91 protein-coding genes, 1 tRNA gene, 3 pseudogenes and 2 riboswitches are annotated in these 105,190 nt (G+C 71.3%); of the genes and pseudogenes, 46 read left to right on the top strand and 49 right to left on the bottom strand.

Going from position 1 to position 105,190, the window contains the following annotated elements; translation table 11 throughout:
• Nucleotides 1–209 (top strand): hypothetical protein (locus B207_RS41470; RefSeq protein ID WP_230205026.1); only part of this gene is annotated, 209 nt, incomplete at its 5' end.
• Nucleotides 210–237: 28 nt separating this feature from the next.
• Here B207_RS41470 and B207_RS0115015 read toward each other — a convergent pair.
• Together B207_RS0115015 and B207_RS0115010 are read right to left on the bottom strand one after the other, a co-directional pair.
• On the bottom strand, nt 238–441 hold the full coding sequence (locus B207_RS0115015; RefSeq protein WP_018637367.1) for a DUF397 domain-containing protein: 204 nt from the start codon (nt 439–441) through the stop codon (nt 238–240).
• Nucleotides 438–1,286, bottom strand: coding sequence for a helix-turn-helix domain-containing protein (locus tag B207_RS0115010; protein WP_018637365.1), 849 nt, complete (start codon nt 1,284–1,286; stop codon nt 438–440). Before B207_RS0115010 ends, B207_RS0115015 begins: the two co-directional genes overlap by 4 nt.
• Before the next feature lie 379 nt (nt 1,287–1,665).
• On the opposite strand from B207_RS0115010, the gene B207_RS0115005 reads away from it, so the two are divergent.
• From B207_RS0115005 to B207_RS0114990, 3 genes are all read left to right on the top strand, one after another.
• Entirely contained in the window at nt 1,666–2,004 is a 339-nt protein-coding gene (locus B207_RS0115005; RefSeq protein WP_018637364.1) for a hypothetical protein, read from the top strand.
• Entirely contained in the window at nt 2,001–2,483 is a 483-nt protein-coding gene (locus B207_RS34015) for an ATP-binding protein (protein WP_018637362.1), read from the top strand. Before B207_RS0115005 ends, B207_RS34015 begins: the two co-directional genes overlap by 4 nt.
• A gap of 2,277 nt (nt 2,484–4,760) precedes the next feature.
• Nucleotides 4,761–5,540, top strand: a complete 780-nt coding sequence (locus B207_RS0114990) for an SDR family NAD(P)-dependent oxidoreductase (protein WP_018637360.1) — start codon at nt 4,761–4,763, stop codon at nt 5,538–5,540.
• A 15-nt stretch (nt 5,541–5,555) separates the two neighbouring features.
• Here the strand turns inward: B207_RS0114990 and B207_RS0114985 are convergent, their stop codons facing one another.
• The 6 genes from B207_RS0114985 to fxlM form a co-directional block, all read right to left on the bottom strand.
• Nucleotides 5,556–6,665: a hypothetical protein gene (locus B207_RS0114985; protein ID WP_018637359.1), complete on the bottom strand. Its 1,110-nt coding sequence runs from the start codon at nt 6,663–6,665 to the stop codon at nt 5,556–5,558.
• A gap of 2 nt (nt 6,666–6,667) precedes the next feature.
• Nucleotides 6,668–7,636, bottom strand: a complete 969-nt coding sequence (locus B207_RS0114980) for a thiopeptide-type bacteriocin biosynthesis protein (protein ID WP_018637358.1) — start codon at nt 7,634–7,636, stop codon at nt 6,668–6,670.
• Nucleotides 7,618–8,802, bottom strand: coding sequence for a lanthionine synthetase C family protein (locus B207_RS0114975; RefSeq protein WP_018637357.1), 1,185 nt, complete (start codon nt 8,800–8,802; stop codon nt 7,618–7,620). Before B207_RS0114975 ends, B207_RS0114980 begins: the two co-directional genes overlap by 19 nt.
• Nucleotides 8,799–11,906, bottom strand: a complete 3,108-nt coding sequence (locus B207_RS0114970) for a lantibiotic dehydratase (RefSeq protein WP_018637356.1) — start codon at nt 11,904–11,906, stop codon at nt 8,799–8,801. The genes B207_RS0114975 and B207_RS0114970 overlap by 4 nt, the downstream gene beginning before the upstream one ends.
• 76 nt (nt 11,907–11,982) lie before the next feature.
• Entirely contained in the window at nt 11,983–12,174 is a 192-nt protein-coding gene (locus B207_RS0114965) for an FxLD family lanthipeptide (protein WP_018637355.1), read from the bottom strand.
• Between the two features lie 66 nt (nt 12,175–12,240).
• Nucleotides 12,241–13,488: a methyltransferase, FxLD system gene (fxlM, locus tag B207_RS0114960; protein ID WP_018637354.1), complete on the bottom strand. Its 1,248-nt coding sequence runs from the start codon at nt 13,486–13,488 to the stop codon at nt 12,241–12,243.
• Between the two features lie 471 nt (nt 13,489–13,959).
• On the opposite strand from fxlM, the gene B207_RS0114955 reads away from it, so the two are divergent.
• Nucleotides 13,960–14,274: a 4a-hydroxytetrahydrobiopterin dehydratase gene (locus tag B207_RS0114955; RefSeq protein ID WP_018637353.1), complete on the top strand. Its 315-nt coding sequence runs from the start codon at nt 13,960–13,962 to the stop codon at nt 14,272–14,274.
• Here B207_RS0114955 and B207_RS0114950 read toward each other — a convergent pair.
• From B207_RS0114950 to B207_RS0114930, 5 genes are all read right to left on the bottom strand, one after another.
• The gene (locus B207_RS0114950) at nt 14,271–15,650 is read right to left on the bottom strand and encodes a TraC family protein (RefSeq protein WP_018637352.1); all 1,380 of its coding nucleotides are present in this window, start codon (nt 15,648–15,650) and stop codon (nt 14,271–14,273) included. The two genes, B207_RS0114955 and B207_RS0114950, sit on opposite strands and share 4 nt — an antisense overlap.
• Entirely contained in the window at nt 15,647–16,252 is a 606-nt protein-coding gene (locus B207_RS0114945) for a recombinase family protein (protein ID WP_018637351.1), read from the bottom strand. The genes B207_RS0114950 and B207_RS0114945 overlap by 4 nt, the downstream gene beginning before the upstream one ends.
• Before the next feature lie 193 nt (nt 16,253–16,445).
• Nucleotides 16,446–17,981, bottom strand: a complete 1,536-nt coding sequence (locus B207_RS0114940) for an SCO6880 family protein (protein WP_035740731.1) — start codon at nt 17,979–17,981, stop codon at nt 16,446–16,448.
• A complete protein-coding gene (locus tag B207_RS0114935) occupies nt 17,978–19,132 on the bottom strand; it encodes an aminoglycoside adenyltransferase (protein ID WP_230205025.1) in 1,155 nt (384 codons plus the stop codon). The genes B207_RS0114940 and B207_RS0114935 overlap by 4 nt, the downstream gene beginning before the upstream one ends.
• A 554-nt stretch (nt 19,133–19,686) precedes the next feature.
• Complete coding sequence (locus tag B207_RS0114930; protein ID WP_230205024.1) at nt 19,687–19,971, bottom strand: hypothetical protein; 285 nt, start codon at nt 19,969–19,971, stop codon at nt 19,687–19,689.
• 410 nt (nt 19,972–20,381) lie between these two features.
• Between B207_RS0114930 and B207_RS39780 the strand changes: the two genes are divergently transcribed.
• Nucleotides 20,382–20,966 carry a hypothetical protein gene (locus B207_RS39780; protein WP_154675362.1) on the top strand — a complete coding sequence of 195 codons (585 nt, stop codon included), beginning with the start codon at nt 20,382–20,384 and terminating at the stop codon, nt 20,964–20,966.
• Between the two features lie 70 nt (nt 20,967–21,036).
• Here B207_RS39780 and B207_RS34010 read toward each other — a convergent pair whose 3' ends face one another.
• The gene (locus B207_RS34010) at nt 21,037–21,333 is read right to left on the bottom strand and encodes a hypothetical protein (RefSeq protein WP_018637347.1); all 297 of its coding nucleotides are present in this window, start codon (nt 21,331–21,333) and stop codon (nt 21,037–21,039) included.
• A gap of 760 nt (nt 21,334–22,093) precedes the next feature.
• Here B207_RS34010 and B207_RS41465 point away from each other — a divergent pair.
• The 9 genes and pseudogenes from B207_RS41465 to B207_RS41460 form a co-directional block, all read left to right on the top strand.
• Nucleotides 22,094–22,366, top strand: coding sequence for a hypothetical protein (locus B207_RS41465; protein WP_230205023.1), 273 nt, complete (start codon nt 22,094–22,096; stop codon nt 22,364–22,366).
• A 175-nt stretch (nt 22,367–22,541) separates the two neighbouring features.
• On the top strand, nt 22,542–23,006 hold the full coding sequence (locus tag B207_RS0114915; RefSeq protein WP_018637345.1) for a hypothetical protein: 465 nt from the start codon (nt 22,542–22,544) through the stop codon (nt 23,004–23,006).
• 58 nt (nt 23,007–23,064) lie between these two features.
• On the top strand, nt 23,065–24,207 hold the full coding sequence (locus tag B207_RS0114910) for a DUF932 domain-containing protein (protein WP_018637344.1): 1,143 nt from the start codon (nt 23,065–23,067) through the stop codon (nt 24,205–24,207).
• A gap of 92 nt (nt 24,208–24,299) precedes the next feature.
• The gene (locus tag B207_RS0114905; protein ID WP_018637343.1) at nt 24,300–25,934 is read left to right on the top strand and encodes a ParB/RepB/Spo0J family partition protein; all 1,635 of its coding nucleotides are present in this window, start codon (nt 24,300–24,302) and stop codon (nt 25,932–25,934) included.
• A gap of 7 nt (nt 25,935–25,941) precedes the next feature.
• Nucleotides 25,942–27,483, top strand: a complete 1,542-nt coding sequence (locus tag B207_RS0114900) for a YifB family Mg chelatase-like AAA ATPase (protein ID WP_018637342.1) — start codon at nt 25,942–25,944, stop codon at nt 27,481–27,483.
• 424 nt (nt 27,484–27,907) lie between these two features.
• Nucleotides 27,908–28,297 carry a hypothetical protein gene (locus B207_RS0114895; RefSeq protein WP_018637341.1) on the top strand — a complete coding sequence of 130 codons (390 nt, stop codon included), beginning with the start codon at nt 27,908–27,910 and terminating at the stop codon, nt 28,295–28,297.
• Nucleotides 28,298–28,423: 126 nt separating this feature from the next.
• Nucleotides 28,424–28,756, top strand: a complete 333-nt coding sequence (locus B207_RS0114890; protein ID WP_018637340.1) for a hypothetical protein — start codon at nt 28,424–28,426, stop codon at nt 28,754–28,756.
• Between the two features lie 117 nt (nt 28,757–28,873).
• Complete coding sequence (locus B207_RS39775) at nt 28,874–29,089, top strand: hypothetical protein (RefSeq protein ID WP_154675361.1); 216 nt, start codon at nt 28,874–28,876, stop codon at nt 29,087–29,089.
• Between the two features lie 1,090 nt (nt 29,090–30,179).
• Nucleotides 30,180–31,076 (top strand): annotated as a pseudogene (locus B207_RS41460) (recombinase family protein); the annotation flags it as partial.
• A 751-nt stretch (nt 31,077–31,827) separates the two neighbouring features.
• On the opposite strand, the gene B207_RS0114870 reads toward B207_RS41460, so the two are convergent.
• From B207_RS0114870 to B207_RS0114830, 9 genes and pseudogenes are all read right to left on the bottom strand, one after another.
• Nucleotides 31,828–31,912 (bottom strand) — tRNA-Leu (locus B207_RS0114870).
• A gap of 367 nt (nt 31,913–32,279) precedes the next feature.
• Nucleotides 32,280–33,839 (bottom strand): ABC transporter substrate-binding protein, encoded by a 1,560-nt coding sequence (locus B207_RS0114865; RefSeq protein ID WP_084692160.1) that lies wholly within the window; start codon nt 33,837–33,839, stop codon nt 32,280–32,282.
• A 636-nt stretch (nt 33,840–34,475) separates the two neighbouring features.
• Nucleotides 34,476–35,426, bottom strand: coding sequence for an IclR family transcriptional regulator (locus tag B207_RS36950; protein WP_018637337.1), 951 nt, complete (start codon nt 35,424–35,426; stop codon nt 34,476–34,478).
• A 230-nt stretch (nt 35,427–35,656) separates the two neighbouring features.
• Nucleotides 35,657–37,045: a hypothetical protein gene (locus B207_RS0114855; RefSeq protein WP_018637336.1), complete on the bottom strand. Its 1,389-nt coding sequence runs from the start codon at nt 37,043–37,045 to the stop codon at nt 35,657–35,659.
• A 170-nt stretch (nt 37,046–37,215) separates the two neighbouring features.
• Nucleotides 37,216–37,836, bottom strand: a complete 621-nt coding sequence (locus tag B207_RS38360) for a S1 family peptidase (RefSeq protein WP_084692158.1) — start codon at nt 37,834–37,836, stop codon at nt 37,216–37,218.
• A 520-nt stretch (nt 37,837–38,356) separates the two neighbouring features.
• A pseudogene (locus B207_RS42870) lies at nt 38,357–38,923 on the bottom strand (Hsp70 family protein); the annotation flags it as partial.
• 77 nt (nt 38,924–39,000) lie between these two features.
• Nucleotides 39,001–39,132: a hypothetical protein gene (locus tag B207_RS42315; protein ID WP_195905296.1), complete on the bottom strand. Its 132-nt coding sequence runs from the start codon at nt 39,130–39,132 to the stop codon at nt 39,001–39,003.
• A 49-nt stretch (nt 39,133–39,181) separates the two neighbouring features.
• Nucleotides 39,182–39,337: pseudogene (locus B207_RS42865) on the bottom strand (Hsp70 family protein); the annotation flags it as partial.
• A gap of 11 nt (nt 39,338–39,348) precedes the next feature.
• Complete coding sequence (locus B207_RS0114830) at nt 39,349–40,053, bottom strand: TetR/AcrR family transcriptional regulator (RefSeq protein ID WP_018637331.1); 705 nt, start codon at nt 40,051–40,053, stop codon at nt 39,349–39,351.
• Between the two features lie 447 nt (nt 40,054–40,500).
• Here B207_RS0114830 and B207_RS0114820 point away from each other — a divergent pair, with 447 nt between their 5' ends.
• The 4 genes from B207_RS0114820 to B207_RS0114805 all read left to right on the top strand — a co-directional run bounded on the left by B207_RS0114820 (nt 40,501) and on the right by B207_RS0114805 (nt 45,463).
• Entirely contained in the window at nt 40,501–41,553 is a 1,053-nt protein-coding gene (locus tag B207_RS0114820; protein ID WP_018637329.1) for an aldo/keto reductase, read from the top strand.
• A gap of 309 nt (nt 41,554–41,862) precedes the next feature.
• A complete protein-coding gene (locus B207_RS0114815; RefSeq protein WP_018637328.1) occupies nt 41,863–42,345 on the top strand; it encodes a hypothetical protein in 483 nt (160 codons plus the stop codon).
• On the top strand, nt 42,342–44,726 hold the full coding sequence (locus B207_RS0114810) for a M48 family metalloprotease (RefSeq protein WP_018637327.1): 2,385 nt from the start codon (nt 42,342–42,344) through the stop codon (nt 44,724–44,726). The genes B207_RS0114815 and B207_RS0114810 overlap by 4 nt, the downstream gene beginning before the upstream one ends.
• Complete coding sequence (locus B207_RS0114805; protein WP_154675360.1) at nt 44,723–45,463, top strand: sensor domain-containing protein; 741 nt, start codon at nt 44,723–44,725, stop codon at nt 45,461–45,463. Before B207_RS0114810 ends, B207_RS0114805 begins: the two co-directional genes overlap by 4 nt.
• 15 nt (nt 45,464–45,478) lie before the next feature.
• Here the strand turns inward: B207_RS0114805 and fxsT are convergent, their stop codons facing one another.
• Both fxsT and B207_RS0114795 read right to left on the bottom strand, forming a co-directional pair.
• A complete protein-coding gene (gene fxsT, locus B207_RS33995) occupies nt 45,479–48,343 on the bottom strand; it encodes an FxSxx-COOH system tetratricopeptide repeat protein (RefSeq protein ID WP_195905295.1) in 2,865 nt (954 codons plus the stop codon).
• Nucleotides 48,344–49,002: 659 nt separating this feature from the next.
• Complete coding sequence (locus tag B207_RS0114795) at nt 49,003–49,782, bottom strand: NUDIX hydrolase (RefSeq protein ID WP_084692154.1); 780 nt, start codon at nt 49,780–49,782, stop codon at nt 49,003–49,005.
• Between the two features lie 108 nt (nt 49,783–49,890).
• Here B207_RS0114795 and B207_RS0114790 point away from each other — a divergent pair, with 108 nt between their 5' ends.
• The 5 genes from B207_RS0114790 (at nt 49,891) to B207_RS33990 (ending at nt 56,184) form a co-directional block, all read left to right on the top strand.
• Complete coding sequence (locus B207_RS0114790) at nt 49,891–50,952, top strand: SPFH domain-containing protein (RefSeq protein WP_018637323.1); 1,062 nt, start codon at nt 49,891–49,893, stop codon at nt 50,950–50,952.
• Nucleotides 50,952–51,965, top strand: coding sequence for a hypothetical protein (locus tag B207_RS0114785; RefSeq protein ID WP_018637322.1), 1,014 nt, complete (start codon nt 50,952–50,954; stop codon nt 51,963–51,965). Before B207_RS0114790 ends, B207_RS0114785 begins: the two co-directional genes overlap by 1 nt.
• Nucleotides 51,966–52,099: 134 nt before the next feature.
• On the top strand, nt 52,100–52,738 hold the full coding sequence (locus B207_RS0114780) for a hypothetical protein (protein WP_018637321.1): 639 nt from the start codon (nt 52,100–52,102) through the stop codon (nt 52,736–52,738).
• Between the two features lie 761 nt (nt 52,739–53,499).
• Nucleotides 53,500–55,170 carry an outer membrane protein assembly factor BamB family protein gene (locus tag B207_RS0114775; RefSeq protein ID WP_018637320.1) on the top strand — a complete coding sequence of 557 codons (1,671 nt, stop codon included), beginning with the start codon at nt 53,500–53,502 and terminating at the stop codon, nt 55,168–55,170.
• Between the two features lie 381 nt (nt 55,171–55,551).
• A complete protein-coding gene (locus B207_RS33990) occupies nt 55,552–56,184 on the top strand; it encodes a hypothetical protein (protein WP_018637319.1) in 633 nt (210 codons plus the stop codon).
• Between the two features lie 118 nt (nt 56,185–56,302).
• Here the strand turns inward: B207_RS33990 and B207_RS0114765 are convergent, their stop codons facing one another.
• From B207_RS0114765 to B207_RS33985, 3 genes are all read right to left on the bottom strand, one after another.
• The gene (locus B207_RS0114765) at nt 56,303–57,580 is read right to left on the bottom strand and encodes a cytochrome P450 (RefSeq protein ID WP_018637318.1); all 1,278 of its coding nucleotides are present in this window, start codon (nt 57,578–57,580) and stop codon (nt 56,303–56,305) included.
• A gap of 246 nt (nt 57,581–57,826) precedes the next feature.
• A complete protein-coding gene (locus B207_RS39760; protein ID WP_326828411.1) occupies nt 57,827–58,000 on the bottom strand; it encodes a putative RiPP precursor in 174 nt (57 codons plus the stop codon).
• Between the two features lie 230 nt (nt 58,001–58,230).
• Complete coding sequence (locus B207_RS33985; protein ID WP_084692153.1) at nt 58,231–59,508, bottom strand: MFS transporter; 1,278 nt, start codon at nt 59,506–59,508, stop codon at nt 58,231–58,233.
• A 213-nt stretch (nt 59,509–59,721) separates the two neighbouring features.
• Here B207_RS33985 and B207_RS0114755 point away from each other — a divergent pair, with 213 nt between their 5' ends.
• Nucleotides 59,722–60,504, top strand: a complete 783-nt coding sequence (locus B207_RS0114755) for a DUF899 family protein (RefSeq protein WP_018637316.1) — start codon at nt 59,722–59,724, stop codon at nt 60,502–60,504.
• Between the two features lie 79 nt (nt 60,505–60,583).
• Here B207_RS0114755 and B207_RS0114750 read toward each other — a convergent pair whose 3' ends face one another.
• The 7 genes from B207_RS0114750 to B207_RS0114715 form a co-directional block, all read right to left on the bottom strand.
• Entirely contained in the window at nt 60,584–61,219 is a 636-nt protein-coding gene (locus B207_RS0114750; RefSeq protein ID WP_018637315.1) for a Uma2 family endonuclease, read from the bottom strand.
• A 190-nt stretch (nt 61,220–61,409) separates the two neighbouring features.
• Nucleotides 61,410–63,173 (bottom strand): TerD family protein, encoded by a 1,764-nt coding sequence (locus tag B207_RS0114745; protein WP_026311069.1) that lies wholly within the window; start codon nt 63,171–63,173, stop codon nt 61,410–61,412.
• A gap of 227 nt (nt 63,174–63,400) precedes the next feature.
• Nucleotides 63,401–64,492 carry an LLM class flavin-dependent oxidoreductase gene (locus B207_RS0114740; RefSeq protein WP_026311068.1) on the bottom strand — a complete coding sequence of 364 codons (1,092 nt, stop codon included), beginning with the start codon at nt 64,490–64,492 and terminating at the stop codon, nt 63,401–63,403.
• Nucleotides 64,493–64,498: 6 nt separating this feature from the next.
• The gene (locus B207_RS36940) at nt 64,499–65,788 is read right to left on the bottom strand and encodes an ABC transporter ATP-binding protein (RefSeq protein WP_018637312.1); all 1,290 of its coding nucleotides are present in this window, start codon (nt 65,786–65,788) and stop codon (nt 64,499–64,501) included.
• Entirely contained in the window at nt 65,785–67,740 is a 1,956-nt protein-coding gene (locus B207_RS41445) for a dipeptide/oligopeptide/nickel ABC transporter permease/ATP-binding protein (protein ID WP_018637311.1), read from the bottom strand. The genes B207_RS36940 and B207_RS41445 overlap by 4 nt, the downstream gene beginning before the upstream one ends.
• Nucleotides 67,737–68,822: an ABC transporter permease gene (locus B207_RS0114720; RefSeq protein WP_018637310.1), complete on the bottom strand. Its 1,086-nt coding sequence runs from the start codon at nt 68,820–68,822 to the stop codon at nt 67,737–67,739. Before B207_RS0114720 ends, B207_RS41445 begins: the two co-directional genes overlap by 4 nt.
• 1 nt (nt 68,823) lies before the next feature.
• Nucleotides 68,824–70,416, bottom strand: coding sequence for an ABC transporter substrate-binding protein (locus B207_RS0114715; RefSeq protein WP_018637309.1), 1,593 nt, complete (start codon nt 70,414–70,416; stop codon nt 68,824–68,826).
• Between the two features lie 782 nt (nt 70,417–71,198).
• Nucleotides 71,199–71,287: riboswitch (ZMP/ZTP riboswitch) on the top strand.
• A 32-nt stretch (nt 71,288–71,319) separates the two neighbouring features.
• On the opposite strand from B207_RS0114715, the gene B207_RS0114710 reads away from it, so the two are divergent.
• The 3 genes from B207_RS0114710 (at nt 71,320) to mce (ending at nt 75,031) form a co-directional block, all read left to right on the top strand.
• Nucleotides 71,320–72,582 carry a serine hydroxymethyltransferase gene (locus B207_RS0114710; protein ID WP_018637308.1) on the top strand — a complete coding sequence of 421 codons (1,263 nt, stop codon included), beginning with the start codon at nt 71,320–71,322 and terminating at the stop codon, nt 72,580–72,582.
• A gap of 528 nt (nt 72,583–73,110) precedes the next feature.
• Nucleotides 73,111–73,276, top strand: a riboswitch (cyclic di-AMP (ydaO/yuaA leader).
• 271 nt (nt 73,277–73,547) lie between these two features.
• Nucleotides 73,548–74,321, top strand: a complete 774-nt coding sequence (locus B207_RS0114705; RefSeq protein ID WP_018637307.1) for a peptidoglycan-binding protein — start codon at nt 73,548–73,550, stop codon at nt 74,319–74,321.
• Between the two features lie 284 nt (nt 74,322–74,605).
• Nucleotides 74,606–75,031 (top strand): methylmalonyl-CoA epimerase, encoded by a 426-nt coding sequence (mce, locus tag B207_RS0114700; RefSeq protein WP_018637306.1) that lies wholly within the window; start codon nt 74,606–74,608, stop codon nt 75,029–75,031.
• Nucleotides 75,032–75,051: 20 nt separating this feature from the next.
• On the opposite strand, the gene B207_RS0114695 is transcribed toward mce, so the two are convergent.
• The 5 genes from B207_RS0114695 to B207_RS0114675 form a co-directional block, all read right to left on the bottom strand.
• Nucleotides 75,052–75,402: a hypothetical protein gene (locus tag B207_RS0114695; RefSeq protein WP_018637305.1), complete on the bottom strand. Its 351-nt coding sequence runs from the start codon at nt 75,400–75,402 to the stop codon at nt 75,052–75,054.
• Nucleotides 75,403–75,546: 144 nt separating this feature from the next.
• On the bottom strand, nt 75,547–76,137 hold the full coding sequence (locus B207_RS0114690; RefSeq protein WP_026311067.1) for an LppP/LprE family lipoprotein: 591 nt from the start codon (nt 76,135–76,137) through the stop codon (nt 75,547–75,549).
• Nucleotides 76,138–76,369: 232 nt separating this feature from the next.
• Nucleotides 76,370–77,155, bottom strand: a complete 786-nt coding sequence (locus B207_RS0114685; protein WP_018637303.1) for a DUF5134 domain-containing protein — start codon at nt 77,153–77,155, stop codon at nt 76,370–76,372.
• Complete coding sequence (locus B207_RS0114680; protein ID WP_018637302.1) at nt 77,152–77,385, bottom strand: hypothetical protein; 234 nt, start codon at nt 77,383–77,385, stop codon at nt 77,152–77,154. Before B207_RS0114680 ends, B207_RS0114685 begins: the two co-directional genes overlap by 4 nt.
• Nucleotides 77,386–77,595: 210 nt before the next feature.
• A complete protein-coding gene (locus B207_RS0114675; RefSeq protein WP_018637301.1) occupies nt 77,596–78,252 on the bottom strand; it encodes a response regulator transcription factor in 657 nt (218 codons plus the stop codon).
• Nucleotides 78,253–78,362: 110 nt separating this feature from the next.
• Here B207_RS0114675 and B207_RS0114670 point away from each other — a divergent pair, with 110 nt between their 5' ends.
• Nucleotides 78,363–80,210, top strand: coding sequence for a hypothetical protein (locus B207_RS0114670; RefSeq protein ID WP_018637300.1), 1,848 nt, complete (start codon nt 78,363–78,365; stop codon nt 80,208–80,210).
• Nucleotides 80,201–80,851: a response regulator gene (locus B207_RS0114665; RefSeq protein WP_018637299.1), complete on the top strand. Its 651-nt coding sequence runs from the start codon at nt 80,201–80,203 to the stop codon at nt 80,849–80,851. The genes B207_RS0114670 and B207_RS0114665 overlap by 10 nt, the downstream gene beginning before the upstream one ends.
• Here B207_RS0114665 and B207_RS33970 read toward each other — a convergent pair.
• From B207_RS33970 to B207_RS0114650, 3 genes are all read right to left on the bottom strand, one after another.
• On the bottom strand, nt 80,808–82,385 hold the full coding sequence (locus tag B207_RS33970) for an aldehyde dehydrogenase family protein (protein WP_195905294.1): 1,578 nt from the start codon (nt 82,383–82,385) through the stop codon (nt 80,808–80,810). The genes B207_RS0114665 and B207_RS33970 overlap by 44 nt on opposite strands.
• Nucleotides 82,386–82,518: 133 nt before the next feature.
• Nucleotides 82,519–83,313, bottom strand: a complete 795-nt coding sequence (locus tag B207_RS0114655; protein WP_018637297.1) for an enoyl-CoA hydratase — start codon at nt 83,311–83,313, stop codon at nt 82,519–82,521.
• A gap of 4 nt (nt 83,314–83,317) precedes the next feature.
• Nucleotides 83,318–84,484 carry a thiamine pyrophosphate-dependent enzyme gene (locus B207_RS0114650; RefSeq protein WP_018637296.1) on the bottom strand — a complete coding sequence of 389 codons (1,167 nt, stop codon included), beginning with the start codon at nt 84,482–84,484 and terminating at the stop codon, nt 83,318–83,320.
• 95 nt (nt 84,485–84,579) lie between these two features.
• Between B207_RS0114650 and B207_RS0114645 the strand changes: the two genes are divergently transcribed.
• Nucleotides 84,580–84,888 carry a GlsB/YeaQ/YmgE family stress response membrane protein gene (locus B207_RS0114645; protein WP_026311066.1) on the top strand — a complete coding sequence of 103 codons (309 nt, stop codon included), beginning with the start codon at nt 84,580–84,582 and terminating at the stop codon, nt 84,886–84,888.
• 157 nt (nt 84,889–85,045) lie between these two features.
• On the opposite strand, the gene B207_RS0114640 is transcribed toward B207_RS0114645, so the two are convergent.
• From B207_RS0114640 to B207_RS0114630, 3 genes are all read right to left on the bottom strand, one after another.
• Complete coding sequence (locus B207_RS0114640) at nt 85,046–85,354, bottom strand: UBP-type zinc finger domain-containing protein (RefSeq protein WP_051102534.1); 309 nt, start codon at nt 85,352–85,354, stop codon at nt 85,046–85,048.
• A gap of 17 nt (nt 85,355–85,371) precedes the next feature.
• Nucleotides 85,372–86,073 (bottom strand): GNAT family N-acetyltransferase, encoded by a 702-nt coding sequence (locus B207_RS33965; protein ID WP_018637293.1) that lies wholly within the window; start codon nt 86,071–86,073, stop codon nt 85,372–85,374.
• A gap of 62 nt (nt 86,074–86,135) precedes the next feature.
• A complete protein-coding gene (locus tag B207_RS0114630; RefSeq protein ID WP_026311065.1) occupies nt 86,136–86,987 on the bottom strand; it encodes a Sir2 family NAD-dependent protein deacetylase in 852 nt (283 codons plus the stop codon).
• Between the two features lie 228 nt (nt 86,988–87,215).
• On the opposite strand from B207_RS0114630, the gene B207_RS0114625 reads away from it, so the two are divergent.
• The 14 genes from B207_RS0114625 (at nt 87,216) to hypB (ending at nt 98,178) form a co-directional block, all read left to right on the top strand.
• Nucleotides 87,216–87,386, top strand: a complete 171-nt coding sequence (locus B207_RS0114625) for a HypC/HybG/HupF family hydrogenase formation chaperone (protein WP_018637291.1) — start codon at nt 87,216–87,218, stop codon at nt 87,384–87,386.
• Nucleotides 87,387–87,437: 51 nt separating this feature from the next.
• Nucleotides 87,438–88,493 (top strand): NADH-quinone oxidoreductase subunit B family protein, encoded by a 1,056-nt coding sequence (locus B207_RS0114620; RefSeq protein WP_018637290.1) that lies wholly within the window; start codon nt 87,438–87,440, stop codon nt 88,491–88,493.
• Entirely contained in the window at nt 88,490–90,280 is a 1,791-nt protein-coding gene (locus B207_RS0114615; RefSeq protein WP_018637289.1) for a nickel-dependent hydrogenase large subunit, read from the top strand. The genes B207_RS0114620 and B207_RS0114615 overlap by 4 nt, the downstream gene beginning before the upstream one ends.
• A 6-nt stretch (nt 90,281–90,286) precedes the next feature.
• Nucleotides 90,287–90,856, top strand: coding sequence for a hypothetical protein (locus B207_RS0114610; RefSeq protein WP_018637288.1), 570 nt, complete (start codon nt 90,287–90,289; stop codon nt 90,854–90,856).
• On the top strand, nt 90,853–91,569 hold the full coding sequence (locus B207_RS0114605) for a DUF5947 family protein (protein ID WP_018637287.1): 717 nt from the start codon (nt 90,853–90,855) through the stop codon (nt 91,567–91,569). The genes B207_RS0114610 and B207_RS0114605 overlap by 4 nt, the downstream gene beginning before the upstream one ends.
• Nucleotides 91,569–92,186, top strand: a complete 618-nt coding sequence (locus B207_RS0114600) for a DUF6084 family protein (protein ID WP_018637286.1) — start codon at nt 91,569–91,571, stop codon at nt 92,184–92,186. The genes B207_RS0114605 and B207_RS0114600 overlap by 1 nt, the downstream gene beginning before the upstream one ends.
• A 16-nt stretch (nt 92,187–92,202) precedes the next feature.
• Nucleotides 92,203–93,471: a hypothetical protein gene (locus tag B207_RS0114595; protein WP_018637285.1), complete on the top strand. Its 1,269-nt coding sequence runs from the start codon at nt 92,203–92,205 to the stop codon at nt 93,469–93,471.
• Nucleotides 93,468–94,079 (top strand): hydrogenase maturation protease, encoded by a 612-nt coding sequence (locus B207_RS33960; RefSeq protein ID WP_018637284.1) that lies wholly within the window; start codon nt 93,468–93,470, stop codon nt 94,077–94,079. The genes B207_RS0114595 and B207_RS33960 overlap by 4 nt, the downstream gene beginning before the upstream one ends.
• Nucleotides 94,080–94,081: 2 nt before the next feature.
• On the top strand, nt 94,082–94,186 hold the full coding sequence (locus B207_RS42860) for a DUF6893 family small protein (RefSeq protein WP_407671419.1): 105 nt from the start codon (nt 94,082–94,084) through the stop codon (nt 94,184–94,186).
• 5 nt (nt 94,187–94,191) lie between these two features.
• Nucleotides 94,192–94,464 (top strand): HypC/HybG/HupF family hydrogenase formation chaperone, encoded by a 273-nt coding sequence (locus B207_RS0114580; protein ID WP_026311063.1) that lies wholly within the window; start codon nt 94,192–94,194, stop codon nt 94,462–94,464.
• Between the two features lie 69 nt (nt 94,465–94,533).
• Nucleotides 94,534–95,727, top strand: a complete 1,194-nt coding sequence (gene hypD / locus B207_RS0114575) for a hydrogenase formation protein HypD (RefSeq protein WP_035740738.1) — start codon at nt 94,534–94,536, stop codon at nt 95,725–95,727.
• Nucleotides 95,724–96,935: a HypE family hydrogenase expression/formation protein gene (locus B207_RS33955; RefSeq protein ID WP_018637280.1), complete on the top strand. Its 1,212-nt coding sequence runs from the start codon at nt 95,724–95,726 to the stop codon at nt 96,933–96,935. Before hypD ends, B207_RS33955 begins: the two co-directional genes overlap by 4 nt.
• Nucleotides 96,936–96,949: 14 nt before the next feature.
• The gene (locus B207_RS0114565) at nt 96,950–97,300 is read left to right on the top strand and encodes a hydrogenase maturation nickel metallochaperone HypA/HybF (protein ID WP_018637279.1); all 351 of its coding nucleotides are present in this window, start codon (nt 96,950–96,952) and stop codon (nt 97,298–97,300) included.
• Between the two features lie 50 nt (nt 97,301–97,350).
• Complete coding sequence (hypB, locus tag B207_RS38345; protein ID WP_084692149.1) at nt 97,351–98,178, top strand: hydrogenase nickel incorporation protein HypB; 828 nt, start codon at nt 97,351–97,353, stop codon at nt 98,176–98,178.
• Here the strand turns inward: hypB and B207_RS33950 are convergent.
• The 3 genes from B207_RS33950 to B207_RS0114550 form a co-directional block, all read right to left on the bottom strand.
• Nucleotides 98,061–100,592, bottom strand: coding sequence for a carbamoyltransferase HypF (locus B207_RS33950; protein WP_063820923.1), 2,532 nt, complete (start codon nt 100,590–100,592; stop codon nt 98,061–98,063). The two genes, hypB and B207_RS33950, sit on opposite strands and share 118 nt — an antisense overlap.
• Nucleotides 100,593–100,702: 110 nt before the next feature.
• Nucleotides 100,703–102,298 carry a YhjD/YihY/BrkB family envelope integrity protein gene (locus tag B207_RS0114555; protein WP_018637277.1) on the bottom strand — a complete coding sequence of 532 codons (1,596 nt, stop codon included), beginning with the start codon at nt 102,296–102,298 and terminating at the stop codon, nt 100,703–100,705.
• A gap of 239 nt (nt 102,299–102,537) precedes the next feature.
• Nucleotides 102,538–103,527 carry an NAD(P)-dependent alcohol dehydrogenase gene (locus tag B207_RS0114550; RefSeq protein ID WP_026311062.1) on the bottom strand — a complete coding sequence of 330 codons (990 nt, stop codon included), beginning with the start codon at nt 103,525–103,527 and terminating at the stop codon, nt 102,538–102,540.
• Between the two features lie 503 nt (nt 103,528–104,030).
• Here B207_RS0114550 and B207_RS0114545 point away from each other — a divergent pair.
• Complete coding sequence (locus tag B207_RS0114545) at nt 104,031–104,969, top strand: ribose-phosphate diphosphokinase (RefSeq protein ID WP_026311061.1); 939 nt, start codon at nt 104,031–104,033, stop codon at nt 104,967–104,969.
• Nucleotides 104,970–105,190: the final 221 nt, after the last annotated feature.

Here is a 105,190-nt window from a genome sequence, read left to right as displayed (position 1 = left end):
CTGGTGCGCGTCGGCGGTTCCCGTCGGGCGGAGCTGCGGGCCCGGTCGGGGCGCGCGGCGCCGCTGGCCGGGCGGTGGCGTCGGCCCTGCTTCCGGCGGGGCGTCTGGCGGCCCCGCCGGCGGCCATGGGATACCGGGAACGAAGAAGATCGTTCTATCTGGATCTTGTCATGTTGGCCAAGGAGATGACAGCCCGCGCGGGAAAATGACCATCAACGATGGGAACCTACGATGGCCCTACAGTTCGAACTCGCCGTCGCGGACGCCGGCGAGGAAGGCAGCCCACTCACCCGGGGTGAAGAGGAGGACGGGCCCGTCCGGGTCCTTCGAATCACGGACGGCGACTCCGTCGGGGACGCGGCTGATCTCCACACAGTTGGTCTGGGTGGCGCTGTGGCTCGACTTGCGCCAGACCGCGTTCGTCAGGTCCACCAGGGTCACCTCCGTTCGTAGGCATCGGCCGCGGCCTCCAGGAACTCCGCGGAGCCGGTGGGGTCGAGTGCCTGTCCCGCCAGCGTATCGGCGGCGTCGAGGAAGGGTCGGACGTCCTCGGGCTCGTCCACGAAGAGGCTCGACCTCAGGTGTTCGAGGTGGACGATGCTGGATGACTTCTCGAAGTCGAGAGCGACATACGAGCCGTGCACACCCAGGTGCGCCCCGACGCCGAACGGGATCACCTGCACGGTGACGGCGGGGCGCCGGCCCAGGGCGACGATGTGTCGGAGCTGGCCGGCCATGACGTCGGGGCCGCCCACGGGTCTGCGGACCACTCCCTCGTCGAGGAGCACGTGCAGGTCCGGCGGATCGGGTCGGCTGAGCACGGTCTGGCGGCCGAGGCGGGTGACCACACGCGGTTCGACCTCGTGGGCGGCGACCCCACCGTCGACCATGACCGCCCGGGCGTAGTCGGCTGTCTGCAGCAGGCCAGGAACGAGCAGCATCGCCACGTCCACGATGCGGCTCGCCTGCGACTCGAAGCCGATCAGCGCGGAGAGCTGGTTCGGCAGACCTGGTAGGCCGGTCTCCCACCAGCCAGGGCGGTCGATGTCACGAGCGAGCGCCAGTAGCCTGTCACGCTCGACGCCGGTGACCTTGTAGACGACGAGCAGCGCGGCGACCTCCTCGACGCTGATGCCGCGCAGGCCGTTCTCCAGCCGGCTCAGGGTGCTCGGTGACCAGCCAAGCTGCGCCGCGACGGAGCGGCTGGTGAGGCTGTGGCCCGCCCGTAGATCCCGCAGCTCGGCGCCGAGTCCACGGGCACGCGCGGACGGAGGTCGCCGGGGCATCGCCTCTCCTCCTCGATCATGATCTCGTTCAGCTCGGACGCTACACGGACCGCGTCTGTCGACCTCTTTCCACCCTTGCCAGACGTTGCAGCAACGCTCATAGTTGCAGCAACGTTCGCATCGTGTACGACGGACCCCCTCGCGCGGGTCGCGGACGACACCGGAGAGGTCCGGCCAGAAGGGAACGGGTGAAGATCATGAAGGCACGTCCGTCATCCCGAGGGAGCTCCACCAGACCGAGCGACTTCACGCCCGGCGGCAGCGTTCAGCGAGTAGCTCGCACCGCCGCCGCCCCACGAGGTGTGGGTTCTCTCGGCGAGAGCCGCCCGCCGCGGTGGTTCGAGACCATCGCGGCCCCGAACCGCGGGAGGGCGGCCGCATGATGCCGACCGCCTTCGGCTACCTGCGTCTCGAGGACGGCGAGAGCGAGGAGGATGTCAATCGGCTTCATGATGTGCTGTCCGACCACGCCGAACGGGAAGGGCTGGCTCTCGCCGAGGTCTTCGTCGATCGGAACATGTGCTCGGATCAGGTCATCGGTCCGGGGCTGACAGTTCTCCTGGAGGCCGTGCGCCGCGATGGCCGGGCTGTGGTCCTGCTGTCGAAGTGGGAGCACCTCGCCGCGTCCGCCTCGGCGCGCCACGCCATCACGGCCGTCGTCGTCAATCTCGGAGGCAGGATCCAGGCCGTTGAACCCATCTCCGAGCCCACCCCATGACGGCGGAAAGCCGCCAGTTCCACTTCCCGGCCGCCGAAGCAGCGGCCTCGGCGGCCCGAGCAAGCACCCGTGACACGCTGACGAGCTGGCAGGTCGGGACCGACACGACCAGCGACGCGGTCCTGCTCGTCTCCGAGCTCATCACCAACGCGATTCGCGCGTCAGCGGGCAGGCAGCACCACCTCGACCCGTCGGCGGTGCCGGCTCGCGACAGGCCCATCGTCACCGTCTGCCTGTGCATCACCAGGACGGGTCCGCGGATTCTCCTCGAAGTCTGGGATCCCGACGACAACCCGCCGGTGCTTCAGGAGCAGAGCGACGCGGCGGAGGACGGCCGAGGGCTGTTCCTGGTCGACACGGTGAGTACCAGATGGTCCTGGCGTCGATCGCCGGCTGGCGGCAAGACCGTCTGGGCTGAACTGCGCATCGGGCCAGACGCGCCCGAAGCAGAGATCGATGCCCACTCCAACGGAGCATGAGCCCGCAGCGCCCACGCCTGCATCATCGAGGACTACCGCCGGCCCTTCCGGAACAGCATGGCCACGCCCAGGGTCTGGCGAGAGGGCACCGGCCGCGCTGACGGTGCTTCTTCTCGGCCCGAGGCACTTGCCTGCGATCGACGCGAACGGGGCTCCCGTCGACTGCCGTGGTGGCGGTCGATCACGTTCAGCAGCCCGTGATCGCTTCTACGTTGCCACGAGCCACGAGCCACTCGATCATCGGCCCTGCCACACAACACGGCCGGGCCGCATCTACTGGCGTCGGTCACATTTCGCCCGTGCCTGACGCAGTCGGAAGGCGCCCCAGTCCGGGCAGCGATCTTCTCCTGGATGCGCGTTTGCCGCGCCCAACCGTCCGGACTGGACTGCGGATTCGAGCGGCCACCCAGCACTGACCGCAAACTCGTGCCTCCTTTACCCGGGAATGCCACAGTGAGCATGCTCCGACGCACCGCGCGTCCCACCATGACAGATCCGCGCCGTAAGATCACTTCCCGTGGCCGCTCGCGACGGATGGACGGCCTCATTTTCCCAGTCCAGAGGGTTGGGTGAGCCGACAGTGGCCCGTGTCAGTCAACGTGCTGAGCAGCGGCGGCTTCGTGGTCGGATGCGCGAGTTCGGTATGGGCCATGACGAGATCGCCGGCGAGTTCGGGCGGCGGTTTCGCTTCCGGCCTCGGGCCGCGTTCCGGCACGCGTTCGGGTGGACCCTCCAGGAGGCTGCTGACGCGATCAACGCTCAGGCTGCGAGCCTCGGGCTCGACCCGGCGGGCCGGGCGAGCATGACAGGGCCGCGGTTGTCAGAGCTTGAGTCCTGGCCGGCCTCGGGCGGGCGCCGGCCGACCCCGCAGGTCCTCGCTCTGCTCGCACACGTGTATGGCACGGACATCCATCATCTTCTCGACCTTGACGACCGTGAGCACCTGGCGCCCGCGGATCTTCTTCTCATCGACAACTGCGTGCGTGAGGTCGGCGCTGCGCGTGGACGGCCGACGACCGCGGCGACGGTCGTCCCTCGTGGTCGTGACTCGCTTTCACGGCCGGGGACGGCGGGTGGAATGCCGCAGCCTGCGCTCCTGTCGGCCTTCGTGGACAATGAAGCCATATCCAGGCCTCCTGCCGTGCGTTCGCAGGCGCCGGTGCCTGTCGGGGTCGAGGGAGAGGGGTCGCCGACGAAGCGTCGCGAGGTTCTCGTCGCGGCGGGCACGTCCGCCGTTGCGGCCCTGCTCGCCCAGTCGGCGGTGGAGTCGGCGATGTTCGGGCAGCGTTGGGAGGAATCCGATCTCGGCTCGACGACGCTGGAACACCTTGATCTGGAGGTGCAGCGGTTCGGCCTGTCGTACCTGCGCACGCCACCTGAGCAGCTGTTTGTGCAGGTCCGCGAGTGCCAGCAGCGGGTCTCCTCGATGGTGGCGGGGCGGCAGACCCTGACCCAGCGGCGGCATCTGTGCGCCGTCGGTGGATGGCTGTCGGGCCTGATGGGCCATGTGGCGCTCGATCTCGGTGACAGCCCCGTGGCTCACGCACATTGCCTTACGGCGTGGCAGCTCGCCAGCGAGTCCGGCGACACGCGGCTGGGCGCGTGGGTCCGAGGAACACAGGCGATGATCGCCTTCTACACGGGTGACGCGGCGGACGCCTTGCGCTATGCCCTGGCCGGTCTGGACATCGCCCCGCGGAACTCCTTCGTCCAGACTCGACTCCTCGCGCAGCAGGGACGAGCCCATGCGCGTCTGGGCGACGCCGACGGTGTCAGTGCCGCGTTCGCGCGCGCGGAGGACTCCTTCGAGTCGGTGGCGGAGAAGGCGTCGCACAGCATCTTCTCCTTCGACTACCCCTNCCTGCCGTTCTACGCCGGCACCGCCTACACGGCGCTCGCCAGGCCCGAGAAGGCACAAACCTTCGCCCAGCAGGCGGTGACGTTGTGCGACGCGGCGGCGGCGAACTGGCCGGTCGCGCGGGCTTTGGCCCGCGTGGATCTCGCGCTCGCCGCGGTGCGACAGAAGGAACCGGACAGGGCGTGCGCCGTGACCGTCGAAGCGCTGGAGATCTGCGCGACCGAGCGCCCGTTGGATCTGATCGTTCGCCGCACCGGTGAGGTCGTGCGGGAGATGCGCTCCTACCAGGCGCTGCCGTCCGTCCGAGACCTTCAGGAGCGCCAGACGAACCTTGCCCGCACGGTCCGCGGCGCGCAGCGGACCCGTCCCGACACCGGCGCCGGTCCGGCGGCGCATGATCGACAGGCGGACACACTCTAGTGGATCTTCATCTGAGCGGTAAGGTCGCGCTCGTCACCGGGGGTTCCCGCGGCATCGGACGGGCGATCGCGTCCCGCCTGGCGGCCGAGGGCTGCCGGATCGGGATGTGCGGACGCGACTCCGAAGCCCTCACCCAGGCCACGGCGGATCTCCACCTGGCCGACTCCGACGTCTTCAGCCTGAAGGCCGACGTGACCAGACCTGGCGACGTCGAGCGTTTCGTCGATGCGGCTGCCGAATTTTTCGAGGGCGTCGACCTGCTGGTCGCGAATGTCGGTGGCACCGTCGGAGGAGATCTTCTCGACTCCACTCCCGAGGACTGGGCGCAGACGTTCGAGCTCAACGCCGGCCACGCCGTCCGGGCGGTCCGCACCGCCGTCCCGCACATGAAGAAGAGCGGAGGCGGGTCGGTCGTCATCGTCTCGTCGATCACGGGCTCGAAGCCATCACCGCGGGCGCAGTACGGGGCGGCCAAGGCCGCGGAGATCTACCTGGCGTCGGCCTTCGCCCGGGAACTGGCACCGTTCAACGTGCGGGTCAACGCGGTGAGCCCAGGGTCGATCCTCTTCCCTGGCGGCGGCTGGGAGAACTACGCCCGCCAGCACCCGGAGGACTTCGACACGTTCCTGGAGCGGGATCTCCCTGCCGGCCGGCTGGGGACCGCCGAGGAAGTCGCGGACGTGGTGACCTTCCTTCTGTCGGATCGAGCCAGCTGGGTGAACGGAGCCGACATCGCCGTCGACGGCGCCCAGGGCCGACCGAGCGCCCGCGGGTACTGACCGAGATCACCGTCACTAAGGGTGTATCGACGCGGCGATCGCCGCTTCGGCGGTTCTGGCGGCGCTGAGAATGGCGTCCAGAACCGGTTCCGGCGGTGGTCCTGCTCTCAGGCCGGAGGCGCCGAGTAGGTCGGCGAGCGCCTTGCCCTTCGCGGCGGGCAGCTCGACCGCGTGCGTGTGGTGAAATCGGAGAACGTCCCGTGCTGCGTACCCGTCCTCGGCTTCGATCACTTCGTTGACGACCTGGGCGAAGACACGAACGGCGGCGTCTCGGTCAGTGGCGGTGGCGAGAGCGGCCACGGTCATGCCGAGGTGGGCGCGGAAGACCGTGTAGCCGGGCACCGGTCGTTGTCCCCGGAAGTACCCGATCATGGTGGCGATGCTCCGTCCTGTGGGTGCACCCTCGGTGCACATCGCCTCCAGGCAGGAGGCGACCTGGAACTCCCACGGGTTGGTCGGCGTGCTCTCCGCCAGGGCTGCGCGGGCCGCTGCTGACGTGCCGTTGAGGCAGTGAGCGAGGATCTTCGCCTGCCGGCCTTCCAGGAGATGCAGTCCGATCCCTCGATGGGTGTCTGCGTGGTTGACCGCGTCGTCCCAGCGGCCGGCGAGTGCCAGGGCGCGGACTCCGTCCCCGACGAGATGCAGCCACACCCATTCACGCAGCTTGTGGCGCTCGTCGCAGGTGCCGGTGAGGTTGGCCAGGGGGAGGACCTGACCGTCGATGATCAGGTCGGTGTTCGACGAGACGGCCTGGAACATCGAGGTGAGCAGGTCGAGCGCCTGCTGGCCGTCGCTGGCGCGGATCTGGAGCCGCGCGAGGTTGACGACGGGTTCGAGCATGTACCTGGCCTGAAGGATGGTGAGGGGGCGCGGGGCGGCGCGGTAGATGTTGATGTGCTGCCAGCACAGGTCGCGGGCGAGGAGCGCCAAGCCGCAGTCGCTGGCGAGCAGCGCGGCCTTGTTCAGGGCATGCGCTCCTTCGGCCAGTCCGTCCGCGCCGTCCCGGGCGGCTGTTTGGGCGATCTCGGCGATTTCCGTGACTCGGGCAGGAAGAGCAGGGCAGGCCAGGCGAGGACGGCCGATCAGGGGGAAGAAGCAGGTCACGGCCAGCGCTGCGGGGTTCATGGTCAGTCCCGAGGCAGGAGGGCTGTGGCAGCCGCGCGGGCGAGAACGGCCTGGCTGGTGGCGGACAGGCCGAGCCGGTTCCAGTGGAAGATCAGCACGTGGGTGAGGATCGCCCGGAGGCCTCGGCCGAGCTGTGTCTGTGCGGCGGCATCGCCGAGTTGGCGGCCGGCGGTGTGGAAGGCGGCGAGCCAGGGAGCGGCGTGCGCCACCGACCCGCCGGGGGCGAACAGCTCACTGGTAGGCAGGTCGGGGATGGACAGGAGCAGCCGTACGTTCGCGGCGAGCTGGGCGATCTTCGGGTGATCGGCAGTCCCTGGCGCGGGGCGTAGCACGGCGGCACGAGCGAAGACGTCGCCGCGCTCGAACGTGTCGAGCCCGGCCGCCTGCATGAGGCCGCTGAGCAGAAGGATCGACAACTCGCGGCGGCCCAGGCCCGGAGCGTCGTGGCGCAGGTAGTCGAGAACGCCGCAACTGTCGGCGCAGAACAGTTCATGGACGGTGCGCATCCCGGCGGGACCACCGAAGGCGAAGGTTTCCGGTTCGTAGACCGTCGGCCACCAACGGACGAGGGCACCGGCAGCGGTCAGCTCGTCGAGCACATGGTCGACGGCCGCGGTGTCCGCGCGGTGCAGGCGGAGCCGCCAGCAGGGGTGCTTGCGCAGGAACCACCAGCCGCCGACCGCGCCGCCGGCCTGGAGCTGGTCCAGACGTGGCCCGAGCTGTGTGGCGGCAGTGGCTTCGGCGGTGGACCAGTCGGAGAACTCGACCCGTACCTGGTAGCAGTCCTGGTCGGCGCGCTGTTCGAGCGCGGCGAGCCCGGCGGCCTGGTAGACCTGCACGGCGTCGTCCAGGTCGGCAGGATCGAGCGCGCTGCTGGTGGCGGTGGCGTGCAGGTCGGCGCCAGCGAGCACCGTGAGGACGCCGGCGACAAGATCGTGCGGAGCTGTGGCGGTCAGGTGATGAGCAGGCATGTGTCCCATCCCGTGCGTGGCGGTCCGACGTGTCGGGTGGATTCCAGCGCCAGAACAATCCCCGCATCGCCGGTCAGCAGCCCGCTGTCCTCCTCCCGACGGGTGGGAGCAGTGGCGTGCTGCTCGAGCCTGGTGGTGATCGCGGGAAGTCTGCGGCCGATGGCGGAGCTTCGCGCGTCGCAGGCGGCTCGATACGCGGTTTGGTAGATACCGGCCAGCCCGTGGCACAGGCCGAGATCGCTGATCCGGTCGAGCTGGGTGTCGGTCAGGGCGGCGGCGAGGGTGTTCTCGGCGTCCTGTGCCCGGCGGTGATCGTGGATGGCGAGGGCGGCGAGCTGCTGGGCGCGGGCGATGCCGATCGTGCCGTAGCACCAGGAGACGCGGCCGGGACCGGTCTGGGTGGGTCGACCGGTGTGCAGATCCTCGCGGGTGATCCACTGGGGCCACCAGGAGCCATCCGCGCTGTCCTGGCGCCATCGGTCGAACCAGCCGGTCAGGGCAGCGATCGCTTCTTCCTGGCCGTCGACCAGGCAGCCGCGGGCGGTGGCGAGAGCGAGCAGGGCAAGCAGACCGGCCGCGCCGTGCGCCATGCCGAGGTTCGCGTGCCCGCCCAGGGTCGGCAGGGTGGGATCCGGGTCGTGTGCGACCCACCAGCCCGGCAGCTCGACGCCGTCCTCGTGGTGTGGCCGGGTCAGGCTGATCACGTACCGCAGGAGGGCGGCGAGAATCTCGCTGTCGGGATGGCTGCGCAGTAGGAGGGCGGCGACGCCGGTCAGGCCGTAGAAAAGATCGTATTCGGCGAACGTGGTGGGCTCGCCGCGTTCGGCTCTGCCGGCAGCGAGGGTCAGCCGTCGGCGGGCCAGGCGCAGTACATGGTCGTCCAGCGTGTCGCGGGCTCGCCGGTAGCGGGGCTCCCCGTCGGCGGCGGCCCGCAGAAGGAAGGCGAGGGCAGGCGCCCCGTAGTACAGGCCGGCGTGCTCGCCAGCCTCGACGGGCCCGGCGGCGGCCCGCCTGATGTGGGCGTGCGCGATGTCCCAGCTGCCCGAGCCGGTCCGGGCCCGCTCGATGTGCAGCAATGCTGTCCCGACCGGGCCCCGGGCCAGGGACTGTCGCGCCGCGTCGTCGGCGGTCAGCGTCGTCCCGCTGGTGGCCTCGTCGGGGGTCACCGCACACCGGCCAGTGCGAGGTGGCGTAGCGCGGCAGCGCGGGCGAGGCGGCCGGTCTCCTTTTCCAGGGTCGGGTCGACGCCGACCGCGCGCACATGGTGCTCGTGCAGGAGGGTCCGCAGCAGTGTCCGTGGATCACGCTGCCGCGCGAGGGCCTGGTAGTAGAGGGTCAGCGCGGCGGCTCGGGTGCTCCAGGCCCTGACGACTACCTCGCCGCCAACCAGTGCGCGAATGGCGTGGTGGTCGCCGTCAGGATCGGCCAGGTCGAGGGCCTGGTCTCGGAGCGTGCGGTCCAGGGCACCGTGCTCCTGCCCGAGGCATCCGACGAGCGCCTGGTATCCGGTCGGCCGGTCGGGGGCGAAGGACGCTGCCAGGTCCGCCATCGACGCTGCGGCCAGTGCCTGGGTGGACACCCCGGACGTCTGGGCCGCCGTGATCTGAGCGATGGCGCAGACGGTATCGGCGGCGAACACCGACTCGGCGATGGCCAGCGCGTCACCGCCGCCGTAGCGGGCGGGATGCTGCGGATAGGAGGCCAGGGTGAGCTGGCAGGGAAGGCCGCGGGTTTCCAGACCAGCCGCGAAGGCGGCCACCGTGGCGGCGGCCGGCCCGTAGTGGTCCGGGCTGTTCAGGCGTAGGAACACGGCGAGGTGTTGATCGCTCTCGGGATGAATCATGTCGCGGTGTCGTCGGACCCACCACAGACCGACGAGTCCTTCGAGGTTGTCGGCGAGTCTCGGCAGGTGGTCGGTGAGGAGGTCGTCGAACCGGGTGGGGTTGCCGACGAGCTGCGCGTGCAGAAGGGTCGAGTCACCCGGGCGAAGCACCGCCCCCGGCCCTGCGGTCGCCGGGAGTCGTCGTGCCGGCGGGCTGATCGCGGTCAGTGGGATCAGCAGCTCCGCCGGCCGTCCGATCCAGCCTTGGGCGTCAGGCGGACCGTCCTCCTGCACCTCGATGCGACCGGCCCGCTCCAGGTGGGTCAGCAGCAGCGCCTGGTCCAGGTGACGATCAAGATCGAGGGGTAAGCGCAGCTCGCCGTAGCAGAGAACGACCCGTGCCGGCACGCGCCACCGCTGCTGCCAGGCGCACAGCGCCTCCTGCATCCCGTCACCTGCCCGGCCACGGGGCAGGTCGGTGGAGGTGAGGATCCAGCGGGCGACGGCCAGCACCGTGCGGCCGTAACGGATGCGCGGCACGTAGGGCAGGACGCGGGCCGCGCCGAGGTCGAACCCGCCGAACACGGCGCTGCGGGCGTCGGCGACCTCAGCGAGGAACCGTGCCAGCGGTGGGCTCTGCACGCTGGTGTCCAGCGCGTGCGGAATCCGAGGGATCACCCGCCGGCCGGTGGAGCGCTGCACCAGGTACATCTGCGCGGCGTCGGCAGTGACCGCCAGATCATCCGGCCCGATCAGCCTCACCTCGGGGCAGGCGGGGTTGGGATGCTCCGACAGGGAGACGACGTCCGGCAGGAGAGGCGCGACGCGCACGACGTTCTCGTTGTGCGGGCGGCGTGGTGGGAAGGACAGCTGGGCCGCCAGCGGCTGATCGGGCGCCCCGGTCTCGACGTTCGCACTGTAGGTCGCGGCCAGCCGATCACGGTCTGCCGGATCGAGCAGGTAGGCGAACCGTCCGGCCATGCTGGTACAGGTCCGCGGAGCCGCAGTGACCCGCAGCCGGAAGTCCCCGCGACTGATCGCTTCGGTCGAGGCCGCCCACACCTCGACACCGAGCTCGACACGCTGCGGCGGCACGATGTCCCCGTGCTCCCCGACGGTCAACGCCTCAACGTCGGCGTCGGACAGTGCGATCTCCTCGGCCCCGTCCACAGCGGCCCGCTGGATCAACGCCAGGAACGCGGTGTCGCGCTCGGTGAGCGTCCGCCAGGCGGGCCTCGCCCGTGGCGCATCGAGATAGCCACCGGGATAGCCCAGCCCCGAATCGGCAATCAGATCCCGCACCGGCACGAGGGCACCAGGACCGTAGCGGGCACGGAACCGGGCGTGATAGTCCAGCCAGGCCGTCGAACCGAACGGCTGGCAGGAGACCCGCAGCAGCACGCTGGCCGCGAGCGCCGCCTCGGTCAGCACTTGCTCGGGCACAGCGATCCTCGCGTCAAGCCGCGTGTCGACCGCCAGCACCTGACCGACATACGACGCAAGCCCGGTCATCCGCGCGGCGGCTACCCTGCGTGTCTCCGCCGCCTGCTGCGGATCAGCGGTGCGGTTGTGAGAGGCCAGCATGGCGCGGAGGAAGTCGAGTTCCCGCAGCAGTTCGCTCACGTCAGCCAGGTCGTCAGGACCGGCTGCACGCAACGCGTCGGCCAGATGGGTCAGACCATCAACGGCGGTCATCGGTGGCCGCAGACTCGTGCCCAGCAGGCCGCCATCGACCAGACCGTGCACCAGCGCACGGACCTTGTCCGCGGAGGCGGAGGGGAACCTGGCTGCTGTCCTCGTGACGAGCGTGTCCAGCCGGATCGGGTCGCCGGCCTCCGTCAAGGCGAACCGCACCGGCCGCGTCAGCCGCACCGACGACTCCCGCAGCGGCCCCGGCCTCGGGGCACCCACCTCGGCCCGCTGGTGCACGATGATGCGGCCGTCACGCACGATCCGCGCGCTGTCGGCCACCACCGTCAGCCGTCCGCGCAGCCCCGGATGCCGTTCGAGCTGATCGACCAGCACCGTGACCCACTCGGCGTCCGCGCGTGCCACTACCCGATGCGCGCATCCCACCTCGGCGGTAGCCGGCCCGACGGTCGCGGTGCTGATTCCGGCGAACATCCCGAACGGCGTCGCGCGCCGCTGCCACCGCAGCAGATAGGACGCCACGGCGGTGAGGACCCGACGGACCTCCGTCCCTGAACGCCGCCCGGCGCCGCCGTCAAGGATCTGCTCGACACGGGCGCAAAGATCGGGGCTTGCCAGCCGCAGCGCCTCCCCCGCCTCCGGGCGAGCCCATGTTCTGGCCAACCATGCCTGCCCTTCCTGCTCGACCGCGGTGGAGTCGGACAGGTCGAGATCAGCCGGCAGGTCGAGACCGCCCGGGTCCGTCGAGGCGCGGACCAGGATGAAGCCGGTGTGCTGGTAGCGCGGGGGCACGGTCATGGCGGTCCCCTCTCCTCGCCGGTTCGGGATCCGCCGTCGGCGTCCGACCAGCGGACGCCGACGGCGGACGACTGGGTCAGACGGGGTCGTTGGAGGAGGTGCTGCACGCGCTGGTGCTGCAGCTGTTGCCGCAGCCGTCGCTCGTGTCGCACATCATGATCGCGATCCGGGTGGTGGACTCCACCACTCGCATGTCGAGTTCCAGCTCCGCATCGTCGAGGACGAAGTCCGCGGACTCCGTTCGGTCGGCCATCAGCACCGGCGACATCGAGATCACTCCTTGTTCTGGGTGGGAATTTCTCGGGTGGGGGTGGTGCGTCCTGGGCCGGCCGAGTCAGCCTGCGACCGGCCAGGAGATCGTGACCAGGCCGTGGGTCTTCGCCAGCACGGCCGTGCCCTCGCCGGCCGGGGGACGGTCGGTGCCCGTCGGCCAGTAGGCGAAGGTCGGGGCTGGTCCGCCCCGTGCCTGGCGGTCCCAGGCCTGGATCTGCTCGACGAGCGCGGTGGCGGTGGTCTCGCCGGACGGGCCGTACGCCCGTGCGCCGAACTCGACACCGGCGCCCTCCAGCGCCGGACGCACCGCCAGATAGGCGAACGAGTCGCCCTGCACGGTCCCGAAGGGGAACCAGCTCCTGCGCTCGGCAGCCAGGTCGGTTCCCTCGTCCGCCGCCAGCCGGCAGAAGCCGGGCAGGAAGCAGGCGAACCACAGGTGCAGATCGGCGAACGACACCCCGTGACGGATCGTGATCCCGGACCACACCTCGGCCCGCTGTGTTGCCAGGACACCGTCCAAAAGATCCAGATCCTGGGGCGGGTCGACGTCGAAACGCAGCCGGACGTGATGACCGTGCCCATCAGGCAGGAGAAAGACCCGCTCGTCCTGGGCACCGGCGCCCTGCATCGGGACGAACCCGCAGACCTCGGCCGAGGTACTCACCAGATGATCACCGTCGCGGCGAAACCCGATCGACCGGGTGATCCCGTTCATCCGCAGCGGTACGACGACCCTGCCGTCCTCGGCCAGCTGCGCGAGCCACGCCGGCGAGAGGTCCCAGGCGCCGGCCGTCACCAAGATCGCGTCTACTCGGCCACTGTGCTCGGCCACGCCGTCCTCGGCGTCCGCGAGGATGACGGTGACCCTGTCCGCGTACCCGGTCGCGTCCAGAAGCGCACGGGCACGATCGGTCACCTCGGGATCGATGTCCACACTGACGACCCGTCCGGAGGGGCCGACGACCTCGGCGAGGAGCGCGGCATTGTAGCCACTCGACCCGATCTCGATCACGCTCATGCCGGGGCCGAGCCCGGCCTGTTCGATCATCCGAGCCTGGATGAACGGAGCGCTGATCGACGAGATGATCACATCGTCTGCAGCCCGCTTGATCGCCACCGAGTCGTCGGCGTTGTAGGCAACCTCCAGCGAGGTGCCCTCGGGAACGAACAGGTGCCGCGGCACCGTACGAAACGCCCGTTCCACGGCCAGGGAGGTGATCATGCTGGTCACGCAGAGCTTGTCCACCAGCGCATTGCGGATCCCCGATGCGCGGTCTGGATCGCTGGACGTGTCAACCATCTGAGTCATGCGGCTACCTTCTGCCAGCTGCGCGGCACTCGAACCGAAACAGAATGTATCTATCTTTTTACTTTTAGTGATAGTTGATCGTCACTCAAGATCTGCAGCGAGCGGGGCGTGTGATGCCACAGCCATCCATCCGCTCCGGACCCACTGGAACGATGCCCCACGCCGAGGCGCGATTCATTCCCTGCCCGGGGAAGGTTTGGTCTCGACCTCGCCTGGGCTCCTGAGCTGCAGAAACGCCGATCGACGCTCTCTCCGATTCGGATTTCGGCCATGGATGCGGGCCGGAAAGTTCGCCAGCCGGTCCCTCCGCACGCGGACGAGACAGATCCTGTGTCCGCCTCGCCTGGGAAACTCGCTCCGTACGGCTTCGTCGCGAACTCACCGGACTACGCCGGGCGGCCCGACCCTGGGCGGGCACGATCATCGGCCGCGACGTCGACGAGATCCTCGATCCCCTGAAGGAGACCTGACGTGGCAGACGTCCCCCTGCCCCTGAGCGACCACGAGATCGAGACCCGACTACGCGACCTGCCCGGCTGGTCACACACCGGCCAGGAGATCACCAGAACCTTCGGGATCCGCTACCACGGCGGAGTCGCGCTGATCGTGCACGTCGCCGACATCGAACGACTCATCGGCCACCACGCCGACATCGACCTGCGCTGGGACACCATCCGCTTCGCCATCACCACCCACGACGCCGGCCACCAGATCACCGAAGCCGACTTCGACCTCGCCCACCGCATCGACGCCATCGCCCACGCCCACAGCGCCAAACCGCTTTAAGACGCACTACCGGACCTCATTGCATCGTCGGTACCGGCAAAGGTTGCCCATTCCCACGGGGCAACGATGTGATCGACGGCGGCCGCCCGGTTTCCGATCTTCCACAGGGCCTGGAGCGGGTTCAGGTGTCGGAGCAGGGTGGTTTCGGTGCTGGTGAGGCCGAGGTCGGCCAAGAGTCTGCGAATCTGCTCGGGGTTCTGGTGCAGGAAGACCCTGGCCGAGGTGGTGGTCAGCAGACCTTCGGCGATCTTGCCGGCGGCGGCGCCGTCGTCGACCTGGGAGCGCAGGTCCGCCAGGGCATGGGTGATGAGGATGTTGGCGGTGCCCCATTGCCGGCCCAGGCGCCACTGGTCCTGCAGGAAGCGGGTGATCGCGAGGTCCTCCAGGGCGATCCATCCCTCGTCGACGATGACGAGTTTGCGGCGGTCGGTCTGCTGGTACATGACGCCCTGTAGCCAGCCGGCGGCCGCGGCGAGGACGAGCTTGAGGGTGCGCCGGCGGGTGAGCAGCGCTGAGAGGTCGAGCACGAGCCCGGGGGTTTCTGTCCAGCGGAGATCGATGCTGGTCGCCGTGTCGCAGATGCCGCGCAGGTCGTGCTCGACGAGCATCGCGCAGGCGTCCAGCAGCGGGCGGCGGCGTTCGGTGAGATCGGTGGCGTTCGTGTCCAGCGCGACGGCGAGTGCGGCGGGTGGGTCGGCGAGGAGATGCTGCAGGTCGGTGAGGGTCGGGCTCGCGGCCGAGGTGGCGGCGGTGAGATGGCGCAGTGCTTCGTGGAGAAGGCGTTGCTCGCCGGCGGCGAGTTGTGCCTTCCCGAGAGCGATCGCGAACAGGGTGGTCGCGACGGTCATCCGCTGCGCGAGCAGGTCGCTGTCGGCGAGGGTGTGCTGGGCTGGCCCGCGGTCGAACGGATTGACGATCAGGTTGCCGCCGGGGCGCAGCTGCAGGGAGGACCAACCCAGCGCATGGGCAAGGGCCGTCCATTCGCCTTTCGGGTCAATGACGGCGACGAACCGGGTCGGGGCGAGTGCCGCGGAGCGGTAGACGTAGGTCTTGGCGATGGCGGACTTGCCGTAGGCCCCGGCGCCGCAGATGACCATGTTGGGGCCATGGAGCAGGCCGGCGGCGTAGGCGTCGTGCAGGTCGAAGAAGAAACCGCCGCCTGCCAGGCGGTTCGTGCCCAGGAAGGCACCTGTCACTCCGGTTCCGGCCTCCACGGTGAACGGGTACGCCGAGCACAGGTGGGCGGTGGTGGCCAGGTCACGGGGCAGCGTGAGTCGGCGGTCCCGTAGGTGGGCCGGCAGCACCGAGGCGTCGTCCGCTGTCTCAGACCGCAGCATGTCCTTGCCGCCGCGTGGCCAGAAGGCCCGGCCGTTCATGGCAGCTCCGCGAGCGGCTGGGGAGGCGTTCCGGGGTCCCCCCAGCCGACGATGGGCAGCATGAACGTCGGCTGGGAGCCGGGAAGGTTCTGCGCCTGGGTGAACAGCAGCTCGGTCACGAGCGGTTCGTGCGCGTTGACGCAGATCACCCACTGCGCCGGATCCGTCCGACGGCCTCCGCTGGTGCGGCCCCAGACCTGCCATCCCATATAGACGGGGTTGGTGACGATCCGGCGAACGGCGTCGGGGGTCCACGGCCGTGGCCCGTCGGGTCCGTATCCCGGCGGTGTCACGGCGGCGATGATGAGCCGGCGGGCAATGGCCGCGTAGCTGCGATGCCGGCTTCCACGCAGGTGGAAGATCAGATGGACGGTGTGTGCTGTGGCCGGGTCCCGATGGAGCCGGCGGCGCATGCGCACCTGTCCGGTGGCGTCGACGACCGGGACGGGCAGCGCGTGGTAGCCGTACGGGGCGGGGCCGAGGTGGTAGCCGGAGCGGATCAGGTCGGCCTGTGCCTGGCGGCCGGCTCGGCCCAGCTCGGCACGATGCTCGGCGAGGACCACTTCGCGGCGGGCTGCGCGCCAGGAGACGATCGGATGCATCCACCGCCGCCTGCCTGGGGTGCTTTTGCTGCGGGTTGTCGTCTCCTGCTTTCCTGGGATGTCGTGCGGGGGCATGGGATGTCTCCTGTCTGTGGACGGCCAGAGCTCTGCCTCTGGTCCGCCGCGGGGTCGACGGATTGCCGGATGGCAAGAACGTGGCAAGGGGTGCTGGGCGGTCAGGGGGAGTAGGGGACTAGCGGAGAAGTCCGCGGGCTGGCACCCGGCCGGTCGGCAGCGTGGCGGCCCAGGCCAGGTCGTGGCGGCCGTGCAGCGGACGGATCTCGCTGACACCCGCGAACGCCGCGGCCTCGGCAAGCTGGGTGCTGGCGTCGTCGAGGTCATCCAGGGTTGGCGCGGCGACGTCGACGAGCGCGAGGTAGCCGTACTCGACGTGGCCGGAGTGCAGTTCGGCTTCCCGTTCGTCGACCTGCGCCTGCGCGCCGGCCAGATGGGTCGGGACCCGGAAGCCGTGCCGTTCCCGCACGGCCATCCGGCTCTCGAGTTCGACCGCGTCGGCGTTGATACGCCGCCGGGATGAGCGCGCGGGCACAGGCTCCAACACAAACGCGACCGTGCGAACGCAGGAGGCGTCGAACAGCAGCGGGTCCAGCCAGCCCGGGCGTAGACCGGCCGTCGGCCACTGCGCCACCCAGAAGGTCCGATGCCAGACGTCATCGATGCGCACGGCGTTCCAGCGGGCATGCATCGACAGCGGCCCCGCGTGTATGCCCGCGAGGACGCTGATCGCGCCCGACTGCTGCGCGAGGGTGTGGCGCACATGGGTGAGGGTGGCCGCCACGGACGGGTCGGCGCGTAGGCGCAGGGCCTCGGCGATGTCGACCGGTGAGTCCGGGTCACCCACGACGAGCCCGGCGGCGCGGCATCGCTCGGCGAAGGTGAGCGCGGCCTGCACTGCCGCGTCGAGCGGAGCGGCGCGGCGGTGCAGGCGCCGAGTGTCGAGCGACAGCCACAGTCGTAGGTCGTGGCGGATCAGTGCCGGTGCCGCGTTCTCCAGGAGCCGCTGGTAGTCCTCCGCTGCCTGGCCTGGCCCGTGATCCGCTGTCGCTGTGCCGGGTTGCCGGTCGTGCAGCCAAAGGAGGTGGTCGGACGGAGGGGTGGGGCCCGACCACAGCGACCACCCCAGCCGCGCCACGCCGCTGTCACGGGCGGTGTGAGCGAGGACCTGCGCCCAGGCGGCCAACCGATCATGCTGGTCGGCGGGTTCGAGGAGGCCGAATTCACTGCCCCGCGCGGACAGCACCGCGGTCAGTGTGCCGGCACGTCGGTCATGGATCAGGCCGATCGGGGTGAGGCTGTGTGCCGCGCCTGTTGCGGCCGTGCGTGGGACGGTGAGGATCTCCAGGCCACGCAATGGGGGCGGGAGCAGTCGCCGGGCTTGGTCCCCGGGCCGCACCGCCACTGCTGGCGCGCCGGAGAGCAACGGAAGCGGCGCGACCCAGTGGTGCCGCGCGCCGGTGCGACGGGCCAGGTGTCGCACGGCCAACGGAGCCGCCTCGTAGAGAGGGCCGGCGCCCGGCACGGGCACGAAAGCGACCACCCCACAGCCGGCGGCCACGGCCACCCCGACAACCAGGCTTCCGGTCAGCAGCGGCAGCACGATCAGTGCGGTGAAGCCTCCCGCGACCAGGATCAGCGGGGCCGGGCCAAGGCCGAAGTGGGCCATGCCGGAACGTCGCCGGGCGAGCCGGTACACCGGAGAGCTGGTCACGACTGCCCCCGCGGCCGCGCGGGCCCTCGCCGACCGCCGGGTGGTGACGGCGGCTCACCTCCTGACCGCCTGCGCCTACCGGGCGGTGGATCGCCCAGCGAGCGTTCCCGCAACCCGGGCCCCGTCTGCTGGTTCGACGAAGCGGATGTGCCCGACTGACCGGTACCTCGCCGTTCGCCACCCACGCCGTCGCTGTCGCGCGTCATCCTGCGGGAGGATCCGTTCGCGGAGGTGCCGGCGTCCGCCAGCGTCCGCGGCGGACCCAACCCACCGCCTCCCGCCCCAGTGGACGGCTTCCCCGCCATCCCGCCTTGTCCAGCACCAGCTCCGCCACGAAGGCGACCGAGGAGCGCGGACCCGAAGTACGCCTGCTGCATGATCTGCATCCCGGCGCGGAACGGAGCGCGTGCCACCCCCTGCGCGACCATCGCCTGCTCCATCGCTGGCATGAGACGCCAGATGATCCATGGCATGAACGCGGCGATCAGGACGATGGCCAGCCCAGCGACCGTCCTTCCCCAGGCGTCCCCTTCCGTCGGCGGGTGTTCCAGGCCAGGACGCGCGAAATCCAGCCCGACCCGGAGCGCGATGAACGCTGCCGGTTTGATCAGGATGATGGCCACGACCAGCTCGACGGCTTTCCGTGCCGCGACCTTTGCCGCCGGCATCGTGACCGCCATGAAGGACAGCGGTGCCAGTGCGACCACAATGTAGATCAATCCGTTGCGCGCCACGAATTCAAGGTAAATAAGTACGACACCGAGGTACACGAAGAGCCGCGGGATCATCTTTCCGAGATCCCCCCTGGAGCCCTCCGTGAAGGGCACCAGCAGATTGGCGATCAGATCTGCCCCTTGCACATCGACGCGGAGGACCCAGTCGGCCATGACGTCGGCAACTGTTACCAGCTGATCGACGATCCATGGAAATCCCAGGATGGCGAGCACCGCGACAGGTATGTTCGCCATGAGTCGCAGCAGGGCCTGGGTCGGCTCACCGGACCACAGCCCCTGCACCACGCCGATCATTACGCAGCCGACAAGCAGAAGCGTGGCCATTGAAGCAACACTCCGGTACGCCCCGTCAGGACCGATGAATTCTTCCGCGGTCACTCTCGGTCGTGCCGGCTCAGCGACGAACTCGCCGATCATGCCCGTGGCTCCGTCGACCAGGCTGTCCGATGCCCAGCTCACGACGGTCTCGGCCGCCTGTTTCATAACGCCCTGGAGACTTCCGCCCACCAGGCCGCCGATGATCCCGCCGACTCCCGGCAGTACGGCAGGCTGAGCCACCAGACCGTTCCCCGACGATGGCAGATCCTGCAGCGCGCCCGGAGGGCAGCGCTGCGCCGGCTGCCAGACGTCGGACGCCAAGCTGTCACGGTCGTTCGAGGAGATCTCGGTGACGGCGGGATCGAAGGTGTCGCAGTCGCGATCACCTGTTGGCTGCGCGGCCGGGGCCGTGGCCGTGGCCTGCATCGGCAGCGGGGAGGACCGCTCGACGAACGTCGACACGGCGAACCCGAACACGCTCGCCATCGCGAGCAGGCCGACCATCAGCCGCGCACGCTGGCGCGCTTTGGTACGGCCACCTGGTGTCGCGACTTGTTGCCCAGGATCCCGGCTTGCGGACCACCGGCCGGGGCAGAGCCGGATCCAATGTCCCGTTTGGTGGCTGGCGTTCGCTCGATGACGGCCTGGCCCGGTCACGCGTTCACCGTCGTCGGGTCGCCGATCAGCCAGCCGATGATCCGCGCGGTGAGTGTGACAATCAAGGCTCCGCCACCGCCGCCAAAGATCATCTTTGCGGCGGTGCCACCGGACTGCATCCCCCCGAAGAGCTTGCCGAGCCCGAGGATCCCGCCGCCGATCACTCCGGACAGCACGCAGCAGACGAGACTGCCCTGAGCCGTCACATTGAGGATCCGCTGAATCCGATCAACACCAGGAGCGTCACCCCAGGTCGGATTGACCTCGATGGTGTCGGCCATGCTGGTCCCCGCTCGGGCGACCAGGACGACGGCCTCCACCCACAGCACGACCAGCGCCCTGGAGAGTGGGCGTGCCCACCGTCTCCGACATCCACCTCCCCAGCGCGCGCGCCACCTCTCCCCCACAGGGACCTCCCAGAGTCGAGCTCCGATGCCGACGATCCCTGGAGTGCGCGACGCTCCGGGCGCGGAAGCTGGCTCGTGGGGATTTCCCGTCCAAGCGGAGGTACGGCTCGTCTGGAGTCTCGACCGATCGTTCCGGTCGCACACAGTTCTCTCGACGACAGAGCGTCGATCACTCAACTCAATTCATTGATTTATCCATCGGGCCCTACCGGAACGCATCGCCCTCGCAAATCTCAGCAACAGGTCCATGTACACTTGCCACCACGGTCAGCCAGGGAGACGTGATGAGCGAGTTCACCGAAACCCGTATCGCCGACATTCCTGATCCCGCGCCGGTTTCCAGCCGGACCTATGATCAGGAGACATTCGACCTCGTCGCCAAGCATCTGGCGAACATCCGCCTCGCTGTGACCTCCGTGGCACCAGGCCTGTGCACCGTGGACATCGAGGCGGCCATCGACCACCACGACCACACGCACCTGACTCTACGCGGGATACACGATACTTTCGGCTCTCTACTTCTCACCGGCAGCGGCCGCCTCCTCGAATCTGGCTCCGCCACCTTCCGCCGGATATCAAGGCTGATCGCCGAGGATCTCGCCGCTCTTCACGCCCTCACACCGGCCGTGAAATGGGCGCGCCCGGCCAGGGCCAACCCGCACTACCCGTCGTTGTGGATGGACCATCTGCCGTTCCCAACCCCGCTGACCGACGCCGAACGGAGAAGCCTCCGGCCGACGCCTCTGCCACCTGCTTTCGGGGGCCCGCCTGCCTACCCTTGGTCGGCACCAGCAGATGTGCGGCAGCCCATGCGCGGTTCCACCGCAGATCGTTCTCCTGCGGGCTGCCGGCCGGAAGAGGCAGGGTGATCCGCTTCCTCGCCAGTGGAGCGGGCATGTCCGCGGCTGGTCGCGAGCCTCGGACGGCGGGTCGGGCAGGTCAGCAGTCGTCCTGGTGCCAGGCACCGTTCTCGAACGCCCAGGGTTCCTCACGCTGGTTGATCGCGGCGTCCGGGTAAACGTAACTGACCCGGGCCAACGTCCCCGCGAAGGTATCCACGGTCAGAGTCGTGATCGGCTGAGGGCCGTACTGGGCTCGGGCCGCTGCCGTCAGCCCGTCCATCTCTGCCGCGCTGACACGGAACTGGCAGCGCTGCGACAGCAACCCGTAGGCGACCGAGCCCTGCCCGCCCAGATACGCCTGCGAGTAGGCGCGAACCGCCGCCTCCAAACCCACGCGGTCCGGTTGACCAGCTGCCACCGCTGCCGGCGTCGCCGCCGCGGTTGTACCGGCCGTCTCGGTCGTTCCTGGAACTCCGGATGGTGCGTTGGAGCTCCCCGTGGCCGACGACGATCCACAGCCGGTCACTGCGACAGCGAGCATCGCCATCGCCGCGCCCAGGTAGAGCCTCATGATCCCCCCGATCATCCGACGGTGACGATCATAACGGCGGCAAAGGCGGCAGCCCCCGGGGGTACCCCCGGGTCTCGCAGCCGTGTAGCTCACACTCCTGCGCGCTGGTGCAGCGGCGACATCGATCTCAGCACGCACCACATCCCGGCCGGATGATTTTCCTTCGCGCATAGAGGCGCGAAAGCTGGCCCTGCCCGCGGGCGATGAGGAAGGTGCCACGGAAGCCGCGAGCCGGCAAGCCTCGGCCTTCGGCCGACCCCAAGGGGCTGAAGGGCTGGCCAGCCCACGACTCCCGCGGCATTTCGACCATCAGCCCGCCCGGCAGGGACCAGCAGATTCCACGGCCATCTGCGCTGCCGCGGCGGGCGTTCTCATCCGCCCAGACAGAAGTAGGTGATCGAGCATGCCTCAAAAAATCTGCGCTTTCTGCTTCAGACCGTTGGACTCGCTCAGGATCCACAGCCAGGAGATCTGGGTCCATGCCCCGAGTCAGGCTGTCGACGACGATCACATTCCAGTCCCCGTCGACAGCGCCGGCAGGCAGACACGGCGGTGGTGCGACTTCTGCAACACGGATCCGGCCGTGGGCCTTCTGCCCGTGGCAGGCGTGATCTCGGTAATGCGCTGCTCCGTGTCCATGAATCAGTCGTGGGCGGTGTGCGCGGCCTGCCAGGACCTGATCTCCGCCGACGAATGGGACGGCCTCATCCACCGCGTCGCCGGAAAGTTCGCGCCCCCCGAGGCTGCACAGGGCGTGATGGGCCAGTCCCTACTCGGCGAGCTGAGCCGGATGATCCGCCAGATCCGCACCCAGGTCACGGGACCGATCGAACCGATCGACGGCTCGAAGGCCTGACCACCCACGACCGGCGCGGGAAGCATCTCCCGGCTTCCCGAAATTTCTCCCCGAAAAGTTCCCGACAGATCCCGGGAACACGGGCCGAGCCTCCCAAACGCACGGATCCACGCCATCTCGATCTGGATATCCGAATTCCAAGCGTGTCAGCGAACAGAACCAGAGAGGTCCCGCTATGAGCACCATTTCTTTCTCCAGCCCCGAGAACGGGCCGAGTGCTGCCTGGCTGCAGGGCGCCACGCCGTCCGCAACCACGATCGACCAGAGCAGGCGTCCCGAAGACTTCGCCCTCAACGTCCCGGATCACAGTTTCGATTTTCCCGTCGCGGCGCGGCAGGGCGACCTCGACGTCCGCATCCGCTCGGACGGAACGCGGGAGATCTCCTGCCCCACCTGCGAAACGGGCACCGGGATCGTCCATCAGGAGTGGGTGTACTCGTTCCGCGAGCTGGTCCGTCCGACGCTGCAGCAGGTGGACGACGACAGGGCCGGAACGTTGTGGTTCCTCACCATCTCCATGGAGGGGAGCCCCGACGGAGCCCTCGACATCAGCGGCGGGCCGGCCGCGCCGTTCCTGTGCCGGTCCTGCGGGAAGGGCTACGGCCTCCCCGAAGACATCCACGTCACGTTCCCCTGGTAGTTCCCCGGCTCTTTTTCCACCCGTCGACCGGTCACGACTTCCCGAAAGGACATTCGCCATGGACGACCTCAGAAACGTGGGTGCACGGCGTAACGCGACCCTGCCCGACCTCGTCGAAATCCTCCGCGACGCCCAGGCACGGATGGTGGACATCGTCACGCCCGCCGGAGCGATCCGGGCCCGTGACGGACAGCTGGTCGTGTCCGGTACCGAGCCGGAGCTCAGCGACTCCGGGGTGACCCTCGTCGAGGGCGTCTACACCCCGACCGCGGTGGCCGACGAAGGGCTGGCCACCAAGCTCGGCATTCCGCTGGCCTACCTGCGCCAGCTGCGCGAGCAGCACATCGACCTGTACGACCGCAACGTCAACGGCTGGCTGGACCACCCGGCCAACCGCGACCGGCGACTACTCCTGCGAGCCCTGCGCCACGACCACGGCGGCGGGATCATCCGCGCGGTACTCAGCGACAGGTACAAGCCGGTCGACAACCTCGATGTGCTCCTCGCGACGCTCGCCGGCATCCGCGGCTCCGGTGCGCAGACCACGATCGACGGTGCCGACCTGACCGACCGACACATGCACGTCCGCATCCGCAGCGACTCGGTCCGGGCGCTGGCCCCGAGCCTGCTGCGGGACTACCGCTCCCCGTTCACCGGACAGCGCGGCGCGGACAACCCGGTGGTGTGGGCCGGCTTCGTACTGACGAACTCCGAGGTCGGGGCCGGGGCATTCACCATCACCCCGCGCCTCGTGGTGCAGGTCTGCAACAACGGCCTGACGATCACCCAGGACGCGGTGCGGGAGGTCCACCTCGGCGGCCGGCTGGAGGAGGGCACCGTCTCCTGGTCCGCCGACACCCAGCGTAAAGCGCTGACGCTGGTCACCGCGAAGGTCCGCGACGCCGTCGCCGCCTTCCTCACCACCGACTACGTCGAACGTCAGATCACCGCCGTGCAGCAGCGCGCCGCCGTGCCCGTGGACGACCCGGCCGGAGCGGTCGAGGTCGTCAGCCGGCAGCTGCACTACACCGCCGAGCAGCAGACCCTCATCCTGCGGCACTTCGTCAAGGGCGCTGATCTCACCGCCGGTGGGCTGCTGCACGCCGTGACCAGTGCCGCGCAGGCCCTGCCGGACGCCGACGCCGCCCACGCGATGGAGGCCCAGGCCCTGCGCGTCCTGGACATCGCCGGCCGTGTCTGACCTGGCCACTTCGCCGTCCGGGCCCGTGATCCGCGGGTCCGGACGGCGAGCCGTCCTGCGCACGCCACCCCACCCTCAGGAGTGATCACGCCGTGTCCGTCCCACCGACCCTGCAGATCAGTCATCTGGACCCGGCCAGCCTGCTGCTGGACCGCAACATCCGCTCCGACGCCGACCTGGACGGAGACTTCCTCGCCTCCATCCGCGACCACGGGGTCCTCATCCCCATCGTCGCCGTGCGAGCCCCGGACGGGATCCGGGTCCGGTACGGCGCACGCCGGACCCGCGCTGCGCTGAACGTCGGGCGGGCCACCGTGCCCGTGCTCGTCGTCGGTGACGACGCCGACGGTGATGCCGCCGAGATCGACCGGGTTCTCACCCAGTGGGCGGAGAACCAGCACCGGGCCGCGCTGAGCCTCAAGGACCAGGTCCACGCCGTCGGACAGCTCGCCGTGTTCGGCCTGCCCCCCGCGAAGATCGCCCGACGTCTCCACACCCCGCGCCGACATGTCGACGCCGCGTTGGCTGTTGTCGGCTCCCCCGCCGCCCGGGACGCGCTCGTCGAGCACGGGATCAATCTGTTCCAGGCCGTGGTCATCGCCGAGTTCGCCGACGACCTCGACGCCGTCGCCGCCCTGATGACCGCCGCCAGCACCGGCGGCTTCGACCACACCGCCCAGCGGCTCCGGGATCGCCGCGCGGACCAGCAGGCCCGCAGCCGCGCCCTCGACGAACTGCGCCGCCGCGGTGTCCGGATCATCGACCGGCCCGCCTCCACCGACCCGGCCCACCGGCTGTCCCTGCTCGACCACGACGGTGTCGCACTCACCGCCGAGGCCCACCGCCGCTGCCCCGGGCACGCCGCCTACCTCATCCAGGATTACAACATCACCGGCAGTGGGCCGTTTCAGGTCGCCTACCTGCCTGAGTACGTGTGCACCGACCCCGCCGCCCACGGACACGCCGGCCGTTACGCCGCCCCTCCCACCGGTGCGGCGCATTCGGATGGCGTCCATCCGAACAGCTCAGCGGATCACGCCGACGGGACGGATCACGAGCGCCCGGCCGGCGACATCCAAGCCGCGCATGGTGGCAGCCCGCCCCCTGCGCCTGACGCCTCCGCCAGAGCCGGGGACGCAGGCGGCTCCGCTCAGGTCGACGGCGTCCATGACCGCGGTTCCGCTCCGGCCGGCGGTCACACGGAGCGGGTCGAGGAGCCCTCTGAGGAGGAAAAGGCCCGGCACCAGCAGATCCTCGACGACACCAGGGCCTGGCAGTCGGCCACCACCGTCCGCCGCGACTGGCTGCGGGCCTTCCTCGCCCGACGTACCCCGCCGAAGGGAACCAGCAGCTTCATCGCCGCACAGCTCGCCGCCGCCCCCACCGAGCTGACCTGGGCCCTCAGCCAGCACCACCCCACCGCCCGGCTCCTGCTCGGCGCCCCCGACGACCCGCTCACCCCGGCTCGCCTGGCCGAACTGGTCGCCCACGCCGGTGAGCATCGCGCCCAGACGCTGGCACTCGCCCTCATCCTCGGCGCCTTCGAAGAGAGCGCCGCCGGCGTCGACCGCTGGCAGCACCCCACCTCCCTCCTGCGGCTCTACCTCACCCAGCTCGCGCGGTGGGGCTACAGCCTCGCCGACATCGAACGCCGCACCGCCAACCCACCCGACCAGGCCGACCAGGCCGCGCCGGACAGCCCGGCCGACCGACCCGACCTTCGGTGAGGCCACGATGACTCACGTACAGACCCGATCCGTCGTACTCATCGGGACGCAGGGACACCCCATCACGGTCGAAGCCGACCTCCACGACGGCGATCCCCACCTCGACATCATCGGTCTGCCGCCCGATCAGCTCCGCGAGACCAGAGACCGGCTACGCGCCGCCGTGTTCAACTCCGGTCTCTCCTGGCCGCACCAGAGGCTCACTGTCGGCCTGTTCGCCGCCTGCATGCCGAAGGCCGCGCCCCTGCTCGATCTGCCCATCGCCGCGGCCATCCTCGCCGCCGCCGAGATGCTTCCCCCCGACGAAATCGCCGACCGGATGCTCATCGGCGAGCTCAGCCTCGACGGGCGTCTCCGCCCCGCCCGAGGAGTACTTCCCGCGGTCCTCGCCGCCGCCGACGCGGGGGTCGCACGTGTCGTCATTCCGGCCGCGAACGCGATCGAGGCCACCCTCGCTCCCGGCATGACCGTGGACGCAGTCCCAGACCTGGCCGCCCTGGTCCGGCTCCTGCGCGGCCAGGAGAAGCCGACGGTGATCCAGCCGGCTCCGCAGGGCAGTGCCAGCACCGCCGCCGACAACTCCATGGATCTCGCGGACGCGCCGATCGGGAGCCGAGGGCGACTGGCCGCGGAAGTCGCTGCCGCAGGCGGCCACCACCTGCTACTGACCGGCGGCACACGCAGCGGGGCACGGATCCTGGCCGAGGGCATCCCCAGACTGCTCCCATCCCTGACGGACAAGGAAGCGCTCGAGGTGACCGCGATCCACTCCGCCGCCGGCAGCCTCCCCGCCCGCCCGAACCTGATCACCCGGCCACCCAGCTGCGTGCCCCACCGCAGCACCACCACCGCGGCCCTGTTCGGCACCTGGACCTCACCCGCAGCGATCCGACCCGGGATCGCCAGCCAGGCCCACCGCGGCCTGCTGCTCCTCACCGACGCCCCCGAGTTCGCCCGCGACGTCCTGCAAGGGCTGGGGCAGCCGCTCAGCCTCGGTCACATCCAGATTCCCACCTGGGCAACCTCCCTGACCCTGCCCGCAGACTTCCAGCTCGTTCTCACCAGCAGGCCATGCCCCTGCCAGCACGCCGCCGGGGGCACCACCTGCGCGTGCACGCCCCAGATTCGGCGCCTCTACCTCAGCCGGATACCGACCGCGGTCCGGGAGCACTGCGACCTTCGGGTCGCGCTCCCCCGGGTCCAGCCCGGCGAACCGCATCCGGACCGAGGCGTGCAGGAGTCGACCGCGGCTGTCGCCGCCCGGGTCGCCCAGGCACGCCAGGCTATGACCAGCCGACTGCGGCGCACCCCGTGGCGGCGCAACGCGCAGCTCCCCCGCCCCATCCTTGACCGGTTCTGGCCGCTGCCCCACGCGGTTCTCCGGGCCGCGCAGCGCGCCCGGCCCGACACCGACGCCGCCGCCCGGGCCGAAGCCACCCGCATCTTGAGGATCGCCTGGACCCTCGCCGACCTCTCCGGATTCGACCGCCCCGGCATCGACCAGGTCGACCTCGCTCACGACCTGAACACCGCCCCCTCCGACACCTGACAATCCATGCCTCGGACGGGCGCAGAGCCGTCGAGATTCCGGCATCCAGTCAACACCGCCTGACACCTCCCGCTCGGCGGCGCGCCAGATCTCATCGCGTCATCTCTCATCGGACGGGCACCTTGACCGGTACAGCGGCCGACACCGCTGAATCCTGGATCCGCGTATTCCCTCCCGGCTCGGTCAGCATGCGCCAGGCGGAAAGGGCCGCGTCAACCGGGCTCTACTCCGACCGCTCAGAGATCTTCCACGGCCCGACAGTCTTTCGGTACCCGGCTGCGTCCCCGGGCCGTGGAACATCTTGACGGCCGGCCGCCCGGCTGACACGACCCATCGCCCGGCGCCACCGACCGAAAACGCCGGGAAGGGAAACCCAGACCAGGCCGCCGCCGACGGCCAACCCTCCCCGCCCAAGGAGGCCACCATGCGCGGAATGATCGACTGCACGATAGCTGGATACGTCAGCCAGCGCGTCATCATCGGAGATCTCAAGCGCCGATCCGGAATCTGGGCCGCCATCCCCCTCGGCCTGCGCCTTCCCGACCAGGTCACCTCCGAAGGTGTCCGGGAAGGAAAGATGCGCTACTTCACCGTCAAGGCCTACGACCACCTCGCCACCCAGGTCCGCGACGCCTCCCTGAACATCGCCGACTGGCTCATCATCCAAGTCGCCGACATCCAGACCAACCTGTGGAACGACCGGGAAACCGGCAGACCCCGCGCCGGCATCGACATCATCCCAGCCGCCATCGAATTCCGACCCGACCGCGACCGCGTCGCACAGTTCACCTCCGGACTCGCCTCCGCCAGATAGCAGCAGACGGAAGGCCCTGCCCGCAACACCACTCACGGGCAGGGCCTTCCGCATTCCAGCAAACGCTGGGCACACGCAAAAACCAGACTCAAAACCATTCTTCCCACCGAAGATCCAGAGGTTCCCATGAACAACACCCACGACAACAACCCCACCCCGCCCGCCGAACGGATTCTCGCGGTCTTCCCTTTCCACGGAAGGATCTTCATCCAGGAACGCTGGACCGCCCTCCCCCACAACCCCGGACGCATCCTAGTGCGCCCCCGCGGACGAGACCTCACTCGCGTCATCCGATCCCTACGCGCCTACCACGGTCCCGACACACCACGCTTCCAGCTCCTGACCTTCATCACTTTCAATGCCTGGCGAGCGATGGACGGGCTCCACGGCATCGGCAGCGCCCAGGACGAGGCAACCGTACGCAGCATCGCAGCCCGATTCAGGAAAACAGGGCTCTAAAAGAGCTGAACGCAGCGGCGGACACCGCCGAAAAACATCCCCCATCGAGCCAACATCTCCGAACTCGACCAGGCGCACCACGCCACGGGCACCCCCCCGGCCACCGAAGCAGCCCACATGACCATCTCAACCCCCTCCCCCGAGCCGACCCAGCCCCGCGCCATCACCGACAGGCTCGCCCGCGCCACCCTGTCCCGCGCGATCGGGCCCGACGACGCCCCACAGCAACGCCGACAAGCACCCGTTGATCAACAAGCACCTGCCGATCAACAGTCCGCTCCGGACATCCCGGGCAACGCCCCACGCCCCACCCGGACCACACCCACACGATGACGGCCCTGCCCCACCGCCATCACCCCCCGAGCCATACCCCCCACCAATCAAGATCCACGCCCCAACCCCGGCCGCGCAAGCCACCGCACCACGGCGCCATGGTCACCCGATCGGTACCGGCACATAGGGAGGTCCGCCTCCGGCGGACCTCCCAGGGCGCGAGCGGGACTCGTGCCGGTTCCGAACCTTGGCCAGAGCTTGACCACAGCACGACGCGGCAGGTGCGGCGTAGGCCTTGTCGGATCGTCAGAGTGCCCTTGATTCACAACAACTGTCCATGATCAAATTTGCTGTCCGGCACTTGCCAACACCGTTGACTATCTTGGAGCAAGGTTGCGTCGCGTGTCTCGGCGCCCCTGCCCGGACGAACTTTCCCTGCCCCGGCCACGAAATCCTTGGAAGTTCCGACCCAGGGGAAAGTAACAGGGAATATCGCAGGGATTCCGGATCCCAGCGTAGACATCATGAGGCCTCGACTTCCGGACCCTACCCGCACGCCACCCACTTCAGCCGCCTCCACCTCAGACAGCCGGCACTTCAGTAGATCATCAACAGTGGACACGAAGCGTGCCCATCAACAGCGCAAGTCACGGTCAGCACAACCCAACACATAGTAATGACCCGACAAAAGAAGGAATCCACACGCCCGACAAGGTCTACCAGCCCTCGCCAACGACCTGAATCAGACGCCGAGGATCATGGCAGGCACCCAGGTGCGGACATTGAATCGCCAAAGATTCAGACCGCTCCCCATGACAATCAAAGCGGAATCATTCGTCTTGTTTTTTCAGATGAGGCACCGCATCTCCCTCCCTCCGCAGCCCTGGCACTGCTGCATATACTGCTCACAGCGGATCCCCTTCGGACCGACCAGGCATCCGACACCGACGAGCAGACGCCGTCCACGGAAGGCTAGGAAGACGTTGGCGGAGGAGTAACGCAGCGCCGATCGAATAGCACCTTCCCCGCAGGCAGACGGCGGCCGACCGGCCCGACATCTACATCGAGTCGCCCCACCGCCAGAAGGCCACGAAGACATACCAGCGCTTGACAGAAAACCGCTACTGACCGCAAGGAAAGCGGTGACAGGATGAGGTTCGCGTTCACCGGTCGTGTCTCCACAGAAGATCAGCAGGATCCCGAGGCATCCCGCAACTGGCAGATCACCCGCGCCAAGGCGCTCATCGAGAGCCACGGCGAAATCGTCGTCGAGTACTTCGACATCGGGCAGTCACGCTCCCTACCGTGGAAGCGCCGCCCCCAGGCAAGCCAGCTCCTGGCGGCCCTGGCCGACCCCGACCGTGGCTTCGAGGCCGTCGTGATCGGTGAGCCCCACCGGGCTTTCTACGGCAACCAGTACGGCCTGACCATGCCCGTGTTCGAGCACTACGGCGTCGCCCTGTGGGTACCCGAGGTCGGCGGCCCCATCGATCCCACCTCCGAAGCCCACGACCTGATCATGTCCGTGTTCGGAGGCATGTCCAAAGGGGAACGCAACCGCATCAAGATCCGAGTACGGACCGCGATGCAGGCCCAGACCACCGTCGAAGGCCGTTATCTCGGCGGCCGGCCCCCCTATGGCTACCAGCTCGCCGACGCCGGTCCCCACCCCAACCCCAGCAAAGCCGCTGACGGGCGCCGCCTCCACCGCCTCGAACTCGATCCTGTCACCGCCCCCATCGTGGCCCGTGTCTACGAGGAGTACCTCGCCGGCAAGGGTCTCTTCGCGATTGCCGAGGGACTGACCGCCGACGGCATCCCCTGCCCGTCCGCGTACGACCGGGCCCGCAACCCCCACCGTGAAGGCATCGCCTGGTCGAAAGGTGCGATCCGCACCATCATCGCCAACCCCCGCTACACCGGACACGAGATCTGGGGGAAGCAGCGCAAAGAAGAAGTCCTGCTCGACGTCGACGACGTCGCCCTCGGCTACGAGACCAAGTTCCGCTGGAACGCCACCGACACCTGGGTCTGGTCCACCGACCAGGCCCACCCCGCGATCATCGACATCGACACCTTCGCCCAGGCCCAGACCCGCCGAACCGCCCGGCGGGTCACTCCACCCGATGAGCGCGGCCCTCGGCGTACCACCCGCCGCTACATGTTCCGCGGGATGCTCCGCTGCGGCCTGTGCACCCGCAAGATGCAGGGAAACTGGGTCAACGCGCAGGCGCACTACCGCTGCCGCTACCCCCAGGAGTACGCCCTCGCCAACCATGTCCATCACCCGAACAACGTCTACCTCCGGGAAGCAGCGATCATCCGTCCCCTCGACGACTGGCTGTTCACCCGCTTCGCCCCCCACCGCGTCGCCGAGACCATCGACGCCATGACCCAGGCCCAACCCGACCCGGACACCGACGACCCGCGCCGCACCGCCGCCCAGGCCGAGATCGCCGACTGCGACCGCAAGCTCTCCCGCTACCGCGCCGCACTCGAAGCCGACGGCGATGAGAAGACCATCAACGGCTGGATCTCCGAGGTCACCACCCGCCGCGCTGCCGCCGAAGCCGTCCTCGCCGCCCGTCCCCGCCGGAGGCCGCCGCAGCTGACCCGACAGGACATCGCGGACCTCGTCGAACGATTCGACGACCTACGCAGGGTGCTCCGGGACGCCGCCCCGGAGGACAAGGCAGCGGTCTACACCGCGTTGGGACTGAGTCTGACCTACCGGCCGTCGGAGCAGAGCCTGCTGGTCGAAGCCAGGCCCATGCCAAGGCATATAGGCGTAAGGGTTGTGTCCGAGGGGGGACTTGAACCCCCACGCCCGATAAAGGGCACTAGCACCTCAAGCTAGCGCGTCTGCCATTCCGCCACCCGGACAAGGTGTGGTTCTGGGCTGCTCGCCCGCACCGCAGATGACTCTACACGGTCGACGGGGTCTCTGACGCTACGCCTGGCCACCGGCCGATCAAGCGCGGGCCGTTCACACTCGGGACGCACCTGATCGACCGGAGCGCGGCGACATTCCCGGTCTCGCGGGGCCCGCAGCAGGCAGAACACAACCGAGAGCGCCAGGGCCGAGCGGCCAGTAGGGGACGGGCGGACCATGCCCCGGGTAGGCCCGCGCGGTGGATCGCGATGGCTGGCGGCAGGGAACACCGCCTCGGGGTCAGAGGGCCCCGAGGCGGTGCGGGAGAGGGTCGGGGTGCCGGTGGCTCCGCCGGCCAGCGGGCGCGGGAGCAGAGGGCTACTTGGAGATCCAGATCTCCTCCGGGAGGAGAGAGCCGGAGCCGTACTGCACCAGACCGTGGACGCCCTCGCCGGCGATGGCCCCGCTCGCGATCCGGGCTATGAAGATCAGTGGGGTGGTCGCCTGGATCCGTTCCTGGACGGTCGCGTAGGCGGCCTTCCGGTCCGCCTCGCTGGTGGAGGTACGTCCAGCCAGCAGCGCCCTGTCGAGTTCGGCGTCGTTGAGGCCGCCGAGGTTCGACGGGGATCGTCCGCCGAGGACGGTGAGCAGGCGAGGCTCGGGATCCTGGAACATGGCCGACGAGATCAGCATGTCGAAGTCGTAGGTGGCGCGCAGCTCGCCGAACTTGGACTGGTCGATGACCTGCAGGTTGGCCTTGACGTTCTGGTAGCTGCTGAGCTGCGCCTGGATGTTCTCCCCGATCAGCCTGCTCTCGCTGCTGGGGAACGAGTAGAAGGTGAAGGAGACGGATTTCCCGTCAGCGGCGAGTTCGTCGAAGAGGCGCTGGGCGGTCGCCCGGTCCGTCTTACGCAGGGGGGTGTCCGAGTAGAACGGGGAGGTGTTCTCGAACAGGGTTTCGGCGAGCTTGCCCTCGCCGTTGTAGACCGCACTGTTGAGCGCGTCGAAATCGATGGCCGCGGCGATGGCCTGACGGGCGCGGAGGTCGTTGAACGGAGCCCGCCGCGAGTTCATCGCGAGGTAGATGCCTCCGTTGAGGCTCTGGACGTCGACGCTGAGGTTCTGGCCGTCGGCCTTGGCGAGGTTCTGCCAGGTCGACTCGACGGTGACGTCGGCTCCGCCGGTGAGCACCGTGTTGTAACGCTGGGTGGCGTCGGTCAGCACCCGGATGGTGAGGCGGTCGAGGTAGGGCTTGGGGGCGTCCCAGTAGCGGGGGTTCTTCGTCAGTTCGATGGCGCCCTGACGGGCCCAGCTCTCGAGCGTGAACGGCCCGGCACCGGCCGGCGCCGCGTCAAAGGCCTGCTGGCCCTTCTGCAGGGCGGTGGGCGAGGCGATCCAGTTCAGCGAGGAGGTGGTGATGGAACCGGCGAAACGCGGAGTGGGGTTGCTCAGGGTGACCTTCAGCGTGAGGTCGTCAACCACTTCGGAGGAGGTGATCGACGCGGCCTCCGCGCGGGAGGGGGAGCCGGTCGCGGGGTCCTTGACCCGGTCCCAGTTGACCTTCACGGCCTCGGCGTTCAGCGGTGTGCCGTCCGAGAACGTGACGCCGGGACGTATCTTGAGCGCGAAGGTCGCACCGTTGTCCGTGGTGGTGAACGACTCGGCCAACCCGTAGTGGAACTCTCCGGACTCATCGTCCGTGATCAACGTCCCGTATAAGGCGTTCCCCAGCACGGCGGTGGCTGCGTAGGCGTTCCCCAGGGCAGCAGGGTCCAGGCTCCGTGGCTCGCCGACCATGAGGATCTGGCCGCTCCCGCCAGCGACCGGTATGCCCGTTTCAGCCTCACTGGAACCAGTTTCCGAGCCACCACCTCCTCCACACGCGGCCAGCGCCATCGCGCCCAGGGCAGCGATGGCGAGAACCTTTCTACGAAGCATCGACGGTGGCATCTACAGCCTTTCTTTCGAGTCTGCGCGCATGCGGAAGCAACCCACGGGCACAGGCCCTCGAGTCAGCAGCCAGCAGGCACGGGGAAGCACCCCGTGAATGTTCTTCCTCGCGGCACCAGGCCGATTCCACCGCGAGCCGGGATCAGACCGGGAGACGCGTGCTCGTCACCGTTGCGCAGGGGGTTGCGGCAGCATGGTCAGGGCGGATCCTGCCCGGATCGGACGGTTCCCGGCGGAGCGCCGGCGCCACCGCGGCGAGAGGACTGGACGGTGGTACGAGGTCGAGCGACGAAGGACATCCAGCTGGTTCAGCAGATCTGCCCCCACATGCTTGTTCGCTATAGCAAACGGTGCGGTTGATATCTTAACCAACCATAAATGCGGAGAACGGGGAGGTCAACGGCCTCCCCGTTGGTGACCAGACCCTTACCGAGACGCCGATGCGGCTGTCGACGGCGCCGCGGCCCGTCGGCCGGACCCGTCGATGCGCGCACGACCGCGAGCGCTGTGAGCGGCGTCGACTGCCATCCACAGGCCGGGGGCACCTCCGGCGACGCGACGCGCCAGGCGGGGAGGCCCCAGGCCCCAGACGCAGGGTGCCGGAGACTCCGGGCGTCGGAGGTGTCAGGCGTCGGAGGTGTCAGGCGTGGGCGTCAGCCGCCAGGCCCCGGCGTCATCGGGCGAGCGTCCGCCGATCTGCCTGGTGATCTCCATGGCCGCCTGGAGGAGGCGCCGGCCGCAGGGGTCGACATCCTTCGCGCTCAGGCCGCCGGGGAAGCCGCTCAGGGTGAGGGTCAGGCAGGCTCGGCCGGTGCTGTCGAAGACGGGCGCGCTGACCAGGCCTAGCCGGTGGGACTCGATGCCGTCGACGTCGACGACGAGGTAGTCCTCCTTCGCGTCCATGGCCGCAAGGACACGCTCGACCGCCTGGCGGACGTCGCTGTCGCCGTAGTTCTCGGCGAAGGCGTTCAGGGCCTGCGCGAGGCCCTGCCGATGCTCCTCGTCCAGCGCGACCGTGTAGCCGCGGCGCCGGATCGTCCTGATGGCGTCGCGGTAGAGGTCGAGCCGGTGGTCGTCGAGGCGGGGGCTGAGCCGGCGGAGCCACCGCTCGACGCTCTCGGCGTCGGACCAGGCGATGAAGGCCGTGCCCAGGGGCGGTGTCAGCGGAACTCGGCTGCCGGGCCGGGATCCGAAGCCACCCGGCTCCGGGCTGTCACCTTCGACGGCGAGGACGACGATGTCCCCGCCCGCGACCGTGCTCGCCATGGCCTGCGCTCCGAACTCGTCGTGCAGGCGGCGCAGGTGGGGCCGGGAGAGGTCGAGGGCCTGGCGTTCGGGGCCGGCGGCCGCGTCCCCGACCGCGACCAGCGCCGGGCCGAGGCGGTAGCTCTTGTCCGTGCTGTCCCGCAGCAGCCAGCCGGCGTCGGTGAGGGTGACCAGCATCGCGTGGGCGGTCGCCTTGTTCATGTCCAGCTGCCGGGCCAGTTCGGACAGGCCGAAGGCACGGCCCGGATTCCTGCTCAGGAAGGTGATGAGCGTGACCGTCCGCTCGACACCGGGTGCGGGCCGTGCCATCAGGTCCGGTTCCCGTTCCGGCGCCGGCCGCGCGGGCGCGACGCCCCGGCCGGGACCGGTGCCGGGACCGGTGCCGCGACCCAGGAACGCCTCGCGCTTGTCCTCATCGACGGTCCCGTCCAGGTTGGGGTGGTGGTGGCGGCGCGTGGTCTCGGTGTCGACCAGGCCGGGAGCGATCGTGTTCCCCCGCGCGCCCCCGGGTCCGGTTCCTTCGCCAGGGTACTGCCGGGTCAGGTGGACTTCGGCACGTAGTTCTCGGCGAAGATCCTGACGACGTCGGCCCAGTGGTCGAGAGTCAGCTCCTCCTGCGGCGGAACATCCACGTCGGCCATGAGATCCCGGTACTCGAAGACGGCGAGCCTGGTGCCGGTGGATTTCTCCGTGTCCATCGGGAACGAACCCATGCCGTAGTAGGACGACTTGTCCTCCAGCGTCGATTTCGGGAACTCGCCGTGGTAGAGCGGGTTCCGCCCGCGGAAACCGGGCGGCGGCGAGGCGACGTCCTTTCCGATACCGCCGCGCATGACGTCGCCGAACCGCACCGTGTTCCACCACTCGGCAACCGTCGGCCCGTGTTCGAGCAGGGTCCACCTGACCGGGCGACGCTGCAGCGCCGGGCGCGGCTGCGCCACCCATTCCGGCAGCGTGACCGGCTCGACGTCCGAACGGACCGCGGTGTCGGTCGCCTCGGGATCGATCCGGTACGGCAGCGGGAAGAGGCGCAGCTCGTTGATGTCGCCCCATTTCTCGGGCCAGAGCACCTCGGTGACCGGTCGGTCGAGGATCGCCCGCTCGGCGTCGTCGAGCGACATGTACATCGAGTGGAAGTCGGTGCGGTGCAGCAGCCCGAACATGTCCTTCGGGGAGTCCGAGCCGACCAGGATCCGGGTCGTCGCCGGCGGCGCCGGCAGCTCGCAGACCTTCTGGTTGACGGCCCGGGCCGCCGCGCTGTGGCTGAAGTCGAAGAAGGCCTTGCTTTCGGTGGGCGTGGCGTTCGATCCGTACTGGCCGGCGAAGTAGGCGGGCGACGACCGGATCGCGCGGAGCAGGAAAAGGTGGCAGGCGGCCATGAAGCCGTAGAGCCTCGACGACTCCCTGGCACTCGCCGCGGCATACCCGGGCAGGTTGTCGAAAAGGTCGTTCATGTCGTCGGCCTCGGAGCGCACCTGGTCCTGCCGCTCGCTGCGCTTCCAGACGGAGGTCAGAAGCGTGGTGAACCCACTCAGCGGGACGCCCACGGTCCCCTGCGCCTGCGCGCGGAACTTCTCGTCGTAGAAGCGCACCGCGCAGTCCGTCAGCCAGACGCCGCCCGCGAGTTCCTGCCCCTTCCGGAAGATCACGCCGGACGAGCCGTGCCGCTCGGCCAGCATCGCTCTGGCCAGGTTGACGGCGGCCTCGGTCGCCGCGACCGCCCTGTCGACGGTCTCGCACGGCGGCGTGACGAACTCGAGGTCCGCGCTCGCACCCGCGCGACGGGATTCGTCCCCCTCCAGCGTGGTTCCGGTCTCCAGATGCCGCCAGGCCGTCTGCCGCTCCCCCACCCCCGGCCCCGCGGGTACGGCGAGCCCCGTGGGAATCGGCTCGAACGCATTGGCCGTCTGGAATTCGAACCCGAACAAGAATGTCCCCCCTCCGGCGCCGGGCCCCATCGCCCGGCCGGTATCACACGGTAGACGGACAAGGTCCCTGTTTCGGGACATCGTCGAAACCTGCCGGAGTTCCCACGCCGTCCGCCCGGGATCGGCGAGCCGCCTCGCCCCCGCCCGTCGCCCGATGCCCGATGGTCGGATCAGGTATCGGTCGCGGGGGTCCCGGAGGTGCCACGGGCCCCGGCCCCGGCCCCGGCTCCGGCTCCGGGCGTGAGCCGGCTGAAGCCGGCACGTTCCAGCAGCGGGTCGCGGATCTCGATGGAGAGGGCGAAGACCCCGGGGGCGGGCTCACCGGTCGCGGTAGCGGTCGGCGTGCCGCCGATCGTGAGGACGCCGATGACCTCCCCGAGGTCGTTGAAGAGCGGGTTTCCACTGTCCGTGGGTGGCGCGGCGAGACTGGTGCGAACTACCCGGAGCTGCTGTTCGGGGAAGGCCTCGAACCGTTCGATGATGCCGCGCGACACTGTCCGGCCCTCGGCGCCGGCAGGGGCCGTCACGACGGCGATCTGGTCTCCGATATGAGCGAGGTTCGGGTAGCCGAGGCGGAGCGGGGGCACCTGCGGCATCTGCGGCATCTGCGCTGCTTTCGCGAGTCGGAGCAGTGCGACATCGCAGTGCGGCGCATCGGGTAGAAGAACGTCCTCGACGCGATGGGTCCCCGCGTCGGAGACGACGGTGACGCGGGTCGGGTCGGGTCGGGATCCTCGGGGCGGCTGCCGAAAGGGTCGACAAGCCAGTGCCTGCTGGTGCCGGCGAGCCACGCGGAGATCAGGAAACCGCCGCCCAGAACCTGGATTTCACCGGCGAGGGTGCCGGCCACAGCCACCTTCGCCAGCCCGATCTCGCGGTGGGACGGCTCTGCCTCCGGCGAGCGGCCCGGCCCAAGCGGCCCAAGCGGCCCAAGCGGCCCGAGCGGCCCGGCGGGCTGGACCGGCAAACGGTCCGCGCTGTCGGTGAGAAGCTGCCGGTAACGGGAGGGGTCGCCAACCGCCGCGAGGCACTGCAGGAGCCGCTCGACGTCTTCGGGCTGGTCGGGGGTCACGGCGCCGGGCACCGTCAGCGCGTGCGCATGATCGTCGGCGGCGTGACGTTCCCGGAACAGGCGCAGTGGGTCGACGGCCGTCACCGCGAACCGCACGAGGGCCGCGTTGTACTGGGTGAGCCGGCCAAGCAGGGGGCGCAGGCGATCCAGCTCACGCTCGAGGCTGGACGTCAGGTGTCGCAGCGGGGCCGAATCGACGGCGCTGGCGGCCGTCTCCTGCCCCAGGTGATCCTTCGCGTTCACAACCAGGTCTCTGAGGCACTCGGCGGTGTCCGCCAGCTCACGCTCGAGCTCCATCCCGCTGACCGGGTTGAACATCTCGGCGAGCAGCGTCTCGGTCTGTGGGTCGCGTGCCTCGCTGGTCGGCCGGAACGCGGCGAGCCGATCCCGGAACTCGGCCAGCAGGGCCGCGCCGTCGTCCTGCTCCGCCTCGATCCCCAGCTCGTGCAGCTGGTTGCGCAGCTTGGCGACCATGGTCTGCCGGTGGAGGCGTTCCTCCTGCTCCTCGCGGCGCCGGGCCATCGTGTCCAGCTCGGCGGGCGACAACAGGGTGGCGTCGTCGACCTGGATCGACTGTCTCCGCCCGGTTCCCAGATCGTGGGCTGTGATGTGACTGTGAGCAGGCAGTTCGTGTCGATCGCGAAGGTCACCTCGATCTGCGGCACGCCCCGCGGCAGGGCAGGGATGTCACTCAGGTGGAACTGCCCGATGCGTGCCGACACGTCGAGGTCGCCGTTGAAGACCTCGGCCTGGATCGCGGTCTGGTTGTCGCTGTACGTGGAATAGATCTCCTTCCGCTCCACGGGAATGGCGGCGACGGTGAGCCGCCGGCGTGCGGTGCTCTTCGGCGCGACGGGTATGCCGTCCCCGCGCAGCCGCGTGCTCAGCGCCTCGGTGACGGCCTCGTCCAGCTCGTTTCGCCGTAGTCGTTGTCGCCGAGTACCCGGTGCACCTCGTACAGATCCTCGTTGACCTCCACGAGGCTGACGTCGAGGGTGCCGGCGCCGAGGTCCACCACGACCACCCGGCCGGTGAGGCGCCGGCCGGGCCGCGCTCATGCAGGCCGCCGTCGGTTCGTGAATCAGCCGGACGGCCTGCACCCCGGCGATCCGGCAGGCGCCCCGCGTCGCACGTTTCTGGTTGTTGCGGAAGTAGGCGGGAATGGTGACGACAACCTGCTCCCGGGTGATCCGCGGGTCGTGGTGCAGATAGGAGGGCACCAGCGCGTCCTTCACGGCGTTCGACGGCGCCCCACGGGAGACCGGTGACGGGCTGCGTCGATGAGGATCGTGGCCGCCGCCCGGGCGTCCGCAAGCGGGGCGAGGTCGTTCAGGGAGGTGGCCAGGGCCGTCGCACCCTCGAACAGCACTGCCAGCTGACGTGCGAGCGCGTGCGGGTCGACGGCGCCGGCCGCCCGGGCAGTGTCGGTCAGCAGGGCGGTGAACGCCTCCTTGTGTCTGATCACCGCCTGCTCGACGGCGGGCAGGGTGCCAGCGGTCTCCACCGCGGCGTTGTGGAACGGACAGCCCCGCACCCGCACCCGGGCCCGCCCCGGTCGTGCGGTGTCGCCGGCGCCGGCGCTGTCCGCTTCGTCTCCCGGTCCCCCGTCGGGATCGCCATCCGCGTCCTGGCCGCCGCCGTCACAGGTGGGGTCTGCGGTGAACAGGGCGAGCAGCCGGTCGCGGGGCGGGAGGTCGTTGCGGCGCAGGACGCGTTCGTGCGGCACGAGGTCGGCGTCGAGGCGGCGCAGATACTCCTCGACCAGCGCGTTCTTGCTGGGAAAGTGCTGGTAGAAGGTCCGCCTGGAGACCTGGGCGGCTTCGGTGAGCCGTTCCATTCCGGTGGTGTTGATGCCCTCGGTGTAGAAGAGCCGTTCCGCGGTGCGCAGGATCCGTTCCCGGGCGCCCCGCCCGCCGCGCCTCGCAGGCGGCGGCACAGGTTGCGGCACCAGCTGGTGCGCCGGTTCCTGCGCCGGCGGCGGCGCCGGCCTTGGTGCCGCCCGCGGTGCCGGCGGTGGTGCCGGCGGTGGTGCCGGCGGCGGCGCCGGCCTTGGTGCCGCCCGCGGTGCCGGCGGTGGTGCCGGCGGCGGCGCCGGCCTTGGTGCCGCCCGCGGTGCCGGCGGTGGTGCCGGCGGTGGTGCCGGCGGTGGTGCCGGCGGTGGTGCCGGCGGTGGTGCCGGCGGTGGTGCCGGCGGTCCGGATGTCACGGGCTGCCGGTCGGGCGCGGTCAGGTCGCGTGACATGGCGCCAACGTAGACCGATCGTTGTACTTCCGTCCAGACCTTGTTACGGTCGCCGGGTAGCCAGATGTAAACCGATCGTTCTGCTTGGTGGGCAACGTGACGCGACGCCGCGACGCGCGGTCCACTCGTCGGGAGACTCAGATGAGGCACACCACCTTCGGCCGCGCCACCGGTCTACGGGTCAGTGAGCTGGCGCTCGGCGCCGCGAACTTCGGCACCCGGTGGGGCACGGGCGCCGAGCCCGAGGATGCCGCCCGGATCCTCGACCGGTTCGCCGAGGCCGGCGGCACCTTCCTCGACACGGCGGAGAGCTACCAGTTCGGCGAGTCCGAGGAGATCCTCGGCCGGCTGCTCGCCGGCCGGCGCTCCCGGTTCACCCTCGCCACCAAGTACGGCCTCGGCCTGACGCCCGACAGCGGTGTCCTCGACACCGGCAACGGACGCCGCCCGCTCACCCGCGCGGTCGAGGGCAGCCTCACCCGGCTCGGCACCGACTACATCGACCTGCTCTGGGTGCACTTCCCCGACGCCGTCACCCCGATCGAGGAGATCGTCCACGGCCTGGACGACCTGGTCCGCGCCGGCAAGATCCTCTACTTCGGGCTGTCGAACTTCCCGGCCTGGCGCACCGCCCGGGCCGCGACCCTGGCCGAGCTGCGCGGGCTCGCGCCCGTCACCGCCGTCCAGTTCGAGTACAGCCTGGTGGAGCGCACCGCCGACCGCGAGATTCTGCCGATGACGGAGGCGCTGGGACTGGGTGCCGCGCTGTGGTCCCCGCTCGGCGGGGGCCTGCTCACCGGCAAGTACCGCAGCAGCAGCGCGGGCCGGCTCACCGACCTCGGCCGGGTCATCCACACCGAGGACAGTGCCCACAAGACCGCCGTCCTCGACGCGGTACTCGAGACCGCCGCCGAGCTCGACGCCTCACCCGGGCAGGTCGCGACCGCCTGGCTGCGTGCCCACGCCGATCGGGCCTCGACCGCGCTGGTGCCGGTGATCGGCCCACGCACCGTCGCGCAGCTGGAGGACTACCTCGGTGCGCTGGACGTCCACCTCGACGAGAAGCAGTACGAGCGGCTGGCCGAGGTCAGCCAGGTCGCCCTCGGCCAGCCGCACGAGGTCGCCGCCGAGCAGCGCCCGGTGACCCTCGGCGGCGACGCCGCATCCTTCCGAACCTTCGTCCCGGTCGCCTGACCGGCGCCATCTCCCATCCTCAGGCACTCCGCTGGTCTCTACAGACGGCAGACACGGCGGCACTCCGAGGCATCACCGATCTTGCTTATTGCCAAAATTTCCTGGCCGCGGCCAGGAATTGTGGCACCGCACCGCCCGGAAGCCCTGTCCACCGGGCCTTCCGGAATGACGTATGATCTGGCCCGGAAGCCTCGAGGGCACAGCGATAATCTCTGGTGAACAACTCCTGACACTGCCTGATCAGCTGCGCCACTCACAGGTGACGGGATATTCGCACCCCTCGATGCCAGGATTCTGGACGGGGGGCCTGTGGCAGATCCGGACGCGTCGCGAACCTGTTATGACGTCATCGTCGATATTCTGACCGATCTCGCGCCCGGCGAGACTCCCTTCCTCCCGGAGGTGTGGGATGTGTACCGGGGGGCGCCGGCGAAGCGACGGACCCGTGACCGGGTGCTCGGCGCCGGAATCCGCACCCGTGGCCACAGCTGGACCTATCTGGTGCTCATGACGGTGGGTTCCGTCCTCCTGGAGACCGCGGAGAAGGAGGATGAGGACGGACAGCGCTCGGGCGGGCCACGGCACTCCGGCCGGAGCCGGTGGCGGCTCGGGCGGCGCGGAAGTCCGGAACCCCAGGTGCCGGACGTCCCCCCGGAGCGGCGGCAGGACTACATCACGGCAGTGTGGGAGAAGGCAGCGGCGATCGGGATCGAGCCGGAACAGCTCGACAGACTGGTGGCGGCGATCGAACGACACTGGCTGGGCGACAGTGGCGAGCACCCCGGGCCATGAGGACGGCGTCCGGCCGCGACAACCGTTCCACCGGCCCAGACCTCGCCGACGTCCAGACCACCGCCACCGCCACCGAGTCTGGCGGGCATCGGTACCGCTTCGATCCTTTTCTGCTGCCTCATCCGTCCACGTCGCGGCTGGTTCTCCTGGTGCTCAGTCTTGCGGCCGGGTCCATGTTCGCCTCGTACTGGGTGTTCGTGCTCGGGCAGAACAGCTGGCCGGCGAGGAACCGCGGCTGTCTCGACCGGCTCACGGTCGGCCCCGATTCCGCCATCACCGCGGTCGCGGGTTTCAACGCCTGCCTGGACAGCGTTGTGCGCTGGCAGTCGGTGGTCACCCTGTTGGGCCCCGCGGCCCTCATGGCGACCGCCACTCTGGGGTGGCTCCTCGCCCCCCTTCTGATCGCCGCGAGAAACGGGCTCGTTCCGCTGCCGGAATCGGCGGGGGCAGGCCCGGAGCTGAAACGTCTGGTCGCCGAATCCGGCCTTCCGCCGCGGCGGCGGCCGTCGTTCCTCTTCGTCCCCGATATCCACGCGGACGATGGGTGGACGTTCGGCCGGCGCGGTTCCTACCGCATCGCTCTTGGCTCCGAGCTGGTCGTCCCCGGCATGTCACCGGTCGGCGGCGATACCTGCCGGGAGGGCGGCGACGCGTCGCGCCAGCGGGCTCTCCGCGCCGTCGTCCGGCATGAGCTGGGCCATCTACGCAACCGGGATGTCGACCGCACCTACCTCGCGATGTCGGCGTGGTACGGATTCGCGGCGCTGACCGTGGCGGAGTTCGCGCTGGCGGCCGCCGGCTGGGCCGGACGCGGCTGGCTGGCCGGGCCGCCGAGTGTGACTGTCGCCCTGCGCCTGACCGCGGTCGCCTTCCTGGTCCATGCGGCGTTCGCGGGGTACCTGCGGGCGCGCGAGGTCGACGCCGACCTGCGGGCCGCGGCCGACGTCCAGGGGCGGGCCGACCTGGTCGACACGCTCGCCGACCCGGACGACCGGCCGCTGGGCCCGTTCCGGGGCCGGGCCGGCACGCGGGCTGGCTGGCTGTCGCGGCACCCGAGGGTGCTGTCCCGGCATCCCACCATGGAGAACCGCCGAAAGGCAGTGCTCCACCCGGAGCGGGTCATGACCTTCCACCCGGGTGAGACCGCGGGGGTCGGGCTGGCCGCGGGACTCGGGTTCGCCGAGGTCCAGCGGGCGATCGGCGGGCTCGTCGTCGGCCACCCCATGCTGTCGTCCTGGTTGACCGGCCTGCTGGTCGGGCTGCCGGTGACCGGGGTCGTCGGCCTGGCCGCCTGGCGGTCCCGCCAGGCCTGGTACGCACAGCACGCGCTGGCACAGCACGCGACGGCACAGCACGCGACGCCGCTGCGTGCGCGCCGGCGCGCACGGGTGTGGGCACCGCGGACGGTCAGCGCCGGTGTTGCTCTCGGCACCGGGCTGGTCGTGGGCAACGAGCTGTCACCTCGCGCCGCCGGTGACTGGCCGGCGGTGATCAGCACGGCGAGTACCTGGTTCGGCTCGACGACCCTCGGCGAGGTCTCGCCGGGAACGGCACTGCTCCAGGCCGGCGTCACCATCGGCGGGTGTGTGGTCGTCACGGCGTGGATCGTCGCCGTGGCTGACGCACTGGGCAGGCGCATGACGGTCCGCGCGGACGAGGCGGGTGGCCACCCGGCCTGGAGCCCTCCTGACCTGCGGCAGGAGGCACCGACGATGCTGTTCGTCGCTGTCGGCGCTCTCGTTCTGGCTCTCCCCCTGGCGCTGTGGTTCCACAGCCTCCACGCGCTCTCGTCCGGCTGGACGACGTCGAGTCTCGCGTGGTGGGTCCAGCGGCCGCTGCCACGTGGTCTGGTCGTCGCGACGATCGTTCTCGCCCTGGCCGTCCCGGTGGCAGCTACCGCCGGTGGCGAACGTCGCCTCCGGCGGGCCTGGGCCGCGGTCGCCGCAGCCGCTGTGGCCGCTGGTCTTCTGGCGTCGGCCGTCCTGTGCCCCTTCGCTGCCGCCCCGGCCGCGCCCAGGCCCATGTCCGGAGTGTCCGGGATGTCCGGGCTGTCCGGGCAGCGCGCCGTCCAGGATCCGCTCGCGCTGCCGCCGAGCAGCCAGGGGTTCTTCGTCTGCGCCTGGCTGGGCGCGACGAACGGCCGGCCCGTCATCGACGCCCTGGGAGACCGCCAGGTCCGCCTCGCGCTCGGAAGCCATCTCGCCCGTACCGACGACCCGGCGATGCGCGTGATCGGCGCCGCCTATCTCGGCGAGGTGGATCTCTCCGGGCTGGCCGGGACCTCGCTCGCGCTGCTGCGCCTGTGCGACGTGGAGCGGCGCTACGGCAGGCCGGTCGGAATCGGGCCGCTGCCGGTCGGACCGCGGTCAGGAGGACCATGATGGGGCGACGTCGGCCCTGGTGCAGGTCTCTGCTTCTGGCCGTCCTGGCCCTGCTGGTCAGTGCTGTGGCGGGGGCGTGCGCCCAGGGCCCGGACGGGCCGGCAAGGGCGACCGGCGGTGACGTCGCCGGCCTGGGTGCAGGAGCAACGCCGGTGTCCGTGCTCCGTTCCGGGCTCCTCCAGCTGGCCGACGTCCCGGCCGGGTTCCGGCGGAGCGAGCCGAGTGACCCGACCGACGCGGTCTCCGAGCCGCCCGCGTGCGCCCGCACCCTGAACGAACTGGAGCTCGACCGGCCAGCCGATCCCCGGGCCAGTCAGGCTCGGGCGTTCTTCGTCCAGGACGACATCACCGGCCCGTGGATTCAACAGGTACTTCGCGCGTATCCGCCGGGCGGTGCCCGGCAACGGTTCCACGAGGTGGTCGACACCCTCACCTCATGCACACGGTTCACCATCACGACGGCCCAGCCGCCCGCGGAGGAGACCGTGACGGCCCGGACGCCGCCGGGGCTCGGTTCCGAGAGCTGGGCGGCGACGGTGACCTACGACGACGGGGTTCTTTCCATCCACAACCAGTTCGTCATCGTCCGGGTGGACGACTATCTGGTGGTTCTCACCGTCGCCGCCGGCCAACGCCCGTCCGACCAGGCCGTCGACGCGCTGGCTCGGGCCGCTGCCGCGCGGCTCGTCACCATGGTGGAAGCCCGCGGCACGTCCGCCACCGCCCGACCGGCGTGAGACCGGTGAAGGACGTCATGGCGCGGGGGCGGTGGGATCCTCCGGCCTGCGCGCGGCGGCCAGAATGGCCGATGCCCGCGCGGTCGCGGCCGTGCCCGTCTCCGCCCAGCCGAGCGCCTGGTAGATCCCCGCCAGATTGCGCAGGCGGCGGGCGACGACGGGATGGTCCGGGCCGTGTACGGCCGTGTCGACCGACACCGCGCGTTCGAGCAGCCGACGGGCCTCGTCCAGGCGGCCGAGATCCTGCAGGACATGCGCCAGCCCCTGGAGATCCGAGGCCACCGCCGGATGCACCGCACCGTGGACCCGCTCGTCGATGGCCAACGCACGCTCCAGCCACGCCCGGGCCTCGTCCAGGCGACCGAGATCCTGCAGAACCTGCGCCAGGTTGTTGAGATCGACCGCGATCGCCGGATGCACCGCGCCGTGGACCCGCTCGTCGATGGCCAACGCACGCTCCAGCCACGCCCGGGCCTCGTCCAGGCGGCCGAGATCCTGCAGTATGCCGGCCAGGCTGTTCAGCCTGATCGCGACGATCGGATGAGCACCGTGGTACACGCCTTCGTCGATCGCCAGCGCCCGCCGAGCCAGTGGTTCCCCCTCGGCCGGCCGGCCCAGGTCCTGCGTGATGTCAGCCAGCGCCGCGAGGTCGCCCGCCACGACCGGGTGAAACGCTCCGTGTAGATCCTCGTCCATCCGCAGGGCTGCCCGTGCCAGCGGGAGTGCGTCGTCGAACCGCCCGAGTTCGCGCAGGCACTGCGCCAGGCTACACAGCCGGGCCGCGATGTCCGGGCCGGTGTCACCGCCGAGCCTCCGGTCGATCGCCAGTGCACGGCGCAGCAGCCCCAGCGCGGGACGCGGCGCTCCGAGCTCCCGCAGCACCCCCGCAAGATTGTTGAGCGCCACCGCGACATCGCTGTGCTGCTCCCCGTGCACCCGCAGTGCGATGTCCAGCGCCCGTCGCGCGAGCGGAAGCGCCTCGGCCGGCCGGCCGAGGTCGAGCAGCGTCATCGCGTTGTTGTTCAGGCAGCTGGCGACCTCCGGGTGCGTGGGGCCGAACAGGGCCTCGGCGTGCGCGAGGGCCCGTTCGGCGTACGGACGCGCGGCGGCCGGCAACCCCTGCTCCCGGAGATAGCCGGCGGCCCGGTCGCACAGCCAGGAGAGATCAGCACGGCCGGCAGCGGCGAACTGGTCATCCGGCCGGTCCAGGGCTGCCTGGACGTGCGGAAACAGCGCCCGCCAGCGCGGCCAGGCGTCCGGGTTGCTCTGGACCCGCTGCGGGATGGCCGCACGCAGCAGCCCGAGCAGCGTCGTCAGGCACGCCTCACGGCGGCGGGCAGCGGCGATGCGGCGCCGTGAGGTCGCCCGCACCAGACGGTGCACCTTCACCACCGTGTTCGTACGATCCGCCAGGCCGTGCCCGACCAGGTCACCGACCGTCCGCACCCAGGCGACCGGATCGCGTGCGTCGCCGCCGAGCGGACCGTCGCCCAGCCGGTCGGGGGCGTTGGTGAACAGGTCGAGAGGCACCGGTTCGTCACCGACGAAGGCCAGCAGTTCGAGGAGCTCCACGGCGCCCGGCCGCCGCGCGGAGAGGCGCCGGACGGAGAGATCCCAGAGGTTGGCCACAGTCTGCCCGGGCCGGTCGGCGACCTCGCCGAGGTCTGTGACGTCCTCAAGGCGGTGCGGCAGCAGCGCCGCGAAGTCCTCCGCGGGCGTCCGGCTGTGCTGGAGGAACGCCGCGGCCTGCTCGACGGCCAGCGCCAGATCGCCGAGCAGCTCGGCGATCTGGTCCAGGGCGTGCGGGCTCGCCCCGGAGAGCCGGCCGGCGAGCAGCGACACCGACTCGGCCCGCCGCAGGACCGGGACATCCACCGTCGCCGCCACCGAACCCCAGCCGGGCTGGCGGGAGGTCACGAGGAGGTGGCCACCGTCCCAGGGCGGCCGGAACGGTGCCACGTCCTCGATCCGGTCGGCGTTGTCGAAGACCAGCAGCCATCGGCCGGCCCGGCCCAGGGCCGCGATCGTCGCCGCCGGGCCGGCGTCACGAGGAAGACCGAGTGCCTCGCCCAACGTCGCGAGATGGCCGGAGATCAGCTCCGCGGGCTCGGCGGGGACCCACCAGACGACGTCGTACTCGTCCGCGTGGCGGTAGACGTACTCCAGCGCCAGTGAGCTCTTCCCGACGCCGCCCAGGCCGACGAGCGCCACCGCTCGCGGTGTGCCGGTTGCCGGAGCACCGGTTGCCGGAGCACCGGTTGCCGGAGCACCGAGTGTCGCCGCGACAGCCGCCAGAAGATCGTCCCGTCCGACGAACTGCGCGACCCGGGGCGGGGCGTTCCACACCCGGTGGCGCGACCCCGGATACATCGGCTCTCCGCCCGCTGGCGGGAGCGGATCACCGTTGCCGGCAGCCACCCGCGCGGCCCGGCCGGGAAAGGGCGGTGACTGGTCCGGTCTGCCCCGCCGCCCGTGGACAGCGACCCGGAGGCGGCGTCGCGCCTCGTCCCGATCGACAGCGAACAGATCGATCGGCACGATCTGCCCGAGCAGGCCGGCATCCTCGCAGCCATCGATCCGGACCACCAGGAGCGACCGCTCCCGGCCGTCGGGATCAGCCGCCCAGGCGGTCTGCCATTCAGCCGGCCGGCCATTCCGCAGATAGGCCTCGGACAACAGCACTATCGTCCGGTCCGCGCTGCGCAGATAGCTGTCCAGAAGGCCGACGGAACGTGTGCCCGGAAGGTCGTCCCAGCAGGCGACGAACACCAGGAAGCCGTCTTCTTCCAGCATCCACCCGAGCCATTCTGCCCATGCCCTGTCCTCGGCAGCATAGGAGACGAGAATTCTGGCACCGGCCCGCTCCGGTGGTTCCCTCACCGGAGATGTTCCCGCGTTCATCTAAGGCGCCCCGTTCCGGAACCCGGCGGCGGTGGGCCCGTGCAGGGTGGCCAGGCGAGCCGTCTCACGACACGAACCGAAGCTGGAGCTCGTACATTCCGCTGTAGGTGGAGGACGGGGAGATGCCGTCATAGGTTCCAAGGGGCGCGGAGCCGGCCGGAGGCGTCGTGGAGGAACGGGCGGGCGAGGGCCACCGCGAGGACGATGACCGCGCCAGCGCGGACGGACGCGGCGACAACGGTGACGACGGTGACGACGACGAACTAGTCGGCGGGGCAGAGACATCGGCCGGGCTCGCCGACGTCCGGGGCTCCCGGGCCGCCTCGGATTCCGCTGACGCGGTGGGCGAGGTCCGCGTGGTTACGGTCGACGCGGACGCGCGGACCGGGTCTTCCGAATCCTCGGCGCCGCATCCTCCAAGGAAACCCGCCAACAGAATGACAACAAAGAGCATCGACAGCACAATCCTGCGGACTGGCGATCGAACCGTACGTGACATGAGATCCCCCCGGAACGCGACGGGGGAATAGTGCGCCCCCGCGCCCATAAGGTAACCGGTAGGCGGGATCACTGCCAGACCGTTCTCCAGAATGAGAATCGGCAGAGCGACCATAACGAGAGCAGAGCCGGCAGGACCATCAGGGTGTGGCCGCGGGCGGCCGGCGCATCGCAGGGTGGAGGAGTTCCGCCGCGCCTCGGCGGTAGAGCGCCGCGGGCCGGCCGCCGTCCCGGGCGGTCGAGTGACCCACCGGCTCCAGGAAGCCGGATGTGCCGGTGACCTTGCGGTGGAAGTTGCGCGCGTCGAGCGGGGCGCCCCAGACGGTCTCGTAGACCCGGCGCAGCTCGGCCACGGTGAACTCGGCCGGGCAGAACGCGGTGGCCAGCGCGGAGTACTCCAGCTTCGCCCGGGCCCGTTCCAACCCGTCGGCGAGGATCTCCGCGTGATCGAAGGCCAGCGCTCCCAGGCCGGACAGGGCCGTGACGGGGACGAACTCGGCCGCCGCCGCATCCGTGCCGCCTCGCGGCTCGGGCAGGTCGGGCGCGAGGGCCAGGAAGGCGATCGTCAGGATGCGCGCCCGCGGGTCCCGGTCGATCGCGCCGTAGGCGGCCAACTGTTCCAGATGCACGCCCGGCCACGCGGAGCCCCGCGACGGCAGCTCGGGCAGCAGCAGACCGGTCTCCTCCGCCAGCTCCCGGCGGGCGGCCTGGGCGAGGGTCTCGTCCGGGCGGACGAAGCCGCCGGGCAGCGCCAGCGCACCCGCGAACGGCGCCAGCCCCCGCCGGACCAGCAGCACACACAGCTGGTCAGCCCGGATGGTCAGGATCACCAGGTCAACCGTCACGCCGTAGGCGACGTACCCGTCGTCCGGCAGCCTCTCGTCCGTCACACAGCCGACTGTACCCGGCACTCTCGTCATATTGACGAAAACCCGCTTCACCTCTTATCGTCATATTGACGAGATCGTCCCGATCCGGCCGGGTTCCGCCGACAGGCGTCCCGGCCGGCCACCAGCAAGGAGGCCACCATGGCCGACATCAGCCGCGCTCTGTTCCTGCGCCACCTGCGGGGCACGCCGACCGCCTACGTCCGCCACGTCAGCGGCGGGAAGACCCGGCACGAGGGGGTCGGCCTGAGCTTCTGGTACCGGCCACGCACCGCGGTCATCAGCGAGATCCCGGTGGACGACCGGGAGCTCCCCCTGCTCTTCCACGCCCGGACGTCCGACTTCCAGGACGTCGCGGTACAGGCCACCGTCACCTTCCGGGTCGCCGACCCCACACTGGCCGCCGGCCGGCTCGACTTCGGCGTCGATCCGGAGACCGGCGCCTGGCGCGTGACCCCGTTGGAACAGCTCGGGGGTCTCATCGTCGAGACCGCCCAGCAGCACGCCTTCGATCTGATGGCCCGCACCACGCTGACGAACGCCCTGGTCGACGGCGTGCCGGCCGTCCGCGAGCGCATCGCGGCCGGGCTCGTCACCGACGAGCGGCTGGCAGCGACCGGAGTCGCGGTCGTCGGCGTCCGCGTCGTCGCGATACGCCCCGAACCCGAGCTGGAGAAGGCACTGCGCACGCCCACCCGGGAGCAGATGCAGGCCGAGGCCGACCGGGCGACCTACGGCCGGCGCGCGCTCGCCGTCGAGCAGGAGCGTCGCATCGCCGAGAACGAGATGCAGAACCAGATCGAACTCGCCCGCCGCGAGGCGGACCTGGTGGCCCAGCGCGGCGCCAACGACCGGCAGGTCGCGACCGAGAAGGCGGCCGCGGGCCGGATCGCGGTGGAGGCCAGGGCCGAGCACACCCGCCTCACCGCGGCTGGCGACGCCGAGGCGACCCGCCTGGCCGCCGCGGCCCGAGCCGACGAGATCGAACGGATCGGCGCCGCCGAGGGCACCGCCGAGCAGGCCCGGGTGGCAGCCCTGCGCGACCTCGACAACCGGACGGCGATCACCCTGGCCGTCCGCGACCTGGCCGGCAACCTTCCCGACATCCAGGCCCTGACCATCACTCCGGACGTCCTGAACGAGCTTTTGACCAGACTGGCCGCTGCGACGCGGACCGCTGCGACGCAGGCCGGTGCGGCCTGATGGCCACCCTCGCCCCGCGGGTCGTCCTGGTGCACCGCCGCACCGAGTACGCCGAGCTGCTCGAACGGCACGGCACCGCCGGCCAGGCCGCCTTCTTCCTGGCCAGCCGCGGCCGGGACCTCGCCGAGGTACGGGACCGCGACGCGGCCGTGACCGCGGTTCGCCGGGCCGCGCTCGCCGCCGTGCCCGCCGACTGGCGACGAGGCGAGGTGGAGCGCTCCGACCTCGACCGCTTCCTGTTCTCGCCCGACGACCTGATCGTCTGCGTCGGCCAGGACGGGCTGGTCGCCAACGTGGCCAAGTACCTCGACGGCCAGCCCGTCATCGGCGTCGACCCGGAGCCCGGCCGCAACCCGGGCATCCTGGTCCGCCACGCGGTCGGCGAACTCGCCGGGCTGCTGCGGACGACGGCGAGCGCGGCAGCCCGCGGTCCGGGCAGTCCGGGCAATCCGGGCAATCCGGGCAATCCGGGCGTCGGACACCGCCTCGACCACGGCGGCCCGGCCGTCCACTCGACGGCCATGAGGGCCATGAGGGCCATGACGGCCACCATGGTCGAGGCGGTGTCCGACGACGGTCAGCGGCTGCTGGCACTCAACGAGATCTACGTCGGCCATCCCTCCCACCAGACCGCCCGCTACCAGCTCGCCGCCCCGGACCACACCGGCGCCGTCCGCTCGGAGCGGCAGGCGTCGTCGGGCGTGCTCGTCGGGACGGGAACCGGCTGCAGTGGCTGGTGCCGCTCGGTGTGGCAGCAGCGGAGCAGCCGTCTTCCGCTGCCCTCCCCCGACACCGCCGGGCTGCTCTGGTTCGTCCGGGAGGCCTGGCCGTCACCGAGCACCGGCACGAACCTGGTCGAGGGCCTGCTGCCCGCGCCGGCCCGCATCGAGATCCAGGTGGAGTCCGAACGACTGGTCGTCTTCGGCGACGGCATCGAATCCGACACGATCACGCTCGCCTGGGGACAGCGTCTGACCGTCGGCGTCGCCGAACGCCGGTTGCACCTCCGCTGACTCCTGGGCGACCCGCGACATCTATTTGACGCCCAGCAAGAGACCACACGTTCCGAGGCCGTTTCATGATCTCCGCTGCCTACGATCAGTGGCGGTAGGCCGGTCTGCGGCACCGGCGCCGACCTGGAGGGAATGTGGGTTTCTGGGGCACCTACGTCGTGGGGCGTGCGAGCCGGCCGCTGACCGAGCTCCCCGCGCTGCGACCGTCAGCGGCGAAGGCGAGCTGGCACTGGCATGGAAAGGGCGGCTGGCAGGTCGTCCAGATCGAGCACGGCCCCGACGGCTGGAACTCGCCAGATCTTCCCCGCGCCTGGGACGGCCTGCTCCAAGGCCTGACCAGGCAGTCCGGGCACCCTGTTCTGGCCGCCGTCATCAAGCACAGCGAGGGCGCGCAGCTCCTCGGCCACAGCCCGCGCACCGGCCGCTGGGGTGGCTGGATCATGGCCGAGAACATCACCTGGCGTCTCCTGCCCGAGGACGGGCCGCGCCAGCACTGGGACGAGAACGGCCTCCGGCACACCGAGAGCACGGCCGACTACAGACGACGCGAGCGGCTCGCCCTCGACCACCTCTACGCGACCGCCGGTCCGCCCGGGGCCCGATCCGCCCCCTCCGCCATCGCGTGGGCGACCGAAGCCGGCCTCATGCCCGACCCCGCGGCCGTGGCCGCCACCCTGGACACCGCCGCCGACTTCGCCGAGGAGGCGCTCTTCACATTCCTGACCGCCCTCGGCCTCCCCGACGCCCCGGACGAAGCTGCCCTCCAGCCATAGCGGGACCCCGTCGTGGCCGATTCCCGTCAGTACCACTCCGATGATTACAGCAAGACGACAACCGACCAGCCACCAGCCGAAGGCCCGCCCCGCCGCTCGGGCAAGCGAGGCGAGCCGGGTCGGGTGCTTCCGCCCCGGAATCCGTCACCCCCGGACGCGGGCAACGTCGGACCGCCATAATCGCATGGCGATCGACACCCTTGGACTGTCACCTGTGTTCAGCCTGGTAGCCTTTCTCTTTCTCGCCGAGACGGTCCGCGGCCACCCTTCCCTGGGCAGGGTGACGAGGCCGACATAACTTGGCCGAGTGTCTGATCCGACCACGGCACAGGCGCGCCTGCCACTGCCAGCCGAGAAATAGCGACGCGCACACTCAACCCACGTTCCTCGAACGGCCTCCGAGAAACCAGCGACGATTCTGTGGCAGTGCCTGGCGTGACCGCGGCGGATTCTTTCGACGTAGCTGCGGGCCACGTCGCCTGCGCCGGCACCCTCCGTCTCCGGTGGCGGACGCGGAGGACGAGGCCCCGCTCCACAGGACACCGACGCCCCGGGACATGATCCCAGACTGGTGTTGTGAAGGGGATGGCCCGGCCGGCGACCCACACCGGACAACGACCAGCACTCCGCACCCACACCCACACCCACACCTGCGCAAACCGCTGAACCAGCTTCCATCACGCACTCCTCCTTCTTCTTCTGGTATTACAGCCATACCGTCCACACAGGACGGTTCAGTCACCGAACTTTAAGGAGAAGGCGTGGCGCAGCTGGAGCGACAGGCGGGCTCGGGAGCCGGGACATCCGGCTCCTCCGGTGCGCATCCTCGTCGATGGAGGATCATCGCCGTCGTTGCCGGGCTCACCGGCCTCGCCGCAGGCGCCTGTTCGAACGGCCTCGGCAGCAGTTCCGAAAACATCTCCGACAACGGTTCGGCCAACGACTCCGACAACCGCCTCACTACTGGCGCCGTCAGCATCGAACCTCTGTGGGAAAACGGCATCCGCGCCATGGAACGGCCACGCGCCGCCGACGAGTCGGTCGTCTTCCATGCTCTGACCGAATCAGGCAATTTTCAGATGTTGAGCCTCGATCCGACGTCCGGCAGGACGCGATGGACGGCGCCCGCGAGCCCCTCCAACGTGGCGCCCGGAGTGGGGTTTTCCACCAGGCTGCTCCATAACGGAGAAGTCGTCGTCTGGATGGAGCCCGGCGAGTCGATGTCGGCCGGCGACATAACAATGGGATACGTATCGATCGTCGGCGCGGAGACGAAGTCCGGGAAGCGGCTGTGGACCTACGGCGACGGCCGTCTCCAGCTGTCGTCCGCGCCGACGATCTGCGGAGACAATGACGTCTGCCTGCCGGCCAGCACCGACTCGGCTCCCGTCGCCCTGGACGGGTGGTCCGGGGCACCCAGTTCCCTCGGCATACGGACCGCGCGCGCATCCGATGTCGGCGGTGATCGCCGGCGGCTGCCGTACCGGAGCGTGACAGCGACCATTTCGAAACCAAATCATGTTCCGAAAGACGAGACAGAAACGACACCGAGCACGGAGTACTCTCGTTCCATCGGACGCTACCTGTACGAGAACGGGCACGAACTGATCGCGTACACCAGTGACGGTGCCGAGAGCTGGAGAAAGTCGTTTTCCAACCTTTTCGAGGGTCTGGAAGTGAGCCCCAGCTTCGGGTGGAATGTCACCCTGAGGAACGGGCTGTACATCGTTTCGCTGAGCCATGTTCCATCACCCGGGCAGCTTGCCACGGACGAGGCTCGTAGCCCGTGGAACCGCGACGCGTCCAAGCTCTGGGCCACCGCCGCCATCGACGCGCGAACCGGAGAAACGCTGTGGGTGCATCCCACCGCCTCGACGCTCTGCGGCAGCATCGGCTCCGGCATCGACGAGTACGTTCGATGCAGCTACACCGGGACCGTCCTTTACCACTCGGGGGCGTCCGCCGCCACCGAGGGAGTACAGGTCACCGTCGAGGGCTACGACCCCGAAACCGGGCAGACAACCTGGCAGTGGCCCGCCGGGGTCGTTCCAGGGCTCGTCTTCAACAGCGAGGACGACGAGGCCGAGGAGAGCGACCAGCCTCGGCGCGGACCAGATGTGCTCCGGGTCGACGACGCCCGCTACGCCATCCGCACGCCTGACCGGACCGTGCTGCTCGATCTCGAAGTCGGTCCGCTGAACGACCCTCCGCCCGCCTCCGGATGGTGTTCCTCCAAGACTTCCGTGGAACCGAGCTTCCGCATCGCCGGGCAGGAGGATCTCCGGTACTACGACGATCTCTGGTATCCGTGCGCGGACGGCCACCCGGTCGACGTACCCAGCACGACTCCGAGGTTCGCGGGCGTTCTGATCGACGAGGCGTACATCTGGCGGGACAGCGGCGGCCGGGTCCGCGGCGGCCACGTCAGCTGAAGGCCCGCGAGCGGGCACCTGATACGTCGAGGACGGCGTCAACATCGGCACAACGGCCGTGCAGCTCGTGGTCGAGCTGGTCTCTCCCGGCAACCGAGCCGTGAACCGGAAGGCCAGGCCGATATCGCGAGCTGCCGGCCCATCGGTCACTTTGAGTACATGACGGACTCGAGATCCGGTCGCACGAAATGGGTACGAGTACCTTCGGGCCGAATTTCACCGACCGGTATGTCGCCGCACCCGCCGTCGTGGGACAAGGGTATGTTGTCGCCGCCATAGGCCGACAACGATTTTCCTGGGGGCTCGGGTCTTGACGGCCTTGGATGATCGGCGCTTTTGCGCCAGGCCCCGACCACCTTTTGGCGAGGGTGGCACGGGGCTGTGACCGCCTTTCTTGCCTTCCTGGGGCTCGGGTTGCTGACTGTCCTTGTCGTCGGTCTGGTCGCACTGGCCCGGGGTCGTCTCCTGCGGGCACGGATCCGCAGTCGCCGTGCCGCCACGGGCGTGACGGTGACCGCCGTGATCGTCTTCGGTGTGTGCGTCGCGTCCATCCCGCAGACGGATCCCGACGCTCCGGTCAGCCAGACCACGTCGGCTGCCCCTGACACCCCGGGCTCCTTCATACGATCCTCCGCTGTGGAGCAACCACCGACGATCCAGCCGCCGGTGGCACCAGTACCGGCACCGGCCCGCCCGGTAGCGTCGATCGGGGTTCCGCCAGTGGCCTCCGTGGCGCCGATTCCTCCGGCAGACCCAGCGCCGCCTGCGGCAGTCGATCCACCGCGCGTCCCCGAACCTCCGGTGCCACCGCCCGCGCCGCCAACCACGGCGGATTCGCGCGCCGGTTGCGACTCGTCGTATCCGGACGCCTGCCTGCGCACCGGCGACTACGACTACGACTGCGAGGGCGGTGAGGGAAACGGACCGAACTATGTCCGCGGGCCGCTGCGCGTCACGTCTCCGGACCCGTTCGACCTGGACCGGGACGGCGACGGCACCGGCTGCGACAGCTGAGCCGGTGGCAGCCGGGTGGCGGACAGGCCCGGGTCGGCCGGACGACCGTTGACGTCGAGGGCATGTCGAGGGCATCCGGCACTGGCTTCGCCGTCTGATCGACGTCTGACGAAGCCATTCAGGCTGACAGGTGGAGCGGGAGGTTTGCCAGGCCCCGCAGGATGATGTGCGGGCGGTAGATGAGAGCGCCGCCGGCCGGCGATTCGTCGGCCAGGGTGATGGAGCGCGCCCGGTTCAGTAGGGCCCGGAAGGCGATGTCCGCCTCCAGCCGGGCCAGCGGCGCGCCGAGGCAGTAGTGGATGCCGACGCCGAACCCGAGGTGGCGCCGCGTCCCGGCGGAGCTCGTGTGGCGGGCGGCGCGGAAGCGGTCCGGTTCGGCGAACGCGGCCGGGTCGCGGTTGGCGGCGCCGATCATGATGACGGCGCCGTCGCCGCGGGTGAACCGGTACCCGGCTATGTCGGCGTCCTGCAGGATGGTGCGGGCGATGAACTGTACCGGCGGGTCGTGGCGCAGGGTCTCCTCGACGGCGGAGCCGACCAGCCACGGATCGGCCCGCACGGCCGCCAGCTGCTCGGGGTTGCGCAGCAGCGCGAGGATGCCGCCGCTGATGAGGTTCACGGTCGTCTCGTGGCCGGCGACGAGAAGCAGGGTGCACAGTTCGAGCAGTTCCCGCTCGGTGAGCATGTCGCCGTCGTCGTGGATCTCCACGAGGCGGCTGAGCAGGTCCGCGCGTGGTTCTCGGCGGCGCCGGGCGATCAGGTCGCGGAAGTAGGCGTCGAACGCGGCCGTCGCCGTGTTGCAGGCGGCCTTGTCCGCGGCGGTGAGCAGGTAGGCCGGGTCGAGGCCGCGGCTGAGGGCGTCCGCCCATCCCCCGAACAGCTCCTCGTCCGCGGTCGGGACGCCGAGCAGCCGGCACATCACCCGCAGTGGCAGCGGGCGCGCGTAGGAGGCGACGGCGTCGATCCGGCCCTGGTCGATCGCCTGGTCGAGCAGGGTGTGCGCCACGGAGGTGATCTCCGGGACGAGGGCTTCGATGACGGCCGGGGTGAATGCCCGCCCGACCAGGCGCCGCAGGCGGGTGTGGTCGGGCGGGTCGGCGCGCAGCAGCGAGCCCAGCCCGTCCTCGGCGATCCCGCGGTAGCTGATGCCGGCGCCGTACCCGTGCCCGGACGCCGGATGGGCGAGCACCGCCGACGCCTCGGCAAGACGGGTCACCAGCGTGATCGTGCGGCCGGCCATCTCGTCGGGCACGAAGGCGGCAGCCTCCCGGAACTCCCGGTAGCGCGGATAGGGGTCCGCAAGGCGGGTCGCCGTCATCGCGCCCACCAGCCCGCCGAGGCCGACCGTGGATGTCTCCCCGACCGTGGACGTCTCCGCGCCGCTCACCGTGGCCACAGACCATCTCCTCCACCGAAGTTCGCACCGCACGGTGGCTCCAGAATCCCGCCCCGACGGCACGGGGCAGGAGGAAACCGCTCGGCTCCGACCCGGCGGCGGCCGGTTCCCATCGTCCGATTGGAGTTCGGGTACTGCGCGGAGGCCGCGCCCGACCTGGTCGCCGCCATGGACGGCTCGATCGGGCCCGGCCTCCGCTTCCTTCGGGGAGATGTTCCAGGTGGGGAGCTCCGATTCGGCTGGTTCCTACCAGCCCCAGCCACGTCCCCAGCCGCCGCGGTTCCAGCCCCAGCCGCCCCGACTGCCCCAGCCGTGGCCCCAGCCCCAGCCCCGGTGCCAGCCCCAGAAGAAGGTTCCGGTGACATCCTGGAAAGATCCTCGCGCCGAGATCGACGGCGCCTCGTACCTGCGCTTCATCATGGCCTCCTCGTTCCAGGCTCGCGATTGTTCGGTGGCCGCTTGGTCGAGAGCGCGTCGCGGCCGTTCGCCTGGCCGGCGCGGTCGGACACGTTCGCCAGAGCCCGGGGAGCATTCCTTCCACCACCCTCCATGGTCTCCCCACCCGTTTCAGCGCAGGTTCAGAAAGGGTTCATCACCCTGCGCCCATGGGCGCAGATGAGTTTCGGCCCGAACATGTCGAGGCCGACCTGTCACCTTTTCGTGGATCGATTCGCTCCACGCTTGAGACGAACCGTGCAACAACGAATGGCGGCGCGAACCGGCCGGCTGCTGGAACGACGCCACGTACCGGCCAGCAGGAGCACCGGCAGACCGGCGCAGCCGAACAGCATCGTCGGGCCCGCCCACACCGATCCCGCGGCCCAGAAACCGAACACCCCCACCGAGGCGATCTCGGACACGGACCCGGCGAGCGAGGTGACCGTCGCCCGGGACGAATCCGGAACGACCTGTTGCAACCGGGTGTCGGCCTGCACCGCCGCCCACTGCAGCACCCCGAACGCGACCGCCACACCGACCAGCCCGACAGGCGTGGCGCTGAGCGCACCGACAGCCAGGGCGCATCCCCCGGCGGCCAGTACCCGACCCGGGTGGCGGGTTCCGCGATCGGCCAGCCAGGCGCCGACGGCGATACCGGCAAGCATGATCCCGTAACCGGCGGGGACGAGGGACGGTGGGAGTCCCGTGTCGGCGACGAGCAGGGGCAGGTACTCGTCGAGCGTGAGGATGGCTGCCAGGCCGGCCACCATCGCGACGGCAACCCGTGTCGCCGCCGAGCGGCGCAGAGCCGCCAAGCCCTGGCGGAGAACCCGAGGCGACCCTGTTTCCTGCTCCCCGCCGACGCTCGAACACGCATCCCGGCCACCGTCCGCCGCGTCGCAGGCCTCGCCAGGCCCGGCAGGCCCGGCAGGCCCGCCAGGCCCGGCAGCGGTCATGGTGGTGCGGGTGTGGGGCAGGGCCAGGGCGAGAGCAGCGGCCATCAGAGGTGCGGCGACGCTCGCCAACCCCACCGTGACGAATCCGCCCACGGCCAGCACCGGGCCTGCCGCCACAGCCGCGACCAGCGCTGACATGGTGCCGACGGCCTCAGCGCGGCCTGTCAGCCGGGGGTAGGCGTCCACCCGGCCCAGCGCCGTGAGCTCGGCGTGGATGTAGGCCTGCCAGGTGCCCGACCGCAGCGACCCGCCGATTCCCCACAGCACGAACCCGGCGGCGAAAGCACCGAAGCCAGGTGCCAGGGTCCAGAGGGCGAACCCGGCGGCTGTCAGCAGCGGAGAGAAGACCAGCAGCAGCCGGCGCGGCACCAGGTCTGCCAGCACGCCCGAGGGAACCTCGGTGAGGAACGCCGTGAGCGACCACAGCGCGAACAGCGACGAGACAGCGGCCGGTGACAGGCCATGCTCGACGAAGAGCAACGCATACAGCGGGTAGAGGAGGACCGCGTCCTCACACGCCGCATACGCGTACAGCCGGCGGGCAAGGCCCGCCTCAGCAGCGGAAGATCCGTGGGATCAACGTCGTCGGTGTCGCATAACGCCCGATCCTAGTGCCATGGCCGGCGCCGGCCAGCGGATGACGGGATCCCCGCCGCGATGAGTTCCGGCCGGGTCGCGGGTCTGCCCTGGTGAGCGTCGGAGCGCGTCGCAAGACGCGGCCCGGCACGAGACACCACGGAGGACACCATGACGACCATCCCCGGCGACGCGGCCACTACGCTGGCAGGCCGCCCGCTCATCGTTGACCTGGCCACCTGGCAGGCCGCCCGGGACGGGCTCCTGGTCCGCGAGAAGGCCCACACCCGAGAGGGTGACGCCCTCGCCGCGGCCCGCCGCCGGCTGCCGATGGTGGAGTTCGACGGGACGGTGCAGGTTGTCGGCGCCGACGGCCCGGTCCCGTTCCTCGACCTGTTCCAGGGCCGCGACGAGCTCGTGGTCTACAAGCACATGTGGTGGGACGGCGCACCGCACCAGGGGCAGTGCGAGGGCTGCACCATGATGGCCTGGCACCTGAAGGACGCTGTCTACCTCAACGCCCGAGGCGTCTCCGCCGCGATCGTCACGACGGGCCGGTGGGACGAGGTGGCCTCCTACGTCGCCTTCATGGGCTACACCCAGCCCTGGTTCTCGGTGCGCGACCTGGACGAGCCCGTCGGCGGCGCCATGGGCTACCTCACCTGCTTCCTGCGCGACGGCGACCGCGTGTTCCTCACCTACTCCACGACGGGCCGCGGCAACGAGCCGGCCAACGGCTCCTTCGCCCTGCTCGACCGGACGCCCTACGGCCGTGGCGAGGCGTGGGAGGACAAGCCCGAGGGCTGGCCCGAGGGGAGCCACGCCTGCTGGTACTGGCGCTCGGACGCCGACGGGAACGCCACCTGGGGCCCGACCAGCCGCCCCGTGCCGCAGTGGACCCGCCCCGCCGCACCCCCCGTGGACACCCTCGGCCGGCAGGGCCACTGCCACTGACGCGCCCGAACCCGAACTGCAGGTGCTAGCCAGGATGCCCGCGGATACCCGAACAGCACGTCCGAGGTGGCAGGCAGGCTCAGAAAGTCAGCTCGGCCCAGGTGATGACGATCGGGATGGGATTCACGAGCTCGGGTGGACCGCCGGCCTCGTCCTTCATGACGGTGCCAAGATGCTTGTAGCGCATGCTGGCCCGGTCGAGCGCGAAGCGTTCGATGCTGGTGACGCCGTCGCTGTCGAGCCGGGTGATCCAGTAGTGCGGGATCCCCGCTCGGGCGTACTCGCCCAGTTTGTCGGTGGTGTCCTGGGTTTCCGAACCGGGCGAGACTATCTCGACGACGAGCAGGGCGTGCTCGGCCCGGAGCCGTTCGCCGCGGGCCCGGTCAAGGCAGCGGTAGAGGATGACGTCAGGCCGGCGGTTGAGCAGGGGGACGTCGCGCAGCCGCAGGTCGACGTCGTTGTTGACCGTCAGGCAGCCGTGGCGGCCGGACCTCGTCGCATCCCGGGCGTGCCGTTCCAGCAGGTTGGCCAGCCGCCGCCCGGCCGTCTGGTGCTCCGGGGTCGGCGCCTCGCAGAAGATGACGTAGCCGTCGACGATCTCGATCGCCCGGGCGATCTCCTCCGACAACGCCTCGTACTCGGCGGCCGTCACCCGAGCGGGCTGCGGGCGCAGGCCACGCAGCCAGCTGTCCTCCGGCGTCGCCGCTGTCACCATCGCCTCCTGGGTGGATGAACCGTGGCACGTCCAGGACGTTGGTCGGCCGCGGCCGACCGCCTCCAGCGTAGATCCATGCCGGCCTCTGTGGTGCCCCACGGAGGCCTCGGCCAGCGCAGAGCCCACAGACGGATCTTCGTGTCTCCGTGTGCGGCGCAGGCAGCTGTCGGACCGGTGCCGGAACGGTGGCTCAGATCCGCGCGCCCTTCTCCAGGTTGCAGCGGCGGCACAGCAGCTGGAGGTTGTTCACACTGGTCGCGCCACCTCTGCTGTGCGGGATGACGTGGTCGAACTCCAGGTACTCGGTCGCGCTGCACTGCACGCAGGCGCCTCTGTCACGCTGCCAGACCTCCGCCTTCACCGCCTGCGGAACGGCACGACTGTCGCGTCCGCGGGGTGCGATCACCAGCCGCCGCGCGACGCGCAGCACACCGGAGAGGACGGCCGCCGCGTACTCCGGGTCGTCGACGCGGTAGATGCCGCCGCCGCGGGCCGTCGTCGCCGAGATGTCGACGGTTCCGTAGTTCCCGGCGACAGCGACCACCTTTGCCCAGGCGAGTTCCGTGCCCGCACCGGTCTGGGCGAGAAAACGGAGCTTGCGGTTACTGGCGACGAGACGTCCAGGGGTGTGCCGAGGGCCGCTGGCGAGGTGGCGAACCTGCACCACACTCACATCCAGGTGAACGATCTCGTCCAGGTCGAGGTGCAGGGTCGGTACCGTCACCCGGGGCAGCTCGCCGTTGCGGATGCGGGAGAGATCGAGGCCGCGCTGCAGCCGCTCACGCATCATCCCGACCGCGGGGTGCCCGATGCCCAGGCGGCGGACCTCGTCCTCGAAGAGGGTGAGCTCGTGCTCTTCGATGATCTCGTCGGCGAAGGCGAACGTGACAAGCCGCTGAAGGTAGCCCAGCGCCACGGACTGGAACACCTCCTGGCCGGCGGCCTCGGGGACGCGCTGGAAACGCAGTTCGGCCCAGAAATCCTCGAGAGAGGATGTTCCCGGGCCGGCGTCGATACCCGCGGCGAGCCGGCGGTGCCAGTCCGCGAGAATGCTGCGGATCGCGTCCTCGCAGGGCGCGCAGGGCACCGGCCCGAGAAAGAGGCGGCGGCGTTTCGCGGCGCCGCAGCGTCCGCAGGTGGTGTCGGATTCGGTGAACTGCCCTCGGGTCTGCGCGGTCCAGGTGTGGCCGTCCCACCACCGCAGACCGCCGCCCGCCTCCGGGTCGGGATACCAGTCGGCGCGGCGCTGGGCGCCGCCGCCGAACGGCTGGGCGGGCATGGGCGGCAGAACCCGTCCCGGCGGCACAGCGGGCACGGGCGGCACAGCGGGTCCCGGGCCGGCTGTCCCCCGTGTGGCGGGTGCAGGTGTGGCGGGCGCAGGTGCGCCGCGCTGCGGTGCGGCGGACCCGGCCGGGGCGTCCTCCGGCTCCTCGACGGAGATCCCGAAGCTTCTGGCCAGGCCGGCCAGGCCGCTGTCCCAGCCCTGGCCGACCGCGCGGAACTTCCAGCCCGTTGCCCGCCGGTACAGCTCGCCGAAGACCATGGTGGTGACCGGTTCCGCGGTGTCCGGCGCGAACTCGGCGAGCAGCCGGCCGTCCTCGTCGCAGACCTGGAGGACCAGCCCGCCGACTCCGGCGAACGTGCCGTCGTCGACCGAGCCGGCGATCACCACCGTGGCGATCTCGGCCTCGATCCGCCCGGTCGCGATGGTCAGGGTTCCCCCGGTGCCGGCGGAACCGTCCGCGCCGCCGGTCGCGAGGCTGACGGCGCCGGACCGGTGGCGCGGCTGGTTGTAGAAAACGAAGTCGTCGTCGGAGCGGACCTGGCCCGCGCTGGTCACCAGGACGGCGCAGACATCGAGGGACGGGCCGGACGCAGAGGAAACCACAGCGCGGACGGTCTCCGCGGCAACCGCCGTGTTGGCACCTTTTGACAATCTCTGCGCAACGACCATCAATTCCCCCACAGGCAATCCAATACCACAGAGGGACACCGGCGGCGTTACGCACAGCCCGGCCAGATGGACGTCCCCGTGGCTGACCGACAGATTATGCCTGAGGGAAAACAGGAACGGGGGCGGAGAACCCGCCCCCGTTCCATGGCGCGCCGCGGCGTGCTTTTCCGGGTCCCGAGGGGATCCGGCCCGGGGCAGGGGGACGACGGGGGGACAGGGATGGCTGGTCAGGCCGGGACGGGGATGCGGGCAGCGCCCGCGCGCAGGGCTGGGATCAGTTCGCGGCCCCAGTCAACGACGTCCTCGTACGGGTCGAAGCCGCGGATGAGGAAGGTGTCGACGCCGATCTCGTGGTAACGCAGCAGCGCGCCGGCGACCTGCTGGGCGGTGCCGACGTGGCCCGACGAGTTGCCGCCCGGGCCGGTCAGTGCCGTCACGCCGAACCAGAGGCGCTCGTCGTGGACCTGCTGGCGGGCCGCGGCCTCCTGCAGGCGGGCGGACGCGACCGAGTTCGAGGTCGCGAACTGCGGCGAGGTGCCCCCGGCCGCCTCCGCCCGGCGGCGGGTCTCGGCGGTGATCGCCTCGGCGCGGGCCCAGGCGGCGTCCTCGGTGTCGGCGATGATCGGCCGGGTGGAGAGGCTAAAACGCAGCGTGCGGCCGTGCTTCGCGGCCGCGGCGCGCAGCAGGGCGATGCGGTCCGCGGTCTGCTCCAACGGCTCGCCGAACAGCATGTAGACATCCGCGTGCTGGGCGCCGACGGCGACGGCCGCGTCGGACTGCCCGCCGAAGAACAGCGGGATGCCGGCCGCGGTCGCCGGCTTCACCGAGCTGTAGGCCCCTTCGTACCGGTAGAAGCTGCCCTCGTGGTCGAACGGCGTCTCGGAGGTGAGGGTGCGCCGCAGGACGTCCATGAACTCCGCGGTGCGCTCGTAGCGGGTGTCGTGGTCGGCGAAGTCGCCGTCGCGGCGCTGGTCGGCGTCGTTGCCGCCGGAGATGTGGTGGATGGCGACCCGCCCGCCGCCGGTGAGCTGGTCGAGGGTGGCGAGCTTGCGGGCGACCAGGGTCGGGGTGACGAAGCCGGGCCGGTGCGCGATGAGCACACCGAGCCGGTCGGTGTGCGCGAGGACGTGGCCGGCGACGGCGAACCCGTCGGGCGCGGTCGCCCCGTAGCCGATGAGGACGCGGTCGAAGCCGGCCTCGTCGTGGGCCTTCGCGAACCGGGTCAGGTAGGCGGTGTCGACCGTGGGCCCGTCGAAGTACGAGCCGCGGGTCTCGGACGCCTCCCTGGTTCCCACCATGCCGAGGATTTCGATGGGCATCCTGCTTCAGCTCCCTGCTGTGTCGGTGTTGATGGCGGCCGGACGGTTGGTCAGCGCCGAGCGCCAGGTCGGCTCGTGGTGGCAGGCGACCGTCCAGCCCGGCACCGCCGGTTCCGGCGCGGGGGTGTGGTCGCAGGCCTCGGTGGCGAACGGGCAGCGGTGGGCGAAGACGCAGGCGTCCGCGGGACGTCCCCGCTCCCCCGGCCGGTCGGCGAGCTGGTCGGCGGGCCGACGCAGCTGCGCCGGGGACGGGCCGTGTTCGTCGCGGATGCTCGGCGCGGAGGCGATCAGCAGCGCCGTGTACGGGTGGCGGGGGCGGGTGAAGACCTCGGCGATCGGGCCGTCCTCGACGACCCGGCCGCGGTAGAGGACGACGACCCGGTCGGCGATCCCGGCGAGCGAGCTGAGGTCGTGCGAGATGATGATCATCCCGAGCCGGTCGCGTTCGGCGGAGTCAGCACCGGCGGAGTCAGCACCGGCGGGGGTGCGGCGCAGCGTGTCGAGGAGCCGCAGGATGAGGTTGCGGTTCGAGCCGTCCAGCGCGCTGACGGGCTCGTCGCAGAGGAGCAGGCGCGGGTTGTCGACGATCGCGCGGGCGATGGACGCCCGCTGCCGCTGGCCGCCGGAGATCGCGCCGGGCAGGCGGTCGGCCACGGCGGGGTCGAGGCCGACCCGGCGCAGCGCGTCGGTGACGGCCGCCTGCTGCTCGTCGCGGGTGCCGCGGCCGGCGACGGTGAGGCCCTCGGCGATGCTGCGCCCGACGGTGAGGTCCGGGTCGAGCGCGCGCAGCGGGTCCTGGAAGACGAAGCGGATGGCTCCGCCGCGCCGGAATCCGCGGCGGGCGCGGCGGCGCAGCCGGCGGAGGTCGGTGCCGTCGACGTCGATCACACCAGCCTCCGAGGGGGCCAGGCCGACGATCGCGCGGGCGAGGGTGGTCTTGCCGGAGCCGGTCTCGCCGATGACGCCGACGATCTCGCCGGGGCGGACCTCCAGCGAGACGTCCCGCAGGATGGTGGTGCGCCGGCCGGGCCCACTGCGGGCGCGGAAGGAAACGGTCAGGCCACGGACCGACAGCAGCGGCTCCGCGTCCACCGCCGGCCCGTCGGCCGCCCCGACCGCCCCGACCTCGACAGCGACGCCGCCGGCCGCGCCGTGACCATCGGCGGAGCCGGCGGTGGATCCAGCGGCAGGACCGGAGCCGGGCGTGGTTGGCGTGGTGGGGGTGGTGGGGGTGGTCGGAATGGTCGGAGCCGCGGTGGCGGCTGTGGGCCGGGTCCGCAGATCGGCGAGGTTCATACGGGCGCTCCTGCTCGCTCGGGGGCTCGGGCAGCCGGGTCGATCTCGCCGAGCCGGGCGCAGCGCGCCGCCCGGTCGGTGCCGGGTGCGCCGTTGGGCAGGGCACGCAGCTCCACCGGCGCCGTCCGGCAGGCGTCGGTGGCGAAGGCACAGCGGTCCGCGAAACGGCAGCCGGTGATCCGCGCGCCGACGGGCGGCGCGGAGCCGTCGATGACCTCCAGCTCGCGGCGCCGCCAGTCACCGACCGAGGCGACCCGCAGCAGTGCCGCGGTGTACGGGTGGCGCGGGTGGGCGAGGACGTCCGCCGTCGGCCCGGTCTCGACGACCTCTCCCGCGTAGAAGACCAGGATGCGGTCGCAGAGCTGGGCGATCACGGCGAGGTCGTGGGAGACGGCGAGGACGGCCAGGCCCCGCTCGGCGCGCAGCCGGTCCAGCGCCTCCAGCACCTCGGCCTGGACGGTGACGTCGAGGGCGGTGGTCGCCTCGTCGGCGACGAGCAGGTCCGGCTCGCCGGCGACGGCGATCGCGAGCACGACCCGCTGCAGCATGCCGCCGGAGAGCTCGTGCGGGTACTGGTGGTAGACCAGCTCCGGCTGGTGCAGGCCGAGCGTCGCGAGCAGCGCGACGGCGGCGGTGCGGGCCTCGCGGCGGCGGTGGCCGACCTTGACCCGGAACTGTTCGGCGAGCTGGCGGCCGACGGTGTGGGACGGGTTGAGGTAGGAGCCCGGGTCCTGGAAGACGGCGCCGATGCGGGTGCCGCGCAGACCGTCCCACCGCCGCCGCGGCAGGTTGACCAGCGACGTCCCGTCGAAGTCGATCCGGCCGGCGCTGACGTCGCAGCCGGGCGCGAGCACGCCGAGGGCGGCCCGGCAGGTCAGGGTCTTGCCGCTGCCGGACTCCCCGACGAACCCGACGGCCTCACCGCGTCGGAGGGTGAACGACACCCCGTGCACCGCCCGCGGCCCACCGCCGACGGTGATGTGCAGGTCGTCGACCCGCAGCAGGTCATCGGGCATCCTTCGCCTCCAGGAGGGCGGGGGCCGGAGCGGGGGCCGGAGCGGGGTCGGAGCGGGGGCCTGCTCCGACCCGGCTGGCGCCAGGGCGGGGGTGGGCTCGGGCCCGGCCGTCGCCAGGCCGGTGGTGTCGCGGATGGCGTCCGCCAGCGCGTTGAGCGCCGCCACCGCGAAGATGATCACCAGCGACGGTGCGAGCGGCGCCCAGGGCCGCTGGGCGAGGTAGTTCAGGTCGGAGGCGAGCATGCCGCCCCAGGTGGGCGCGGGCGGCTTCACCCCGATCCCGAGGAACGACAACGAGGAGACCACAAGGAGCGCGGCGGCGGCGCTGCCCGCCGCGGTCACGGCGATGGTGGGCAGCACCTTGTTCCAGATGTGGGTGCGCAGGATCCACCAGCGGGACGCCCCGACGAGCTCGGCGATCTCGACGTACTGCGAGGAGGCGAGGCCGAGCGCCGCCGCCCGGGTGATGCGGAAGAAGGCGGGCGCGAGCACCACGCCGATGGCCAGCATCGCCTGGTGGATGCCGTTCCCGATGACCCCGGTGACCGCGATCGCGAAGATGATGTAGGGCAGGGTGAGCAACGCGTCACTGATCCGCAGCGAGATCCACTCGAAGACCCGGCCGAACACCACCGAGGCCAGCCCGGTGGTGGCGCCGAGGACGAGCCCGACGCCGACGGCCTCGACCGCGCCGAGCACCGAGCGGCCGGTGGCGTCCATCAGCCGGCTCAGGATGTCGCGGCCCAGGTAGTCGGTGCCGAGCCAGTGGGAGGTGCTCGGGTCCCGCAGGATCCCCTGCGGGTTCTGGGCGACCGGGTCGTGGGGCGCGAGTGAGCCGCCGGCGACCGCGAGCACCGCGATCCCGGCGAGGACCAGCAGCGCGAGGCGCACCGAGGGCAGCCGGCGCATCCGGCGCATCCGGCGCGGCACGCTCATGACCGCCGCTCCGCCGCCGGGCGCAGCCGGACCAGCGCCGCGTTGACGACGGCGTTGCACACCAGGACCAGCGCGATGCTCGTCACAAGGACTCCCTGGATGACGGGGATGTCGCCGCGGTCGGCGGCCTGCAGCGCGAGATGACCGAGGCCGGGCAGGTTGAAGACCGCCTCGGCCACCACCGCTCCGCCGATGAGGCGCGGCGCGTACAGCCCGATGACGGTCAGCGCGGGACCGACCGCGTTGCGCAGCGCGTGCCCGAACACCACCCGGCGCACCGACAGGCCGCGTACGGTGGCGCCCACCACGTAGTTCTCCCGCATCGCGCCGACCAGCGAGGTGCGGAGCTGGCGCGTGATCTCGGCCGTGAGCTCCAGGCTGAGCGCCAGACCGGGCAGGATGATGAACCGCACCCACTGGCCCGGGTCCTCGCTGAAGGGCACGTAGCCGCCGGAGGGCAGTACCGGCAGGGTCACCGAGAACAGGATGATCAGCCCGATCCCGAGGACGAACGGCGGGATGGTGGACGCCGCCGAGCACACGGCGGTGACGGCGCGGTCCAGGCGCCCGCCGTTGTTCAGCGCCGCCGCGATACCGGCGGTGCCGCCGACGAGGATGGCGACGACCACCGCGACCAGGGTGATCGACAGGTCGACCGGCAGCGCGCGCCCGACACTCTCCGCGACCGGCAGGGTCGTGAAGTAGGAGTAGCCGAGGTCCCCGGTGAGCGCGTTCCCGAGCCAGCCGAAGTACTGGGCGAGGAACGGCTTGTCGAGTCCGAACTGGTGGTTCATCCGCTCGATGTCCTGCGGCGTGGCGAGGTCACCGAGCACGGTCGCGGCCGGGTTGGTGTCGGTGAGCGCGCTCAGGCCGTAGGTGATGAAGGTGGCCACCAGGGCCACCGGCACCCCCACTCCCAGCACCCGCCCGAGGCCACGGGCCAGGCCGGAGAGCCGGGGCACCCGGGGCAGCCGCGCCGACCGGGCCCGGGTCCCGGCCCCGCCCGGCGGCGGGTTCCCGCCGCGCCCCGGGGTGTGGGGGGCGTCCAGCGTCGCCGTCGCTGTCGCCGTGTGCGCCGCCATGTCAGCTGTTCCCGTCGACGGTGACGCCCTCGAACCGCTGGGCCATGAGGTAGCTGCCCAGCGGCGAGATGTCGGGGCGGCGCACCAGGATGCGCGGGTTGCTGAAGAGGAAGACGTTCGGCATCTTCTCGACGGCGATCCGCGTCGCCGCCTGCACGACGGACGGGTACGCCGGGTCGTCCAGCGGGGTCTCGGTGATCTTCGCGACGGCTTCGGCCAGCTCCGGCGGGGTGGTGCGGCCGGGGTTCATCAGGCCCTGCTCGCCGAACAGCACCTGGAACGCCTGCACCGGGCTCTCCCGCCCGGCGAACTGGTCGGTGAAGAACGGCCTCGCCCGCTGGATGTAGACCAGCTGGGTGGCCTGTGCCTGCGGGATCGCCTCCAGTCTCACCCGGATGCCGACCTTGCCGAGCTGCGCCTGGATCTGCTCGGGCAGGCCCTCGACGATCGCGGTGGTGAGGGTGAGATCGGTGCCGTCCGCGTGCCCCGCCTCGGCGAGCAGGCGGCGGGCGAGCGCCGGATCGTACGGGTAGGCGTTCTCCAGGTCGTCGACGTGCCCGGGGTGGCCCTTCGGGAACGGCTGGTAGTTGACGTCGCCGATGCCGAACTGGACGGTGTCCACCAGTGCCTTCCGGTCGATCGCGTGCTTGATCGCCCGGACGACCTTCGGGTCGTCGAACGGCGCCGTCGTGTTGTTCACGTCGAGCACACTGATGACCAGCGAGGGAATGATCTGGACCTCGAAGCCGGCCGCCTTCACCGCCTCGACCTGCGACGCTGGCACCGTGGCGACGTCGAGGCGGCCGGACTGCAGCGCGGCGACGGCGGTGGCCGCCTCGGGCGGCATGTGGAGCTCGAAGGCCTGCGGGTGGATGTTCGCCGCGTCCCAGTAGCCGGCGAAGCGGGTCAGCTTCGCGCTGTCGTTCGGCACGTAGGACGTCAGCTGGAACGGCCCGGCGCCGACCGGTCGGGTGGCGAGGCCCTTCTCGTCGCCGTCGATGGCCTTCGGGCTGACGATCATCCCGGTCTTGCCGGCGAGGATGGCCGGCAGCTGGTGGTCGGTGTTCTTCAGGTCGAGGCGCACGGTGGCCGCGTCGACCGCGACGACATCGGCGATGCTGGTGAGCTGGGCCGCGACCAGGGAGTTCGGGGCGTCCCGCCCGCGCAGGAGGCTCTTCGCCACGGCGGCGGCGTCCAGCGCGGTGCCGTCGCTGAAGGTGAGGCCGGGGCGCAGGTGGAAGGTGACGGCCGTGCCGTCGGCGTTGTACTCCCAGGAGCTAGCCAGCGCCGGCACGGGGGTGGCCTTCTCGTCCAGCCTGGTCAGGCCCGCGTAGACCAGGGACAGGGCGTGGACGTCCCAGCCCGCCGACGAGGTGATCGGGTCCCACGAGGTGACCAGTGCCCACCCCCAGCGCAGCATCCCGCCGCCGCCGGAGCCGACGCCCGCGGGATCGTTGCCACCACAGGCCGCCAGCAGGATCGACCCGCCGGCGGCCAGCGTCCCGAGGCGTAGGAAGCCGCGCCGCCCCAACACGGGGCCCGCCAGGTCGGCTGCTGGGACGGGGGTCGTGAAGGTCGTCCTCGGGGTGCTCACGGATGGTCCTCTCAGGCATGGATGGGCGCGCTTCGGCGTGCCGCCGGGCCCAGGGCTCGCAGGTCGACGGGCTCGCAGGTCGGCAGGCGTGCACGGGGCAGGCGGAGCACGCCGGACATCCGGCGCGGGCAGAGCCGCGTCGGCTCGTCACGTCATCGCGGGAATCGCCGCCGACCCGCGGAGCCGGGTCGCCGGGGTGAGGGCACGGGAAAGCTCGGACTGCGGCAGGCCGCGGCGGTGGGGGTGGCGCTGAAGGTGGGCGTGGCGCAGGCGCGGGTGGCCCGAGAAACGGAGGTAGCCCGAGAAACGGAGGCGGCCCGGGAGCGGGGGTGGCGCGGACGGTCGGACCGCGCCGGCGTCAGGAGACGGGTGACGCCGGCCGGTACGCGGGAAGCGACAGCAGGCCGGCCGGGCCAGTGGTGGCCGACCGGTGGAGGGCTTCGTCAGAACCCGGTGGAGGAAACCGGATCCGCGCGGCCGGCGCCGAGGCGCCGGTGAGGCGACGGGCTAGCGACGGGCTAGCGACAGAGGTCGCTGGAGGTCAGCTCGAAGTCGACGTAGCGGCACGCTACGGCCAGGTATGTCCACCGCATGAGTGAAGAATGCCCGACGAGCTGCCGTAACGTCAATCGTTGACAATGGGCGATCTACTTCACAACCCACAGACCCCCTGGGCAACATCCCTCTCACCCACGGTAGGGATCGACGTCCGGCCAGACCGGTCGTCCGCCGGGGCCGGTCCGGGTCCACCGCGCAGCGGCGCCCTGCCACTACGATGACGGGCGAAGGGTCGTGACTGGCGCGCTCGGGTGGAAACGACCACTGGGGAGCGACGAATCTGCTGGCGGCGCCGTGCGCCTGGGTGCCTCCGACGACAGACGTCTGTCCGCGTGGAGGTCCCGCATGCATGAGCCCGCCATGAAACACCTGTCCGCCACCGACCCCGAGATCGCCGGCCTGGTCGAGGCCGAGGCCGGGCGGCAGTTCGAGAAGATCCGCCTGATCGCCTCCGAGAACTACGTCTCGACGGCCGTCCTCGAGGCGTCCGGCTCGGTGCTGACGAACAAGTACTCCGAGGGCTACCCGGGCAAGCGCTACTACGAGGGCCAGCAGGTCATCGACCCGGTCGAGACCCTGGCGATCGAGCGGGCGAAGTCCCTGTTCGGGGTGGCGCACGCCAACGTCCAGCCCTACTCCGGCTCCCCCGCGAACCTCGCCGTCTACCTCGCGTTCCTGCAGCCGGGTGACGCGGTGCTGGGCATGGGCCTGCCCTCGGGCGGCCACCTGACCCACGGCTGGTCGGTGTCGGCCACCGGCCGCTGGTTCAAGGGGATCCGCTACGGGGTCCGCCGCGACACCGGCCGCGTCGACCTGGACGAGGTCCGCGACCTCGCCCTGGAGCACCGCCCCAAGGTGATCTTCTGCGGCGGCACGGCCATCCCCCGCACCATCGACTTCCCCGGCTTCGCGGCGATCGCACGCGAGATCGACGCGGTCCTCGTCGCCGACATCTCCCACATCGCGGGCCTGATCGCCGGCGGCGCCCACCCGTCTCCGGTGGGGCACGCGCCGGTCATCACCACGACCACCCACAAGACACTGCGCGGCCCGCGCGGCGCCATGATCCTCACCGACGGAACGCATTCCGCGGCCATCGACAAGGCCGTTTTCCCCGGCCTTCAGGGCGGCCCGCACAACCACACCACCGCAGCCATCGCGGTCGCGCTGAGGGAAGCCGCCACCCCGGATTTCCGGGAGTACGCACACCGTGTCGTCGCGAACGCGAAGGCGCTCGCCGAGGCGCTTGCCAGCCGCGGTTTCGATCTCATCACGGGTGGCACCGACAACCACCTCATCCTCATTGATCTGACCGGTCGGGGCGTTGCCGGAAAGCCTGCGGCGAAGGCGCTGGACCGGGCCGGTATCGAGCTCAACTACAACACGGTTCCGTTTGACCCGCGCAAGCCCTTCGACCCGTCGGGCGTGCGACTGGGAACGGCCGCCGTCACCACGCGTGGCCTGCAGCCGGAGCAGATGCCGACGCTGGCCGCCTGGATCGACGAGGCGGTGAAGGCCGCGGGCGACGAGGACGAGGCCACCCTCACCCGCATCTCCGGCGAGGTGCGCGACCTGATGTCGGCGTACCCGATGTCCGGCTGGGTCTGATCCGGTCCTCCTCCCCATCTCCCGCCGGGCTCTTCTTCTGATCTCCCGCTGATCTCCCGATCTTCCGACCGGTGGCCGGCCGGCGCACCGCGCCCGGCCCACCCCGCCTCGTTCCCGGTCGTCCCGGCCCGGGCGTGTGTCGCACGCCCGGGCCGCGGCCTGCCCGGACCGCATCCCCGGGCCTGCGGCTTCACCGGGCCGACAGCTTCGCCGGGCCGCCCCGACCTCCCGCCGATGCCGATCGGCTCACTTCCTGGTCCGCCCCCGGCCCTCCCCCCGCTCCTTGCCGGTCTGCGGGCGGTACGGGAGGCCGTCTGATCCGCCACGCTCACCGCATCGTCCCCACGCAGCGGATCCGACCACCTTCACCGTGACACAGGGTGTGCGTCACAGAGCCTAGAGCACGCAAAGTGACTGCCGTGCGCCGTAATTGGTGGGAATTTAGTACTTGCGACTACCCTTAGTAGTTCGCTACGGTGTGCTGGCTCCTTAGCAAGCGACGGGCCGTACGCCGAGTTCTGCCCTTGGCCCGTCGTCCCTCCTAGATCACCAGGGCAGAAGCGGGGGAACCACGTTCCTCCGGGCAGCCACCACGGCGGCTGCCCTCGGGGTGAAGTCGGCGCGTCCGTGCGCCCGACCGGGCTTCCCGGCCCGAACCCGACAGCTAACCCCGCAGGCGTACGGGAAGGATCTTCGTATGCGTATGCATGGAACTGCAGCCGGGGCTTCCCCCCGTCCCCCGGAACATTGCGGCGGCCACCTGGCGCCCGCCTCTCGGGGTTGATTCCTGGAAGCTAGGCCCAGCGCGGGCCCGGAATTTCTTCACACCGTTCCCACAAACGCGCGCCGAATCCTGCGCTGTTCGTGGCGGCTTTTCGTTGCCATTTTTTGATCCGTACACGGATCATCTGCGCCCTCGGCCGCCGGATCCCGGCTGCTCCTCAACGTAGAAACGAGTTATCCAGATGTCGATCGGCAAACACCGCATGCCCAGGTCCAAGCCCAGCAACGGCCGTTCCCGCGGCCGCGGCCGTTCCGCGGCGGTAGCGGCGGCAAGCGTTATCGGCGCCTCCGCGGGACTGTTCCTCACCGCCAGCCCGGCCAGCGCGGCCACCATCTCGGACGTGTCCATCGCACAGGCGGCGCAGAACGCCGGCCTCCCCTCCTGCCGCGGCATCCCGCTCAGCACCTGGGTGGCCGTCGCCCTCGCCGAGTCGGGCGGCAACACCACCGCCCGCGCCACCGTCGGCGAGGACTCCCGCGGCCTGTGGCAGATCAACATGCGCGCCCACAGCAGCTGGGTCGGCAGCCGCAACCTGTACGACCCGAACACCAACGCCTGGGCAGCCAAGCGCGTGTGCGACATGCAGGGCATCCGGGCCTGGAGCGCCTACAACAACGGCATGCACACCCGGTACCTGGCCCGCGGGGCGGCGGCCGCCGCCGCCGTCGGCACCGGGACCACCACCACCGTCTCGACCGCCCCCAGCACCAGCGGCGGCACATCCGCGTCCACCTCCACCAGCTCGGGCGGCGGCTACATGCGCCTCGGTGTCCCGGGCGTGCGCTGGGACGTCGCGCTCGTCCAGCAGAAGCTGCAGACCCTCGGCTACCCGATCACGGTCGACGGCCGGTTCGGCCCGCAGACCAACCATGTGCTGATCGACTTCCAGAAGAAGAACTGCCTGGTTCCGGACGGCGTGGTCGGCCCGGCCACCCACGCCAAGCTCTTCGGCTGATCCTCGGCCCCACGCATCGCGGGACCCGTCCCCGTCACGAGCTCTGCCTGCCCTCACGGCCGGGCGGGGCCGCGGCGGGGACGGTCCCGTTCACGGGGTGAGCTGCGTCACGCGCGGTCACGCTTCCAGCACCTGCGGTGTGGTGTGCCCGACACTTCGGTGGCCCGTCGGGCTCCCACCGGGCAGTCTCGAAGGCTGGACCTGGGGCCGGACGTCGCCCAGGTCCAGGTCCCGAGCCGGCCGAGGCTCCGGGCCGACCGTCCCACGATGCAGGAGCGTTTGTTGTGCTGACCAGGATCGACCATGTCGGAATCGCGGTGGCCTCGCTCGAGGAGGCCATTCCTCGTTACGAGGCGGCGTTCGGCCTGAAGGTCGCGCATCAGGAGACCAACGAGGCGCAGGGCGTCCGCGAGGCGATGCTCCTGGTCCACAGGGGCGACACCGGCGGTTCCTACGTCCAGCTGCTCGAGCCGATCCGCGAGGACAGCCCGGTCGGCAAGTACCTCGCCAAGAAGGGCCCCGGCATCCACCACATCGCCTACGGCGTGGGCGACATCGACTCGGCCCTCGCCGCGCTCACCGTCACCGGCTTCGATCTGATCAACAAGACGCCCGTGCACGGGACGTCCAACAGCCGCATCGCCTTCCTGCACCCGAAGGGCCTCGGCGGCGTTCTCACCGAGCTGGTCGAGGCCCCCGCCGACCACTGACGGTCGGCACGGGGCGCCGATCACCACAGGACGGCGATCGCGACGTTGCCCACGGCGAGCCCACCGGCCGCGTGAGCCAGGGCCACCGGAGCCTCGTCCCCGCGCGCGTTGCCCACGACGGCCACGCCGGCGACAACCGCGGCGACCGCCAGTTTCACCGCGACCTTCGTGTTGTTCGGGTCCTGGTCGACAGCTCCGCTCGACGCGAGCCCGACCAGGATCATCCCGGTGAAGATCTGCGCCAGGGCCCCGTGCAGGATCCCCGGTGTGATCACCGGGTGCGGCACGCGGATCTGGGCCAGCCACCCCCCGACGATCATCGCCATACCGATCAGATGAAGAACGACAACGAGGTCGTAGAGAACACCCACGACATCGTTTCTACATGACGTAGAAGAAGGTTGGTCGCGGTGCCCGCCGCACGATGCGGCGGGCACCGCCCAGCGGGCACTCCGCGGCCCTGCTGCCCGGCCCGTGACCTGGCTGCCGCGGCTCAGTGACCGCTCACCGGCGACTCAACGGCGGCTCAGCGGCGCGGACCAGTCGCTGGACGGGATCGGGTCGAGCGGCACGACCCCGCTGCCGTCCCAGCCGAACCGCACGGCCGCGGCTCCTGCGGACGGGCAGCACATCGGATCACCCGGGCGGTACAGGTCGTACTGCAGGGCGACGACGTCGCTGGTCGACCAGACCCACCGCACTCCCGCGCTCGGTGTCGTCCCGGTGCCCACGTACCTGCCCCGGTGGAAGAAGAAGGCCTGCTGCGGATGCCCGTCCACGGACGTCGACAGCCGGCCGACGATCACACTCAGCGCGAAGCCCGGCTCGTAGCCGCTGACTCCCAGCGGGGTGTATCCCTGGCCGCGTACCAGACTCGCCGCCTGCGCCGCGGTCAGACCGCCACCGGGCACCGCCGCCGCGGAACCGGCTCCCGGTGTACCTGGCGGGGTGCTGCCCGGCGGGGTGCTGCTCGGCGGGGCGGTACCCGGCGGGGTGGGCGCGGAGGTGCCTGGCACCGAGGCGGACGGCGTTGCGAAGGCGGCCGACATCGCCCCGGCGAACAGGGCGGTGACGGTCAGGACGAAGATGAGCACGATTCGACGCAAGGCGATCGCTCCCTTGACCTCGTATCTGCCGACCGGCCGACGGTAGGCGCGGATGCGGCCGCCCGCCCGCTCCGGAACCGCTTTGCCGGGAATCAGCCAGGTGATGTCGGAAGATAACCGGGAACGGTCCGGCTGAAGGTCGCTGTCATGCGGCCCACGTCAGGCGCGGCCCGGCTGCCCGTCCTGAACGAATCGGACGTCCGCCGCGGCGGGGACCGCCGGTGGCGTGGCCTCAGCCCGAGCTCTGGGACAGGAACATGAGGACCATCCCGCCCGACATGACCAGTCTTGACGCCCGCGGGGCCACCGGGTCCGGGAAGGCCCGCAGCAGTGCCGCGAGCGCGGTCCTCGGCTGGCTGGCGCGCCCTTCCTGGCCGGAGAGCACCGTGCCCGCGGCGAGCTGCGTGGACGGGGCAGCAGGCTGCGCCGTCGCCGTTGAGGTCGCCGTCGCCGTCGCGGTCGCGGGTGCCGTCGCGGGCACGGGTGCCATCGCGGGCACGGGCACGGGCACGGTCGCGGTCTCGGTCGCGAGGCGGCGGGCGGGCAGCCCGACCAGCGCGGCCAGGAACGCGCCGCCGAACAGGACGACGCACCAGGTGCCGAGGGCGCCGTCGGTGCGCAGCGGCCAGCGGGCGATGCCCATCGAGCCGGACATGCAAGCCATCGCCGTGGCCTCCACGAGCAGCAGCGCACAGCAGGACCACAGAGCCGGCGCACCGCACCGTGGATGGGCCACCAGGGCCACGAGCAGCGCGGCCGTGACCACCAGGTACACGGCGAGGAACGGCCACGACCCGACGACCTCGGCGGGAGCCACGAACATGATCGCCATACCGACGGCGACCACCGCGTGCCCAGCCTCGAGCCAGCCGTCCGGGCTGGTCACCCCCGGCCAGGGCGTCCGGTGCAGCCGCCGGAGGTGGAGGAACGCGACGAACAGCGACGCCGCGGTGGCGACGGCGGCCACCGGGCCGGACAGCGGGACCAGCTCGGCGGCCGCGGGATGATCGTGGGTCACCCTCCCGTGGCGAGTTCGGCGGTCACCAGGGAGCTGAGCCGACCGGCGCGGGCCTCGTCGACGATGACCTCCAGCTGCTCGATGCTCATCTGGATGCGCTGACCGAAGTCGTCGGTGATCACGACCCGGCGCTCGGCCTCGGCCTCGTGGTCGATGTAGAGCTCGGGGCAGCCGCAGCTGCACTTCCCACAGAATGTGATGACGTGACTCAGGGCGTCCGAACCGCTCATGGCACCTCGCTGACCTGACCCGATGAGACCTGACACGACGAAAAGATCATCTGAGTGTAAGTCGCCCGGCGGCCGGAGCCGGCCGATTCCGCGCACCATCACACCCGCGGGCCTGCGCCCGCCACCGGACGTCCCGCCCGGCGGGCCGGCGCAGCCGTCACACGCGGGCGTCAGCCGTGGCGCACGGGCGTCAGCCGTCGCACGCCGGCGTCAGCCGTGGCGCGCGGCCTCCACCCAGGCCAGGACGGCGAGGACCCGCCGGTTCTCGGACCGCTCCATCCGCAGCCCCAGCTTGCCGAAGATGCTCGCGATGTGGGACTCGACCGTCTTCGGGCTCAGGTGGACCTGCTGGGAGATGCCGCTGTTCGAGAGGCCCTGCGCCATGAGCTCCAGGACGCGCCGCTCGCGCTCGGACAGGCCGCGCAGCCGTTGTGACTGCGGGTGGCCGGCGAGCAGGCGGGCGGCGATGTGCGAGTCGATCACCGGCTGCCCGTCACGGAGCCGGATCAGCGCGTCCTTGAGCGCCTGCCGGTCGGTGATGTTGTCCTTGCGCATGTAGCCGACGCCCTCGGCACCGCCGGCGAACAGGTCGGCCGCGAAGGGGTCGTCGTCGTGCGCGGTGACGACCAGGACCCCCATCCCCGGATACGCCTGCTTCAGCCCGCGGGCGGTGAGCAGACCTTCGTTGGTCCTGGTGGGGGGCATCCGCATGTCGACGATCGCGACGTCGGGTGGTTCCGCGCGCACCGCCGCGAGCAGCTCGGTGCCGGTCGGGACGGACGCGGTGACCTCGACCCCGAGCGTCGCCAGCAGCACCCCGAGGGCCTCCCGGATGAGGCCGCTGTCCTCCGCGATCGCGACGCGCACACCGGATCTTCTCACAGCTTCCGGTGCAGTCGGCCACCCCGGGATAACCCGTGGTCGTACCGGGGCAGGTCCGGTAGGAGGAACAGACCACTCTCCGGTAGACCTGAGCGATGCCAGTCGGCCCCGAACGCTCCGCGACGGCGCGGCTCATCCTCTCGGCCGCGGTCACCACCCTGGTCGTGGCCGCGGGCACCGTGGCGGCCGGGTGGCCCTACTGGCAGCACCACCGGCTGGGCGCCGTCCCGAACGCGGGTGTGGCGGCCGTGCTCGCCGTCGCGGGGGTGCTCCTCGGCGCGCAGCGGTCGTCGCGCCGGTGCGGCCTGCTGCTCACCGCCGCCGGCGGGTTCAGTGCGCTGACCTGGCTGATCAGCTGGGACGCCGCCGCGCTGCCGCTGGTGGGCAGCGTCAGCCAGTCCGCGTTCTGGCTGGCCTACGGGTGGGGCCTGCTGATCTACCCCGGCAACGCCCTGCGCGGCCGGTGGGACCGCTGGTGGGTCGGGTCCGGCGCGGTGGTCCTGCTGCTGGGGCAGGCCGCGACCATCGCCGTCTCCCGCCCGGAGTGGAACGGCTTCGCGCCGGACGTGTTCTGGCCGGCACCGCTCCTGCTCGACCACGCCGACTTCGTCGTGTTCATGAAGGTCCTGACGGTGTTCTACGTCGCGGTGCCCGCGTCGTTCGTGCTGCTCGCGCTCGCCCGGGTCCGGACCTACCCGGGCCTCGACCGGATCATCGCCGGCCCGGTCCTGCTGCTGGCGGGGTTCACCGCGCTGGTGGCGGCCGTGACCTACCCGGACCTGATGTCCGGCCCGGCCCTGGGTCAGCTCGAGGACGCCATCGCGCTGCAGGGGGCGTCCTCGATCGCCGCGCCGTGCGCGCTGCTCGCCGTCTGCGCCCGCGCGCGGCTGCTGGTGACGACGACCGCCGACCGGCTGCACGCGGCGGTCGGGTCACCGACCCCGGCGTCCGTCCGCGACGCGCTGCGGACGGTGCTGCGTGACGGCACGCTGGACGTCCACTATCCGCAGGCGGAGCGGGACAGCTTCGTGGACCTGCACGGGCGGCCCGTCGGCCTGCCCCCGGTGGCGAGCGGCGGCACGGTCGCGGACCGGCGCTGGTACCTGCCCGCCCGGTCCGCGGACGGCACCGTTCTCGCCGTGCTCAGCCTGAGCCCGGTGCTGCGCCACCACCGCCGGCAGGTGGACGCCGCGCTGGACGCCGCGGCGGTGCCGCTGGAGCACGCCGGCGCCCAGTCGGGGCTGCGGGCGCAGCTCGTCCGGCTCGGTGACGCCCGGCGGCGGGCCTCACGCACCTGGTTCCGGGAGTGGGAGATGCTGGAGCGGGACCTCGGTGACCGGGCCCGCAGGCTCGCCGACCTCGCCGACCTCGCCGCCCGCTCGGACTCCCTGGCCCCCTCGGACTCCCTGGCCGCCTCGGGCTCCCCTGCCCGCTCCGACGAGGCCGCCCGCAGCGGTGCCGCCGGGCCCGCGGGACCAGACCAGGCGGGACCAGGCCAGGCGACGGCCCGCGCCCTGGCCGAGATCGCCGAGGGGCTGCGGGCGGCCCGTGGGGAGCTGGCAGCGATCACCGACGCGCTGCGACCCGCCGTCCTGGACGAGGAGGGGCTGGGCGGGGCGCTGGCCGCCCTCACCGCCACCCTGGACCGGCCCAGCCAGCTGCGGGTGCCTCCCGAGCGGTTCGACCCGGCGAGCGAGCGGGCGCTGTACCTGGCGCTGGCCGCGACCCTGCGCGGCCTGCCCGCCTCGGACGACGCGGCGGTACGGGTCGAGGTGCGCACCGACGGCACCTCGATCGTCGGCGAGGTCACGACGCTCGCGCCGGTGCCCGCCGACCGGGCACAACAGGTCGGTGCCGACCACGTGCGCGCCCTCGGCGGATCGTTCGCCGTCCGTCAGGACGCCGGCGGCACCACGGCGCGGGTGACGGTCCCGTGCGGGTAGCCCTCGCCGACGACAGCCCGCACCTGCGCGCCGGGCTGCGGGCGCTGCTGTCCAGCCTCGGCGCGGAGGTCGTCGCGGCCCTGGGCCGTGGCAGCGACCTGGTCGACGTCGTGACGGCGGCGCCCGCCGCCGCGCCGGTGGACGTCGCGCTGGTCGACATGCGGATGCCCCCCACCCACACCGACGAGGGGCTGCGGACCGCCCGGCAGATCAGGGCCCTGCGGCCGGCCACCGCCGTGCTGGTCTTCACCGCCGACGACGAGGCCCCCTACGCGGCCGAACTGCTCCGCGGCGCGCCGGGAGGGACGGGCTACGTCCTGAAGTCCACCATCACCGACCGCGAGCGGCTGCAGTCGGCGCTGGACCGTCTGGTCGCCGGGGACATCGTCGTCGACGCGGAGGTGGCCCGCCAGGTGGTGACACTGCCCGCCACCGCGCCGGTCCTCACCGGGCTGGACGACCGGCAGCGGGCCGCGCTGCTGCTCGCGCTGCAGGGCCGGGACGTCAACGGGCCGGTCCTGGCCGGACTGCGCACCGCCCTCGACCTGGCCGACGGCATCGCCGCCGACGCCGGCGCCGACGCCGGCGCCGGCGGCTTCATCGCCCGCGAGCTGATCTCCTGGCTGCTCGCGCACGGGTAGCCCGGGAGAGGCCGGAGAGGCCGGTGGCCAGGCCTGCCGCCGTGCCGCCGTGGCGCAGCCGCAGGACCAGCCGCAGCGCGGCCGAGGTCCCGGGCAGCGGGTCGAAGCGGGTGACGTCCAGCCCCGGCACGCCGGGGCGGCGGGTCGCGACGGAGCGTGGCCGGGCGAACTCGCGCAGGCCGTCGGCGCCGTGGACCCGGCCGAAGCCGCTCTCCCCGCGGCCGCCGAACGGCAGCCCCGGGATGGCCGCGAACGACAGCACCGAGTTCACCGACACCATGCCCGCGTCGAGCCGGGCGGCGATCCGGTCGCCCTGCCGGCGGGAGAACACCGCGGCGCCGAGGCCGTAGCGGCTGCCGTTCGCCAGGGCGACCGCCTCGTCGACGTCCGCGACGGTGCGGACCGTCATCGTCGGCCCGAACGTCTCCTCGCGGACGGCCGCGCTGTCCTCGGGGACGTCGACCAGCACGATCGGGTCGATGAACGGGGCGCGCAGCGACTCCGGCCCGCCGAGCAGGGCCGAGCCGCCGCGGGCGAGCGCGTCGTCGACGTGGCGGCGGACGACGTCGACCTGGCCCGGCAGTGTCATCGGGCCGTAGGCGGCCCGTTCACCGGTGCCCGCGCGGATGCCGGCGAGCTGGCGGCGCAGGTGGGTGAGGAAGGCATCCCGCACCCCGGCGACGACGTAGACGCGCTCGACGCCCGCGCAGGTCTGGCCGGCGTTCGCCATCGCGCCCCAGGCGACGATCCGCGCGGCGGCGGCGAGGTCGGCGTCCTCGGCGACGATGGCGGCGTCCTTGCCGCCGCACTCGGCGACGACCGGGGTGAGCGTCTCGGCACAGGCGGCCAGCACCCGCCGGGCCGTCGCCGCCGAGCCGGTGAACGCGACCTTGTCGACGCCCGCCGCGCACAGTGCCGCCCCGGTCTCGCCACGGCCGGTCACCGTGGTGAGGACACCGGCGGGCAGGTCCGGGTTCGCGGCCGCGAAACCCTCGGCGAGCAGCAGTCCGAGGGCGGGTGTCAGCTCACTCGGCTTGAACACCACCGTGTTGCCCGCGGCGAGGGCGTAGGCGATCGACCCGGTCGGCGTCAGCAGCGGGTAGTTCCACGGTCCGATCACGCCGACGACCCCGAAGGGCAGGTAGTCGAGCCGGGCCCCGTGGTCCGGTGTCACCGGGCCACCGCGGATCCGCCGCGGGCCCAGCACCCGCCGGGCGCTGCGGGCGGCCCACCGGATGTGCTCGCAGGTCAGCAGGAGCTCCAGCCGGGCGTCGATCACGGGCTTGCCGTTCTCGGCGTGGACGAGGTCGACGACCTCCCGGTCATGGGTGGCGAGCCAGCCGGCCCAGCGCAGCAGCGCGGCGCGGCGCCCGTCGAAACCGGCGGACCACCACGGCGGCGCGGCCGCCCGCGCCGTGCCCACGGCGGCCGTCACCTCCGCCGCGGACATCACCGGGAAGGTGCCGACGACCTCGCCGGTCGCCGGACCGCGCGACTCGAACGTGCTCTCCACGCCCGCCGCAGTGCTCCCCACCGTGCTCCCCACCGCGGTACTCGCCGCACTTCCCACCGCCGTGTTTCCGACCGTCGCGCTTCCCACAGCCGCCCCGCCTCTCGCCGGCCTCCGCTGGACGTCGGCGGCCCCGCCTGCCTGCTTGCCCTGTTTGCTATTTGCCCTGGAAGACCGGGGACCGCTTCTGGGCGCGGGCCCGGCGGCCCTCCTGCGCATCCTCGCTGGCCCAGCATGCCTCGTAGGCGGCGGTCACCGCCTCCGACGGGACCGCGCCGGCGTCGGTGGCCTCGTTGAACGCCTGCTTGGAGTAGGCCAGCGTCAACGGCGCCAGGCCGGCGAGCTCGTCCGCCCAGGCCAGCGCGACGTCCAGCCCCCCGGCCCGCTGGACCAGGCCGACGCCGAGCGCCCGCGCCGCCGGGACGGTCTCGCAGCCGAGCACGACGGCGCGCGCCGTCCCGCCGCCGGCGAGCGCGGCGAGGCGGCTCAGCGTCCACGGGTCGACGGCCAGCCCCAGCCGGGCGGTCGGGATCGCGAACACGGCGCTGTCGGCCGCGACCCGCAGGTCCGCGGCGAGTGCGAGCTGCAGCCCGGCGCCGATCGCCGGGCCGTTCACCGCCGCGATCACCGGCAGCGGGGTGTCCGTGATCGCGTGCAGCGCGTTGTAGAGCGCGTCGGTGAACGCCTCGCCGTAGACCTGGTCGAGGTCCGCCCCCGCGCAGAAGCTCGACCCGACGCCGGTGAGGACGACCGCGCGCGCACCGGAATCCTCCGCCCGCCCGAGCGCGGCCCGCAGCCCTTCGCAGTGCTCGATGTCGAGCGCGTTGCGGCGCTCCGGCCGGTCGATGCGGATGACCGCGACCTGCGGGGCCCCGGGCGTCTGGCCAGCTCCGGCCGGCTCGCCGGAGGCGGGAGGAGGAACGGGTCCGCCGCGGAGTTCAACGTCTATCACGGCGTCAACCCTCCCAGATCTGCCCCCGCTGCTCGCGCAGTAGTGAGGAGTCACCAACCAGGACATGATCGACCAGCGAGCGGGGCGCCGGGTCGGGCAGGGCCAGGCACTCACGCCGCAGCGCGGCCGCGGCCGTGTCGGCCTCGGCCCTGACCTGCGCGAACCAGGCCTCGTCGTGGGTGTGGGCCAGCAGCCGCCCGAGCCGGTCGATCGGATCCCGGGCCTGCCACCAGGCCAGCTCGGCGGCCTGCTGGTACCTCGTCGCGTCGTCGGACGTCGTGTGCGGCGCCATCCGGTAGGTGTTCGCCTCGACGAGGACGGGGCCACCCCCCGCGCGGGCGTGGTCCAGCGCCCAGCCGGTCACCGCGTGCACCGCCAGGACGTCGTTGCCGTCGACCCGCACCCCGGGGAAGCCGAAACCGTCGGCACGCCGCGCGAGCGGGACGGGCGACTGCCGGCTGCTGGGCGTGGAGATCGCCCACTGGTTGTTCTGGCAGAAGAACACCACCGGCACCGCGAAACTCGCCGCCCACACGAACGCCTCGTTCGCATCCCCCTGACTCATCGCCCCATCGCCCAGATAGACCATCACCACCTGGCCATCACCGCCCGCGCCCGCTGCTCCAGCCGCACCACCCCCCGCACCCCCCGTACCCCCCGCGCCAGCCGCGCCGTTCAGGTCGGGCCGGCGGGTGAGGTCGTCCATCCGCACGCCGAGCCCGTACCCGACGGCGTGCAGCGTCTGCGAGGCCAGCACCAGCACGTAGTTGGCGACCTGGTACCGCTCGGGATCCCAGCCGCTGTGCGACACCCCGCGCAGCAGGCGCAGGACGTCCACCGCGGGGATGCCGCGGTGCCACACCACGGCGTGCTCCCGGTAGCTGGGGAAGAGGAAGTCACCCGGCCGGGCGGCGGCGGCGGAGCCCACCTGGGCGGCCTCCTGCCCCCGCAGGGGGATCCACAGGACCAGTTCGCCCTGGCGCTGCAGGGCCGTCGCCTCCTCGTCCAGGCGGCGCGCCCGCACCATCTCCCGGTAGAAGGACTCGGCCTGGCCCGCACCGGCCCGCACCGAGAACCGCGGATCATCGACGAGTTCGCCGTCCGGCGTCAGCAGCCGAACGCCCACGTCAAACGCCGCACCGTTCCCGCCGCGTTCCGCCATCAACGCCATCCGTACACATCCCGTCTCGTCGGCCGCTTCGTTTCGACGCCGGAAGGGCGGGGATACCGGTGGCATCCAACACCCGACCCAGGGGGCCGTCCGTCGTGTTTCAGATTCTTTGGATTGTGCTGGCAGGTCTCATCATCGGAGTTCTTGCACGCTTCATCGCGCGCGCTGTCGGGCGCGGGCGGCAGGATATCCCACTGTGGTTGACCGTGGCCATCGGTATCGTGGGCGCCCTCGTCGGAAATGTCATCGCGAGTGCTATCGGAGTGCGCAACACGTCGGGCTTCGACTGGATTCGCCATGTTCTCCAGATCGGCGTCGCGGTGGCTCTGGTCGGTATCGCCGCCCCGCTGTGGGCGTCCCGTCAACATCGCCATCACGATGACCGCTACGGGGTGCGCCACTAGCACCACCCACACGGGCTTCACGGCGGCGCGTACCAGCACCCTCCTGCCCGGCACGACCGCGCGCCCCACCGACGGCGCCCGGCACGACCGGTCCCGGCGCCGGCGGCCACGACTCGGCCGCCGGCGCCGGGACCGGTCGTGCCGGGACCCGCTGGTGCTAGACGTAGGTCTCGTCCACGTAGCACCAGCGCCAGTCCTCACCGGGCTCGTGCGAGCGGACGACAGGATGCCCCTCGGCAGCCGCGTGGGCCCGCGCGTGGCGCATCGGGGACGAGTCGCAACAGCCCACGTTGCCGCAGCTCAGACACAACCGCAGATGCACCCAGACCGACCCGACCCGCAGGCACTCGGCGCAGCCGTGCGACGTGTTCGGCACAACCGGACGGATCATCGACAGGTGTGGATCAACGCCAGCGTTCACGTCGCTATTCTCCCCTGACCGGACGCACGCCGCGACGTGGACCATTCGCGAGAACGCCGTTGTCACTCCGAAGATGATTGTTGCCGTTTACCGAGACCAATGTTTCCTGGATCGACATCCGCGACGCCCTTGTCCGGGGCATCGGCGTCTCCGGCGTTCCGGGGCCAGGCCTCGGCGCCCAGGCGGTCCGCCAGGCCCCGGAGGTCCCTGTCCAGGACGACGAAGGCGAGATCCGCGCGCCGCGGCACGCCGAAACGCTCGTCGCCGTAGGGAAAGGGCTCGCACCGCTCGGTGCGCCGGTAGCCGCGCCGCTCGTACCAGGCGATCAGCTCGGCGCGCAGCGAGATCACGAACATCTCCATCCGCGCGGAGGACCACTCGAGGCACGCGAACCGCTCGGCGGCGGCGAGCAGTGCGTCACCGATGCCGCGGCCCTGCAGCTCCGGCCGGACGGCGAACATGCCGAAGTAGGAGATGCCGTCGGCACGCTGCTGGAGCTGGCAGCAGCCGACGACCATGCCACCGGGGTCGCCGGCGTCCGGGGCGGGGGCGGGGGCGGGGGCGACTGCCACGAGAAAGCGGATGTCGGGCCGGCCGAGCTCCGCCGTGACCATGGCGAGGTCCGTCCGCTGGCCGCCGAGCAGGTCGGCCTCGGTCGTCCAGCCGGCCCGGCTGCGCTCGCCCCGGTAGGCGGACTCGATGAGGTCGACGATCGTCGCCGCGTCGCCCACACCGGCGGCGCGCACGGTGAGCCCGGCGCGCACGGTGTGTCCCGAATGGTCGCGGTGTCCCGGATGGTCACGCTGGCATCCCGGCGGCGGGCCGCTCATCGGGCGGCGGCACCGAGCAGCTCGGCCGACAGCCGCGGCAGGACGGCGCTGAGCTGCGCGTCGAGCGTGAAGGCCGCGCGGGCGTCCCCCCTGGTGGGGCCCTGGTTGACGATCCCGACCGGGATGCCCAGCTCCGCGGCGCGCAGCACGAAGCGGTAGCCGGACATGACGGCCAGCGAGGAGCCGAGCACGAGCAGGGCGCGCGCGGAGTTCAGCAGCGTGACGGCGCTCGCGAGCCGCTCGGGCGGGACGGTAGCGCCGAAGAACACGACGTCGGGCTCCAGGTCACCCTCGCAGCCCGGGCAGCCGACCATGACGAAGTCCGCGATCTCCCGGGCGGCGAGGGTGACGTCGCCGTCCGGGTTGACCTCGGCCCCCAGCGGGCCGGCGGCGGCGAACCTGCTGCCGAAACCCGGGTTCGCCGCGCGCAGCCGCCGGTCGAGGTCGGCCCGGGTACCCATCACGCCACAGGAGCGACAGCGGACCCGGGCGAGGTTCCCGTGCAGGTCGATCACCCGCCGCGAGCCGGCGGCGCTGTGCAGGCCGTCGACGTTCTGGGTGACGACGCCGTCCAGCAGGCCCGCCGCCTCCAGCTCCGCCAGTGCCCGGTGCCCGGGGTTCGGGCGCGCGCGGGCGACGTGATGCCAGCCGACGTGGCTGCGGGCCCAGTAGCGGCGGCGGGACTCCGCGTCCCGGGTGAACTGCTGGTAGGTCATCGGGGTGTGCCGGCGCAGCGAGCCGTTCGGGCCCCGGTAGTCCGGGATGCCGGAGCCGGTCGAGATCCCGGCGCCGGTGAGCACGGCGACGCCGCCACCGGCGACAAGATCGCGCAAGGACGCGAAGGCCATGGCCCGAGCGTAGAACGCGACGGCGGCCCGGTTCGGCGGATGGGACGTCGCTCCCGCCACTGCGGGCCCGGGCCCGGGCCGTCCCGGACCCGCGACCCAGATCGTCGAGTGGTGAGGCTCATATCGCAGACGTACCGTTAGGTCGTGAACACGCACTGCAAGGGCCCTGCGGACGTAACCAGCCCGAGCGCCCCACCGTGTCATCCCGCCGGCGAAACGAACCACTGCGTGACCTGCTCCGACGGAGTGATCGAGATGGAGGTCGTCCGCCTGGAGGAAGGCGGGCTGGCCTTGGCGCGGGCCTCGACGGGCGTGGCGGAGATCAGCATCGCGCTGGTGGCGGCGCAGGCGGGCGACACCGTGCTGGTGCATGCCGGGGAGGCGATCGCCGTCGCGTGAAGGACCAGTGATCGGTCGACGACGGTCGACGACGGAAGGGGTGGGGGAACCGTGTCCACAGTCGAGGATCCGATCCACATTCTCTGGATCAACGCCGGTCTGAGCTGCGACGGGGATTCGGTCGCGCTCACCGCGGCGACACAGCCCAGCATCGAGGACATCGTGCTCGGCACCCTGCCCGGCCTGCCCAAGGTCAGCGTGCACTGGCCGCTCATCGATTTCGAGTCCGGCCCCGAGCAGGGCGCGGACACGTTCATCGAATGGTTCCGCCGGGCCGAGCGCGGCGAGCTGGAGCCGTTCGTGCTCGTGGTCGAGGGATCCATCCCGAACGAGGATCTCATCACCGGCGAGGGCTACTGGAGCGGGTTCGGGAACGATCCGCAGACCCGCCAGCCGATACCGACCAGCACCTGGCTGGACCGCCTCGCCCCCCGAGCGCTCGCCGTGCTCGCCGCCGGCACCTGCGCGACCTACGGCGGCATCCACGCGATGGCCGGGAATCCGACCGGGGCGATGGGCGTGCCCGACTATCTCGGCTGGGACTGGAAATCGAAGGCCGAGATCCCGATCGTGTGCGTTCCGGGGTGCCCCGTGCAGCCGGACAACCTGTCGGAGACCATCACCTACCTGCTCTACCAGGCGAGCGGCCAGGCGCCCATGATTCCGCTGGACGACCAGCTGCGGCCGCGCTGGCTGTTCGGCGCGACCGTGCACCAGGGCTGCGACCGGGCCGGCTACTACGAGGAAGGCCAGTTCACCACCGAGTACGGAACACCCGAATGCCTGGTGAAGATCGGCTGCTGGGGACCGGTGGTGAAATGCAACGTTCCCAAGCGCGGCTGGATCAACGGGGTCGGCGGCTGCCCGAACGTCGGCGGCATCTGCATCGCCTGCACGATGCCCGGCTTCCCGGACCGGTTCATGCCGTTCATGGACGAACCGCCGGGCGCGCACGTCTCGACCCTGGCCAGTGGTGTGTACGGGGCGGTCATCCGCCGGCTCCGCGCGATCACCGCGCACAAGGCGGACATCGAGCCGCGCTGGCGGCACCGGGACGTCCACGCGCACCGGGACAGCGCAGACCAGCGGGAGAAGGTGCTGACATGACGACCACCTCGGCGCACAGGGAAACCGACGCCCGGGGCTCGAACCTGCTGGAGATGTCGTGGGACCCGATCACCCGCATCGTCGGCAGCCTCGGTGTCTACACGAAGATCGACTGGCCCGCCCGCCGGGTCGTCGAATGCCACAGCACGTCGTCGATCTTCCGCGGTTACAGCATCTTCATGAAGGGCAAGGACCCGCGCGACGCGCACTTCATCACCAGCCGCATCTGCGGGATCTGCGGTGACAACCACGCGACCTGTTCCGTCTACGCGCAGAACATGGCCTACGGCGTGAAGCCGCCGCATCTCGGCGAATGGATTCTCAATCTCGGCGAGGCGGCCGAGTACATGTTCGACCACAACATCTACCAGGAGAACCTGGTGGGGGTCGACTACTGCGAGAAGATGGTCGCCGAGACGAATCCCGAGGTTCTCGAGCAGGCCCGGAACACCGAGTCACCACACGCCGGCGACCACGGGTACCGCACCATCGCCGACATCATGCACGCGCTCAACCCCATCGAGGGCGAGTTCTACCGCGAGGCCCTGGCGATGAGCCGGCTGACCCGGGAGATGTTCTGCCTGATGGAGGGGCGCCACGTCCATCCGTCCACGCTCTACCCGGGCGGGGTGGGCACGGTGGCGTCGGTGCAGCTGTTCACCGACTACCTCAGCCGGCTGATGCGCTACGTCGAGTTCCTCAAGCGTGTCGTGCCGATGCACGACGACCTGTTCGACTTCTTCTACCAGGCACTCCCAGGCTACGAGGAGGTCGGGCGTCGTCGGGTCCTGCTCGGCTGCTGGGGCTCGTTCAACGACCCGGCGCACTGCGACTTCAGCTACCGGAACATGGCCGACTGGGGCCGGCGCATGTTCGTCACCCCGGGTGTGATCGTCGACGGCGAGCTCGTCACCAACGACCTGGTCGACATCAATCTCGGGATCCGCATCCTGCTGGGCAGTTCGTACTACGAGGACTGGGACGACCAGCCGATGTTCGTCACCACCGACCCGCTGGGCAACCCGGTGGACCGACACCACCCCTGGAACCAGCACACCATCCCCCGTCCGGGCCGGCGCGACTTCGACGACAGGTACTCCTGGGTCATGTCGCCGCGCTGGTTCGACGGCACCGACCACCTCCCGCTCGACACCGGGGGTGGCCCGATCGCGCGGCTGTGGAGCACCGCGCTGTCCGGGCTGGTCGACATCGGCTACGTCCGCGCGACCGGGCACAGTGTCAGAATCACGCTGCCGAAGACGGCGACGGTCGGCGAGCGCAGCTACGAGTGGGCGATCCCGCGCTGGAGCAACGCACTGGAACGCAACCGGGCCCGCAGCTACTTCCAGGCCTACGCCGCCGCCTGCGCCCTGTACTTCGCCGAGCAGGCACTGGCCGAGGTGCGGGCCGGGAACAGCCGCACCTGGGAACCGTTCGACGTCCCGCGGGACGCCGTGAGCTGCGGTTTCACCGAAGCCGTGCGCGGAGTGCTGTCGCACCACATGGTCATCCGCGATGGTCGGATCGCGAACTACCACCCCTACCCGCCGACCCCGTGGAACGCCAGCGTGCGCGACGTGTACGGAACACCCGGCCCGTACGAGGACGCGGTGCAGAACACGCCGATCTTCGAGAACAACCCGCCGGAGTCGTTCAAGGGCATCGACATCATGCGCACCGTCCGCAGCTTCGACCCCTGCCTGCCCTGCGGCGTCCACATGCACACGGGCACCGGGCGGACCCTCCAGGTCGTGCACACCCCGCACGCCTTCACCCCCGCGGGATGACCCGCGATGACAGCCACCGCCTCAGCACCCACCGCACCCATCACACCCGCGGCCGCCGCACCGGCCGCCGCGGATCCGCGGGTCGCCGCGGCCCGGGTGGACGACCTCCTGACCCGGCTGGACCAACTCGGTGAGAGCCGGACCCGGGTACTCGCCGAGGAGATCGTCCGGGCCCTGATGGAGTTCTACGGCTCGGGCCTGGCCCGGCTCGCCCAGCTCACGGGTGACGACACCGTCCGGTTGTGGGGTGCGGACCCCCAGCTGGGGGCCCTACTGGCCATGCACGGCCTGCACCCCGTCGGGACCAGCCAGCGCGTGGAACAGGCGTTCGCGCAGGTCCGGGAACAGCTGGGCAGCCAGACCCCCACCTTCGAGATCACCGGACCGGAGGAGGCCCGGGTGGTCGTGGTACGCCCGGCCGTTCCCCCGGCCAGCCTCGCCGTCGCCGCCGCCGTCGAGGACGCCGTCGCCGTCCTCGCCCCCGAGGTGACCGTCACCATCGAAGGCGGCCGTGCGGGGGCGGACGACCTGGCCGCGGGGCGGACCCTGCTGCCCGTCGTCGGAGTAAGCGGGTGACTGCCACGCTGCACCGCTTCCTCGCCCGCGACCCCGCGGCCGGCCGCGCTCCCCGGTGCGAGTTCTGCGGCGAGTCGATGCCGGGCGGGACGTCGGACGGGTCGGCGGGTGGGCAGCCGGGTGGGCACGGGCACGTCGCGGATCTCGGCGCGCGTTCCATCCTGTGCGCCTGCGCCGGGTGCCGACTGCTGTTCACCGCTGCCGGCTCAGGCGGCGGACGGTACCGGGCGATCCCCGCCCGGTACCGGTACGCGCCTCGGTTCCCGGCCGCCTCCGAGCTGCTCGCGGCCGCGGCGATACCAGTGGGCCTCGCGTTCTTCGTCATCCACGACGGGCAGATCAGCGCGTTCTACCCGAGCCCCGCCGGGGCGACGCACTGCGAGCTGCCGTCCGACCTGACTCCCGCCACCGCCCCGGCCGGTACCGCCGGCTGGCTGCCGGAGCCCGATGTCGAGGCGCTGCTCGTCCACGTCACCCGCGACGGCCAGAGCGGCTACCTGCTGCCGATCGATGCCTGTTACCGGCTCGTCGGCGAGCTGCGGTTGCACTGGCGCGGCTTCGACGGCGGAACCGAGGCCCGCGCGCGGCTCGCCGCGTTCCTCGCCGACGCCCGCCGCCAGGCGGGCTCGGGCCCCGGCTCGGGCCCCGGCTCGGCCTCGGGCACGGGCCCCGGCACGGGCACGGGCACGGGCACGGGCACGGGGGCCGAATGATGGCCGATCTGACCTTCAGCTGTGTCGATGTCACCCCGCTGCGGCACGCGGCTGCCCCGGCACTGCTGTTCCGCCTGCGCGTCGAGGAGAACAGCGGCGAGCGGCTGCACGCGCTGGCGCTGCGCTGCCAGATCCGCATCGAGACCGCCCGCCGCCGCTACGACGACGCGGAGGCACAGGCCCTGACCGGGCTGTTCGGTGCCGGCCCGCCGCACCCGATCCAGTTCGCGACGGTCTCCGCGATGGTCCCGGGCTTCACCGGCGCCGCGGACGTCGATCTCACGGTGCCCTGCACCTACGACCTCGAGGTCGCCTCCGGGAACTACTTCAGCTCGCTGCGCGACGGGGTGATCCCGCTGGACCTCCTGTTCAGCGGAACCGTGTTCGGCCTTGGCCCGCACGGGCTACGCGTCGAGCAGGTGCCCTGGCACCTGGAGGCCCGTTACCGGCTGCCGGTGACGACCTGGCGCGAGCTGATCGACCTGTACTTCCCCGGCACCGCCTGGCTGCGCCTGGACCGGAGCACCGTCGACGCCCTGGCCCGCTACCGGCGCGACCGCGCGATCCCCACCGCGGACGCCGCGATCACCTCGCTGCTCGCCGGAGGCGCACCTTGACTCGCCGGAGGCCACCATGATCAGAGTCGACAGGGCCGGAGCGGACCCCCTCGCCTTCCTGGACGAGGCCGCGCGGGTGGTGTCCGACACCGTCCTCTACGAGGGCTACCTTCTCTACCCGTACCGGGCCGACGCGCTGAAGAACCAGCATCACTGGCAGTTCGGCGTCCTGATGCCGCCGGCCGCCGCCGCCCCGGGCAGCGGAGAGCACAGCAGCGCGCACACCGAGTTCCTCCTCGACGGGCCGGCGGACGCCCGGCTCGAGGTCGGCGTCCGCTGGCTGTGGGAAGAGGGCGACGCCACGCCCGGCTCGGCGGCGCCGGCCAGCGCCGCTCGCCGCGGCGAGGCCGCGGTGGGCTTCGCGGCACAGGTCGACGATCTGCTCGCCGCCCCCACCCGACGGAAGCTGGCCGCCGATGGCCCGAACGGGCGGCGGGGCGAGGTTCTCCTCGACGCCCAGCGGCTGCCTGGCCCCTTCGGGGGGTTCCGGGTCCGCGCCACGATCCGCAACACCTCTGCCCTGGAGCCCGCCTCAGTCATGGAACCCCCGGCCGACACCCGCCTTCCCGGGACGGACGAGCGGGACGCCGCACTGGCCACCGCGTTCCTCGGCGTTCAGCTGGCCGCCCGGACCAACGGGGGCAGCTTCCTCTCCCTGGCCGACCCACCCGAATGGGCGGCGGACGCGGCACGGGCCTGCGTCAACGAGCGGCTGTGGCCCGCCCTGCTGGGCCAGGCCGGACCTGCCGACACCACGGTCCTCGCCGACACGGTGCTCGCCGCGCCGATCATCCTGCCGGACCATCCCCGCATCGCCGCCGAGAGCCCGGCGCCGTTCTGCGACGCGACGGAGATCGACGAGATGCTGGCCCTGCGGACGTCCACCCTCACCGACGCCGAGCGCCAGGGTGTACGGGCGACGGACCCGCGGGCGGCGGACCTGCTCGACGCCGTCGCCGAACTCGCGCCGGCCATGGTCGAGAAACTGCACGGCCGGACCACGGTCACCCCGCCGGGCGTGGCAGGCACCCCGGGCCCGGCGCCGCCCGCGCATCTGGCCCCGGGCGGCGAGGTACGGATCCGCCCACGCCCGGGTGGGGTCATGCGCACGGACGCGCAGGACATGTTCGTCGACGGCGCGGCGGCCACCGTCGCCGCCGTCCTGCACGACGTGGACGGGCGGACCCATGTGGCGGTCACCCTCGACGACGACCCCGGCGCGGATCTGCGCCGCGAGTTCGGCCGCTTCCTGTACTTCACGCCCGACGAACTGGAGGCCCGATGACCACGCCGGGAACGGACCCGAACCGGGCGGCCACCGGACCCGGACCGGCCGCCCGCACGCTGGTCGCCGGGGTCGGCAACCTCCTGCTCGGCGACGACGGGTTCGGCGTCGAGGTGGTGCGGCGCCTGCTGCGCGGCGGGGTGCCGGCCGGGGTCACCGCCGCCGACTACGGGATCAGCGGCCTGCAGCTCGCCTTCGACCTGTGTTCCGGGTACGGGACGGTGGTGCTCGTCGACGCGCTCGGCCAGGGGCGCCCGCCGGGCACCGTCTCGCTGCTCGACCTGGGCGGCGCGCGGACGCCGGTCTCTCTCGACGCCCACGGGATGCGGCCGGACGCCGTTCTCGACCTGGTCGCGACGCTCGGCGGCGACCTCGACCGGGTACTGCTGGTCGGCTGCGAGCCGGCGCGGGTGGACCACCGGATCGGGCTCTCCGCACCGGTGGCCGCCGCGGTCGCGCCGGCGCTGGCCCTGATCCGCTCGGTCATCGGCACCGGTAGCCCGGACGGGCCACCCGTGACCAGCACGGACCCACTCTGCCCGGTCCCACTGCCCCTCGATCTCTCGCTCATCGAACCACCGGTGATCGAACTGTCCACAAGGGAGTGATCATGTCTCACTGGGTGCTGCTCACCGCCGCGGCGGCAGGCCTCGGCGCAGTCGCTGTCACGGTGGCCCCGGATGTGCGGCGCTACCTCGAGTTCAGCCGGCTGTGATCCGGATGTGTCTTGGCATCCCCGGCGAGGTCGTGGCGATCCGACCGGACAATCCGGATATCGCGACGGTTGACGTCAGCGGGGTCCGGCGTGCGATCAACATCGGTCTGCTGGACGCCTGCCCGCCCCGTCCGGGGGACTGGGTCCTGATCCATGTGGGCTTCGCGCTGTCGCTGATCGACGAGGCGGAGGCGCAGGCCGCGATGGAGTTCCTCACCGGCATCGGTCGGGCCTACGACGACGAGCTGGCGGCCCTGCGCGCCTCGTCCATCGACTGACCGGGCTCGTCCGTCGGCCGGCGGGCGGGGCTGACAAGACGGGCGGGGCTGACAGGAGAGGTGGAGCTGATGCGTTTCGTCGACGAGTACCGGGACGCCGGCACGGCGCGGGCGCTGTCCGCCCGCATCGCCGGACTCTGCGAACCCGGGCGTGACTACGCCTTCATGGAGGTGTGCGGCGGGCACACCCACACGATCTACAAACACGGGCTGGAGGACCACCTCCCGCCGGCCGTCTCCCTGGTGCACGGGCCGGGCTGCCCCGTCTGCGTCATTCCGATGGGCCGGGTCGACGACGCCATGCACATCGCCCGTCAGGACGGGGTCATCATGACCTCGTTCGGGGACATGATGCGCGTCCCGGGCAGCCACGGCTCGTTCTTCGACGCGAACGCCGAGGGCACCGACATCCGGATGGTCTACTCCCCCCTCGACTCGCTGAAGATCGCGCGGGCCAACCCCGACCGGAGGGTGGTCTTCATGGCCATCGGGTTCGAGACCACCACACCGTCGACGGCGATGACGGTCCGCCGCGCGGCGCAGGAGGGGCTGCGGAACTTCTCGATCTTCTGCAACCACATCACGATCGTCCCGGCGCTGCGGGCGATCCTCGACTCCCCCGACGTGCGCCTCGACGGCTTCGTCGGCCCGGGCCACGTCTCGACGGTCATCGGCTGCCGGCCCTACGACTTCATCCCGCGTGACTACGGCCGGCCGCTGGTGGTCTCCGGCTTCGAGCCGCTGGACATCCTGCAGTCCATCCACCACCTGCTGCGCCAGCTGCGTGACGGGCGCTGCGAGGTCGAGAACCAGTACACCCGGGTCGTCGCCGCCGAGGGCAACCCGGTCGCGCTGGCCGCGATCGACGAGGTGCTCGAACCACGCGCCGACTTCGAGTGGCGCGGCCTGGGCCGCATCCCGTGGTCGGCCATGCAGGTGCGGGAGCGCTATGCCGCCTTCGACGCGGAGCGGATCTTCACGCCGCCGGGAGCCCGGGTGGAGGATCCGAAGGCCTGCCAGTGCGGGGAGGTACTCACCGGCGTCATCAAGCCGTGGGAGTGCAAGGTCTTCGGCACCGGGTGCACGCCGGAGACCCCGATCGGGGCATGCATGGTCTCCCCCGAAGGGGCCTGCGCGGCCTTCTACAACTTCGGGCGCCTCCGGCACCGCACGCTGGGCGCCGAGAGCGGCGACACGGGCGACGCGGGCAACGCGGGCAACGCGGGCAACGCGAAGGCTCCGAAGGCGGTGAGCGCGGTATGACGGCAGCAGCGCAGAGAGGCGGGGCGGGCGGTACCGGCGGCGCAGGTGGTGCCGGCGGGAGAGGTGGTGCCGGCGGGCGGAGCGGCGCCGGAGTCCTCGACCGGGTCGAGGCGGCGAGGCGGCGGCGGCCGAAGCTGCGCGACACCCACATCACGTCGGCCCACGGCGCCGGCGGCAAGGCCACGGCGACGCTGATCGACGCGGTGTTCCTCGAGGCGCTACGCAACCCGCTGCTGGAGCCGCTGGAGGACGCCGCGGTGTTCACCGCCGGCAGCGAGCGCCTCGCCCTGACCACGGACTCCTTCGTCGTGACGCCGCTGTTCTTCCCCGGCGGCAGCATCGGCGACCTGGCGGTGAACGGCACGGTCAACGACCTGGCGGTCGCCGGCGCCCGGCCGCTGCACCTGGCCTGCGCGGTCATCCTGGAGGAGGGGCTGGACGTCGGGGAGCTACGGCGCATCGTCGGCGACCTGGCCGGGGCGGCGGCCCGCGCGGGAGTCTCGGTCGTCACCGGGGACACCAAGGTCGTCCAGCGCGGCCGGGCCGACGGGTGCTACATCACCACCACCGGCGTGGGCCTGGTCGACCCCGACCTGCGGCTCGGCGCCTCCATGGCCCGGCCGGGGGATGTCGTCCTGGTCACCGGGCCGATCGGCGACCACGGCATCACCGTGCTGCTGGCTCGCGGCGAACTGGACATCAGCGCCGACCTCCGGTCGGACACCGCCCCGCTGACCGGGCTCGCCGCCCGGCTGCTCACGGCGACAGGCCCACATTCGGACCACGGCAGGCACGACGGGCACCGTGAGCACGACGGGCACGGCGGGCACGGCGGGCTGCGCGCGATGCGGGACGCGACCCGCGGCGGGGTGGCGACGATCCTCAACGAGGTGGCGCGGGCGTCCGGTGTCGGGGTCGTGGTCGACGAGGACGCGGTGCCGGTGCGCACCGAGGTCCGCGGCGCCTGTGAGCTGCTCGGCCTCGACCCGCTGTACGTGGCCTGCGAGGGCCGGATGGTCGCGGTCGTCGCCCCCGAGGCGGCCGACGCGGCGCTCGCGGCGCTGCGCGCGGATCCGCTCGGCGCGGGCGCGGCGGTGATCGGCCGGGTCGTCGACGAACCACCGGGAACCGTGCTGCTGAACACGACCTTCGGCGGCACCCGGATCGTCGACCTGCTCGTCGGCGACCCGCTGCCCCGGATCTGCTGAGCGGCGGCGGGCAGGTGCACGAGCTCTCGGTCACCGTCGGTCTCGTCGAGATGATCACCGAACGGGTGCCGTCGGACCTGCGGGTCACCCGGGTGGCCGTCGAGATCGGCCGGCTCTCCGGGGTGATGACCGACCCCGTGCGGTTCTGCTTCGACCTGGTCGCCGCCGGCACGCCGGTCGAGGGCGCATGCCTGGACGTCACCGAGCCGCCCGGGCACGGTCGGTGCCGCCGGTGCGGCGGCGACGTCGCGCTGCCGGACCTGCTCACGCCGTGCCCCTGCGGCAGCCATGAGATCGATCTGACGGGCGGCGACCAGGTCCGGATCACCGCAGTCGAGGTGGAGCCGGCCCGCGAGGCGGGCTGAGACGGTCGGCAGGCCGAGGCGTTGGCCAGCCAGGGGCGGGAAGGTGTCCCATGTGTGGCACGTGTGGTTGTGACAGCCGGCAGGGCGACCGGAACGGCCGGGGCGGCCGGAGCTGGGCGGCGCCCGGGGCTCGGGACATCCGGCAGGCGGACGGGGCGCCCTCCGCAGCGGGCGCGCAGGCCCGCACGATGCGCCTCGAGCTGGACGTCCTGGCCCGCAACGACGAGGCGGCCCGGGCCAACCGGGCGTGGCTGGCGGCCCGGCGGGTCTGCGCCGTCAACCTGATGAGCTCCCCCGGCGCGGGGAAGACGACCCTGCTGGAACACACGATCCCGGCCCTCGCCGGGTCCGTCACCTGCGCCGTGGTCGAAGGCGACCAGGAGACACCGCTCGACGCGCAGCGCATCCGCGCGACCGGAGCGCCCGCGTACCAGGTGAACACGGGGACCGGCTGTCATCTTGAGGCCGAGACGGTCGGTCGGGCACTGCGCGCGCTCGACCCGCCGGCCGGCGTCGACCTGCCGGGCGTGCCGGGCGGCGGTTCGGTGGTGCTCATCGAGAACGTGGGGAACCTGGTGTGCCCCGGGCTGTTCGACCTCGGAGAGTCGGCCCGCGTGGTGCTGGCCTCGGTCACCGAGGGCGAGGACAAGCCCTGCAAGTACCCGCACATGTTCCGGGCGGCGGATCTCATCCTGCTCACCAAGGTCGATCTGCTGCCCTATCTGACGTTTGACGGTGACTCGTTCGGCGGCGCGGTTCGTCAGGTCAATCCGTCCGCACCGGTGCTGCCGGTGTCGGCGACCGACGGCACCGGGCTGGCCGACTGGCTCGCCTGGCTGCGGTCACTGGCCGCCCGGGCACTGGCGACGACGGCCTGACCCAGGCTGATCCCACCGTCGTTGCACGGCACCCGTGCGTGGGTCAGCACGGTGAATCCTTCGCGGGCCAAGCCGTCCGCGACGTCGCCGAGCAGCCGCAGGTTCCCGAAAACGCCCCCGGACAGCGCCACCGTGCCCGCGCCCGGCGCGGCGATCCGCTCCCGCAGCGCCACGCAGGTGTCGACGGTGAGCCGGGCGAGGGTGCGGTGGAACCGGGCCGCGATGACCGGCGCCTCGACACCGTCCCGCAGGTCCTCCACGACACCGGCGATCAGGTCGGCGCCGCGGAGCCGCAGGGCCTCCCCGCCGGCGGCTCCGGCTCCCCCGGCCGGACAGGTGCCTACGGGATAGGTGCCGTGGTTGCCCGGAGCCGCGATCTGTTCCAGCTCGATCGCGGCCTGGCCCTCGTAGCGGATCGTGTCGCGGACGCCGACCAGCGCCGCCGCGGCGTCGAACAGCCTGCCGACGCTGCTGGTCAGCGGCACCACCGACCGGGCGTGGGCGAGCTTCACGACGGCGTCCCACTGCGCCGCGTTGCGGTGGGCGACCGCCAGCGTCTCCGGGGCGTCGGCTCCGCAGGCCAGCAGGTACGCGGCGGCCATCCGCCACGGCGCGCGGACGGCCGCCGCCCCGCCGGGCAGCGGCACGGGTTCGACGTGCGCGACCCGGGCGAAGCCGGCCAGGTCGGCCCACAGGAACTCGCCTCCCCACAGGGTGCCGTCGGTCCCGAAGCCCAGGCCGTCGAAGGCCACACCGAGCACCGGCCCGGACTGCCCGTTGTCGGCCAGGCAGGAGGCGATGTGCGCATGGTGGTGCTGCACGCCGACCACGGGCAGATCCTGGTCGAGCGCCCACTTGGTGGAGAGGTACTCCGGGTGCAGGTCGTGGGCGACCAACTCCGGCTGGACGTCGAACAGCCGCCGCAGGTGCTCGATCGCGCCGGTGAAGGCTCGCTGCGTCTCGTGGTTCTCCAGGTCACCGAGGTGCCCGGAAAGGTAGGCGCGCCGGCCTGCCGCCAGGCAGACGGTGTTCTTCAGCTCGGCGCCGCAGGCGAGCACGGGCCGCCGGATCTCCATCGCCCGCGGCAGCGTCACCGGCTCCGGGGCGTAGCCGCGGGACCGGCGCACCAGGGTCTCCCGCCCCCGCACCGACCGGGCGACGGAGTCGTCCAGCCGGGTGTGGATCGCGCGGTCGTGGAGCAGGAACCCGTCCGCCACCCGGCGCAGGGCGCGCAGCGCCTCGTCGTCCCGGAACACGATCGGCTCGTCGGAGATGTTGCCGCTGGTGAGCACGATCGGGCCGGGCAGCCGGGCGAGCAGCAGATGGTGCAGCGGCGTGTACGGCAGCATCACCCCGATCGTCGCGACGCCGGGTGCGACCGACGGCGCGATACGCGGCGGGCCGGTGGAGCCGGTGGAGTCGGTGGAGTCGGTGGAGCCGGTGCGGAGGCTGCCGCCGACGCTGTCGCGGACGGTGTCACGGTGGCCGAGGAGGACGATGGGGCGGCGGTGCCCGGTGAGCATCGCGCGGGCGGCCGGGTCGAGGAAGCACATCCGCTCGACGTCGGGCAGTCCACGCGCCATGACGGCGAAGGGCTTGCCCTCCCGGTGCTTGCGCCGCCGCAGGGTGCTGACGGCGTGTTCGTCGCCGGCGAGCACGGCCAGGTGGTAGCCGCCGAGGCCCTTGACCGCGAGGACGCCGCCGGCGCGCAGCAGCCCGACCGCCTGGTCGAGGGCGTGGGCGGACCGCGCCACCGGATCACCGGCGAGAACCGCGGCGCCGGGCGGCCGTAGCCCGGCGCCCGCACGCAGGCCGGGGCCGAGCCGGAACTCGGAGGTGAGCCAGTACCCCGGCCCCGGCCGGAACTCCAGGGTGGGGCCGCAGGCCGGGCAGCACACCGGCTGCGCGTGGAAGCGGCGGTCGGCCGGGTCGTGGTACTCCGCGCTGCACCGCCCGCACATCCGGAACGGGGCCATCGTCGTCGCCGCCCGGTCATAGGGGACGTCCAGGATGATCGTGAAGCGCGGTCCGCAGTTCGTGCAGTTGATGAACGGGTACCGGTAGCGGCGGTCCGCCGGGTCGGCCAGCTCGGCCAGGCAGTCGTCGCAGGTGGCGCTGTCCGCACAGACCTGGGTCCGCGGCCCGCCCGCGCCGGGCGCCGCCGTGCTCTCCACGATCCGGAAACCCGGCGCACCCGCCGGCGGCGCGGCCTCCTGGTACGCGCCGCCGCCGCTCTCGGCGCCACCCCCGGTGCCGGCGGGCGGGAGGCGGATGACGTCGACGGACTCGATCTCCGCCAGCGGCGGTGCCTCGTCCCGCAGCGCGGTCAGGAACGTGGCGATGCCGCCACGATCGCCGTCCAGCTCGATGTGGACGCCCTCGCTGTCGTTACCGACCTCGCCGCCGAGCCCCAGCCGCGTCGCCAGACCATGGACGAAAGGGACGGAAACCGACGCCCTGCACGATGCCGGTCACCTCGACCCTGACATGCTCCTGAGCAGCCACCCGTCCAGTGTCGCCCAGCTCATCCGGGGTCGCTCAGCGGGCGGCCGAAGGACTCCCCGTAGACGAGGTCGGAGACGGGGCGGCGGCGCAGTCGCCGCGGGAAGTCCCGCTCGGGGTAGCCGACAGCCAGCAGCGCCGCGGTCGCGTACCCCGCCGGGATGTCGAGCAGCACCGACACCTTCGCCTCGTCCGCGACGAGCAGCGTCGTCAGCGCGGTGGCGACGCCGGCGCCGCGCAGCGCGAGGCAGAGGTTCTGCACGATCGGGTACACCGACGCCCCGCCGACGATGCTCAGCCGGTCCAGGTCGGTGTCGGTCGGGTGCAGCGCCGCGAGCTTCGCGCAGACCACCACGAGCACCGGGACGTCCGCCAGGGTGCGTACGAAGTGGTCCGTGTCGGGCGTCGCCGTGATTCCGCGCTCGTCCAGGTAGGGCTGCCAACGGGCCAGGTAGAGGTCCGCGAGCGCGCGTCGGTGCTCCGGGTCACGGACCACCACGAACCGTACTGGTTGGCGGTTCCCGCCCTGCGGGCCGAAACGTGCCGCGTCGAGCGCCTCCAGCAGGACGTCGTCGGGCACCGGGTCCGACCGGAACCGGCGGCAGGTGCCCGTGGTACGCATCGCGTGCAGCAGCTCCATGGGCCGATCCTGGTCGAAGGAGACGTCCACCTGCTGGAAGCTCTTGAACTGTTCCGCCTGCGCGTACGCGGTGTACACCCGCCGGTCCGAGTCGGTCAGGACGACGTCGTCGACGAACGGTGTCAGCAGCGCCCGCGGATAGAGCTTCCCCACCCGCACCGAGTTGATCTCCATGGCGAACACGATCACCGCCGCCAGCAGGTACAGCCAGGTGACCAGGCCGAGCACCAGGGCGAACAGGCCGTACACCTGGGTGCGGCCCTGCAGCTGGTACTGCAGCAGGTAGGTACCGACCGACTGGATGATCTGCCAGCCCACCGCCGCGAGCGCCGCCCCGGGCAGGTTCGCCCGGAACGAGACGTCCTTGACGGTCAGCAGGCGGAACGCCACCAGGATCAGGCCGGTGTTCCCGGCGATGCCGAGCACCACCGCCAGCACCTGCAGGCCGGCACCGAGCCCCGTGCCGAGGTCGCTCGCGCGGGTCGTGATCGCCGACAGCAGGGTCGTCAGAACCACACCGAGACCCAGCAGGCCGATCAGCCCGAAGCTGCGCACCCGCGCCAGGAACGGGTTCGGCCGGGAGCGCCGCGGCACCGCCCACACCGTGTCCAGCGCGTTCCCGAGCGCGCGGGCCACCCCCAGGCTGCCCCAGATGCTGCCGAGCACACCGATCGCGACCGCCGCCGCACTGCCCCGAAGCGCGCGGACGTCGCTGCGCAGCTGATCACCGATGATCGGGAACTGGCTGAGCGCCGAGCTGACGAGCTGCTCCTGCAGATCCGCGTGCCCGGCGAGCACGAAACCCAGACTGGTCACGAGCAGCAGCAACAACGGGAACAGGGAGAGGAACCCGTAGAACGCGATCAGCGCGGCGAGGTAGCCGCCCTGGTCCTCCGCGAACTTGTAGACCACCGCCAGCGGGAACGCGACACTCGGCCTGCTCTGCTGCGCACGATCGAGACGTACACCGAGGCCCATCCCCCGCCTCCTCGGTTCCGGCGCGCCGCTCGGGCAGCACCCCCGCAAAAGTATCCGGCCCGACAACCGCGATCGCAGGGAGGACCTGCACCGAGGTGTCCCACTCCGATGCGGGATCTACACCGAACGGCCGCCACGATCGCGAGGCGCAGTGCGTGGACGTCGGTGATGTTCGGCAGGGTGGCGGACGGGGCGGCGGTCGCGGTGGCGGTGGCGGTGGCGGTGGCGGCCGGGCGTGCTCACGAACGGATCGAGATCACCACGTTGCCGAGCTTCCGCCCGGACTCGACGTACCGGTAGGCGTCCACGATCTCCTCCAGCGGGTACTGCCGGTCCAGAAGCGGCTGGAACTTCCCGGCGGCGAGCAGGTCCCCCAGGTGCTCGACCATCTGCTGGTCGATCGAGGGGAACGGGAACATCACCCTCCTGCCGCGCGCCAGCGGGGTGAGCGCCGCCAGCAGCAGGTTCTGCCCGAACCGGCCGGGCTCGCCCGAGGCGTACACCCCGCCGGGCCGGAGCAGTCTCCGGCACCGGCGCCACGAGCTCGCGCCGACCGCGTCGAGCACGGCGTCGTAGCGGGCCTCGTCCCGGGCGCCGTCCCGGGTGAAGTCCCGGGTGAAGTCCCGGGTCGTGTGGTCGATGACCCGGTCGGCGCCCAGCCCCGGCATCCGGTCGACCCCATCGGGCCCGCACACCGCCGTGACCTGGGCACCCCGGCACTTCAGAAGCTGGACCGCCGCCGATCCGATGGCCCCGCTCGCCCCGATGACGAGGACCCGCTTCCCCTCCCAGACCGGGATCCTCCTGATGAACGACAGGGCGTAGTGCGCGCCCTCCGTGGCCGCCGCGGCCTGCTCGAAGGAGACCCCTGCCGGTATCCGCGCCAGCGGCCCGTCGGCCCGGACGGCCACGTACTCCGCGTGCGCACCGAAGGGGCCTTCGTTGTAGCCGAAGATCTCATCCCCGGGCTGGAAGGCGACGACCTCGGGGCCGACCGCCTCGACCACCCCGGCGAGCTCGTTCCCGAGGATCGTGGCCTTCGGCCTGGCCAGCCCGGATGACAACCGCAGGATGAACGGCCGGGCGGCCCGGTAGCCGCAGTCAGTCCGGTTCACCGTCGCCGCATGCACCCTGACCAGCAGCTCACCGACACCAGCCCGGGGTCTGTCGACCTCCCGGACCTCCACCACTTCCGGCGGGCCGTATCTGGTGTGCACCGCAGCCCACATCCGCAAGCATCTCCCATGGCCTCATCGCGCCTCGCGGACCTGGACAATCGACTGGACCAGGCCTTCTACGGCTGTCGCGTTCTCCTCCAGGACCGAGCGGCCCCACGCTGTCATACCTTGCACGAGGATTTCGGATGCTCCCGGTTACGGATGGGCGCTGTTTTCGTCGGGTTGTGGCCGGTGCGGACAGCAGCGTTCAGGGTGCGGATTTCGGCAGGAGCGCAACGGACTCGACGTTTTTGTCATACTTCGGCGGTTGCGATGGGGATTTCGGCGGGGCCGGCGGGGCCGGCGGTGGCGCGGAGCCGGGAACTCTTCGCTCCCGTCTGCGTCCAGATGGTCACGAGAGACGCCCGTGCACACGAAGGCACCACGGGGACCGTCACGCCGCGCATCCACCTCACCGGACACTCCACCGCGTGCCGGACACCGGCTGAGCGGCCTCGGGCATCCTCATAGGATGAACACATCCTGACAACCTCCCGAACAGCCAGGAGCGGTGCGTGCGAGAGATTGCCGTGTTCAGCGGAAGCGCCCATCGGCAGCTCGCCGACGAGGTGTGCAGGCACCTGGGTGTGCCGCTGTCACCGGTCCAGATCGACCGTTTCGCCAACGACTGCCTCGAGGTGCAGCTGCAGGCGAACTGCCGCGAGCGTGACATCTTCATCATCCAGCCGCTGGTACGCCCCGTCCAGGAGCACCTGGTCGAGCTCCTGCTCATGCTGGACGCCGCCAGGGGCGCCTCCGCCGCCCGGACGACCGTCGTCATCCCGCACTACTCCTACGCACGGTCGGACAAGAAGGACACACCGCGGATCTCCATCGGCGGGCGCCTCGTCGCCGACCTGATGGTCACCGCGGGAGCCAGCCGCATCCTCGCGATGACCCTGCACTCCCCGCAGGTGCACGGGTTCTTCAGCGTTCCCGTCGATCACCTGCACGCGCTGCGCGAGCTCGCCGACCACTTCCGCCAGTACGACCTGTCGAACACCACCGTCGTCTCCCCCGACCTCGGCAACGCCAAGGAGGCGGCGCGGTTCGCCCGGCGCCTCGGCGTTCCGGTCGCGGCCGGGGCCAAGCAGCGGTTCGCCGACGACCGGGTCGCCATCAGCGCGGTCATCGGCGACGTCGCCGGTCGCGACATCATCATTCTCGACGACGAGATCGCCAAGGGCAGCACCGTGCTCGAGCTGCTCGACCGGCTCCGCGACATCGGCGTCCGCTCGATCCGCGTCGCCTGCACCCACGGGCTGTTCGCGAACGGGGCCCTGAAGCGGATCGGCGACCAGCCCGACGTCCTCGAGATCGTCTGCACCAACACGGTGCCCGTCCCCGAGGCCGAGCAGACGTCCAAGCTGAAGGTTCTCTCCATCGCACCGGCGCTCGCCGAGGCCATGCGGCACATCCACAACGGCGAGTCGGTCAGCGCCCTCTTCGACTAGCCGGGTCTTCCGCACATGGGGATTCGATGCTTCGACCTGCCTGACTGGTGATCAAGGTGGTCGGGTCGGGTCGACGCCGAGGATGTCGAGGATGTCGAGGAGGTCGAGGAGGTGTTGGTGAAGGTGTGGTGGGCGGGGGATGTAGGCGGGCTGGCCGTCGCGCGCGGGCATGAGGCGCAGCGTGTTGAGCGCGCCGAGGACGAGTGCGCCGGTGGGGCGGG

This window comes from Parafrankia elaeagni, from assembly GCF_000374165.1.
Classification (GTDB): Bacteria; Actinomycetota; Actinomycetes; order Frankiales; family Frankiaceae; genus Parafrankia; species Parafrankia elaeagni.
This window is presented reverse-complemented; position numbering and strand designations above follow the sequence as displayed.

Bases quoted from the DNA above. Each gene is read 5' to 3' on its own strand.
- B207_RS0115010 (WP_018637365.1), bottom strand. From the start codon at position 1,286: ATGCCCCGGCGACCTCCGTCCGCGCGTGCCCGTGGACTCGGCGCCGAG.
- B207_RS0115005 (WP_018637364.1), top strand. From the start codon at position 1,666: ATGATGCCGACCGCCTTCGGCTACCTGCGTCTCGAGGACGGCGAGAGC.
- B207_RS34015 (WP_018637362.1), top strand. From the start codon at position 2,001: ATGACGGCGGAAAGCCGCCAGTTCCACTTCCCGGCCGCCGAAGCAGCG.
- B207_RS0114985 (WP_018637359.1), bottom strand. From the start codon at position 6,665: ATGAACCCCGCAGCGCTGGCCGTGACCTGCTTCTTCCCCCTGATCGGC.
- B207_RS0114980 (WP_018637358.1), bottom strand. From the start codon at position 7,636: ATGCCTGCTCATCACCTGACCGCCACAGCTCCGCACGATCTTGTCGCC.
- B207_RS0114970 (WP_018637356.1), bottom strand. From the start codon at position 11,906: ATGACCGTGCCCCCGCGCTACCAGCACACCGGCTTCATCCTGGTCCGC.
- B207_RS0114965 (WP_018637355.1), bottom strand. From the start codon at position 12,174: ATGTCGCCGGTGCTGATGGCCGACCGAACGGAGTCCGCGGACTTCGTC.
- fxlM (WP_018637354.1), bottom strand. From the start codon at position 13,488: ATGACTCAGATGGTTGACACGTCCAGCGATCCAGACCGCGCATCGGGG.
- B207_RS0114950 (WP_018637352.1), bottom strand. From the start codon at position 15,650: ATGAACGGCCGGGCCTTCTGGCCACGCGGCGGCAAGGACATGCTGCGG.
- B207_RS0114945 (WP_018637351.1), bottom strand. From the start codon at position 16,252: ATGCATCCGATCGTCTCCTGGCGCGCAGCCCGCCGCGAAGTGGTCCTC.
- B207_RS0114935 (WP_230205025.1), bottom strand. From the start codon at position 19,132: ATGATCGGCGAGTTCGTCGCTGAGCCGGCACGACCGAGAGTGACCGCG.
- B207_RS0114930 (WP_230205024.1), bottom strand. From the start codon at position 19,971: ATGGCCGACACCATCGAGGTCAATCCGACCTGGGGTGACGCTCCTGGT.
- B207_RS39780 (WP_154675362.1), top strand. From the start codon at position 20,382: ATGAGCGAGTTCACCGAAACCCGTATCGCCGACATTCCTGATCCCGCG.
- B207_RS0114915 (WP_018637345.1), top strand. From the start codon at position 22,542: ATGAGCACCATTTCTTTCTCCAGCCCCGAGAACGGGCCGAGTGCTGCC.
- B207_RS0114910 (WP_018637344.1), top strand. From the start codon at position 23,065: ATGGACGACCTCAGAAACGTGGGTGCACGGCGTAACGCGACCCTGCCC.
- B207_RS0114900 (WP_018637342.1), top strand. From the start codon at position 25,942: ATGACTCACGTACAGACCCGATCCGTCGTACTCATCGGGACGCAGGGA.
- B207_RS0114895 (WP_018637341.1), top strand. From the start codon at position 27,908: ATGCGCGGAATGATCGACTGCACGATAGCTGGATACGTCAGCCAGCGC.
- B207_RS0114890 (WP_018637340.1), top strand. From the start codon at position 28,424: ATGAACAACACCCACGACAACAACCCCACCCCGCCCGCCGAACGGATT.
- B207_RS39775 (WP_154675361.1), top strand. From the start codon at position 28,874: ATGACCATCTCAACCCCCTCCCCCGAGCCGACCCAGCCCCGCGCCATC.
- B207_RS0114865 (WP_084692160.1), bottom strand. From the start codon at position 33,839: ATGCTTCGTAGAAAGGTTCTCGCCATCGCTGCCCTGGGCGCGATGGCG.
- B207_RS36950 (WP_018637337.1), bottom strand. From the start codon at position 35,426: ATGGCACGGCCCGCACCCGGTGTCGAGCGGACGGTCACGCTCATCACC.
- B207_RS0114820 (WP_018637329.1), top strand. From the start codon at position 40,501: ATGAGGCACACCACCTTCGGCCGCGCCACCGGTCTACGGGTCAGTGAG.
- B207_RS0114810 (WP_018637327.1), top strand. From the start codon at position 42,342: ATGAGGACGGCGTCCGGCCGCGACAACCGTTCCACCGGCCCAGACCTC.
- B207_RS0114805 (WP_154675360.1), top strand. From the start codon at position 44,723: ATGATGGGGCGACGTCGGCCCTGGTGCAGGTCTCTGCTTCTGGCCGTC.
- B207_RS0114795 (WP_084692154.1), bottom strand. From the start codon at position 49,782: ATGACGAGAGTGCCGGGTACAGTCGGCTGTGTGACGGACGAGAGGCTG.
- B207_RS0114790 (WP_018637323.1), top strand. From the start codon at position 49,891: ATGGCCGACATCAGCCGCGCTCTGTTCCTGCGCCACCTGCGGGGCACG.
- B207_RS0114785 (WP_018637322.1), top strand. From the start codon at position 50,952: ATGGCCACCCTCGCCCCGCGGGTCGTCCTGGTGCACCGCCGCACCGAG.
- B207_RS39760 (WP_326828411.1), bottom strand. From the start codon at position 58,000: ATGATGAAGCGCAGGTACGAGGCGCCGTCGATCTCGGCGCGAGGATCT.
- B207_RS0114755 (WP_018637316.1), top strand. From the start codon at position 59,722: ATGACGACCATCCCCGGCGACGCGGCCACTACGCTGGCAGGCCGCCCG.
- B207_RS0114750 (WP_018637315.1), bottom strand. From the start codon at position 61,219: ATGGTGACAGCGGCGACGCCGGAGGACAGCTGGCTGCGTGGCCTGCGC.
- B207_RS0114745 (WP_026311069.1), bottom strand. From the start codon at position 63,173: ATGGTCGTTGCGCAGAGATTGTCAAAAGGTGCCAACACGGCGGTTGCC.
- B207_RS0114740 (WP_026311068.1), bottom strand. From the start codon at position 64,492: ATGCCCATCGAAATCCTCGGCATGGTGGGAACCAGGGAGGCGTCCGAG.
- B207_RS36940 (WP_018637312.1), bottom strand. From the start codon at position 65,788: ATGAACCTCGCCGATCTGCGGACCCGGCCCACAGCCGCCACCGCGGCT.
- B207_RS41445 (WP_018637311.1), bottom strand. From the start codon at position 67,740: ATGAGCGTGCCGCGCCGGATGCGCCGGATGCGCCGGCTGCCCTCGGTG.
- B207_RS0114720 (WP_018637310.1), bottom strand. From the start codon at position 68,822: ATGGCGGCGCACACGGCGACAGCGACGGCGACGCTGGACGCCCCCCAC.
- B207_RS0114710 (WP_018637308.1), top strand. From the start codon at position 71,320: ATGCATGAGCCCGCCATGAAACACCTGTCCGCCACCGACCCCGAGATC.
- B207_RS0114705 (WP_018637307.1), top strand. From the start codon at position 73,548: ATGTCGATCGGCAAACACCGCATGCCCAGGTCCAAGCCCAGCAACGGC.
- B207_RS0114680 (WP_018637302.1), bottom strand. From the start codon at position 77,385: ATGAGCGGTTCGGACGCCCTGAGTCACGTCATCACATTCTGTGGGAAG.
- B207_RS0114670 (WP_018637300.1), top strand. From the start codon at position 78,363: ATGCCAGTCGGCCCCGAACGCTCCGCGACGGCGCGGCTCATCCTCTCG.
- B207_RS0114650 (WP_018637296.1), bottom strand. From the start codon at position 84,484: ATGGCGTTGATGGCGGAACGCGGCGGGAACGGTGCGGCGTTTGACGTG.
- B207_RS0114640 (WP_051102534.1), bottom strand. From the start codon at position 85,354: ATGGTCCACGTCGCGGCGTGCGTCCGGTCAGGGGAGAATAGCGACGTG.
- B207_RS0114630 (WP_026311065.1), bottom strand. From the start codon at position 86,987: ATGGCCTTCGCGTCCTTGCGCGATCTTGTCGCCGGTGGCGGCGTCGCC.
- B207_RS0114615 (WP_018637289.1), top strand. From the start codon at position 88,490: ATGACGACCACCTCGGCGCACAGGGAAACCGACGCCCGGGGCTCGAAC.
- B207_RS0114610 (WP_018637288.1), top strand. From the start codon at position 90,287: ATGACAGCCACCGCCTCAGCACCCACCGCACCCATCACACCCGCGGCC.
- B207_RS0114600 (WP_018637286.1), top strand. From the start codon at position 91,569: ATGGCCGATCTGACCTTCAGCTGTGTCGATGTCACCCCGCTGCGGCAC.
- B207_RS0114595 (WP_018637285.1), top strand. From the start codon at position 92,203: ATGATCAGAGTCGACAGGGCCGGAGCGGACCCCCTCGCCTTCCTGGAC.
- B207_RS33960 (WP_018637284.1), top strand. From the start codon at position 93,468: ATGACCACGCCGGGAACGGACCCGAACCGGGCGGCCACCGGACCCGGA.
- B207_RS42860 (WP_407671419.1), top strand. From the start codon at position 94,082: ATGTCTCACTGGGTGCTGCTCACCGCCGCGGCGGCAGGCCTCGGCGCA.
- B207_RS0114580 (WP_026311063.1), top strand. From the start codon at position 94,192: ATGTGTCTTGGCATCCCCGGCGAGGTCGTGGCGATCCGACCGGACAAT.
- hypD (WP_035740738.1), top strand. From the start codon at position 94,534: ATGCGTTTCGTCGACGAGTACCGGGACGCCGGCACGGCGCGGGCGCTG.
- B207_RS33955 (WP_018637280.1), top strand. From the start codon at position 95,724: ATGACGGCAGCAGCGCAGAGAGGCGGGGCGGGCGGTACCGGCGGCGCA.
- hypB (WP_084692149.1), top strand. From the start codon at position 97,351: ATGTGTGGCACGTGTGGTTGTGACAGCCGGCAGGGCGACCGGAACGGC.
- B207_RS0114555 (WP_018637277.1), bottom strand. From the start codon at position 102,298: ATGGGCCTCGGTGTACGTCTCGATCGTGCGCAGCAGAGCAGGCCGAGT.
- B207_RS0114550 (WP_026311062.1), bottom strand. From the start codon at position 103,527: ATGTGGGCTGCGGTGCACACCAGATACGGCCCGCCGGAAGTGGTGGAG.